A 104,882-nucleotide genomic window follows, 5' to 3' on the forward strand; every position below is an offset into this window, starting at 1 on the left:
CGCACGACCAGAGGCGCGTCGATCGCCGGCGTGTCGGTGTCGGGCTGCCGCGCGAGGGCGGGAGCGGCCAGCGTCAGCAGGGCGCAGGCAGCCGTCATCTTTGGGAAAAGCCCTGGGGCCATTCGCTATTCCTCGTCATCCAAGGGAAAGTGCATGGGTGCGTTACGTGGCGACCGCCTATTCGCCTCGAGGCGGGCAGCCGCGGGCGCGACGGTTCGGCTAGGGCTCTGCGTCAGTCATGGTGCATCCTCTTCCGCCTGCTGTGCAGGTCGATCCGTCTTCGGCGAAGTCCACAGGGACCCGATCCGGAGACGTTACGCATCAAGGGAGCAACCCGGCGTATACTTTCCGCCGAAGCCGCTATCAGCAATTGCGATATCGCGGCCATGCCGGAAGCGCATAGCGCGCCGCCGCAATTGAATAGGACGATGCCGATGCGCAGTGCTCTATCCGCCCGGACCACTCGGCTATCAGGGAGCGCCTGTGCGAGAAACGATCATCCTGCTGTCCGGCCTGTTGTGCGATGCCTGCGTGTGGGAACACCAGGTGCAGCATCTTGGCCGGACTTACGACGTGCGGGTGCCGGACTTGCGGCACTTCGACAGCATTGCGACCATGGCGCGCCACGTTCTGGACGGCGCGCCCGAGCGGTTCTCGCTTGCCGGCCACTCGATGGGCGCGCGAGTGGCGCTGGAAACGGTGCGGATGGCGCCGGCCCGGGTCGAGCGCCTTGCGCTGCTGGATACCGGCATTCATCCGGTTCGTCCGGGCGAAGCCGAACGACGGCAGGCGCTGATCGCACTGGGCGAGCGCGAAGGCATGGAAGCTCTTGCCAGGGTCTGGCTCCCCCCCATGGTGAGCAAGGGCCGGCTGGACAGCGATCCGGAACTGAGCGAGCGCCTTCATGCGATGGTGCGACGCATGAGCGCGGAAATCCACCGCAACCACATAAGCGCGCTGCTGGGCCGGCCCGACGCGGCTGCGGGGCTTGCCGCCGTGCGCGGTCCGACGCTGGTCGGCGTCGGCAGCGAAGACGCCTGGAGCCCGCCTGCACAGCACGAGGATATCGTCGCGGCCTTGCCGGGATCGCATTACCGGGTCTTCGAAGGCAGCGGTCACATGGCGCCGATGGAAGCGCCCGAGGCCGTGACCGAAGCCTTGACGCAATGGATGGCATTGCCGCTGGATCAGGAAAGGGAAACCGCATGACAAGCGATGTTCACGAAGGGGCGAGCGCTGGCGCGAGGCCGGATTCTTCCGAGTGCGTAACGATCGAGCAGGCAAGCGAGCAGGCGATCGTGAAACAGATCCATCGATTTGCCCAGGCCAACGACGCGCACGACCACGATACCCTCGCGGCGATGTTCACGCAGGACGGCGCTTTCGCGCGGCCTACCGCGCCGGACGCCCCCGTTCGCGGGCGCGAGGCCATTCGCGCCTTCTTCCGCGACAGGCCGGCGCGGCGCACGCGCCATGTCATGGCCAATATCGTCGTCGATCTGGTCAGTCCGGTCTGCGCGCAGGCACGCAGCTATGTCGTGCTCTACAGCGGAGAGCGAGGCGAAAACGTGCTGGTCGGGGACTTCGAAGACGAACTGTGCCTGGAGCCCGATGGCGTCTGGCGTTTCGCGCGGCGAAAGGGATCGCTGGCTTTCGACATCTGACCTGAGCAGCCCGGAAGGAGCGTGCGCATCGCTGCGGCGGCTTATAACTTCGATCGGCCTTTGCGGAGGCTCGGCTCGGAAATGCGTAGCGAAGCGGGATATGATAGAGGCTCTGGAACCCGGCATCGATGCCCCTGGTTGATCTTGCGCCACTCGAAAGGAGACGCATGATGATCAACGATCCGAAGGACGCCCCCGACATGCCGGAAGAGCAGGAAGAAAACGAGATGGAGGAGGCTCAGAAACAGGCTGCCGAAGAGCGCGAGGAAGAAGGCGGCTATCAATAATCCGCTACCCGTCGCCTATTCGGGAGACTGACGGCCCATCGGCTCGCCTTCTCGGAGAGCGAGCCGATGTGCAGCGGTGCAGGGGAGTTCGGGTAGCTACCGAGAATGGGATCGATTTTAGAGCTCTCCGTGTTGAACTCTGTCCGAAGCGGGGAGCGATAGCTTCGCACGCAACCGCAGATGCGGATTTAACACCCTCTCGATGAATGCGCCGCAAATCGCGTACGAACGTTCATTATGTCACATAAGTGACCGAAAATTCCCATGGTTGTGTCACAGAGCCCGCCTAGGGGGCCGCCCTTCGCAAAATATTGCGCATCGAAAAAGAAGGGTCGACATGCATTTTCTGGAACGCCGCGCGCTGCGCCTGATGTTTGGTTGCAGCCTTGCGGCATTGTCGCTGCACGGACAGGCCGAGGCCGCCGAGGCCGCCGTCACCGACAGCGCCGACGATAGCGCCGCAGTGCCCTCCGAAGATACGCTAACCTCCGACATCATCGTCAACGGCCGCATCGATCGCACCGCGCTGGAGATGGAACGCAACGCGATCGGCACCGTGGACATTCTCACCACCGGCGACATAGCCACCAGCTCGAACACCGGCATCGCCGACATCGCCCGCGCTTTGCCCGGCATCTCGACCAGCTATGACCAGGGCGCGAACCAGACCGCCGTGGGCGAGGCGCAGTTCGTGACGGTGCGCGGTTTCGATACGAGCTTCAACGCCTATACGCTCGACGGCCTGCGCCTGCCGCAAGTCGCGGGCGATTCCCGCGCGATTTCGCTCAACCTGTTCTCGCCGTTCGCCATCGGCAATATCTCCGCCGACAAGACGCCGGGCGCGGACAAGGATTCCGACTCGATCGCGGGCGCCATCGATCTGCACACGCCAACGGCGTTCGATTTCACCGGCAACTTCAGCCGCGTTCGCGCGCTCGGCCAGCTTGCGGCAATGGCGGCAGATTCGCACCAGCCCAGCCTAGGCGGAGCGATCGGCGTCGACACCGCGCGCAAGTTCGGCGCCGGCGACCGGTTCGGCGTCTATCTGGCCGGCTACTATGAGAAGCGCGCGAACGCGGCCCAGTCCATCGCCGCGCAGAGCGGCTACGTGACGACTCATCGGAACGTGGGCACGACGCGCGACAACTACGACGCCCTGTCTGCCCAGGGCCTGCAGTGGAACGCCTTTACCAACAAGGTCGAACGCTATGGCGCCACCGGCTCGCTCGACTATCACGGCCTGGGCATCAAGACGTACCTGCGTGTGAACTACGCACGCTACAAGAACACGAACACGATGAACCAGACCGGCTTGCGCAGCGAGCTGACCAGCAACGCCGACGGTACGAGCCAGCCCAACCCGAATGTCGCGAATGGCGGCAGCGGCAACTACAACGCGGACGGCGTGTTCGTCGGCACGGGGGTCAACCCGGCCGGCTACTTCCGCACCGAGGACACCGACCAGAAGCTGTTTTCCACGCAGCTTGGCGGCGAGTTCGACCTGGGCGGCGGCTTCGTCGCTTCGCTCGAAGGCGCCTATGCCTATGGCGCCTACAACCAGCCTAACCGCATCGAGGCGGCGTGGCGCGGCGTGGGCTACGGCGCCTCGGGCGTCACGGTCGACCTCGGCAACCCGCGGGCGCCGCAGGCGGTCATGGCGCCGGGGGCGGCCGCTTACGTGTCCTCGCTCGACACGCCGGGTCAATACTATGTCCAGAAGGGCTGGAACTTCGATTCGGAAAAGAAGAAGACCCTTCGCGGCAATCTGCACTGGGATAGCGAAGGGGGCCTGTTCCGGTCGTTCGAGATCGGCGGTCTCTACGAGGATTCCCGCCGCGAGGGACGCGAACTCGCGCCCGACAACACCCGTTACGTCTTCTCGCGCCCGTTCGATCCGCGCGACGTGAACGGCCTGCCCGTCTCGCAGTTGCCGGGCCGGACGCTGACCGATTTCATCGGCGCCTATCCGGCGCGGCCGATCCGCGTCGTCTCCCGCTCGGCGATCGAGGATCAGGTTGCCCAGTACGTGGACTCCGCCGGCGGCACGGCCGGCCGGGTGTCCCAGGAAACGCTGGACCAGGGGGTGACCGACAGCAAGGAACGGCGCGCCGCCGTCTATGCCAATGCGCGCTTCCAGGCCGGTAACCTCGAAGCCATGCCTGGCCTTCGCTACGAAGCCAACCGTTTTGCGGCCCATTACTTCGAAGGTTCGAGCACGGCAGGCGGCAGCGGCGCCTTCGTCTCTTCCTCGCGCGAGTACGATCGCTTGGATCCCAGCCTGCTCGTTGCGTGGCGCCCGAGCGACCGCGTGGTGGTGCGCGGTTCGGTCCGCTCGAGCTACGCGCGTCCCGGCTTCAACGACCTTGCCGGCCCGGCGACCTATTCGTTCAACGATACGACGGACGAGCTGGAATATATCACCCGGCCGAACCCGAACCTCAAGCCCACCTCGGCCTGGAACTTCGACCTGGGCTTGGAATATTACGGCGGTGTCGGGCAGTACCTTCAGGTCGCGGCCTATTACAAGAAGCTGCGCAATATCATCGTCCCCACGGCCGGTCAGAACCTTCTGGAAGACAGCGGTTCGACGGTGACGACCTTCATGCCCCAGAACGGGCTGGGCGGCAGCGCCAAGGGCATCGAGATCTCCGGCCGCTATACTTACGACGGAAGCGAAGTGCCGTTCCTGGACGGCTTCGGCGTGGGCGGTTCGATCACCCGGCAGAAGACCAGGGCGACATATGCGCTGGCGGACGACGATGTGCGCACGACCAGCCTGCCCCAGGCGCCCGACCTGATCTACAATGCCGGGCTGTTCTACACCGGCGCCCGTTTCCGCGCCAATGTGAACTATCACCATACCGGACGTATCCTGGCGACGGTGCAGAGTTCCGACCCGGATATCTATATCCAGCCGATGGGTTCGCTGGACCTGGGCGCGGCGTACGAATTGAGCGATGCGCTGGAGATCGGCGTCTCGGCGCGCAACATCCTCAACCAGCACGCGTACTGGACGACCGTGGGCAAGTCCAAGAGGTATATCTCGAACGATCGCAACGGCGGTTACCTGAAGACCGGCAGCGTCTATCAGGTCAGCGCGACCATGAAGTTCTGACGATCGTCAGCTGCCTGCCGCTTCCCGCACGCCCTGACGGCGGGGAGGGGCAGGCGCATCCGCCCGCGATACCAGGCCCGCAAAGGAGCCCGCCATGCCTCACCGCCTCCTGCTGTCCTGCGAAAATGACCAAGGCGATGGAGGAAGAGGCCGATATTGTCCCCAACCGCACTCCGAGGTCCGGCGGAGGACCTTGGAATGCCGAACCCTCGCTCTGTTCCCTCGACCGTGACGACGAGGCACACGACGCCTGCGCGAAGCGTGCCGAAGAAGCTGCACGCCTGATCGGGAGGCTCGATGCCTTTCGAAAGGAGAACGGGATCGATCCGCCCCGTTTGATCTATCCGCCTCGTGGCGCTGCCGTGGAACAGGGCGGCGAGCCGGGAAGGGTCAGTCTTGTCCCTGACGATCGACGACGCAGATGAGTTCGATCACGATCTCGTCCTGATATCCGATCTTTCGACAGCTGGTTTGCGATCGTCCTTATCAGAGCCGCACACTGAGCGAGGCTCTGATGGTGCGCGGCGCGCCGGGGTAGATCCAATAGGAGTTGTAGGAGCTGGCCGCGTAACGCTGGTTCAACAGATTGTCCGCCTCGATTCTGGCGGTAAGGATGCGGGACAGCGGAGCCTCGACGGCGACCTTGACCTTGATGTAGTCCGGGAGGATCAGGCCGCTGGTGTCGGTGGCGCCGGAACGCCTGCCGACATAGTTGGCGCCGCCACTGATCTGCCAGTCGCCATTCGGCCCTTCGATCCGATGCACCAGGAATACCGAGCCGGAGTGGTCGGGGACGTTGAGCGCGAGCGGCGTCGCGAAATTCTCGTCGTCGTAACGGGCTCGCGTCCAGGCATAGTTGACTACCGCCTGCCAGCGCCGACCGAGGTTGAGCGATGCGTCGAACTCGATGCCGCTGCTCCGCAACGATCCCACCGGCGCAAGGAAATTGGCATCATCAGGATCGGTAGTGAGGACATTCGACTTGCGGATGTCGAACCAGGTCATCCCGACGTCCAGCCCCGCCCAGCGACCGCTCAGGCCAACTTCATAGCCATGTCCTTTCTCCGGAGCGAAGGCAGCCCCGTCACTGCCGCTGCCCGAGTTCAACAGATTGGACTCGCCCCAGTTCGCATGGACCGAGATCGCGTCGCTGACCCGGTACTTGGCACCCAATCGGAACGTGACCGGCTCATCTGCAGCCCGAGATGCGGCACCCGTCAGGTTCTTGCGCAACTCCTGGCTGTACACGTCGAGACGCACTCCGCCCACCAGGGAGAAGCGGTCGGTCAGATCCCACAGATCCTGCGCGTAGAAGGTCAAGCCGCGGCGAAGCTCGCGCTGGTCGAGGTTGGGCAGTAGCGCCGCAGCCTCGGCTACGCCGTAGACAGGGTCGTATATGTCGATCGCGTAGGAATTGCCGCCCTGCGCCGGGTCGGAGGGGTTGCGACGGCGCAGCAGTTCGAGATAGTCGAGAGAATAGCCCTTTATGCCGAAGGCGGGATGGTGCGTACCCAAGGCGTTCACCTTGCCGCGCAGCTCAAGCCGGGCAGCGAGGTCTTCGACCTCATAGCCGCGTTCGCGCCGCTGACGCCACAAGGTCCGCCCGTCGACCAGACGGGTCTGATCGGCCGAGAATCCCCGCAGCGACCCGGAACGATAGGCCAGGCCGCCAACGATCGCCCAATCGCCGCCCAGCTTCGCCTCTCCGGTCAGTTGGTGGCGCGTATCTCGAGCGCGCGTGTCGCCATTGCTCGGCTCCCCCAGAAAGCGGGATGCCGGCAGCGCCAGGGGATCGCCCCCAACCGCGACGACCCCGCGATCGAATGGCGAGTCATAGCGAATGAGCTGTGCGACATAGGTGAGTTGGAACGCATCGGACGGGCGGAAGGTCAGCGAAGGGGCAACGGTCCGGCGCTTCAGCCCGACATGGTCGCGGAAGCCGTCGCTATCCTCCAACGCGACAACGATCCGGGCGGCAAGGCTGGTGGTCAACGGGCCGGTCGCATCGAGTTCGAGGCGCCGGGTGTCGAAGGAACCATAGTCGAGCCGCGCCGACGCAGCGGCGGAGAAGCGCGGCGTCTTCGTCACCATGTTGACGCGGCCGGCGGGGTCGATGTCGCCGAAAACGGCGCCGGCCGGTCCTTTGAGTATTTCGATCCGCTCGATCGTGGCCGGATCTCGCGCAGGTGCACTTCCGCGATTGGCGATGAAGCCATCGACGTAATATTCGCCGCCGCCGTCGGCAGTGCTCAGGAAGCCACGTATTGCGAAATTGTCGGCAAAGCCGCCGCGATTGTTCTGCTGGCTGCTACCGCTGACCAGTTCGAGCGCATCGCTGAGCCTGTAGGTTCCGGCAGCTCGCAACAAGTCTGCTTCGAGCGAGCGACTTGATTGCGACATGCGCTCGGTCGCGAGATCTGATGACAAAGTGGCGTCGCGATACTTGCGCGTTCCCAGCACGACGATTTCCGCCGTCTCGGCTTCCTCCACCTCCTGTGCCGAGACAGGTGTGCCGAACAGGCAGCCAGCAGCGAGCGCGATGGACGCGATCGGGCGCGCATTCGGCGCCGTATGTCGCTGCGACAGACGGCAAGAGAGATCAGACACGCATTTACCCCATCGATTAAGTGACGCTACAACACTAAGGTATAGGTGATGTTGTATCATACCTTTTGCATTGCAGCATGATGTTCGTCAACAGCCTCAAACCAGCGGTGACGCAATAGGCGTGAATGAGAGGGCTGCTCGCTGAGATCACGTTGCGGATGCGGCGATCGAAAGGGCCACTGCGATTGTCTCTTCAGGACGTGAGCTGCGCCATGCTTGCGGTATTCGTGCTTCTGAGAGTGCTCGACGTCTATGGCGACAGCCCCTGGTCTATCGTCGAGAGCAGTGCGATGCGGATGGCCGTGAGCTTCTTCGCCTTGACCAAGTATCCCGCTTCTTTGCTGTTCCTGATGTTGACCTTGGGATGCGGCGCTCTGCTGCTCGTCATGTTCGAGCGCCCGCGCGACAGCGGTATGGTTGACCGTCTGGCCCTTTTCGGCGCCGCGCCGATGTTCTTTTACCTCTTCCACCTCACGGTTCCAAGGCTGCTCCACCATGCCGCCGCTGCGATCTGGGGGAACACCCGAGGAAGCGTTTTGGAAGTGAGCAACCATGGTTGGGTGCTGCTCTGGTATGTGGGCCTTATCATCCCTCTTTACCGGCCGATGGCATGGTTCTCGCACTTCAAAGCCGCAAGGCGTGATATCACCTGGCTGACGTATCCTTAAATGCGCTTAGAGAGGTGGGCTGCGCGAGGTCGGCCAAGCCTCTTTCACTCGTTTGCGGTCATCTCGCAATCGGTCGCACGAAGGCGCTATGAGCCGCGAGAGAGTTACGCCGATCGGGATTGAGGGCAACGAGCCGAGATCAGGTTGAAACGGGTGGCTTAGTTGGTGTGTGGAGATGATGTTCCACGTAGCGCCTCGATCACATGGCGCATCGTTTCGGTGTCGCGCACGTTGAGGTCGCGCTGGGGGTAGGGAACTTCGATTCCGTTTTCGCGCATCAGGCGCCAAAGAGCCTTGAGCACGTCGGAGCGCACGTTTCCGACGCCTTCTTCGGGATCGGTGATCCAGACGTGGATTACGAAGCTCACGCCGCGTTCAGCGAAACTGTCGAGCCAGACGGTGGGCGGGGGTGCGGCGAGCACGCGTTTTATCGAACGTGCGGCGTCCAGCATCAGGTGTTCCACGCGCGCGATATCGCAGGCATAGGGCATCACCACCGGGATCTGGATACGCACGTTCTTGCTGGAATAGGACCAGTTTTCGACCTGATTGATCATCAGGTTCTCGTTTGGGATCAGGTATTCCTTCTGGTCCCGCGTGGTCAGGGAAACGGCGCGGATGCCGATCCGGCGGATCTGGCCGAACGTGGACATGCCGCCCGCGTCGGTGATGGTGATCACGTCGCCAGGCTTGATCGACTTGTCCATCAGCAGGATGATCCCGGCGATCAGGTTGCCGAAGGTCTTCTGGAGGCCGAACCCGATCGCCAGGCCGAAGGCACCGGAGAACACCGTCAGCGCGGTCAGGTCTATGCCCAGAACGTCGATCCCGACCAGGATGGCGATCGTCCAGATCATCAGGCTGACGAGCTTTTCCGCCAGCAGTCGCTGGGTCTGGTCGAGCCCGGTAGCCGAGCGCAAAACGCGGCTCGAAAGCCGGCTCGCACCCCAGGCGATCGATACGACGAGCGCCAGTACGAACAGCAGGACGACGAGATCCCAGACCGACAACCGGCTCGATCCCACCTGCACCGCCAGCCGATCGAGCGTATCGACGAGGTCGCTGAGGAAGCCGCCGCGCGAAGTGACGGCATTTTTCAGCCCGTCCGCGCCTGCCAGCGGTTGGTCGGCAGCCTGGTGCGCCGCCGTGCTCGTAACGCTGGGCGAGGGGGAAGGGCTTGCCATCACCATGCGGGCGACCGGGTTGCTCATCCGCCGGTTCGTGCCTGGCGCATGGCCGCGAAAGCCTGGTCGAGATCGGCGATCAGGTCCCCCACGTCCTCAAGTCCCACGGCGAGCCGCACGCCGTAGCGATCCGCATCGCCCTGGCTCTCCGGCGGCCAGGGCATGATATCGCGGTGTCTCGCCGGCTCGATCGGCACGACCAGGCTTTCGAAGCCGCCCCAGGAATAGCCGATCGCGAAAAGGTTCAGCGCGTCGATGAAGCGGTTGCGATCTGTCAGGGTACCGCCCTTCAGCACGAAGCTGAACAGGCCGCAGCCGCCGGTGAAGTCCCGTGCCCAGAGGTCGTGGCCGGGCGAGGAGGGCAGCATCGGACAGAGAACTTGCGCCACTTCGGGGCGCGTTTCCAGCCAGCGTGCGATCCTGAGGGCGGAATCGGCCTCCTGCCGCAAGCGGACGCCCAGAGTGCGCAGGCCTCTCAGGGCGAGCGCGGCATCGTCCGGCGAAACGACGATGCCGAGATCCTGCGAGCGTTTGCGCAGCTTCTCGTAGAGCGCCTGTCCCGCGCTGGCGCTGCCCATCATCAGGTCGGAATGGCCGCCGACGTGCTTGGTCAGCGCCATGACCGTCACGTCCACGCCCTTTTCCAGCCCCGCGAAGCCGAGCGGGCTGGCCCAGGTGTTGTCGAGCACGGAGACTGCGCCCTTTTCGCGCGCGATGCGGGCGAGTTCGGGAACGTCGCAGACTTCCATTGACAGGCTGCCGGGCGCCTCGATCAGCACTGCGCGCGTGCGATCGCAGAACAGGCCCTCGTATGCGGCAAGATCGAGCGGATCGTAGAAGCGGGTCTCGATGCCGAAGTCGGTGAGCATGCCCGTGCCCATGGAGCGCGTCGGATCATAGGCATTGTCGGTTATGAGCACGACGTCGCCCGGCCGCAGCAGGGTGAGCATGACCCCGGCGATGGCGGCGACGCCCGAGGGATAGATCACCGCGCCATGGGCGCCGGGCTCGATCTTGGTCAGCGCTTCGCACAGCGCCCATTGCGTTGGGGCGCCGCGACGGCCGTAGAAGAAGCGGCCGTCCTCGTTGCGGCCCGGCCCCTGAGCGAGCGCTGCGGTGTTCTCGTAGAGATGGGTGCTGGCGCGCCAGACCGGCGGGTTGACCACCGCGCCGGTCCACTCCTTGCGTCGGCCGCCGCCCACCAGTTTGGTGAAAGGGGCGAGATCGTCGAAATTGTCCAGATCGTCCAAGGTGCTCTCCGCTCTTGAGCACCCAGCCCTAACGTCCACTGGGGCGAGGGTCGAGAGGGAAGCGTTCGATCGGGCGCGAGGGCTGCTTCCGTCCGGCCCGCCCCGTAGCCGGTTCAGGCGCGGCGGCGGAACGAAGAATCGGGATCCTGGCTGATGTCACGCGCAGCTTCGATTTCTCGCGCGGCGATCGCCGCATGGTCGCGCGGGCCGGTATCCAGGCGTACCGGTGCAAGTCCCGGCCCGTTTCCTGGAAGGCCCAAAGTGAACACCCGGCGTTCGATATGCCCCTGCTCGTCCGTCAGGCAGATGCGCACCAGCGGCACGAACAGGCTGGCCTGACCCTGCCGCATCACCCGGATGGCGTTCAGCGGCAGTTGAAGTTCGCCCGTGAACGTGCGCGTCTCTCCGGGTGCAAGCGTCTCAAAAGTGTGGCGAAGCGGCAGATCCGCTGGCTCGGGGGCGAGCTGTTCGCCTTGCGACAGGGACGCGTGCGCGGAAATCATGTCGCCCAGAAGGCGCCAAGAAGGGGCCGAGCGGGCCGTCGGCGCCGAGAGGGTCAGGCGATATTGCAGCGTGGCATAGACCAGCGAGAGCCGCAGGCTGATGGGCTCGAAATCGACGGCGATCACGCCGGGGCGAGTGGGGGGTGGAGGGGAAGCAGGAGCGGGCCGGGTGCGTTCCTGCGGCTCCGGGTTCCTGGAAGGCTGCACGCGGGGAATGGGAGTGACGGGCGAAACCGGCTCCAACGCCGCCACCGGGGCAGCGACGGGCAATTCCTGTTCGATCTCGTCCTCGGGCTCGGCTTCCGGCTCCAGCCCGGCTTCTTCCCAGGCCGTAGCGGGCGCGCGGCGGCGGCGGAGGAGCAGCAGGGCGCCCACTCCCGCCGCGACGAGCGCGGCCGGGATCACCAGCCACCACTCCGGCCAATGCGGGGCAGCCGCAGGGGCAAGACCGGCCTCGGGAGAAATGGTTGGAGAAGGCTGCGGCGCTGCGGCTTGCGTGGTGACGGACGAGGGTGTCGCCACCGGTGCGGGGGAGGGCCGCGCAGCAGTGGCTTCTTGCGAGATTGGCGCGCGCGTCTCAGGGCGCGGTGCTTCCACAGGGCGCGACGCAGCTGGTTGAGGCTGCGGTCGCTCGCTGGCGCGCGGTGCGGGTGGGGGCGGCAGTGCGATCGTCGGAACCGGTGACACGCGCGGCGTGGGCGCCCCGCTCGGAGCGGCTGAGGGGACGGCCGCAGGCGGAGTGGGCGCCGTGTCTCGCGGCGTGACGGTCGGGTTCTGGGGGTCTACCGGGCCTTGCGCGCGCGGCGCGCCCTGGCCCTCCTGCTGGCCTGGGGGCAGGCTCCAGGTCGATTGCGCGAGACCCGCAGTCGGTCCCGCCAAAAGGCCGATGACGAGCGCCGCGCGCGAAAGTGGTGTCGCAATCCTAATCACAGTGCCCCGCATCAAGCTCCCAGCCTCTGGTCAGGTCTCAAATGGACCACGCGCTGAACACGGCGTTAATGCTGATGGTTCGCGCGGCGAGACGTGAGGCATTATAGTCCAGACACCGCGTGGTGGGCAATCTGGTTCGACCGATCCTCAACGATCGAGGCACGTCCGAACCATGCCGCCTCGCGACTTGAAGGCAGGGCCTGCCGCACCTATCAAGGCTGCCATGACTGACACTTCCATGACTCCGTTGCATCTCGGCCAGACCAGCGCGCTTCCAACGTCTCCCGAAGACGCGGTGCTCGACTACGTTCCCAATCCGCGCCAGGGCAGCCTCTATCTCGTGCGCTTCGCCGCGCCGGAATTCACCTCGCTCTGCCCGGTCACCGGCCAGCCCGATTTCGCGCATCTGGTGATCGACTACGCGCCGGGCGAAACCATCGTCGAATCCAAGAGCCTCAAGCTGTTCCTGGGATCGTTCCGCAACCACAACGGCTTCCACGAGGATGTGACCGTTGGCATCGGGCAGCGGCTGTTCGACGAAATGAAGCCGCGCTGGCTTCGCATCGGGGGCTACTGGTATCCACGCGGCGGGATTCCCATCGACGTGTTCTGGCAGTCCGGTACGGCGCCGGAAGGCCTCTGGGTGCCGGACCAAGGCGTGCAGGGTTATCGCGGGCGCGGCTGAACTGGGTTCGGGGCGGAGCGCTGCAATCCCGGCGCTCCAGCCGCACTCTTACCGGGCTGCGAACTGGACGCCGTTGACTCGCCTCAGGTCGACCGTTCCCTTGCCGAGCGAGGCAAGCTGGCGGCCAGAAAGACATTGCGCGAAAACGGTCGGCGCTTCGGCTTTCAGCGCGGCTTCCGTAGCAAGAGCATCGTCAAGCCGTGCGGTGCATTCGGCGCGCGATTCGTAGGTCTGGACAGGGGCGGGCAGCCTTTCGCAGGCGGATCCGTCGTCGCTGCAACCAAACAGGGCGAGGGCAATGAGAGTGGCGCTCATTCTTCTCTCCTTTCGAGAGAGATAACGGCCATTTCGCCGGAAATATCCCGCAGTCGGCAGGAAAGAGTCCTTTTCCGCGCTGGAACCCACGGGCCTCCCGCGCGTAGAACTGCCCCATGGACCAGACCAAAGCCAAGCTCATCATCCGTCCCGCCGCCGTCGCCGATGCACCCGCCATCGCCCGGCTATCGGTAAAGGTCTATGGCAAGGCCGATGCCTTCACGCGCGCCGAGATCCGCGGGCAGATCATAAACTTCCCCGAAGGCCAGTTCGTCGCCGAGTACGACGGCAAGGTGGTAGGGCACTGCGCGACCATGATCGTCACCGCCGACCAGGCCTTCCGCCCGCATACCTGGGAGGAAATCAGCAACGGTGGCTACGGCCGTCCCCCTTCCGACGACGGCGACGTACTCTACGGCTTCGAAATCTGCGTGGACCCTGACTATCGCCGGTTGCGCATCGGCCAGCGGCTCTATCGCAAGCGCAGGGAAGTCTGCCAGTACTTCGAGTTGAAGGGCATCGCTTTCGCCGGCCGAATGCCGGGATATTCGCGCCGCAAGCGCCAGTATCCCAATCCCGCCGATTACCTCCAGGCGGTTCGGGACAAGAAGGTTCGCGACCAGGTCATCCAGTTCCAGATGAACGAGGGCTACGAGCCGCGCGAGATCCTGCCGGACTACATCCCCAACGACAAGGAAAGCGGCGGCAACGCGGTCCTGATGTATTGGACCAATCCGCTTGCGCCCCGCGATACCGGCAAGGCGGTTCCTGGCTTCAAGGAGCGCGTTCCCTCCAGCGTCCGGGTGGCCACCGTTCAGTTCCAGATGCGCAAGATCGAAACCATCGACCAGTTCGAAGCCCAGGTCGAGTACTGGATCGACGTGGCCGCCGATTACGAGAGCGACTTCGTGGCCTTCCCCGAGCTGTTCACGCTCGAACTGCTGTCGATAGAGGAAAAGAAACTCCAGCCGGTCGAGGCGATCGAGAAGATAGCCGAATATACCGAGCGCTTCGTCGAATTCATGCAGCGCATGGCGGTGAGCTACAACATCAACATCATCGGCGGGTCGCATCCCACGCGCGTGAAGCTGGGGCAGGGCAAGAGCGAGATCCGCAACATCGCCTATACTTTCCTGCGTGACGGGGCCGTGCATGAGACGCAGAAGCTCCATCCCACGCCGTCCGAGCGCAAATGGTGGAACATCAAGGGCGGCTACGGGGCGAACGTCATCCCCACGGATTGCGGACCGATCGGCGTGATGATCTGCTACGACAGCGAATTCCCGGAACTTTCGCGCCATCTGGTGAACCAGGGCGCGCTGATGCTGTTCGTGCCGTTCTGCACGGACGAGCGGCGCGGCTTCCTGCGGGTGCGTTATTGTTGCCAGGCCCGCGCGGTGGAGAACCAGTGCTACGTCGTCACTTCCGGCGTGGTCGGGAACCTGCCGAACGTCGAGAACATGGACGTGCACTATGCGGAAAGCGCGATCCTGACGCCTTCGGACTTCCCGTTCGCGCGCGACGGCGTGGCGGCGGACACTGCGGCAAACACGGAAACGATTGCGATTGCCGACCTCAGCCTGGACGCCCTGCTGACCGCGCGGCAGTCGGGCGCGGTGCAGAACCTCAAGGACCGGCGCTTCGATCTCTACCGCGTGGAGTGGACGCAGCAATAGGCCGCCGCGACGGGCGGGGGCGCGTTTAGTTGCCCGCCTTGAGACGTCGCCCGGCCGCGGCCACGCGCTTGCGGGTTTCGGCGATCAGTTCGTCAAGGCTCTCGACCTGCTTGATGCCGTAACGCTCGCCGGTGATGTCGACGTTGCCCTTGCGCCAGAACCCGGGTGGGCAAAGCAGCACGACTTTGCCGGAGCGGGCATGAAGGCCCAGTTCCAGCAGGCTCACCGGGCTTTGCGAACCCGGCGCCAGGTAGAGGATCACGACATCGGCACTGTCCAGCGCGGCGAGTTCCCATTCGACCTGGCGCCGGAATTCGGGCTCGCTCGCCTCGGGCTTCCACTTGGGATTCCAGTCCGGTCGGCGCGGGTTGAGCAACACGACATCTTCGGCCCGCAAGGCCTCGATCACCTGCCGCTGCCAGTCTGGAGCGGACCCCATGTCGATGCTGCCGCCGAGGAACACGCGGGGACGGTCGTGCACGGAAGGCAGCGCTTCGGGCGAGGTGACCACGGCTGCAGCCTCCGCGCCAGCGGCGGGAAGCGAGGCGGCGGCAATGGCGGCGGTCAGGGCGAGGGCATAGATCATGCCGCGACCCTTACAGCTTTTCCCGATCGGTCACGAAAAACCTTCGTCAAAGCGACAACCAGAGCGCGGCGTAGGCAGGAAGCGTGCTCAGGGTCGCACCGTTGACGGCCAGCAGCACCGTGCCTTCGGCGGGCGGGTGGAGAACCAGCGGTTCGGGCGCGAGGTTGAAAAGGCATCGCAAGCGCTGGCCCCCGTGGCTGCGCTCGAACGACAGCAGGGTTCCGTCGGCCTTCCACTCCGTCAACATACCATGGCGCAGGGCGGGGTGGCCCTTGCGCAGCGCCAGCAGCTTTCGGGTGAAATGAAGCAGCGAGCTCGGATCCGCTTCCTGGACGGCCACCGCGCGGCTGCGGTTCTCGGCCGAGAGCGGCAACCAGGGCTCGTCCGTGGTGAAGCCGCCGAGCGGTGCATCTTCCCAAGGCAGCGGCGTGCGGGCGCCATCGCGGGAAAGGGTGAGCGGCCAGTTGGCGATGGCTTCGGGATCCTGCAACTGCTCGAAGGCGATCTCGTCCTGAACGAGGCCCAGTTCCTCGCCCTGATAGAGGATCACGTTGCCGCGCAGCGCCAGGAGCAGCGCCATCTTTACGCGGGCGAAGGCGTCATGATGCTTGGGTGTGCACCAGCGGGACACGGCTCGGGGCGCATCGTGGTTCTCGAAGGCCCAACTCGGCCAGCCGCCGCTTTCGCCCGGTGCCAGTTCCCAGCGGCTCAGCGTCTCGGCCACGAACCGCGCGGTGAGGGCGGGGGCATAGAGGAAGTCGAAGCCATAGGCGCTGTTCAGGCCCCGATTGCCGGCGGTATAGGCGCGGCGATCGCCCTGCGGCTGGTCGCCGCCGATCTCCGCGACGGTATGGACCGCGCCGTATTCGTCGCAGAGCAAGCGCAGGCGCTGGACGAAGGCGGCCATGTCCGGGTGTGACTGGCTGTAGGTCTTGAGCTGGAAGTCGAAAGGCCGGGTGCGCAGGCGGCCATCGGCGGGTGCCGGCGGATTGTCGCGCAGCAGCGGATCGTGCATGGCGTGGTTGAGGGCGTCCAGCCGGAAACCGTCCACGCCGCGCTCCAGCCAGAACCGCGCCACGTCCAGCACGGCGTCTTGCACGGCCGGATTGTGCAGGTTCAGCTGAGGCTGCTCCTTCAGGAAGGTATGCATGTAATATTGCCGGCGGCGCGCGTCCCAGGTCCAAGCCGGGCCGCCGAACACCGATTGCCAGTTGCAGGGCGGCGTCCCGTCGTCCCTGGGGTCGTGCCAGACGTACCAGTCCGCTTTCGGATTGCCACGATCGGCGCGGCTTTCCGCGAACCAGGGGTGCAAGTCGGACGTATGGGCGTAGACCTGGTCGATGATGACCTTGAGACCCATGGCATGGGCATGGGCGACCAGCGCGTCGAAATCCGCCAGAGTGCCGAACACCGGATCGACCCCACGGTAATCCGCCACGTCGTAGCCGAAATCGCGCATCGGCGAGGTAAAGAACGGCGAGATCCATATCGCGTCCATCCCCAGCCGCGCGACGTGATGCAGACGGCGCGTGATCCCGGCCAGATCGCCCACGCCGTCGCCGTTCGTGTCCTGGAAACTGCGGGGATAGATCTGGTAGATCGCCGCGCCTTGCCACCACGGGGCGGCGTCGGAACACGACGACACTTCGGGTTCCGGTGAAGGCGGGCGGGCTAGGTCGGATTCGATCAGGCTCATGCGTCCCCTTTCGCAGCTGTTCGATCCCGCATAGCACCCGGAAGGCGTCTGCGCCGCAATTTCCTGCGGCACTGCACAATGGCACTTGCTGCAGGCGGGCGCTGTGCTAGCCATGCTCGGATAGCGCAGCGAGGACGGAGCCAACGCTTTTTCGAACCGCAGCGTCAAATCATTGAAAATGCTGGTTTTTGCCGAACCTGCAATAGTTACCAGGCCGAAAACAGTTACCAGGAGTGTGCCCATGGCGAGCGAACCCGTTTCCAGCAGCGTCGCGGAAACCCCCTCGGAAATGGACAAGCACATCGTCCGCGTGCTGCGACAGCGTGTCGGCAAGGACGAGCGCGCGGCCAAGCAGCACGACTGGTATACGGCGTCGATCCTGGCACTGCGCGACGAAGTGATCGAAAAGTGGATCGATTCCACGCGCCGGACGTACGATTCTCGTGGCAAGCGGGTCTACTACCTTTCCATGGAGTTCCTGATCGGCCGCCTGCTGCGCGATGCTCTTTCGAACATGGGCATGACGCGCGAGTTCGAGGCGGCCCTGAAGGCGCACGGGCTGGATCTTGCCGCGCTGGAGGAGCTTGAGCCGGATGCGGCGCTGGGCAACGGCGGACTCGGGCGCCTGGCCGCCTGCTTCATGGAAAGTCTGGCGACGCTCGACATCCCGGCCTACGGCTACGGCATCCGCTACGTAAACGGCATGTTCCGCCAGCGCATCGACGACGGCTGGCAGGTAGAACTGCCGGAAACCTGGCTGGCCCACGGCAATCCCTGGGAATTCGAGCGGCTGGAAAGCACCTATCGCATCGGCTTCGGCGGCGAAGTCGTGGCGGAAGGAGACGGCGTCTTCTGGCACCCGGCCGAGCAGGTCGAGGCGACCGCGATCGACACGCCGGTGGTCGGCTGGCGCGGCAAGCGGGTCAATACGCTGCGCCTGTGGACGGCCAGTCCGCTCGATCCGATCAAGCTGGACGCTTTCAATGCGGGGGACCACTTCGGCGCCCTGGCCGAGCAGGTGCGGGCAGACAGCCTGGTGCGTGTGCTCTATCCGGCGGATTCCAGTCCGGCGGGCCAGGAATTGCGGCTTCGGCAGGAATACTTCTTCACGGCAGCCTCGATCCAGGACATCGTGCGCCGCCACGTGCAGTACCTGGGAGACATCCGCACGCTTCCCGATCAGGCAGCCATCCAGCTCAACGACACGCACCCGTCCGTGGCCGTAGCCGAATTGATGCGCCTGCTGGTCGACGAAAACGGCCTGGAATTCAACGAGGCCTGGGACATCTGCCGGCGCACGGTGTCCTACACCAATCACACGCTCCTGCCCGAGGCTCTCGAATCCTGGCCGCTGCCGCTTTTCGAGCGTCTGCTGCCGCGCCACATGCAGATCATCTACGCGATCAACAGCCGTGTCCTGCGGGAAGCGCGAAAGGCGGGGTGCAGCGACGCCGAGATCGCGGCGATCTCGCTGATCGACGAGAACGGCGAGCGCAGGGTGCGCATGGCGAACCTTGCCTTCGTCGGCGCGCACTCCGTCAACGGCGTGGCCGCGCTCCATACCGAGTTGATGAAGAAGACGGTCTTCGCCGACCTCCACAAGCTCTACCCGGATCGGATCAACAACAAGACCAACGGAGTCACGCCCCGTCGCTGGCTCCAACAGTGCAATCCGGGCCTGACGCAAGTCATCCGCGACGCCATCGGCGACGCTTTCCTCGACGATGCGGAGAAGCTGGCCGACCTCAACGCCCATGCCGCAGACAGGCAGTTCGGAGAGCGCGTCTGGGCGGTGAAGCGGGCCAACAAGGTGGCGCTGTCGGACTACATCAAGAAGACCATGGGCCTGCGCCTCGATCCCGACGCCCTGTTCGACGTGCAGATCAAGCGCATCCACGAATACAAGCGCCAGCTCCTCAACCTGATCGAGACGGTGGCGCTCTACGACCAGATCCGCAGCCACCCCGAACGCGACTGGGTGCCGCGCGTCAAGATCTTCGCCGGCAAGGCGGCCCCCAGCTATCACAATGCCAAGCTGGTCATCAAACTGGCCAACGACATCGCCCGGCGCGTCAATGCCGATCCCTCGGTAGGCGGGCTGCTCAAGGTCGTCTTCATACCCAACTACAACGTCAGCCTGGGCGAGCGGATATTCCCGGCGGCGGATCTCTCGGAGCAGATCTCCACGGCGGGCATGGAAGCGTCCGGCACCGGCAACATGAAGTTCGCGCTCAACGGCGCCCTCACCGTCGGCACGCTCGACGGAGCCAATGTGGAGATCAAGGATCATGTCGGTGACGACAATATCGTGATCTTCGGCCTCACCGCCGACGAAGTGGCGGCAAAAAGAGCCGGCGGTTATAATCCACGTGAAGTTATCGAAGGCTCGCGGGAATTGAGCCAGGCCCTCACGGCGATTGCCTCGGGCGTGTTCTCACCCGACGAGCCCGACCGCTACAAGGACCTGATCGGCGGTATTTACGACCATGACTGGTTCATGTGCGCCGCCGATTTCGACAGCTACGTGGCCGCCCAGCGCTCGATCGACGCGCGCTGGGAAGACGTTGCGGGCTGGCGGGCGGCAACTATCAGGAACATCGCGAATGTCGGTTGGTTCTCCTCGGATCGGACGATCTCCGAGTATGCCAAAGACATCTGGAAAGTCCTGTGAAGCCACCCGAAAGCGCTATTGAATCTCTCCTGCAAGGCCGCAACGCCGATCCCTTTTCGCTTCTGGGTGTTCATTCCGGCCCTGACGGGAGTTATGCCCGCGCGATCCTGCCCGGCGCGAAGACCGTGGAGGCGTTCAGCCTCGACGGTCGCCGGCTGGGGATGCTGGGCCAGGTCGACGATCGCTTTCTTTTCGAGGGGCAGCTTGTCGGCGAGCCGCAGCCGATCCGCTATCGCTGCACTTCGGGCGGGAGCGACTGGCTGGTTACCGACCCTTATACGTTCGGCCCCGTGCTGGGCCCGGTGGACGACCTGCTGATCGCGCAGGGCACGCATTTCCGCCTGTTCGACAAGCTAGGCGCACATATCATGCGCCATGAAGGCGCCAATGGCGTCCACTTCGCCGTATGGGCGCCGAACGCCCTGCTGGTCAGCGTCGTCGGCGATTTCAACGACTGGGATCCGGGCCGCCATGTCATGCGCAATCGCAGGGACATCGGGGTGTGGGAGATCTTCATTCCGGACATCGCCGACTACCGCGCCTACAAGTATCATGTCGTCGGCGCAGACGGCATGGTCCAGCCGCTCAAGGCGGATCCTTTCGCCTTCATGTCGGAAATCCGGCCCGCCACCGCCTCGATGACGGCGCACCCCGCCAAGCTGGACTGGGGCGACGAGGCGCACCGGGCACACTGGGCCAAGGTCGATCCGCGCAAGGTGCCGGTCTCGATCTACGAAGTCCACGCCGGATCCTGGCAGCGCGACCGCTTCGGCTGGTTCCTGAACTGGGACGATCTGGCCGACCGGCTGATCCCCTACGTCGTCGAGATGGGGTTCACCCATATCGAATTCCTCCCGATCAGCGAGCATCCCTATGATCCGTCTTGGGGCTACCAGACCACGGGGCTCTATGCGCCCAGCGCCCGCTTCGGGGAGCCTGCCGGTTTCGCGCGCTTCGTGGACGGCGCGCACCGCGCGGGCATCGGGGTGATTCTTGACTGGGTTCCGGCTCATTTCCCGACCGACGATCACGGCCTCGTCCGGTTCGACGGCACTGCGCTCTACGAACATGAGGATCCGCGGCTGGGCTTCCAGCCCGACTGGAACACGCTGATCTACAACTTCGGCAGGCGCGAGGTGCAGAGCTTCCTCGTCAACAATGCGCTGTTCTGGGCGGAGCGCTACCACGTCGACGCCTTGCGCGTGGATGCGGTCGCCTCGATGCTGTACCGCGACTATTCGCGAAAGGACGGGGAGTGGATCCCCAACGCGCAAGGGGGCCGCGAGAATTGGGAAGCGGTGGATTTCCTGCGCGCCACCAACCGCGCGCTCTATGGCCAGCACCCGGGCGTCTTCACCATCGCCGAGGAATCGACGGCCTGGCCCGGCGTCACCCAGCCCGCCTACGAGGTGGAGCAGGGCGGGCAGCCCACGTCGCTTGGCTTCGGCTTCAAGTGGAACATGGGCTTCATGCACGACACGCTGCGCTACATGGCGCGCGATCCGGTGCACCGGCGCTACCACCACAACGACATTACCTTTGGCTTGGTCTACGCTTTTTCCGAAAACTACGTTCTGCCGCTCAGCCATGACGAGGTGGTCCACGGCAAGGGCTCGCTGCTGAACAAGATGAGCGGCGACGACTGGCAGAAATTCGCCAATCTTCGTGCCTACTACGGCATGATGTGGGGCTATCCCGGCAAGAAGCTGCTGTTCATGGGCCAGGAGTTCGCCCAGCGCCGAGAATGGAGCGAGGAGCGCGCACTCGATTGGGACTTGCGCGATGCGCCGGCGCACGAGGGTATCCGCAACCTCGTGAAGGACCTCAACCGCGTCTACCGCGAGAAGCCGGCGCTCCATGGCGGCGATTGCGACGGCGATGGCTTCGAATGGCTGGTCGTGGACGACAGCGCCAATTGCGTCTTCGCCTGGCTCCGCAAGGCTCCGGGCGCCAAACCTGTCGCGGTCGTCTCGAACATGACCCCCGCCATGCACACGGATTATAGACTGCCCCTGCCGCTGCCGGGCAAATGGAACGAAATTCTGAACAGCGATTCTCCTCACTACGGGGGAACGGGCAAGGGCAACCTCGGACACGTGGAGGCGGTAGGCGGCAGCGCCGTCGTGACTTTGCCGCCCTTGGCGACGCTGATGTTCGAGTACGAAGGCTGATGACGGGATACGAAGGAGAGTGGGTGCAATGAGGACGCCGACCGGATCGCCACTCGCGCGCGATGCCATGGCCTATGTTCTGGCCGGCGGCCGCGGCAGCCGCCTGGCCGAACTGACCGACAACCGCGCCAAGCCGGCCGTCTATTTCGGCGGCATGAGCCGGATCATCGACTTCGCACTGTCCAATGCGATCAACTCGGGCATCCGCCGCATCGGCGTCGCCACCCAGTACAAGGCGCATAGCCTGATCCGGCACATGAACCGTGCCTGGAACTTCATGCGGCCCGAACGCAACGAGAGCTTCGATATTCTGCCCGCCAGCCAGCGCATCTCCGAACTGCTCTGGTACGAAGGCACGGCCGATGCGGTGTTCCAGAACATCGACATCATCGAAGCATACAGTCCCAGGTACATGGTCATCCTAGCGGGCGACCATATCTACAAGATGGACTACGAATTGATGCTGCAGCAGCACGTCAATTCCGGTGCGGACGTGACGGTGGGCTGCCTGGTCGTTCCGCGCAAGGAAGCGACGGCGTTCGGCGTGATGCACGTCGACGAGAACGACGTGATCACCTCGTTCCTGGAGAAGCCCAAGGATCCGCCCTCGATCCCAGGCGATCCTGACCATGCGCTGGCTTCGATGGGGATCTACGTCTTCGATACGAAGTTCCTGTTCGAGCAGCTTCGCCGCGACGCCGCCGACCCGGATTCGAAGCGGGACTTCGGCGGAGACATCATCCCCTACATCGTCAAGCACGGAAAGGCACAGGCGCACCGCTTCACCAACTCGTGCATCCGCGCGGCGGAGGAAATCGAGGAATACTGGCGCGACGTGGGCACCGTGGATGCCTATTTCGAAGCCAATCTCGATCTTACCGACACCGTCCCCAAGCTGGACATGTACGATCGCGACTGGCCGATCTGGACCGACACCGTGGTGGCCGCTCCGGCCAAGTTCGTCCATGACGAGGAAGGGCGGCGCGGTCAGGCGATCTCCTCCCTCATCAGCCAGGACTGCATCGTCTCCGGCGCCTTGGCGCGGCGATCGCTGCTGTTCACCGGCGTGAAGATGGGCAGCTTCTCCTCGGCCAACGAAGCGGTGATCTTGCCCTACTGCAACATCGGCCGCCATGCCCGGCTGTCCCGGGTCGTCATCGATTCCGGCGTGCGCATCCCCGAAGGGCTGGTAGTGGGAGAGGATCCCGAACTCGACGGCCGCCGCTTCCGGCGCACCGACAACGGGGTATGCCTGATCACCAAGCCGATGATCGACCGGCTGAACTTGTGATCCGGTCGAAGAGGGGTTCCCGTTGAAAGTTCTTTCCGTAGCTTCCGAGGCCGTGCCGCTGATCAAGACGGGCGGACTGGCCGATGTGGTCGGCGCGCTGCCCGCCGCGCTTGCCGGGCATGGCGCCGACATGACAACCCTGCTGCCCGGCTACCCTTCCGTGCTGAAGGCGCTGGGGCGGGTGCGGGCGGTCCATTCGTGGACATCTCTGCTCGGCGTGCCCGCGCGCCTGCTGTCGGGCAAGCTGGACGGCTACCCGCTGCTGGTGCTCGATGCCCCGGCTCTTTACGCGCGTGACGGTGCGCCCTACGCCGACGCCGCCGGGCAGGACTGGGGCGACAATTGGCAGCGCTTCTCCGCCCTCGGCCGTGCGGCTGCGGACATAGCAGGCGGCGCGATGACGGTCCGGGGCAAGCCGGTCCGCTTCGACATCGTCCATGCCCACGACTGGCAGGCGGCCATGGCTCCGGCCTATCTGCGTTTCGCACCGTTCGGCGGCGATGCCGGCCGAGTGCCGTCCATCGTCACCATCCACAACATGGCTTTTCAGGGCTGGTTCGGCCCCGAAGTCTTTCCGCGCCTCGGTCTTCCCGGTGAAGCCTGGTCGATCGACGGTGTGGAGTATCACGGCGGCCTCGGCATGCTGAAGGCGGGCTTGGCCTGCGCCGATGCCGTCACGACGGTGAGCCCTACTTACGCGCGGGAAATCCGGTCGGCGGCCTTCGGCATGGGGCTGGAGGGCTTGATCGTCGCACGGGGACGCGCCGTCTCCGGCATACTCAACGGCATCGATGCGGCGACATGGAACCCGGCCAAGGACGGCGCCCTGGCGGCGCGCTACGATGCGCGGAAGCTGGACCGTCGAACTGCCAACAAGCGGGCTCTCGAAGCCGAGTTCGGCCTGGATGCCGATGACGGCCCCTTGTTCATCGTCGTCACCCGTCTGACTTGGCAGAAGGGCATGGACGTGCTGCTGGAAGCGCTCGACCATCTCGTCGGCCTGGGCGGAAGATTGGCGTTGCTCGGCTCCGGCGACAGCGCCATCGAGCGCGCCTTGCACGAAGCGGCATCGCGCCATCCGGGACGGATCGGCGTTCGGATCGGGTACGACGAGGCCCTGTCGCACCGCATGCAGGGCGGCGGCGACGCCATTCTCGTGCCTTCCCGTTTCGAGCCCTGCGGGCTGACGCAGCTCTATGGCCTCGCTTATGGCTGTGTGCCCGTCGTGGCGCGCACCGGGGGGCTGGCCGACACCGTAATCGACGCCAATCCCGCCGCTCTGGCGGCGGGTGTGGCGACCGGCGTCCAGTTCGACGGGGTGCACTACGATGCTTTTTCGGCGGCACTGACCCGAACGGTCGATCTCTATGGCCGCGCGGACCAATGGCGCGCAGTCCAGAAGAACGCGATGAAGTGCGATTTCTCCTGGAAGGCCAGCGGGCAGGCTTATGCGGATCTCTATCGAGCCCTGACGGCATGATCCCGCTCGGCGCGTCGGTCGCCAAGGGCCGCACGCGCTTCGCCGTTCGCAGTCCGTTGGCAAGCGCCGTATGGCTCTGCCTGTTCGAGGGCGCTACAGAGCGGCGCCATCTTATGGAGCGGCGCGGCGCCGATTGGGTTCTGGACCTGCCTGCAGACCTGAGCGGCGCGCGATACGGCTACCGGGCATCCGGGGAATGGGCACCCGATCGCGGACTGTGGTTCGACCCGGCGAAGCTGCTGGTAGACCCTTACGCTGTCGAACTGGATCGCCGCTTCCAGCAGGATCCTCGCCTTGCGGAGTTCGGCGCCGACACGGCAGATCTTGTGCCTTGCGCACGCGTACCGGGATGCGCCGATCCTGCCGCGACGAAGCCGCCGCTGTTCGAGGTCGGCGGGCTGATCTACGAGATCAACGTCCGGGCCTTCACGCGCCTCCACCCCGAAGTGCCGGAGAGACTGCGCGGGACAGTTGCGGCTCTGGCCCATCCCGCGGTTGTGGCCCATCTCAGGAAGCTGCATGTCACTGCCGTCGAACTGATGCCCGTCGTTGCCTGGATCGACGAGCGGCATCTGCCGCCGCTCGGCCTCGTCAATGCCTGGGGCTACAATCCCGTGGCCATGATGGCGCTAGATCCCGGCGTGTGCCCAGGCGGCATTGCCGAACTGCGCGGCGCGGTCGCGGCACTCCACGAGGCCGGGATCGGCGTGATCCTCGACCTCGTCTTCAACCATAGCGGCGAAAGCGACATCGCAGGCGGGGTGATCTCGCTGCGCGGGTTGGACAATGCCGCCTATGCGCACGCACCGGGCGGGGCGCTCATCAACGACACCGGCTGCGGCAACACGCTGGATTTCGCCAATCCAGCGGTGCGATGCCTGACGCTCGATACGATGCGTCATTTTGCCGCGAACTGCGGAGTCGATGGTTTCCGCTTCGATCTGGCGCCGGTTCTGGCAAGGGGGCCGGGCTTCGACCCGGCCGCCCCGATCTTCGCGGAGATCGCCGCCGATCCGCTGCTTTCGACGCGGGTGATGATCGCGGAGCCGTGGGACGTTGGACCCGGCGGCTACCAACTCGGCAACTTCCCCGCGAACTGGCTCGAATGGAACGATCACTTCCGTGATGACATCCGCCGCTTCTGGAAAGGAGAGGAAGGCATCGGCAAGCTGGCGACGCGGCTCGCCGGATCGAGCGACCTTTTCGGGCCTGCAGATCGCGAGTGCCTATGCCGATCAATCAACTTCCTGGCCGCGCATGACGGATTCACGCTGGCCGATACGGTCGCCTACCAGCACCGTCACAATTGGCCGAACGGCGAGCAGAACCGCGACGGCCATGGCGAGAACTTCAGCTGGAACAACGGCACCGAAGGCGAAACCTCCGACGAGGCCATACTCGCCGCGCGCCGCGCCGACATCAAGGCGATGCTGGGAACGCTTTTCGCTTCGACCGGTACTATCATGCTGACGGCCGGCGACGAGTTCGGCCGCAGCCAGCAGGGTAATAACAACGCCTACTGTCAGGACAATGCCATAGGCTGGGTTGATTGGATCAACCGCGATCAGGATCTGGAGGACTATGTTGCCGCGCTTTCCAGACAGCGCAGCAGCGACCTTCAGCGATTTGCCAGCCTTGCCGAAGACGTGCGCTGGTTGAACGTGAAAGGCGCCGAGATGACCGTGGAAGATTGGGAAGCTCCCGGCGCCGATCGACTTTGCTGGCAGGCAGACGGCTGGCGCATCACGGTGACGCGCGCCGATCGCAGGGTGGATTTCGCGCGTCTTCCTCAAGAAGGCTCGAGATAATCGCGTAAAGGCGCTCGCCGGCATGCTCCCATGTCAGTTGCTGCGCCCGGGCGCGACCTTTACCCGCCAAGTCTTCGCTTACGAGATCGTTTTCCAGAATTGACAGCACTGCGCTGCGAAACGCGCGAGGATCGTCTGGGTCGACCAGCAGCACGGCATCGCCGCAGACCTCCGGCATCGCCCCCGCCCGCGCTGAAACGACGGGCGTGCCGAAGTGCATCGCCTCGACGGGCGGCAGTCCGAAACCCTCCGTCAGCGATGGAAACACGAAAACGGCTGCGCTTTCGTAAAGCGCCCGCAATTCGCCGTCGGTAACGAAGCCGGTGAAGACGGTGTTTTCAGGTGGTTGCCAGCCCTTGGCGCTATAGGTGCTTGCTGCAGGTCCCCCTGCCACGACAAGCTTGCGACCGCCGGGCAAAGCCTCTCGCAAGGCATCGAACACTCTGCTGAGGTTCTTGTAGTGCTTCGCCGTACCGATCGCGAGAACGTACTCGCCCCGCCCAAGACCGTGACGCTCCAATATGCGGCGATCCGGCTCCACGGTCAGCAGGTGATCTGTCCCGTTATGAACGACGTCGATCTTGTCAAAAGGCGCGATACGATACCTTGCCAGCGTCTGGCGAGCGTATTCCGACACCGTGATAATCCGCCGGGCTCGCCGGCCGATCCAAGGCAGAAGGCGCTTATAAGCCATGACCTGGCGCGGCGAATAGTCCTTGGGATGCAGGAAGATCTGCGCATCGTGAATCATCGCGACACTGTTCGCATGAAGAAGCGGGGCCAGATTGCACAAGTTCACCAGCAGGCGTCCCTTGGCTTGACGCGGCAGCGTAATCATCTCCCATCCCTGTCCACGGCCCCATCGACCCGCAACCGAAGTGATGTTCAGGTGCGCCATTTCCGGCGTAAGGACGGCGCCCGGCGGCGCCAGAAGGCGGACTTCGTGCTCTACTGCCATGCGCTTGATCAGCTGCTCGGAATAATGGGCGGCCGTGCGATGGACACCGTTGAGCCCGCCGGTCAGAAATTTACCGTTGATGTCGATGGCTGGCATGATCGTGGAGGAACCTTTGATTTCGAAAAAGAGGTCAACCGGAAAACGCTTCGAGGCTGAAGACCCGAAGACGGCCTGCAACGAAAAGCACGGCCGAACCGAGCAGCATCGTGATCAGGCAATAGGCAATGAGCGCTGAGCCTACGGACGGCGTGAAGATCAGCCACTCGCTTTGGCGCAGGAGAAAAAGCAGGACGCCGAACGCCGACGCCAGCAATAGGGCCGAAGCGAAGTTGCGGACCGCTCGGTCGATCGCGATCCCTGACTTGTGCATGATGTAGAACGCCCAAAGCGTACTCAGGAATACGACCGTGGCCTGGGTCCAGGCGAGGAACTCTATGCCGAACGGCGAGGCCGCCGCTACCGCTGCCACCGTCGCCACGGCAGTCACCAGGTTGTAGGCCGTCACTGCTGATGTACGGTCCAGCGCCGCAAAGACCGGCTCCACCAGCAGTTGACCGGCGCCGGCTACCCCGCGCAGCCCCATCGCATACGTGACGACCATGGCGGCGAGATAGGATGGCTGGAAGAACGCCGAGACCACGTCGCGCGCGAAGACGATGATTACCGCCCCGACCATCCCCGTAAGCAAAGTGATGGTGCCGGCATGCCGCGCGAGCAGAGGCGCGAGATCCTGATCGTGCCGTGCCGCACTGCCGAACTGGGTGGAGGCGAAATTGCTCATGGGTTGGCTCAGAATGTCCGTAGCGCCGGTGGCGATACGGTTCCCGAAGCGATAGAGCCCGACATCGCCCGGTGAGTGGAACACGCCGAGGAGAATGTCCGCCGCATATCGAGACAGGAATGCGAGAAAACGGGAGCCGTAGAGATGGCTTGAGAATGCCGCTGCCTTGCGGGCGAGGGCGGCACTGAAATGCAGGTGCGGCCAGGTGCGCCCGCCGATGATGAACAGCGCGGCACCGAACACGATCCTTGCATAGCGGGCAGCCACCAGCGCGTAGAGTGAGTGCCAGAACCAGAGCAAGAGAGTTCCGCTGACCAGCGCCGCCAGGTTTTCGATAAAGACGAAGGTGAAGTTGCGCGCCGTTTCCTGGCGCCGCAGCAAAGTGGCGGAAGACCATGCAACCAGCGCGGAAACCGGTTGAGCGGCGGCAAGCAGAACCAGTACCATCGCGAGGTCTGCCGATGCGAACAGCCATTGCAGTGGATAGGCGGCGACGGCAAGAAGTAGCGATGCAGCGCCGACGAGCAGCAGTATCAGCCAGAAACTGGTCGAAAGGATCAGTCTTTCGTCACCCTTCGCAGTCAGAATGAACTGAAAGATACCTGTATACGTCAATGTTTGTACGAGGATCACGAAGACGTTCGCGAGGCTGAAGACGCCGAACTCCGCCGGCATCAGAAACCGAGCCGCCAGAAGCGTCATGACAAGAGTCGAAACCTGCTCCAGCGCCCGCGCAGTGAACGCGAACAGCGCCAAGCCCGCCTGCTCGTAAAAGCGACGCAGGATGCTGGCTTTGATGATTGCCGTACTCATTCGCTAAGCCGTATCTCGGCACCGCCGATCGAAATTCGGACGTTCGAACTTGGGATGGAGTGGCGAGTAACCATCAACATTGGGATCCAAAAACCAGTAATGGCAGTCCATCGAACGAGCCCCCCTGACGCAACCGAAAGTGCGGAAATCAACGGCGCTTATGCATCGCCGCGATTTGAGTGGCATCGGAAAATGAGACAAAAAGTGGAAAATCTTCAAATCGGTTTTAATATCTAAATTGCTGTCCTGTGCGGATGTCCAATAATTTCAGGGGTCATGCTTGAAGGGCCTGGAAGGTTATAAGGGTCGGATTATGGTGACGTAACACTTGATATTGGATGGAGTATGATTCTGATTATCTAAGTTGTATGGGCAATGCTATAAGCAGAACTGTTTAGGTAAAATGCAAAGCATTTTGGATGGTTTTCGATGTTCGGATCCGAAATGGAAGCGTCTCATGTTGCAAGCGCGAAGACCGCAGTGATAGCCCCACGTTAACGTTTAGGTACGGGTGCTGACGAACCCGGGGGGAACATCATGAGGCACGATGGAGCATCAAACTTGGCCGTGAGGGCTGCCTATCCGGCGCCGGTGCGATATGCTAGGAATATCCTTGTCGAAAATAGCCTTCCGCGAGCGATCCCGATCATGGACGCGGCGATCTGGCGCCTCTTCGACATGGTCGCCGCCTTCCTGATCCTCACTTTCATGCTGCCATTCCTGGCCATGCTGGCGGTGGCTATTTTCATCAGCGATCCCGGTCCGGTGTTCTATCGCCATCGCCGCCTTGGACAGGGCGGGCGCTATTTCCAATGCATGAAATTCCGCACAATGCGCGTCGATGGCGACGCGATCCTCGCGGAACACCTCAGCACATCCGCTGCGGCGAAAAGGGAGTGGGATGCCACGCACAAGCTGCGGAACGACCCTCGCGTTACACCGCTCGGTGCGGTCATGCGAAAACTCAGTCTCGATGAATTTCCGCAATTGCTGAACGTTCTGTCGGGCGACATGAGCATCGTCGGACCCCGCCCTATTGTCGAACAGGAAGTTCAGAAGTACGGCTCCTATTTCGAGCACTATTGCAGAGTTCGGCCGGGTTTGACCGGTATCTGGCAGACAAGCGGCCGAAGCGACACATCGTATCATCAGCGCGTGACGATGGACGTTGCTTATGTGAGGCGGAAAAGCGTGACGCTCGACATGTGGCTGATGGCCAAGACGTTACCGGCCGTACTGCTGGCCAAAGGGTCTTATTGAACGGACGGCAAGCGTAATTCGGACCGGGCCACCGGGCTGGTGCAAGTGCAGAGATACCTGACGCGTCGGCGGGTTGCCTTTAGACCGCGCCGAGAACGGGCTCCCCGGTGCGGTAGTCCACGATGGCGGCGGCATTGTTCTGGAGGGTCACCAGATTCTGCGCCGCCGTCCTAGCCGGAGCGGGCCTGCCGAACTGGTAGCCTTGTGCGAAATCGCAACCCCACTGCCGCAAGGTCGCGGCTTCTTCCATTTCCTCGATCCCTTCCGCCACGACGTCGATGTTGAGCTTGTGGCAGATGTCGATGACGCCTTGGATCAGAGTGGCGCTGCGGGTTTCGATCAGACGGCCGCCTCTCACGAAGCTCTGGTCCAGCTTCAGACGGTGGATTTCGAATTCGGAAAGGTAGCTGAGCGAGGAATAGCCGGTCCCGAAATCGTCCAACGCCAGGACGTAGCCGCGATCGCGAAGGCCTTGGAGATTGTCGTGGACGGTAGCGGACTTGTTCAGCAGGACGCCCTCGGTGATTTCGAAGCCGATGGATTTCGGCGCCACGTCGAAGCGGGCACGATGAAAATCGATCTGGTCGAGCAGGGCGGGATTTTCGAGTTGCAGCGGGGAGAGATTGATGGATGTGCGCAGTTCGGGCCAGCGGCGGCTGTCGCGGAATGCCTGCTGGATGATCCACGCGCCAAGCTGCGGCATGAGGCCGAGCTTCTCGATCACCGGCACGAACACGGCGGGCGTGTCCTTGGCGCCTTGTTTCAGGCGAAGCAGCGCTTCCACGCCGGCGGGCTTCATCGTCCGCAGGCTGATGATCGGTTGGTAGAAGAGCTCGAAACCTTCGTCTTCGATGGCTTGTTTCATCCGCGCTTCCAGGCCCTTGCGGCTCTTGAACGCTTCGCCGAGCGCCGGATCGTAGACGACGTGGCGCTGCGGCCCGGAAGCCTTGGCGGCGCCAAGGGCGATATCGGCATGGCGCATCAGTTCGCTGGCCGTGTGGCCGTGTTCGGGCGCGGCGGCTATCCCGGCCGAAATCGTCACGGACACCATTATTCCTTCCCGCGTCTGCCGGGAAACCGCGATGTTGGTGGCGCGCGGTCCGAGGGTGAAGACGTCGGAATTGCCGACTGTCAGCACGGCGAATTCATCGCCGTCCAGACGGGAAACGAGGCAATGGGGGCTCGGAAATTCCTGCAGCAATTGCTTGCCGAATTGCCGGATGACGTCGTCTGCGGCGCGGTGGCCAAGCTCCTCGTTGATGGCGCTGAATTCATCGACATCCAGCAGGATCAGCTGGCACGGCTGAGAGCCTGCGATCTGTTCGAGCTGTTTGATGAAGGTCGCGCGGTTCACCAGTTCGGTCGTGGGATCGAAGAGTTCGAGATAGCGCGCGCGCCGGGAGTTGGATTTGGCCTCGTCCTCCAGGTTGCTGGCGCGATAGGCAAGCATCAGGAAGAGGCAGAGAACGGCCGCGCCGATCGCCAGCGTGGCAGGGATGACATATTCCCGAACGGCCTCGCCGGGTTTGGCCGGATGCCAGGCGAGGCGCCCCAGCGGCGTTCCGTCCGCAGCGGAAAGAGCAACGCCGCGCCTGCCCGATGCTGCGGCATCTCGCGCGCTCAGAAAAGTGAAGCCATCGAGCATCAGCGTGCTGCCCCAGCGGTTCAGCATGACATCGTCGAGGTAAGTCAGTGTGACGAGGGAAAGAGGCTCACCCGCGGCCGGGATTCGGGACGCGGCAACCACCACCGGAACGCCGCGGATCGATGCAAGTTCGGCCTTTGCGTGCTGCGCGGGTTTCGCAGCGGTTCGGCTCTTGGTGGTTCCCGCTGCGCTTAGGGACCCCACAAGGTCGTCGGCCGCGCTACGAATGTCCTCCAGCTCGTCGGCTTCGGCGCGCTGGCCACGCGTGTAACCGTAGATCGCGCCCGAAGGCGTGACGATGGCGACCGCCTTGGTCGCTTCGGCAGCCACGGTGGGCCGCCCGAGTTCGGTATCCAACCAGGCTGCTGCCTCATCCGGACCTTGCGCTGCGATCTTCCGCGCCGGTTCCAGCCTGGCGCTGGTGGCCGCTGCCTGTCTGGCGGCATTGGCGAGTAGGCTGGCAAGCGTCTTTTCCACCTGCTGCTGCTGCCGATCCGCCGCGATCCGGTCCATGGATTGCGAAGTGACGAAAAGCGCCGCCGAACCGCCGAGAGTCAGGCCAAGGAGACCGACGATCGCGATCAATCCTCGATGGCTCGCTATTTTCGGCCGGCTAAGCATATGCGATCCCTACTTGGTCCTTGGGTCCCTGAGCCCATCGAGGACGTGCCATTAACCGGACTTCCTCAACAAATCGCAACCAGCCGGCGCGCTTTGAGATTTATCCGGGACATCTTCTTATAGGCCGGATCGGCTCAAGGTTGTGGCTCGTGGGAGAAACCGGACCGGAAATGTCTCAGATTGCTATGGCTGTTGGCCAATGGCGTATGGCGGGGACTTGAGGACATCCTGATAGTCGTTGAGCAGCGGCACTCCGCGCCTGCCTCTGCGATCGCGACCATCGGGCGCGCTATCGGCGAAAAGCTCGGATTATCCCCAAAGCGGCGCCATAGCGCAGCGCGCGTCGACGGCGAAATGCGGCTCCTGGCCAGCGTGTGCGATTTGGCTGGAACCGCCGTGGCCGCTTAGCGATCGGCGGTCGGCTTCGTGGCCGAGGATGCCGTCTCGAACACGGCAAGCTGATCCGTGAAAGCTTGGCGATAGGCTGGCCTTGCCTCGCCCCTGGCGATATAGGCGAGCAGATCGGGAAAGGCGTCCAGCAGATGGGTACTTTCGAGACGGCGCAGCACCGTTACCATCATCAGGTCTCCCGCACCGAAGGAACCGTCCAGCCACTCGTCACAGCCGAGCCGGTCGGAAAGCTGTTGGAGCCGGTCTCGGACGCGCTGGTCCAGCATCGGCTGGCGCTCGGCGAACCAGGGGCGTTCCCGCTCGAAGAGAAGGCTCATCGTGCATTCGACGATCGGCGGCTCGAGCGTGTTCAAGGCGGCGAAGATCCAGGCCACTGCACGGGCCCGCGCATCACCCTGAACCGGCAGGAGGCCGGGATGGTGCCGGGCGAGATGAAGCACGATGGCGCCCGACTCGAAAAGAACCAGCCCGTCCTGCTCGAAGCTCGGTATCTGGCCGAAGGGGTGTACGCCAGGTGATCGGGCGCCTTCAGCGCGTCGAACGAGAGCAGCCGCGTCGCATAGGGCAGGCCGAGTTCTTCCAGCGCCCAGCGCACCCGCATGTCCCTTGCGAGCCCGCGGCCGCGATCGGGCGCGTTTTCGAAGGCGGTGATGGTGATGGTCATGGCGGCCTCCTCGAGACCGCCTGTCTACCATGCAGACCGGGGGGACGCGATGCGAAATGGTGCGGCCGAAAGCCTCAGGCCAGGCCGTCGACGGCTGTGCGACCTAGGCCGGGGTCGTCGGTGAAGATCGAATCGATCCCGGCGGCGAGGTAGCGGCGCATCAGTTCGATGCAGGCCTTGTCCTGCCGTGCCGTTTCTCCGCCCGGCCCTTGAAAGTCGGTAGGAAGGAAGCGGTTCTCGGGCCTGACCGTCCAGGTGGAAACGAGCAGGCCGGCGGCATGGGCATCGCGCACGAGCGTGGTGGGTTTGCCTAGCGGGCCCGCCTTGCCGGTGGCGTCTCCGAAAGGGATGATCGCCTGGAGCACCGGCGCCACCCAATCCGCATAGGCCTTGATCTCGGAAAGCCCGGCGGGAGTCAGCATCTGCTTGAAGGTCATGGTGCCTCCCGCGGCGGCGATGTCCGCCGGGCGCATCTCGATCGGCATGGCTAGTTGGAGGAGTTGAAGACGCGGATAGGCACCGATGCGCGCGCGCAGCCACTTGAGGTTGGCCACTTCGAAGCTCTGGACGATGACAGGTGCCGTGGAAAGATAGTGGCTCGCCGCTACCCGGTCCAGAAGGCGCTGTTCCTGGGGCAGGCCGATGCGGGCGAAGTAGGTGGAGTGCTTTATCTCGGGGATGAGGCCGATCGTGCGCCCCCGCGCGGCGGATTCGGCGGCGACGAAATCGGCGATTTCCTCCAAGGTGAGCACCTGGAACTGCCCGTCGTAGCGCTTGCTGTCCGGCCGCATGGTCCCGAGCCGCTCGATCGCCCGAAGGGTTTTCAGTTCGGCAAGCGTGAAATCCTCGGTGAACCAGCCGGTGATCGTCTCCCCGTCGATCGCCTTGGTGGTGCGGCGATCGGCGAACTCGGGATGATCCGCGACGTTGGTGGTCTCGGCGATGTTGTTTTCGTGGCGGGCGACCAGCGCGCCGTCGCGGGTCGAGACGAGGTCGGGCTCGACGAAATCCGCACCCTGCTGGATCGCCATGGCATAAGCAGCCAGAGTGTGCTCCGGGCGGAGGGCGGAGCAGCCCCGGTGGCCGATCACCAGGGGCTTTCGGCGCGCCGGCGTTCCGTCTGTCGCCGCCAGGGCAGGATAGGCCAAGCCGAGCGCGGTGCCAGTGGCCGCCCCTGCGCGGATCAGGTCGCGGCGGGAAAATAGGGTCCGATCTGTCATGGCGTTATCCTTGCGGCGGGCAGGCGAGCCGACACTCGGATCGCTTGCAGGGCCGCTAATGCCGAATTGTTGCAGGTGCCGGTCAGATCGATGGTATTGCCCGCGAGCCTGCTCGGCATTGGCCGGCAAGCGTGAGGAGGCTGCCATGGAACATCTCAGCTTCCCCAATGAAAGCGCCGACTATGGACGGAGCGTAATCGCCTGCTCGCGGCCGAGATGGAGTTGCGCCGCCAGACCGACACCGTGGCCGTCATGCGCCGGTCCCTGCCGCCGGGCGGGCTGTTGAAGGAGGATTACGTTTTCAGGCGACTGGATCCGCTCCACCGCGAGGAGGACGGCAATAGCTACACGGCGGATTATTTCGGAAGTACCCCCGGCCTTGGCCGCCGCCATGCGGGCCGAGCGAGGCCATGAGGACGAACGGGACTGCGCCCGAGGAGCCGGATTAGCACCACCGCGCGCTCGACGCGATCGATCCGTTCTGGGGATTGCTGGACTTGCTGCCTGAGGGGCGGGCGGATTCTTTCCTCGGCTCACCTATCCTTGAGCCGCAAGCGGAGGCCTGAAAGACAGGGCGCTGCGATGAACTGGCGCCTAAGGCAGCGTAGACAAGTTTGGCGCGCCGAATGGGCGGGATGGGTGGTTTGCAGTCGTTCGGTAGGCGCGGCGCGAGATACAGGAGCAGTAGGTCGACAGGCGCTTATGCACCATCTTTCGCCTTAGCCTCTTCGGCGCGTTGGTGCCGTGCAGCACTCATTTCATCGGTTTCAGTTAGGTCTACAACATGAACGCTTAGATTGCCCATTCGCTGACGAATGCGACTGCCCGTTGGAACACCCATGTTTCCCCGAACCGTAAAGCGATCGATCCGATAGACCCCCGGGTGTCCCGGCTCCACCTCCAACGGTATGTAGCGGCGTGCTTGGACCTGCCGGAGGATGCCAGGTTCCCATTGACCAAGCCCAGAGGTGCGCAACACTTCGGCCTCTGCAGTTCTTCCATCCGGCCGGACCCAGTAACCGACATCTGCAAACCGAACGCCTGAGTCATGCTTCGGTTGCCGTTGGAGGCTCGAACGTACAGGGTTGATATCCTCGACTGCGGGAGCAAACAGCAATCTTGGTGCCTGGGTTGCTGATTGACGTAGTCGTGTCGCCAGTGCGTCCACTGCATCCTCGTTACCACGACGAACCGCGATCTGCATGCGCACAATATCCCGCAACTCCACCATCAGGCGGTCGTTCTCGCCAGCTATTACGACCGATTCGTCCGCTAGACGGAGGGCTTCCTTGTCGCGCCCGGAAATCAGGGCCACCCAGGCTCGACGAAAGACCGCACCAGACTCCAGCTTGTTCAGGCCATGCTGTGCTGCCACCTGCTGGACCTTGCGATAAATCGCATCCGCATCGTTCGGCCTGCCCAATCCCACCATGCTGTCGGCAAAGGCGAATTCCTGCTTGAGCGTTGCACTGTGAGCCTCCCCAAGATAACGGCGCAGCACCAGCACGTTGTTCCGGGCGGAGGAAAGCCAAAGGCCGGTGTCGCCCTCATGCTCCGCGACGGTGGCCAAGGTGGCATAAAGACTGGACACGGGCCCGGGGAGCTCACCAGCATGATCGCGATTGCGGCGGATAGCACTTTGAAGCGTAGTACGCGCGTCGCGATACCGGCCATCGGCGAACTGCTCGACTGAGGCCTGGAGCGATGCTTCGACCTCCTCGGCAGGAGAACAATTGCGGGATAGACACAGCGCAAGCGCCTGTTCGGCCCGGCGACCAATCACGATGATGTCGCTTGGCGATGCCGGCGCGGAAGTGACTGCTTGAGCGAGCGCGATTAGTAGTTGCGTAAACATGGCTGGAAGTTCCGCTGGCTCTATCGCCGTGTCAAGACAGCCTTACGGAGCTTGGCGTTCACGGGCTTACTGCGAACCTCAGCGCCGGCTGAAAACCTTGTCAACGCAACGGTAGATAGAACAACCGGTTAGGGGCGCTTCCAGACCGTCCGAAGTTGTCCGCGCGCCTTAGGGCGTCCGCATCTTGCCGTGAAGCAGTTGCGGGATCAGTTCTAGGAGGTCGCGGGCCAGAAAGCCCACGGTGCCGATCCGCTCCGAAAGGATGCGGCCGGCGCTTCCGTGTAGCCAGCAGGCCCAACCGGCAGCCGTTGCGGGTCGGGCACCTCTTGCGCAAAGCCCGCCGAGTATTCCGGCCAGAACATCGCCCGAGCCGCTGGTGGCGAGGCCGATGCATCCGGCTTCGAAACGATGGAGGCCGCCCTCGGGCGTCGCCAGGACGGTGGAGCCTCCCTTCAGCAGGATCACGCAGCGATAGCGCCGTGCCATTTCCCTTGCCACGCCCTCCGGGTCGGCTTTTACCTGGCCGATATCCAGGCCTGCCAGCCGGGCCATTTCGCCGTGGTGCGGGGTCAGCACGACGCGCCCATCGTGCCGCGCCACTTGCGCCGCGAGGTCGCGGGCCGAGGTGAGCGCGGCGGCATCCAGCACGATGCTGCGCGCGGCGTCCGGCTCGGCCAGCAGCCGCGCGACCAGCACGTCGGTACGCTCGCCCGCCGTCATGCCCGGGCCCAGCACCAGGGTGTCGCAGCGACGGATGCGCTCCACGAGGATATCGGCCGCTTCGAGCGCTATCTCGCCGTTCTCGTCGGCGGGCAGGGCGATCATCGCCGCCTCCGGCACCAGCACGCCGAGCGCGGTTGCGGTCGAGCCTACGGTGGCTAATTGCAGTTTGCCTGCGCCGGCCCGCAAGGCAGCTTCCCCGGTCAGGCGCAAGGCCCCAGGGACGAACTCCGCGCCGCCGACCACCAGTACGCGTCCCCGTCCGTCCTTGTCCTGCGCATCGTCAAGCGAGGGCAGGGGATGGGCTTCCAGCCACGATCGGTCGATCCGCGCCGTCACCCGCGCGCTCCGGCGATCAGGTCGGGCGCCTTGGTCACCGGCGTGGCCTGCGCCTCGAGCGGCGCCGTCGCGTTGTAGCGGTGAAGCACCAGGCCGCCCGTCTTCCCCTCGCTGGGATCGAAGCGGTATTCGGTAACGGCGCAATTGGCGACGTCGCCGGCAGCGTCGATATCCAGGATCTCGCGCTCGCCCAGGGTCTCGACGATGTAGCGCATGCACAGGACCACGACCTGGTGGGAGAAGATCATCACCCGCCGTCCGGCGTAGTGCAAGGAGATGGTATCCATGACCGACCGGAGCCGCAGGATCACGTCGCACCAGCTTTCTCCCCCCGGCGGGCGGTGGTAGAACTTGCCCAGCAGGCGCCGGAACTCGGCCTGTTCGGGATGGACCGCGAGAATGCCTTTCGTCGTCAGTCCGTCCAGGATGCCGAACTCCTTCTCCCGCAGCCGCTCGTCGAAGCAGATCGGGGCGTCGGGCGCGCTGCCGCCATGATCGCGGAAGATCTCCGCCGTCTGGCAGGCGCGCAAGTAGGGAGAGGACAGCAGGACGTCGGGACGCTGCTCCGGCGGTTGCTGCGCGAACCAGCCGCCCAGCGCCGCAGCCTGTTCGCGGCCGAGGTCGCTAAGGGGTACGTCCGCATCGCGCGAGGACAGGGCGATACGGTTCTCGTTCGCCTCGTGCGCCAGATCGCGCGCGACGTTGCCGGCACTCTGGCCGTGGCGCACGACGATCAGACGGGCAGGCCAATGCAGCGATGCCATCTAGATTGGCCGTGGCAGGTTTGCGGCGGTCCGGCGGTGCATAATCGTCTCCTCTCGCCGGTAGCCAACGCACGAGCCCGGTCAATGATCCTGAGGAGTGAGGGCAAGCGGGCCGGGAGGCTGAGACCCGGGGATAGGCGAATGCGGAGGCGATGCCGGTTCGGGCGAGCGGGATGCGGCTTGCGAAATGCACCGCTTGAGGCTAGCGGTTCCGCATGGACGCGCCTTTTCGAAGGTCGTCCAGGATCGCGCCGGTGCCTTGTCATGAGGCTTAAAAGGGAACGCGGTGAAGGTGGAGCGATCCGCCCGAAGCCGAGGCTGTCCCTGCAACTGTAAGCGGTGAGCAAGATGCCGGGGCTTCCCTCGCGGAAGCCGGCCACTGGACTGCGCGCAAAAGGGCGCGAGAGACCGGGAAGGCCGAGCATCGCGCTTCGACCCGCAAGCCAGGAGACCTGCCGGCGCATCGGTCGCTCTTGCCCTGGCCCAGGGATAGGCCATGGCTCGGTACTCCGCGTGAGCGACGAAGCCGTGCGGCTGGGGCTGCACCGGCGCGCAGGATGGGCGTTCACGCGCCCGCCCGTCCTTGCGCGTGGACCGACGCCTGTCGGCAAGCCCCGGTCTTCGTCGCTGCGCGCGAGGGGATGATGCCATGTGCGTCACGTCGAAGCCTGTCCGGTCCTCCGGCGGTCCGGTGCCGAGGCCGCCGATGACGGCGTTCGGCCGGCGCGGCTGGTGCCCCGATGCCTGGCGTCCGATGATGGCGGGGGACGGACTGATCGTCCGGGTGAAACCGCGCTTCGCTCGCCTGACCCGGCCCCAGGTCGAAGCGCTGGCCGATCTCGCCGGACGTTTCGGCAGCGGTGCGCTCGACCTCACCAACCGCGCCAACCTTCAGATCCGGGGCGTCCGGGAGGGAGGCTGGCGCGAACTGCTCGCCGCGCTTGTCGACAACGGCTTGGTGGACGAGGATCCCGAAGCGGAAGGGCGCCGCAACGTCCTGGTGGCGCCCGGCTGGAAGCCGGGTGACGAGACCGCGCGGATAGCCGAGGCGTTGCTGGCGCGGCTGAGCGAACTCCCCCGCTTGCCCGGCAAGATGGGCCTGGCAGTCGACACGGGGGCGTCGGCGGTGCTCACGGCTTGTCCGGCCGATTTCCGCATCGAGCGGGCGGAAGGCGGCGGCTTGCTGATCCGCCTCGACGGACGCGAAAGCGGGGTGGCCGTCCACGCGGAAGAGGCCGCCGATCGGGTGCTCGACCTTGCTCGGTGGTTCATCGAATCCGGGGGGATCGCTGCCGGGCGGGCGTCGCGGCACTTGGCGCCGCTTCCCGCCTGGGCGATGGGAAAGAGCCGCCCGGTGCGAACTTCGCTTCGATGCGATCCGGGTTACGGCGTGCCGTTCGGACGGATCGCGGCCACGTCTTTGGTAGAGCTGATGGATGTAACCGGCGCGGCAGCCTTGCGGATCACGCCCTGGCGGCGCATTCATCCCGAAAGCAGCGTGGCTCCGCCGGTAGCGGGATTCCTGCTTGGGACGGACGATCCTCTTCTACGCACCGACGGCTGCCCCGGCGCGCCGGATTGCCCCAGTTCCAGCGTCGAGACGCGAGAGCTGGCGGCCCGCCTGGCGCCGCACATCTCGGGACGCCTTCATGTTTCCGGCTGCGCGAAGGGCTGCGCCCGATCCCGTCCGAGCGATGTCACCCTGACCGGCCGCGACGGCGCATTCGATCTCGCTTTCGGCGCCCGCGCGGGAGATCCGCCCGCGCACCGCGGCCTTTCTGCAGAACAGCTTATCGCTCATTTCGGAGCTTCCTGATGGCCTACCTCTACGAAAAGGATGGCGCGGCCATCTATCGGCAATCCTTTGCCACCATCCGCGCCGAAGCCGATCTTGCGGCCTTCCCCGCCGAGGAAGAGCGCATCGCGGTGCGCATGATCCATGCGGCGGGCCTGGTCGATCTTGCCCGCGACATCCGTTTTTCGCCCGGCTTCGCACGTGCCGCCATCGCGGCGCTGGAGGCGGGCGCGCCGATCCTGTGCGACGCCCGCATGGTCAGCGAAGGTGTGACCCGCGCGCGGCTCCCTGCCGAGAACGCCGTCATCTGCACGCTTCACGATCCCAAGGTGCCCGATCTGGCGCAAGAGGTGGGCAATACCCGCTCGGCGGCAGCGCTGGAACTCTGGCGACCGCATCTCGCCGGTGCGCTGGTGGCCATCGGCAATGCGCCCACGGCTCTGTTCCATCTGCTCGACATGCTGGAGCAGCCCGGCTGTCCGCGTCCTGCGGCGATCATCGGTTGCCCGGTGGGCTTCGTCGGCGCTGCCGAGTCCAAGGCAGCCTTGTGGCAGGTCCAGCCGGTGCCCTGCTGCGTCGTCGAAGGGCGGCTCGGCGGCAGCGCCATCACCGTGGCCGCCGTCAACGCCATCGCGAGCAGCGCGGAATGATACAGATGGGCACCGTTCACGGCGTGGGGCTTGGCCCCGGCGCTCAGGATCTCCTGAGCGTCCGTGCCGACCGCCTGGTGCGCGGCGCCCGGCACCTCGCCTATTTCCGCAAGGCAGGGCGTCCGGGGCAGGCACGGCGGATCGTCGAGGGGATGTTGCGCGAAGACGTGGTGGAATATGCGATGGAGTATCCGGTCACGACCGAGATCCCCTTTGCAGACCCGCGCTACAATGCCTCTCTTTCACGGTTCTATGCAAGCGCGACGGAGCATCTCGTCGGCCTTGCGCGTGCGGGCGAGGATGTGGTGGTGCTCTGCGAGGGCGACCCGTTCTTCTACGGCTCGTTCATGCATATCTACACGCGCCTCGCGGGTTCGGTTCCGGTCGGGGTCGTGCCGGGGATCACCGGAATGTCGGGCGCCTGGACGGCCTGCGGCGCGCCGATGACCTGGGGAGACGATGTCCTGACCATCCTCACCGCGACTTTGCCCGAGGAAGAATTGACCCGGCGCATTCGCGACACCGATGCGCTGGTGGTGATGAAGATCGGGCGCAACCTCGCCAAGCTGCGCCGCGCCGTTCTTGCCGCCGGGCGGGAGAGCGAAGCCTGGCTGGTGGAGCATGCCGCTATGGCCGAGCAGCGGGTGACGCCTCTGGGAGAAGCCGAAGGGGTGACGCCTTACTTCTCGATTCTGCTGATCCATGGCCAGGGGCGCAGGCCTTGAGCGGCTGGGTCGCCGTCGCCGGGCTGGGTCCCGGAAGCGCCGGGCTCGTCACGCCGGACGTCGCGGCGGCGCTGGAGGAAGCGACGGACATCGTCGGCTACGGGCCTTACGTCGCCCGCGTGGCGCCGCGCGAGAACCTTCGCCTGCACGCCAGCGACAACCGCGTCGAACTGGAGCGGGCCGCTCTTGCCCTGTCGCTCGCGGCCGAGGGGCGCAAGGTGGTGGTCGTCTCTTCCGGAGATCCGGGTGTCTTCGCCATGGCCGCCGCGCTGTTCGAGGCTTGGGAAAATGGGCCTTCGCCCTGGCGTGAACTCGATATACGCGTCCTGCCGGGGATCACCGCGATGCTAGCTGCGAGCGCGCGGGCCGGAGCGCCGCTGGGCCACGACTTCTGCGCCATCAACCTTTCGGACAATCTCAAGCCCTGGTCGCTGATCGAGCGACGGTTGCGGCTGGCGGCAGAGGCGGACTTCGCCATGGCCTTCTACAATCCCCGCTCCAAAGCGCGGCCACACGGTTTCGCGCGGGTTCTGGAGATCTTGCGGGAGGTTTGCGGGCCGGAGCGGCCGATCCTGTTCGCCCGCGCGGTCTTCACGCCGGAAGAGGACCTGAAGATCGTGCGGCTCGCGGATGCGCGACCGGAAATGGCGGACATGCGCACGATGGTCATCCTGGGGTCCAGCCAGACTCGCCTGATCATGCGGGATCGCGGGCCGATCCTCTACACGCCCCGGTGGTCGGAATGAGCAAGCCAGTCGAGCACGGCTTCCACGCTGTCCACTTCGCGGCGTGGGGGTATCGCGGGGCGGTCGATCATCGTCACCTGCACGCCGAGTTCGCGCGCCGCGACGAGCTTGGCAGAAGCGCCCGATCCGCCGGCGTTCTTGCATATCACGAGGTCGATCCCGTGCTCCTGCAAGAGCCGCCGGTCGCCGTCGGGGGTGAAAGGGCCGCGGTCCACGACCAGATGGTGGTCGGGCAGCACGGGCGCCCGCTCCGGCGCGTCCACGAAGCGCAGGAGGTAGCGGTGCTGCGGCTGGGCCGCGAAAGCCTCTACATGCATGCGGCCGAGCGCAAGCATCACGCGGCGGGGCTTTCCGGCCAGGCTTTCCACGGCAGCGGCGACGTCGGGCACCCGGTGCCAGCGGTCCCCCGAGACCGGTTCCCAGGGCGCCCGCGTGAGGGCCACCAGCGGAATTTTCGCAGACTGGGCAGCGGCGACCGCGTGAGCACTCATCCTCGCAGCGAAGGGATGGGTGGCGTCCACCAGATGCGTGACGGCATTCTCGCGCATGTACCGCGCCAGTCCGGTACTGCCGCCGAAGCCGCCGATGCGGATCGGGACCGGCTGCTGCCGCGGGCTGGCGACGCGGCCTGCATAGCTGAGCGTCGCGGCGATCCTGCGTTCGGCGACTGCGCGGGCGAGGGCGCTCGCTTCGGTCGTGCCGCCCAGGATCAGGATGCGGATCATGTCTGAAGCTCCTCGAGACCCATGGCTCACGATCGTCGGCATCGGCGAGGACGGTATCGCCGGGCTTTCCGAAGCCGCCCGCAGCGCTTTGGCGGAAGCCCAAGTCGTAACGGGGGCCGCCCGCCACCTCGGCCTGCTGCCGGCGCTTAGTGCCGAAACCCGGACATGGCCAGTCCCGTTCGGCAGCGGCGTGGCGGAACTCATGGCGCTGAAGGGCCGCAAGGTGGTCATGCTGGCCTCGGGCGATCCTTTCTGGTTCGGCGCGGGATCGGTCGTGACCGGGGGGCTCGACCCTGCCGAATGGATCGCTCATCCGGCGCCTTCCACTTTCGCGCTGGCCGCTGCCCGACTGGGCTGGCCGGTCGAAACCACGCTGTGTCTCGGTCTTCATGCGGCGCCCCTCGCGCACCTGCGGCCCCATCTCGCTCCGGGGCAGCGGGCATTGGTGCTGCTGCGCGATGGAGCGGCGGTCCAGGCTTTGGCGCATTACGTAACGGGGGAGGGCTTCGGGGCCTCGACGCTCACGGTGCTCGAAGCCCTGGGCGGGCCGCGCGAACGCGTGCGGATCGCCAGTGCCTTTAGCTTCGATCTCGAGGATGTCGCACATCCCGTTGCCGTCGGCCTGTCCTGCGGCGGAGAGGGCGAGGTCGTGACTTGCGCATCGGGGCGCGACGATCGCTGGTTCGACAGCGACGGCCAGATCACCAAGCGGCCGGTCCGCGCGCTCGCGCTGTCCGCCCTGGCGCCGCGACCGGGAGAGCTGCTCTGGGATATCGGCACGGGTTCGGGATCGATCGCCATCGAGTGGCTTCTGGCCCACCGCGACATGCGCGCCGTCGCCTTTGAAGGCGATCCGGTGCGCGCGGCCCGGGCCCGCGCCAATGCCGCCGCGTTGGGCGCCGACCGGTTGCATGTCGTCGATGGCATGGTCCCCGCAGCCTTGGAAAACCGACCGGCCCCGGACGCGGTCTTCGTCGGCGGGGGGCTGGATGCGGCACTGCTGGAGCGGCTGGGCCACCTCTCGGCGGGCACGCGCATCGTCGCCCACGCCGTCACACTGGAGACCGAGGCTCTGCTCGCGAAGGCCCATGTCGAGATCGGCGGCACCCTGCTGCGGGTGGAACTGGCCCAGGCGGCGCCGCTCGGCTCCCGGCGAGGCTGGAAGGCGCACTATCCCATCGTGCAATGGAGCGTGACCTTGTGATCGTCGCCGGCTTCGGTTTTCGGGCGGATGCGGACACGGCGTCATTGCGTGACGCGCTGGCAAGGGCCTGCCGCGAAACCGCTCCGATCCAGGCGATCGCTGCGCCTGCGGACAAAGTCGCGAGGCTGACCGAACTGGCCCTGGAGCGCGGCGTACCCATCATTCCCGTCGCCGCGACGGCTCTGCAGGCGGAGCGAACCCTTACCCGCTCCCCCGCCAGCCTTGCCGCGCGCCGATGCGGGAGCGTTGCCGAAGCCGCCGCTCTGGCCGCCGCCGGTCCCGGAGCCAGGTTGCTGGCCCTCCGCCATATCTCGTCCGACCGGACGGCGACTTGCGCCATTGCTCAGGGAGTTTCGACATGACCGTACATTTCATCGGCGCCGGTCCGGGCGCGCCCGATCTCCTGACCTTGCGCGGACGGGACCTGATCGCATCCAGCCCGGTCTGCCTTTATGCCGGTTCGCTGGTGCCCGCGGCCGTGCTCGACCATTGCCCGCCCGGCGCCCGCATCGTGAACACGGCGCCGATGGACCTCGACGCGATTATCGCCACTATCCTCGAGGCGCACGGTCAAGGGCAGGATGTGGCGCGCCTCCATTCCGGAGACCTGTCGATCTGGTCCGCCATGGGCGAGCAGTTGCGGCGCCTGCGCGCGCTGGGCATTCCGGTCAGCGTAACGCCCGGCGTACCCGCCTTCGCCGCCGCCGCTGCTGCGCTGGAGACCGAACTGACGGTGCCCCGGCTGGCGCAGTCGCTGATCCTTACGCGCACGCCGGGGCGGGCCAGTTCCATGCCGGAAGGGGAGAACCTGGCGGCTTTCGCGGCGACCGGCAGCACATTGGCCATCCACCTCTCGATCCACAATCTGGCCCGGGTCGTTGCGGACCTGCTGCCCCACTATGGCCCCGACTGTCCCGTCGCGGTGGTCTGGCGGGCAAGCTGGCACGACGAGCGGATCGTCCGCGCACGACTGGACGACGTCGAGCAGGCGGTTGCCGGAACCATGGAGCGGACGGCGTTGATCCTCGTCGGCCGCGCTCTCGAGGTCGCGGAAGACACGGTGGCCGAAAGCAGCCTCTATGCGCCCGATTACGACCGCCGGTTCCGTCCGCAATCGGCAGCGTCTCCGTTCGTCGGGGAGCATGAGTGATGGCGGGGATCGTCGATCTTCATCTGATCGGCATCGGTACTGGAAATCCCGAGCACCTGACCCTGGCGGCGATCCGCGCCATGAACGCGGCGGACCTGATCCTGCTGCCGCGCAAGGGTGAGGCGAAGTCCGACCTGATCGATCTGCGCCGCGCGATCTGCGCCGAGGTGCTGACGGGGGACACGCGCGTCGTCGAGTTCGATCTGCCGGTGCGATCTACGGTGCCGCCCTATCTTGACGGCGTGGGGGAATGGCATGCGGCGATCGCCGAGGTCTGGTCCGCGCAGATCGACGCCTATTTGCCCCACGGCGGCGTGCTGGCGCTGCTCGTGTGGGGCGACCCATCGCTTTATGACAGCACGCTGCGGATCGCGGAGCGGTTGCAGCGTCAGGGCAGGGCCCTCAAGGTCCATGTCGTGCCGGGGATCACCAGCATCCAGGTGCTGACCGCCGCGCACGGCATTGCACTGAACACGCTGGCAGCCCCGCTAACGATCACGACCGGGCGGCGCCTGCGAGAGGAGGGATGGCCGCAGGACGCCGAAACCCTGGTCGTCATGTTGGACGGGGCCTGCGCTTTCGCGGCGCTGCCGCCGGAGGGACTGACGATCTGGTGGGGCGCTTATCTCGGCATGCCGCAGCAATGCCTGATCGCGGGCGATCTGGCTGACGTTGGGGCGCAAATCCAGCGGCGCCGTGCCGAACTTCGCGAGGAGCATGGCTGGATAATGGACATCTACCTGCTTCGACGCACGGTCTGATCCGCTTGCCCGGCGCCTGTCGCTGCACTATGGAACATATATGATTCGTATATGGAAGGTAGGCTGATGGGCATCGTCAACATCGAGGATGAGCTTCACGATCAGCTCCGCAAGGCCAGCAAGGCCTCTTATCGTTCGATCAATGCCCAGGCCGCATTCTGGATCCGGATCGGCATGCTATGCGAAATGAACCCGGAACTGACGTTCCAGCAGGTCGTGATCCGGGAGTTGAAGGAGGCAGGCGTAGATCCAGGGGATGTCCGGTCAGGGGATGTCCGGAGCCAGCCCGTCGGGATGGACGCGGCATGATCAAGTCGCCCGAGGAAGTGGAACTCATGGCCGAGTCCGGGCGGCTGCTGGCTTCGGTCTTCTCGCATCTCGATGGTGAAGTGCTCGCCGGGCGCTCGACTATGGAGATAAACGACCTGGTCGAAGCCTTCATCGTCGACAGGCTGGCGGCGCGGCCCGCGAGCAAGGGCCAGTATGGCTACGGCTATGTCCTGAACTGCTCGCGCAACGAGGTCGTCTGCCACGGCGTGCCGTCCGAGACGGACGTGCTGCGCGGCGGCGACATCGTCAACTTCGACATCACTCTCGAAAAGAACGGGTACATCGCCGATTCGAGCAAGACCTACTTGGTCGGCGAAGTCCATCCGGCGGCGCGGCGGCTGGTGCGCACGACTTACGAAGCCATGTGGAAAGGCATCCAGGAGGTCCGTCCGGGGGCTCGGCTCGGCGATGTGGGCCACGCGATCGAGCGCCATGCCAAGCGCGCCGGCTACTCGGTCGTGCACGAGTATTGCGGGCACGGCATCGGACGGGAGATGCATGAGAAGCCGGAAGTGCTGCACTTCGGCAGGCCCGGAACCGGCTTGCGGCTGGAGGAAGGCATGGTGTTCACCATCGAGCCCATGCTCAACGCCGGACGCCGCGCGGTGCACACCGAAGACGACGGCTGGACGGTGGTCACCGCGGACGGCAAGCTCTCGGCGCAGTTCGAGCACACCGTTGCGGTGACGGGGAACGGCGTTCGCGTGCTCACCCTGCGGCCTGACGAAACGGTACCCCGGCGGGGATAAAGCCGAGGTCGTGCCGAAGGAACTGGCCCTAAAAGGAACCGGGCCAGACGTCGGCCGTTTCTGGACCTCGGCAAAACTGCCCTGTAAGTCGAGGCGCCCACGAGGCTGCGCCTTGGCGATGATCGAAGGAACCCGTCCATGAACCGTTCTCGCAACCTTTCCCTGCTCGCCCTGGCACTGGCCTGCGCGCCGCTTCCGGTGCTGGCACAGAGCGTGGCGGACATGGGGCTGCCCGGCGATGCGAAAGCCAGCGCCGAAACCGATGCGGAAGCGAAGCGCAAGGCGCTGAACGAGCAGCAGGCTCAAGCGGCTCGCGCGCAAGTCGAGGATAATGTCGCGCGCGAGCGCGCCCGCGAATCGTCCATCGCTACGGAAGCGGCTCGCCAGGAGCGCGAGCAGGCTGCCTATGCCGAAGCGGTGCGCCAGCACGACGCTACCGTCCAGGACTACCAGGCGGCGCGAGCGCGCTGGGAAAGCGCAAATCCCGCCTGCAAGCGCAACGACCCGGTCAAGTGCCCGCGCTGAAACAGCCGTTCCGGTCCGGCGTGGATGCTCCCGCCGGGCCGGTTTGACGCCGCCGCCCGCCCCGGCTACCGGCGAGCGATGATCGCTCTGCTCTCTCCCGCCAAGACGCTCGATTTCGAGCGCGCCCTGCCGCCCCTTGCCGTGACCACGCCGCATTTCGCGGAAGAAGCCGGCAGCCTGGCGCGCTCGGCCGCGAACCTGACGCAGAAGCGCCTTTCGGAGCTGATGCATATCTCTCCGCGTCTTGCCAAGCTCAATGCCGATCGCTTTCGCGACTTCGCGGAACTGCCCGAGCGGCAGGCCCTGTTCGCCTTTGCCGGAGACGTCTACACGGGCTTCGAAGCGCATACCCTGGACGAAGCGGGGGTTGCCTTCGCGCAGGACCATGTCCGCATGTTGTCGGGCCTTTACGGCCTGCTGCGCCCGCTGGACGCGATCCGTCCCTACCGTCTGGAGATGGGCACGCGCTGGGCGCCCCGGCATAAGTCCCTGACCGACTGGTGGGGAAATCGCATCGCCCAGTTCCTCCTGTCGCAGCTTGAGGAAGAGGGCTCCAACGTAGTGCTCAACCTTGCCAGCCAGGAATATTACGCAGCCGTATCCGGCAAGCTGCCGGGCGTGCGGGTGATCGAGGTGGAGTTCCGCGAGCCCGGTCCGAACGGCCCGCGTTTCGTCAGCTTCAACGCCAAGCGCGCACGCGGGATGATGGCGCGCTGGCTTTGCGAGCACCACGTCACCGACGTAGAGGCGATGCGCGGCTTCGACAGCGACGGCTACAGGTTCGATGCGGCCGAAAGCGATGCGGACCGCTGGCGGTTCACCCGGTCGTGAGTGCGGCGCCTCGAACCTCCGCGGTCGTCATCGGCGCGTCCGGCGGGATCGGCGGGGCCTTCGAGGCGGCGCTGATCGAAGAGGGCGCTTTCGAAGTCGTCCACGGGTTCGCACGGTCGCACAGCGGCGCCGGCCATCTCGACCTGCTGGACGAGGCGAGCATTGCCGCCGCCGCCGGGCGGGTGGCCGAGGGGCCGCCGCCGAGCCTGGTGATCGTCGCCACCGGGCTGCTGCATTGCGGCGATCACGGCCCGGAGAAGGCCTTGCGCGACCTGGACCCCGCGTGGCTGGCGCAGCTCTATGCCGTAAACGCCATCGGCCCGGCCCTGGTCGCGAAACACTTCCTGCCGCTGCTGCCGAAGACGATACCCGGCGCGGGGCCGGTACGACCGGTCTTTGCGGCTCTGTCGGCGCGGGTCGGCTCGATCAGCGACAATCGATTGGGCGGCTGGCACGGCTACCGCGCATCTAAGGCCGCGCTCAACATGCTGGTGCGCAACCTCGCCATCGAGGAGCGCCGCCGCAACGATCGCGCCATCGTCGTGGCGCTGCATCCGGGCACGGTGGATACGGCGCTATCGCGACCGTTCCAGGGCAATGTGCAGCCCGGCAAGTTGTTCGACGCCGAACGCGCGGCCTTGCAGTTGCTCGACGTGATCGAGGAACTGAAACTTGCCGACAGCGGCAAACTGCTCGACTACGAAGGCAAGGAAATCCCTTTCTAGAAGCGCGCAACCGCTCCGGATCTTGCAATCTCGCTTGCTCAGTATACGATATATGAATTGGCGTGATGGCTCCTGATCGGAGCATCGACGGTGCGTATCGAAAAAGGGGCAGGTGCTTGCGGAATTTCCTGAATAGTTGCGCGATCGGCGGGATCGCGGCGGCGGCGCTTGTCGTGCAACCGGCCTGCGCACAAACCGCACCTGCGGAATGGGAGCAACCGGAAGTCGTCCGCCAGGGCGCGGAAACGATGCACGCGACCTTCCAAGGCTTCGATACCAGAGCCGGCGCCCTCGCGCGTGACGTGTCTAAATCCCGCTATCACCTGTCGCTGGATGGCGATTGGCAGTTCCGGCATTCTGCCACCCCGGAAAGCCGCCCTGCTGACTTCTTCAAGCCGGACTTCGATGTGAGCGGCTGGGGCACGATGAAAGTGCCCGGCATCCTTCAGGCGGAGGGACACGGCCGGCCGGTCTTCGTCGGCAGCGGCTATCCTTTTCCGCGCAACCAGCCATGGATCGACCATAGCCTCAACGAAGTCGGCTCCTATCGCCGCGACTTCACGGTTCCTGCCGCCTGGTCGGGGCGGCGCCTGCTGCTGACGGTCGGCGCGGCGGGCGCGGCCTATTACATCTGGATCAATGGCCAGCGCGTGGGCTATTCGGAGGATTCCAAGCTCCCGGCCGAGTTCGACGTGACGCGCTACGCTCGGCCCGGCAAGAACACCGTTGCCATCGAACTCTACCGCTTCGCCGATGGCAGCTATCTGGAAGACCAGGACTTCTGGCGCGTCAACGGGTTCGAGCGGAGCGTCACGCTCTATGCCGCTCCGGCCACGCACATCCGGGACCTGACGATAGATGCGGGCCTGGAGAACGGCTACCGCGACGGCAAGCTGGACGTGAAGGTGGATCTGGCCGGACAGCTCGCCGCCCTGCGCGTTCGCGCGACCTTGCTCGACGGGAGGCGTAAGGTCCTGACGCGCGAGGGTGCGGCGGAAGGCGGCGCCGTGTCGCTGGCCGCTGCCGTGCCGGCGGTGCGGACATGGTCCGCCGAAGACCCGCAGCTTTACACTTTGCTGGTCGAACTGCTGGATGCCCAGGGCAAGCTGGTGGAAGCGACCAGCCGCCGCATCGGCTTCCGCAGCGTCGAGATCGCTGGCGGCGAAGTGCGCGTGAACGGCAAGCGGGTGATGATCCGCGGCGTCAACCGGCACGAGCACGATCCCAGGACGTTCCGCATCGTCTCCGAGCAGACGATGCGCCGCGACATCGAGCTGATGAAGGCGGCCAACGTCAACGCCGTGCGCACCTCGCACTATCCCAACGACCCGCGCTGGTACGATCTGGCTGACGAATATGGCCTCTACGTCATGGACGAGGCCAATATCGAGAGCCACGGCTACCTCAGTCTTTCGCAGGAGCACGGTAACGATCCGAAGATCCTGCTGGGCAACGATCCCAAGTGGAAGGTGGCGCATCTCGACCGCGTCGAGCGCATGGTGCGGCGCGACCGCAACCATCCGTCGATCATCTTCTGGTCGCTCGGCAACGAGACCGGCATCGGCGAGAATTTCGAAGCGGCGGCGAAGTGGGTCAAGGAGAACGATCCGAGCCGCCTTATCAGCTTCCTGGGCTGGAGCATGAGCAACTGGCGCCACCCGGTGAACAGCTACGTCGACATTTTCGCGCCGATGTATGACGACGTGCCCAAGATGGTGGACTATGCCAAGGACCCCGCCTTCACGCAGCCGCTGATCCTTTGCGAATATGCCCATGCCATGGGCAACAGCCTCGGCGATCTCGAAGGATACTGGCAGACGATGCGCAGCTATCCCAAGCTGCAAGGCGGCTTCATCTGGGATTGGGTGGACCAGACTATGCTGCTGAAGGACAAGCAGGGCCGGCCGTTCTGGGGGCAGGGCCTCGACTACGATCCCGACCCGAAGGGGCCGGGCCTTCATGGCGACGACAGTCCGGTGGGAGACGGCGTCATCCAGGCCGATCGCACGCCGGACCCGGAATACTACGAACTGGCCAAGGTACAGGCGCCCATCGCCTTTACGCAGGATGCAGGCGGCTACCGTGTGGTCAATCGCCACGACCATATCGACCTTTCGCGCTTCACGCTCGACTGGACGGTGATGGAGAACGGCAAGGACGTTGCGCGCGGAGTGATTGCATCGCCAGATGTGGCAGCCGGCGCTTCCGCCTTGCTCGCCGTCCCCGTTCCGGCCGCGAAGGATCCGGCGGCGGAGCGCATCCTCGTGCTGCGTGCCCGCGCAAAGGCGGGAGCAGTGCCCACGCAGCCCGCCGGGCATGTCGTCGGCTGGGAGCAGTTCGCGCTGACGGCGCCGACGGCGGTATCCGTGCCTGCCGGGGCGGTCGCACCGAGCGAGACGGAAACGGCCCTGCGGCTCGCAGCCGGAGAGGCCGAGTTGGAGATCGATCGGGCGACCGGTCTCGTTACCCGATATCAACGAGGCGGCAGGCTGCTACTGACTGGCGGCGCTCCGAATTTCTGGCGTTCGCTCACTGATAACGACGTCGGGGCAGGCATAGCGAAAAGCCATGCCATGTGGCAGCACTTCTCGCAGCATCGCCGCGTCGAGGCGGTCTCCCGCGAAGGCGACGCCATCGTCGTCCGCCACGACATGGGCGTGGGCTCGGTGAAGACCGAGACGCGCTGGACCATGGCAGCGGACGGCACCGTAGGCGTGACCGTCCGCTTCGAGCCGCTGCGCGACACTCTCCCCGATCCCTTGCGTGTCGGCCTCGCCTTCGAGACGCCCGCGATGCTCGATCAGGTTCGCTGGTTCGGACGCGGGCCGCAGGAGACTTATGCGGACCGCAAGACCGCTGGTCTGATCGCGCAGTGGCAGGGCAAGCTGGCGGACCAGTTCCACGACTATGCCCGACCGCAGGAATCCGGCAACAAGACGGACGTGCGATGGATCGAACTGACCGGTGCCAGGACCGGACTTCGCATTGCGGGTGCCCAGCCGCTTTCGGTCAATGCTCTGGCGTTTCCCTACGACGATCTGGCGACGAAGCCGCCCGGCCAGGCGCATAGCTCCGATATTCGCGCGCACGGCAACGGCACCATTCTGGTCGATGCGGCACAGGCGGGTGTCGGCGGCGATACCGGGTGGAACCTGGATGGCCGCGCGCATATGCCGTACCGGATCCAGCTCAAGCCGCTGACCTATTCGTTCACGATAGGCACGCCCGACACTTATCGCTAGGCCTTGGCGGCTGGTCCTCGCTAAGTCGGACGCGCCATAATGGTCAGGGGTTCTCGGGCGTTGCGCCGGGTAATCGATGTGATAGGGACGAATTGCAGGCTGGGGCACCGCGGGGGCGTTGGCAGATGATCGTTCGTCGAGGATGACGGCTCACGAGGACTTGGACGGTACCGGCGGCGCCGCCGAGAGCGGAAACGCGGGTGCGCGGCATTATCGTGCCTTCCTGAGCTACAGTCACGTCGATGAGCGCTTCGCCCGGCGGCTGCACCGCTGGCTGGAATCTTACCGGATCCCCGCCCGCCTCGTCGGCACGGCAACCGCTTCCGGGACCGTGCCGCGCCAGTTGACGCCGATCTTCCGCGACCGTGCCGAACTGCCTGCCGCCTCCAGCCTCGACCAGGAAGTGCGCCAGGCCCTGTCGCGATCGGATGTGCTGCTGGTTCTCTGCTCGCCCGCTGCAAGGAACTCGCGCTGGGTCGATGCCGAGATCGAACTGTTTCGCAGCCTTCACCCGGGCCGCCCCGTGATAGCCGCGCTGCTGGAAGGGGAGCCGCAGGACAGTTTTCCAGCCTCGCTGATCGGCCCGGATGCGGCGGGCATCACGCACGAGCCCATCGCGGCGGACTTCCGCACCGATCACGACGGCCCCAAGCTCGCCCGGTTGAAGATCGTGGCGGGACTGACCGGCATCGCTCTGGACCAGATCATCCAGCGTGATGCGCAGCGCCAGCTGCGCCGTGTGATTGCCATCACGCTCCTCACCGTCCTGCTTACTCTATCCATGGCCCTCATGCTGATCTTTGCGCTTCGCGCGCAGAAAGAAGCGGAGCACCAGAGACAGCAGGCCGAAGGATTGATCGAGTTCATGTTGACGGACCTCAGACAGAGGCTGGAAGGCGTCGGCCGTCTCGATGTCCTGCAATCCGTCAACCAGCAGGCGCTCGACTACTATGCGGATCAGTCCGATCTGAACGCATTGCCGGCCGATTCCCTGGAACGCCGGGCCCGTATCCTCCACGCCATGGGCGAGGACGATCACAAGCGCGGCGACCGCGCCGGAGCCATCGCCAAGTTCGAAGAGGCGCACCGCGTTACCGCCACGCTGCTGGCAGCCGATCCGCGCGACCCGTCCAGGATATTCGCGCATGCGCAAAGCGAGTTCTGGCTGGGCTACGTCGATTTCATCGGCCAGCGCTTCGACAGGGCACTGCCCCGCTTCCTTGCCTATCGCGCGTTGGCGGAGCACCTCGTGCGCCTCGTGCCGGAAAACCAGGCCTACTGGCGCGAACTCGGCTATGCCCAAGGCAATATCTGCACGATCGCGGTCACTCTCAAGGGACCGGAAGATCAGTTGGGCGAATGCGGCAATGCCCTGAAAACGATGCAGCGGGTCGCCCGGATGGTGCCGGAGGATCGCAGTCTCGACGTGGATATCGCCAATCGCCACGCATGGATGGCGGACGCCTTGCGCGTGCAGGGCCGCGACGTCGAGGCGCTGCAGGAACGATCGCGGCAGGCTGCGATCGTACAGCGGCTCGTCACGGAAGATCCCAAGAACGCGACTTACCAGCAGGATTGGATGCTGGCCCGCTATTCGAACGCGCAATTGCTCTATAGTCTGGGCGAGAAGAGCCGTGCGATACAGCTGCGGGAGGAAGCGCGGCAGGATGTCGCGCGGCTGATCGCAGGGGATCCGCAGAACAACGATTGGCGCGTCTGGCAGGAGAAACTGGCCGCGCCCTTCGGGAATTGACGCCGGGCCAAAATGAACGGCCGTGGGAAATCAGGAAGGGTCATGTCCACGCTCAACTATACCCAGTACGGCCTCTCGCCCGACTTCGATCTCGGGCTGGCGGACGATGCCACGGTCGTTCCATTTCGCGTGACTCTTGAGGTCGTCGACGCGGCGATCTCTCTGCATTACGAAGTGGTGGGCAAGGAGAAGCTCCATTACATCCCCATCACTTGCGACAGCAAAGTGGAGATCGAACTGGTGGGCGACCAGCTCTTCTTTTCGAAGGCCTGGGACGCGATCACGACGAAGGAAGCGCTGTCCTCTTATTACGGCGGCCTGGAGTACGACAAATACGACAAGCAGCTCGATCGCTACAAGGTGGTCCGCTTCCAGGCGCGCTTCAATCGCGGCGGCAAGCTGGGAACCCGGCACCCGTTCAACATCAACGTCGATCTCCTTCAGGGGACCCGCTGCGATCCGCGATGGGTCGGCCTGACCATCGATCCGGACATCAAGAACCCGCCGCCGGGTCGCTTCTGAAACCGCCATCCGCCTGAGGGAAAACGCCGGTGACTCTTCCTGCCCTTGCCAGAATCAGGCAGATCGCGCGCGCGGGTGATACCTTGCGGGCATGGCGGATGTTCGAGGATCTGGGCCTAGGCGCATCCTCTTCAGCCGATGCGCTGAGCCTCAAGGGTCGGCTGCTGAAGGACCGCGGGCTGCGCGGTGGGGGCAGTGAACGTGCCGGCCTGTTGGAGCAGGCGCAGGCAGCTTATCTGCAGGCAGCGGGCAGCCGCCGGGCGACATACCCGCTGATCAATGCGGCAACCATCGCCTTCCTCAACGATCGTCCCGACGAAGCGCGTCGCATCGCCCGCCGCGTGCTGGAAATACTGGCTTGCGGCGACTACGAGCCGGAAACGCGGTATTGGCTTGGGGCTACCGAGGCGGAGGCGCTGCTGCTTCTGGACGATCCGCAAGCCAGCCGCCAGGCGCTGGAACGCGCGATGAAGTCTTCGCCCGAGGCGTGGGAGGACCATGCCGTCACCTTGGGTCAGTTCCGCCAGATCCTGGAAAGGCTTGGCCGGTCGCCCGATCTCCTCGACGATCTCCAGCCGCCGCCCAGCCTTTATTTCTATGGGATAATCGGCCTGCCGGATGACGAAGCCGAAGCGCGCGCCAAGCTGGAATGCGCGCTCGACGAGATCCGGCCCGGCGCTGTGTTCGGTGCCCTGGCAGCCGGCGCAGACATCCTCATGGCCGAAATGGCAGTGGCTCGCGGTGCCCGGCTTCATGTCGTGCTGCCCACGTCGCTTGCCCGCTTTCGGCAGATCTCGGTCGAACAGTACGACAGTGCCTGGGGCGAACGCTTCGATCGGCTGATGGGGCAGGCAGACGTGGTCGAGGTCCTCGAAGGCAATGCCGGTTTGTCAGAGGCTGCCATTCTGAACGGGTCGCAAGTGGCGATGGGGCTGGCCTTGCGGCACGCCCGAAGCCTGGCCTCGCGCGCCGTAGCGCTTCACCTCGCGCGGGCCACGGATCTTCCCTCTCCGGCCGAGGTCGAGTGGCGCGCGCACGATCTGCCGGTTCGCCGCGTGATTCTCGATGAATGGCTGCCGGCGCGCGGCAGTGCTTTGGATCGCGCGAAGAATGTCACGATTGTCGCATCTCCCGGGCGATTGCCTGGCGTTCTCGGTAGCGCCCCCGTCACGCAGATCGAAGATGAGAAGGGAACCGTCCTCGCCTTTCCGGACCTCGTGGCTGCGATCGATCACGCGCAGGCGCTGCTGCGCAAGGATCCGGAGCTGCGGCTGGGGATCGACAGCCGTGCGGTCGTGCCGGGCGAAAGCCTCGAGGTCTCCGGCGAACTGGCTTGCCTGCTAGCCAGCGCGGCAACAGGAGGAAGCATCTGTGCATCCTGGCCGCAGATCGCCGCTCTTGAACTGCTTGCGCCCGATTACCGCTTCGATGCGGCGGGGGAGATCGTCACAGCGATCGGGAACGTCCCCATCGGATTGTTCTGTCACCTGCCGAGCGCATGAACTGACGGGAAATCAGCAGATTAGTTCCGCCAGCATGCGGGGCGCATGGATGATCAACTGCTCGTCGTCGCGGCTGATGATCCCACGCCGAATCAACGTGGCTATGGCGCGCGAGGCTGTTTCGCGCGTGGTGTTCGCCCCCAGGGCCAGCATCGTCACGCGGGGGGAAGGCACGATCCGATCGCGTCCATCCGCCAGCGCCACCAGTTCGGCATAGACCCGGCCCGCCGCGCTATAGGTGATGCGCGTCACCATCCGGTCCAGCGCACGGTCGAGCTGGCGGGCAAGAAGCCGCGCCATTCCCGCCGCGATCTGGACATCGCCGGCGACGAGTTCGGCGATCTTGCCGGCTTCGGCGCAGAGCAATTGGCAATCGAATAGGGCGCTGATCTCCGCGCGATGCACGGAAGCGGTGGGATAGGCTCCGAAAAATTCGCCCGGACCATGTTGCGCCACTTGCTGGCGCTGCCCCTCGAGGCCGTAAGTCTCGACTCGTAAAGCGCCTTCGATGACGAGCCAGCAATTGTAAGAGGGTTCGCCCTGTCTGGCGAGGATGTCCTTGGCGAAGAGCCTTTGGGGCATAAGAACGCGCGCCAGCGATTCGGCAGGCTGCCGATCACATCGAAAAATCGCCCGAATGGCCTCGATCTGACCTTCGAAATCCAACTACGGTGCCCCTCAGCCGGCCGGCCGCCCCGCCGTGCGAAGTGTCCGCGCGACAAGGACGGCTTACCGCATTGTAGCCGGGTTGGGGAAGAAGGCCCGTTACGATTCATACATCAGGTGTGATCCCGGTCACGCCGCATGGGCGTTTCCGGGCGTAAACACAGCGTGCGACCCGAAGGCGGCTCGTAACAGAGCAGCCCTATTCCTTGGCCCGGAGGTCTTCATGGCCTTCGGGCCATTTTTATGCCTGCTTTGGGGGCCTGTCTGGCTTGAGCGCCCGGACTTGCGCTCTCTGACTTTGAGAGATCGGCCGAGTATCGAATTGCGATCCGAGGACGGGATGGGAGACGCTGCAGTTCTTTTTTCGTCGCAAGGAATTGCTGCCGGATAGCTTCCTTTCTAACAAGTGAAAATAAAGTCATTGCGGCGTTAAAAGGTTGTCACTCGCAAGAAACGCAGGGAGCGCGGATAGTGCCGCGCACGCTCGAGTGGCGGTGGTAAACGACCGGAAGTCCTTCAAGAAAATGAAATAATCCGTTTTGTAGCTCTCTCATTCACCTTTACGTTCGAGATCACCGGATCGGTGCTTTCTGGCGAAGGGCCACTATCTCCCGCCTCGAATAGGAAGCCGCCGTGCTGCCGAAATCTGGCGCGCGGCGGCTTTAGGATCATTTGCGCAAGGCTGCCGTGGTGTCGCGGGTCGCACGGAATTCGCTGTCCTGCGACCAGTTCGGCCAGTCGCGGCCGTTGGCCAGGCGGTTGCCGAGGTTGTAGAGCAAGGTCATGTCGCCGACCCAGCTGCTGGTGTTCCAGGTGGCGTCGTATTCGTCGGCCGGTTGGTGATAGCGGTCGCGCGTGTAGATATCGGCCAGTTCCTTGCCGCGTGCCGCCCCGCCGTTCACCAGTTCGGTGCCGGCATCATAGGAGATGGCGGGGACGCCGCGCTTTGCCATCGGGAAGTGGTCGGAACGGTAGAAGCTGCCCGCTTCGGGTCGCGCGTCCGGCGTGTAGTGCCGGCCCAGCTTCTCGCCTTCCTCCGTCAGCATGGTGAGCAGATCGAGCTTTGCCGCACCGGAGATGCTGAAGTCGACCGTCTTCTCGGCCGCGAAAGGACCGTCCATGTTGATCACGCCTGCGGTCGTGGCCAGCGGCCGGAGCGGATTGTCCGCATAGAATTCCGAGCCCAGCAGGCCTTTCTCCTCTGCCGTCACGGCCAGGAACAGGACCGAGCGCTCCGGCGGCGGACCACCCGCGTAGGCGCGGGCGAGTTCGAGCAGGGCGGCCGTGCCCGAGGCGTTGTCGAGCGCGCCGTTGTAGATGCGGTCGCCTTTGGCATCGGGCAGGCCGACGCCCAGGTGGTCCCAGTGCGCCGAGTAGATCACCGTCTCGTCAGGGTACTTGGAGCCGCGCACCAAGCCGGCGACGTTGTGCGAGGTGATGATCTCGGACTTCACCGCATAGTCGGCGCTCATGGTGGCCTTGAGCGGCACCGGCTGGAAGTTCTTCTTGCGGGCAGCGGCCTTGGCGGCTTCGAAATCGAGACCCGAGGCCTTGAACAGCCTGGCCGCCAGATCCTTCTGGATCCAGCCTTCCATCTGGGTGTGCGCGGACCTGGGATCGGCGCGGACGATGTCGAACATGGTGTTGGTGTTGGAGTTCTTGACCGTCGCCCAGCCGTAGGAGGCGGGTTCGCTCTCGTGGATCACGAGCACGCCCGCCGCCCCCTGCCTTGCGGCTTCCTCGTACTTGTAGGTCCAGCGGCCGTAGTAGGTCATCGACTTGCCGCCGAAATCGCCTTCTCCGCCCTCGAAGTCCGGGTCGTTGACGAGGACGACCATGATCTTGCCCTTGAGATCGACGCCCTTGAAGTCGTCCCAGCCGCGTTCCGGCGCCTTGACGCCGTAGCCGACGAAGACCAGTGGCAGGTTCTTGAAGGCTACGGAAGACTGACCGGTCTCGGCGGCGCGCACGGCGATCTGCTCGCCTTGCGACAGCGGAACGGCCGCGCCGCCCACGGTCATCCCCAGGCGGGGGCTGCCCGTGATTTCCGATTTGCGCAGCGGCACGTCCTGGAACCACGTACCCTTCTGGCCGGCGGGCTGAAGCCCTGCAGCCTTCATCTGTGCTGCAAGGTAGTCGATGGTCTTCTTCTCGGCCGGGGTCGCCGGACCGCGGCCTTCGAATTCATCGCTCGCGAGCACCTTGATGTCCTGCGAAATGCGGGCGACATCGAACTGCGGAGCGGCCGGAGCGGCGATCGCCATCGAAGCCATGCTCACGGCGGGCAGGGCACCGCCCAGGATCAGTGCGCGCAAAGCCCGGCGCGGGGAACGGGAGGTCGGCGAAGTCATGGATGGCTCCTTGGCTGGAAGGCTCTGAAAGGCAGAAAAGATCCGGTCGATCCCATGAAGCCGATGATGCCTATCCTGGTCCGGTTGTCGATATGGCGAGGGCATGATTTCGACAGAAGAGCGCGTTCGGGCCAGTTCATCCCGCGAGGCTGAACTGCAATCCGGCATGCGCGATGGTTCGGCCGAGAGCTTCCGCTTCCTCCGGCGTGTTCCAGGCGTGGAACGACGCCCGTAGGCACTGGCCGCGCACATCGTAGCGAAATCCACCGGGGGCCAGCGCCGCGTTGAGATGCGCGACGTCTTCGAACAGCAGGCAGAGCGTTCCGCCCCGATCCGTCATGTCGATCTCGCAGCCGGCAGCCTCGGCGAAGGCTGCGATGCACGTGCGGTTATGGCGCAGGATCGCCTCCTGACCGATGCGGTCGATCACGTCGAGACCGGCAGTCGCAAGCGCGAAGGGCGCGATGGACGGGCTGCCGCCCTGGAAGCGGCGAGCGTCGGGGGCGGGGCGGAAGCGCCGGATGTCGAATTCGAAGGGATCCTCATGCCCGAACCATCCCAGGTCCAGCGGCTCGATGGCGGATGTCAGTTCGCCGCGCAGCCACAGCCATGCCGCGCCGGGGCCGCCGCAGAGCCATTTCACACTGGACCCGATCACGGCGTCGACGCCCCATTCGCGCGGGGTTACCGGCAGGATCCCGGCGGACTGCGCGGCATCGACGATCGTCATCGCGCCGTGCTGCCTTGCCAGCGCCGCGATCTCCGAAATCGGCGAGGTCACGCCGGTATTCGAATGGACATGCATGGCGATCACGGCCGCCACCTCATCGTCGATATGGCGTTCCCAGGTCCTTGCATCGCCAGGGGAGTGGCCGGCCGGGATGAGGCGGGTGCGGAAGCCCAGCCGCTCCAGGCCTTGCGCAACGTAGCCCACGGTCGGGAAGGCCTGCTCCGAGAGCACCACGTAGTTTCGCCCGTTCTCGAGCCGCAAGCCCGAGAGAAGCGAGAACAGCGCCGAGGATACGCTTTCCTGCGGCGCGACTTCATCCGCGCTGGTGCCGAGCAGCCTTGCGACGCCGCCGCGAAACCGTTCGATCGTCTCCAGCCAGGGCTCCCAGGCCGCTCCACCGGTGTTCTGCCAGGGATCGAGATAGGCAGCGTCGAGCGCGGCGCGGGCCGTGCGCGGCAGGCAGCCGACCGAGTGGCTCAGCAGGTAGGGGCCGCCTTCCGGGACGTGGAACAGGTCATGCATCGATCAGTGGCTCGCCTTTTCCGCGATGCTCTCGCGGACTCGGCCGTAGTCATGGCCCCATTCGTCGGTCATTTCCACGCGCACGTCCCACAGCGCGGGGAAAAAGCGATGTTTCGCACCGGCCTGCAGCAGATCGACGGAGCGTCCCTTGAGCGAGGCCGAGCCCATGCCGATCGAGCGGTGGATCAGGAACAGATGGTGCCAGCGGAACTTGCCGAAGAGTTCGTCGAGTTCCATCAGTGCCTCGGCCACGGCATAGGCCTCGTCGTGGGCATAGGCGTGGTCGTAGATGTCGCGCACGGTCCGGCCGGCGCCGGTGACATAGGCTGCGTCGAACGTGGCCCAGAGATCGGGAATGATGCGGAGCAGAACGCGGAAGCCCGGCGACTCCTGGCCGCTGCCGTTGCCGAGCTGAAGCCGGATCTGCTGGTACTCCTTGGGCGACATGGTTTCCAACAGTTCGAGCTGGTCCGTCATCATGCGCAGGATGCGGTGGCAGCGCGTGAGCAGGGTGGTGACGCGGAAGGTCTGTTTCTCACGCAGGTATTCGTCCACCGCGACGACCGTATAGGCCATCAGCTTCATCCAGAGTTCCTCCACCTGATGGACGATCTGGAATTGAAGCTCGTCGGCATTGGCAAGGTCGTCGAAGGGTTTCTGGCAGGTCAGCAGGCGCTCGGTCTGGAGGTAGATTTCGTAGTCGAGAGCGGCAGGCGCCTCGAGCAGTTCGTAGACCTTGCGGCGTTCCATGTTGTCTCTCCAGCAGATGTGTGAGAGGACAATAGCACCGAAGGAAGGGGACATTGATCCCATTTGGCAGATGGAATGCTGATGATGAAGAACGATCGTCTCGCTGGTGAGGTAGATTGGAGAAGTTCGTTCTCATGACGAAGGCACCGCCACGGCTCGATCCCGCCGACCGGCGTATCCTTGCGGCTCTGGAACGGGATGCCCGGCTCAGCTTCGCGGATCTGGGCGAGGCGGCGGGGCTGTCCAAGACGCCGAGCTGGAAGCGCGTTCAGGCGATGGAGAAGGCGGGCGTCATCACCGGATACCGGGCGATGATCGATCCTGCCGCCATCGGTCTGGGCACCAGTGCCTTCGTCCACGTCTCCATCGCCTTCGACCGCCATGAAGACTTCGAAGGCGCGGTGCGTGACGAGGCGGCCATCCTGGCTTGCCATGCCGTCGTGGGCGATTTCGATTACCTGCTGCAGGTCATGACCGGGGGCGTGCCGGAACTCGACGATTTCCTGCGCAACCGCCTGCGGCGCCTTCCCGGTGTGCGTCACTTCAACACGACGCTGGCCATGCGCGACGTGAAGCCGCGCGCCTGCCTCACCGAAGCGGTACGGTGAGGCGGCGCGTGAGGGCCCTGTTCAGGCCTGAACGATCAGGCCCTGACGATCAGGCGACATCCTCGACCTGATCGAGGTAGCTGGCATAGCCTTCCTCCTCCATCTCCTCGCGCGGGACGAACCGGAGCGAGGCGGAGTTGATGCAATAGCGCAGACCGCCCCGGTCGCGGGGGCCGTCCTCGAAAACGTGGCCGAGGTGGCTGTCGCCATGTGCCGAGCGAACTTCCGTGCGGGTCATGCCGTGGCTGTGATCCACCAGCTCGTTCACGTTTGCCGGTTCGATCGGCTTGGTGAAGCTCGGCCAACCGCAACCGGATTCGTATTTGTCCGAGGACGCGAAGAGCGGCTCCCCCGAGACGATATCGACGTAGATGCCCGGCTTCTTGTTGTAGAGGTACTCGCCGGATCCGGGGCGCTCGGTGCCGCTGCGCTGGGTGACGTGGAACTGTTCCGGCGTCAGGCGCGCGATGGCGTCTTCATTCTTCTCGTAGGTCGGCATGCGTTCGTTCTCCTTGGAGGCGAACATGGTGATCGCAAGCGGCCGTGCAAAGAGGCGTATGTAACAGCGGGCACCAGGTCAGGCCGGAACGAGCACGCCGAGAAGATCGTCGAGACTGGCGACGGCGAAGGCGGTCACTTCGTCGCCGATGCCGTAGGGCAGCAGCACGCGGCGCCCATGGACGAGCGCGCCGCAGCTGTAGGTGACGTTGGGAACGTAGCCGCCATGCTGCTCCGCACTGGGATAGACCAGCGGCGCGCGCGATCGCTTCAGCACGCGCGAGGGATCGTCCCGGTCGAGCAGGCAGGCGCCGATGCAGTAGCCGCGCACCATGCCCACGCCGTGGGTGAAGACCAGCCAGCCTTCATCGATCTCGATGGGGGAGCCGCAATTGCCCAGTTGGACGAACTCCCAGGGGTAGGCGGGCATCATGATCGGTGCGCCCTGCTCCCAGGTCAGGAGGTCGTCGGAGCGCAGCAGCCAGATGTTTTCCCCGTCCTGGCGGCCCAGCATGACATAGCGGCCATCTATCCGGCGCGGGAACAGCGCCATGCCCTTGTAGCCGGTCATGCGGCCGGAGAGCGCGCGCATTTCGAAGGTCCGCAGGTCGACCCCGCGCAATATCTCCTGGCGCGCATTCTGCCCGTCGTAGGCGGTGTAGGTGCCGATGAGCAGGCGCTGCCCGTCGTCTTCGGTGAACACGACCATCCGCAAGTCCTCCACCCCCTGCTTCTGTCCCGGCAGGACGGGGAAGATCACGGTTTCGGAGACGTCCTGACTGTCGTGGCACTGAAGCCGGACCCAGCCCTGTTCGTCGCTCTCGATGCGCGGCGGGAAGCAATGGGGGCTGGCGGGATCGATGGTGACCCGGTTGCCGCCGTCCCAGGTGCCGGTGCGGAAGGTTACCGAAGAGATGTGTCCTTCGCCTATTCCGCGCAGCGAAAGGAGGAACCTGACGCCCTCGCCCGGCGCCTGGGCCACGTCGTCCTCCAAGGGGATGCGCACGATGCTGGGATTGAACAGGGCGGCGGATTCGAAGGAATATTCCTGGCTGAGGTAAGCGCCCAGCAGCAGGCGGTCGCGCCGCTTGAGAGCGGAAATGTCGCCGAGTTCCGCGGCGAGGGCGTCTACCTGGCGCAGGAACACCTCGTCGGCATTACGATGACGTTCGCGCATGGGGCCCATGATGAAGGCGATCATCCGCTCGCGCACGTCCTCGCCAAGCGCCAGCAGGCGTTCGACGATGACTTGCGGGCGAGGCGGGTGCTGTCCGGCAAAGGCGGGTGGATAGGCGAAATGAAACGGGCGGATGACCGTACGGCCGGGATCGGGCCGCAGTTCCAGGTCGATCCTCGTGAAGACGTCTGCCGCTTCCATCGGCGGTGCTTCCATGAGGTTGAGGGTCAAACGTCGAGCAAGGCGTAAGGCCGCCCGAAGCGGGCCGAGACGACGAATTGCGCGCAGTTGAAAACCGGTACGCCCCGCAGGGTCTTGCCCTCGTAAGTGCCGCGATGGGCGTGGCCGTGAACCACCGCCTTGACGTTCTCGAACCGATCGACCGCATCGGCCAGGCGGGAGGATCCGAGGAAGGGGAAGATTTCGGGCGGCTCGCCCGCGACGGTTTCGGGGATCGGCGCATAGTGCAGCACGACCACGGTTCGCTCGGTTCGTAGCGAGCGCAGTCCGTTCTCCAGCTTGCGGGCCTCGTTGAGCGATTCATCGACGAAGGTCTTGATCGCCGCCTCTCCGAACGCGCCCAGTTCGCCGCGACCGAAGCCGCCTACGAAGCCCTTGACCCCGGCAAAACCGACATCCTTCACCACTACCGCCTGTTCGTCGAGCAGGGTCATGCCGCCCTGACGCAGGATATGCGCGACTTCCTCGGGCTGGCCGCATTCGTAGTCGTGGTTGCCGAGTACGCCCACGACCGGGATCGAACAGGCCGAAAGATCGGATGCTAGCCGTTCCGCCTCGCCCGTCTTGCCGAAGTTCGTCAGGTCTCCGCAGAGAGCGAGGACATCGGCATTGTCGGAGATCTCCCGGAAGAGGTCGCGATAGGACTTGCCGTCCTGCTCGTTTACGTGAAGGTCGCCGATCGCCGCCAGGCGGAGCGTGTCAGACATGTCGTTCATGCTTCTCGTCCAGTCCTTTCCCTACGAGGTCCGCGAAACCCCATTCGCTGATGTCGATCACATAGTCGCGCGGCGAGAACAGGCGGCCGCGGCAGATCCGCACTTCCGCCGGGGGCAATTCGGCCTGAGCCCGGATGCGCTCGATCAGCGTGTCGAACAGCCAGCGCGGGATGGCCTCGCGTTCGGTGGGATAGATGAAACGGAAATTGAGTACGTGCAGGAGCAGCACTTCCCAATGCAGTTCCATCAGCGAGAGCAGGCGGTGCCAGTCTATCCGGTCGTGCATACGAAGGATGGTATGGGCGATATCCGCACCGTCGTAGCGATAGCGATCCTGGATGAAGGCCTTCGAGACGATGAATTCGGTCGGCGGGGTGATGCGTACTTGCGTGCCGTAGACTTCGGCGGTGAAAACCTCGCTGAACCAGGCATCGGTGATCGGGATCGAGGCGGAGGACATGTTGAAGATCACGTCGAAGAAGTTCTTTCCCGACCAGACCTTGGCGATCCACCGCTCGTCCTCGACCGAGACTTCGTAGCCCTCCTCCTTGAAGCGCGCCAGCAGACGGGGCGCGTCGCCGGGCTTGCAGAAGACATCGATGTCCTTGGTGGGACGAACCACGCCGGTATGGCACGTCAGCGCGTAAGTGCCGGACAGCAGGTAAGGGATGTCCCATGAGCCGAGCAGCTTGAGGCTATCGGCATAGAACGCTGCGGCTTCGGGCGGGGGGTCGAAGCTGTGCGGTTCGGAGGAGGCGGGAATTTCGAGCATCGCGGTGAGGGCGCCTGATAAAGGGTGTGCTCGATCAACCGTGCGCCGCGCTCGTGGTTCCATTACAGATCATGGCTGGCTAAGATCAGGGCTGGCCAAGATCAGGGCTGGCCAAGATCAGGGCTGGAATGGGCATTCTTCGGCCAGCCATGCGCGAAAGCGCGACAATGCGGCGGGCTCTCGAACGCTGCGGGGATAGGCGAGCCAATAGCTGCGATCTTCCGAGAGGGGCGCGTCGAACGGCACGACGAGATCGCCTGCGTCCAGTTCCGGCTGAACGAGAAAGCTCGGGATCAGCGCCGCTCCGCCGCCTGCCTTCACCGATTGGGCCAGCATCAGGAAGTGGCCGAGGCTGGGCAATGTCACCGGGTCCGGCGCGTCCCATCCGAACAAGGCGAACCAGCGCGTCCAGGCGTCTCGCCGGGCGGACTGCACCAGGAGCGGCGCGCCCAGCAGATCGCGGGGCTCGGCAATGCCGTGCCGTTCACGAAAGGCGGGGGAGACGACGGGAACGACATGCTCGTGGAACAGCAGGTCGTGGTCCGCGCCCGGCCAGTCCGGCGCGCCGACGTGGATCGCGGCGTGAAACGGCTCTGCGGCGAAATCGAAGATGTCGGTTCTTGCGGAAAGGTTCGCCACCAAGTCGGGATGCCTGCGGCTGAGACCCGGCAGGCGCGGCGCCAGCCAGCGCATGCCGAAGCCCGGCAGTACCGCCAGTTCGATCACATGTTCGGGTTCCGGGTCGATCAGGCGACCGGTTGCGCGGCGGATGGCGGCGAGAGCGGGTGCGATCTCGTCCAGGAACCGACTGCCCGCCGCGTTCAGGGTCACGCGGCGACCGTTACGGTCGAACAGCGGCGTACCCAGCCAGGTCTCGAGATTGGCGACATGGCGGCTCACCGCCCCCTGGGTCAGTCCGATCGCCTCGGCCGCGCGCGAGAACGAGCCGAGCCGGGCGGCAGCTTCGAAGCCGTGCAGCATGGACATCGGCGGCAGCCGGCGGCGTTCGTCATGGTTCATTCCGAAAACTCACAAGCTCATGCTCATTTTTGGGGTGTCTATTGAGCCGCATATGAGAAATCATGCGGTTTCTGCAGGATATCGAAGGAACGGATGGTGCGCGAGATCAATTTCGACGGGCTGATCGGGCCCAGCCACAACTATGCGGGCCTTTCGCTCGGCAACATTGCCTCCGCCTCTAACGCCGGCGCCACTTCGGCGCCGCGAGCAGCCGCCTTGCAGGGGCTCGGCAAGATGCGGACGATGCTCGCGCTTGGGCTGCCGCAGGGCATTCTCCTGCCGCACGATCGCCCGAATGCGGAGTGGTTGCGCAAGCTGGGCTTCTCCGGGTCCGACGATGCAGTGCTACGCGCGGCCTGGGAACGGGAGCCGGCGCTGCTGCGCAACGCCTTCTCCGCATCGGCCATGTGGACGGCCAATGCCGCGACGGTCTCGCCCGCGCCGGACACCTCAGACGGGCGCTGCCATTTCACGGTCGCCAACCTTTCGACGATGCTTCACCGCAGCATCGAGCAGGATCAGACCTTTCGCCAGCTCCGCCTCGCCTTTGCGGACGAACGCCATTTCGCCGTTCACCCCGCCCTGCCGGGAGGGCTTGGCGATGAGGGTGCGGCCAATTCCATGCGTCTGGGGCAAAGCCACCAAGCGCCCGGCCTGGAGGTGTTCGTTCACGGCGAGCGGCCGGTGCGGGGCAGTGCGGGGCAAGTTTTCCCGGCTCGCCAGCACCGGTCGGCGAGCGCCGCCGTCGCCAGAAGTCACGGTCTAGCCTCGGGCGATCACCTGCTCGCCGCGCAGAGCGAGATCGCCATCGCGGCGGGAGCGTTCCACAACGATGTCGTCGCCGTCGCCAACGAGAACGTGCTTTTCGCCCACGAACAGGCTTTTGCAGATCGGGAGGCGGTTTACAGGTCCGTGTCCGAGCGCGTTCCCGGTGCCGTGATCATCGAGGCGCCGGCGGACCGGATCAGCCTTGATCTGGCGATCCGCACCTACCTGTTCAATTCGCAGCTCGTGACTTTGCCTGCGGGAGGCATGGCCCTGATTCTCCCTCGGGAAGCGCGAGAGGAGCCGGCGGTGTGGACCTGGTTGGAAGAGGTTCGCGAAGGCGACAATCCGGTTTCCCGGCTGGAAGTGGTGGACGTTCGGGAATCCATGCGCAACGGCGGCGGCCCGGCCTGTCTGCGCCTGCGCGTTGCCGTCTCCCCTGAAGCGGAGGCTGCGATAGACCGGCGCTTCCTGCTCGACGAGGGGCTGTGCGACAGGATCGAGGCCGTGATCGAGCAGGAATGGCCGGAGCACATCGCCCCCGACGATCTCGGGGAACCCGACCTCTGGCATCGCTGCCGCGCCGCGCGCGCCGCGTTGCTCACGGCCCTCGGCTTTGTGGAAGGAGAGTTGTAGCTACGCCCTTGCAGCGAGCCCGGCCTACTCGCGCGGTCTCGCTCGACGGCTGGGCGATGCGGCAAGTCGAAGCACGGCGAAGCCCGCCAAGGCCGAAACCATCGAGCCGCCGAGCACGCCGATCTTCACTTCGTCGACCAGCACCGGGTCGCTGAAGGCCAGTGCGCCCACGAAGAGGCTCATCGTGAAACCGATGCCGCAAAGCAGGCACATGCCGTAGGTCTGCACCCACGTCGCACCGCTCGGCCGCTTGGCAAGGCCGAAGAAGGCACAGAGCCGGAGCGTCAGGAATACGCCGAGTTGCTTGCCAAGGAACAGCCCTCCCGCGACCGCCAGCGGCAAGGGCGCGAGCACGTGCTCGACCCCGAGGCCGGCCAGCGAAACGCCGGCGTTGGCGAAGCCGAACAGGGGCACGACAAGATAGGCGACCCAGCCGTGAAGCCCGTGTTCGAGGCGGTGCAGCGGCGATTCCGCGCTGTCCGGGGCGCCCGGCGTTGCGCGGATCGGGATCAGGCTGGCGGCCAGGACTCCCGCGATCGTAGCATGGACGCCGGACAGCAGCACCGCCAACCAGAGCAATGCCGCCAGGAGCAGGTAGGGCCAGAGGCGCTTAACGCCGATCCGGTTGAGCACGAACATCACACCCATGATGACGCCCGCCGCCAGCAGGGCCGCGCCCTTGATCTGGCTGGTATAGGCGAGTGCGATCACCGCCACCGCGCCCATGTCGTCGACGATGGCCACGGTGGTCAGGAACAGTTTGAGGGAAGCCGGTACGCGCTTGCCCAGGAGTGCCATCACGCCGATGGCGAAGGCGATGTCGGTAGCGGCGGGAATGGCCCAGCCACGGGCCAGGCCCGGCGTGGAACCGGCGATCGCGAGATAGATCGCGGCCGGGCAGCTCATGCCGGCCGCGGCTGCAAGGGCGGGCAGCGCACGGTCGGACCAGGTGGAGAGATGCCCGTCGATGAACTCGCGTTTTATTTCCAGCCCGACCAGCAGGAAGAACAGCGACATCAGCCCGTCGTTGATCCAGTGGGCCAGGGACATCGGGCCGATCATGACGTGGAGAGCGGAGAAGTAGCTCTCCGCAAGCGGACCGTTGGCGACGACCAGTGCCAGCGCGGCCGCGGCCATCAGCAGGATGCCCCCCGAAGCTTCGCTGCGCAGGAAGTCCCGCAATGCGGATCGAGGGCGTTTAAGGAGGAGCTTCAAGGTAGGGCGTACTCGTCGGAAGGGACAGGCGACGGCAGCCTAACCGCAATTGTGAGCCGATGCCAAGGCGTCCGCTACGGCGCTTCGCGGCCTTTCAAGGGGCGGGCTGGACCGGAGGCTCGGTCGCCTGCTCCGTGGCGGACGGCGTTTGGGCGTCCGTCTGAGCCGCGCTGTCCTTTGCTTCGGCATCCTTCTTGCGCGGGGTCTTCAGGCCTGGGCCATAGACCGGCACGACATCGGGCGTAATGCGGCCGTGCAGGGCCTCGATCTCCGCCTTGCGCTGCTTGAGATAGAGGTCGCGGTAGGCGGCGTAGGGCTTGTCTTCCTTGCGGATCTCGTTGATCCGCTCGTCGAAGGCGGCACGCTCGCCAAGCTGGTCGACGATCGTCATCGGCAGCACGACTTCGGGATTGGTGAAAGGCTTGCCGATCGCGGCGGGGAGCAGCAGCCTGTCCACCGAGTCGCCGATGATGTCGCGCAGGGTGGTCGGGCCCACGATCGGCAGGTACATGAAGGGACCGGGGCCGACGCCGTAATAGCCCAGGGTGTTGGCCAGGCCATTGGGACGGTAGGGCAGGTTGAACGGCTTCTTCTTGGCCACGTCGACCAACCCGGCGATGCCCAGCGTCGTATTGATCGCGAAACGTCCCGCCGTCTCCGCCGCCTTGCCGGGCTTGAGCTGCAGCAGATAGGCCGCGAACACGACCGGCTCGCTCAAGTTGCTGAAGAAGTTGCGCAGGCCCTTGCGGACGGGGCGCGGCAGGCCCTTGTTATAGGCCTTGGCGACGGGTTCGAGCACCGCCTGGTCCACCGCCTGTACGGCCTTGAACGATTCGGCATTGATCCGCTGGAGCGGGTCGCCGGGGGGCGCAGGTTCGGGAGCCGTGACGACGATCACCGACTCGGGCTCGTCCCCGTTTTCGCGCGCGGCAGGCGAGGGCGGCGGAGAGGCTGCCTCGGGAGTCGCAGGCACGGAACCCGCGGGCGGGACCGGAGCGGCAGGCAGAGTGATCGGCGGGGTCTGCTGCGACGCCGTTGCCACCGGCTCTACCGGCGCAGTTCCGACCGGGGCGGCGCCCACTTGCACCGCTGCGGGCTCGGCCGCAGCCTGTGCGGCGAGCGGGACGGGGGCATCGGGCACCGACGGGCCCGTCATCAACAACGCCACGGCGGCAGCCGGCAAACTCATGTAAAGGTCCTTAGCATAACGCAGCCGTGGCAGCGACGGCGATTTTGGCGATCCGGGCGGCTAGGCCCGTTTCCCGTTCCCGTCAATCTGAGCCGTCATGCACTCTCGGGACAAGGCGTTGCAAGATCGCGCCGAAACGTCTAGCGAGATTTTCAGCATCAAGAGTTGGGTCGACGCCCGACGCCAACCTGCCGATCCGGGCAAGGTGGCACTCCGCAAGGAGGATGTGGCCGACCCGGCAAGAAACGGATCAAGCCACCAGCGTCGTCCCGAAACCGAGGACCGCCGCGAAGTGCCGATCAAGATACCCGACCACCTGCCCGCCCGCTCCATCCTGGAGAACGAAGGCGTGGCCGTGATGCGCGAAAGCGACGCCGTGCGCCAGGACATCCGCCCGCTGCGGATCGGCCTGCTCAACCTGATGCCCGACAAGGTCAGCACCGAGACGCAGCTTGCCCGCCTGCTGGGCGCCACGCCGCTGCAGATCGAACTGACCCTGGTGCGCATCAGCGATCATGTCGCCCGCAATACCTCGGCCGAACACCTCGAGGCCTTCTATCGTCCCTGGCGCGATGTCGAGCACGAGCGTTTCGACGGCTTCATCATCACCGGCGCGCCGGTGGAGCGCCTGGCCTTCGGCGAAGTGCGCTATTGGCCGGAACTGCAACGCATCTTCGACTGGACCCGCACGCACGTTCACAGTTGCCTGACGATCTGCTGGGCGGCGCAGGCGTTTCTCCATCACTTCCACGGCGTGCCCAAGCATGAGCTGGCGGCCAAAGCCTTCGGCGTCTTCCCGCACCGCAATCTCGCGCCGAACTCGCCTTTCCTGCGCGGCATGTCGGACAGTTTCGCGGCGCCGGTCTCACGCTGGACCGAAGTGCGCAAGGCGGAAATTCCCGAGGGGCGCGGACTGCGGGTGCTGGCCGAAAGCGACGAGGCCGGCCTCTGCCTGCTCCACGATCCGCAGCGTCGCGCGCTGCTGATGTTCAATCACCTGGAGTACGACGGCGACACTCTGGCTAACGAGTTCAACCGCGACGGCGGGCCGATCCCGGCCAATTACTACCCCGACGACGATCCGGCTCGGCCGCCTATGAACGCCTGGAGAAGCCATGGGCACTTGTTCTTCGGCAACTGGATCAACGAGATCTACCAGACGACGCCTTTTGACCCCGCCGAGATCGGTGGATCGGCGGCGCAGGGCGACGCGCTGATCCCGGCGTGAGCGGGCGGGACGCCGGGGCTCCGGCGTCCTGCTGTTCCGCGCCATTTCCTTTTTCCCCACGGCTCCGCGTGGCAGTGGTCCTGCCCCTGCCGACCGAGTTCCTTTCGACACTGTTTCACGGGAACCTCAGCGAAATTGTCTGCCCCTCCGGCGGACCGATGGCATACCATCCTATAATGTGACTGCTTTTCTCGTCCCGACGCAGGACCATCATGCAGTTGCCTTGTTTCGCCGGGGTCGCCCCCGCAACGCCGATCTTCCCTTATCGCGGCCCTTCCGCCAGGATCGCGCCGAGCCCGGCCGCACCACCGCCGTGGCTGCGCTGCGATCGATCCTACAAGCCAGCTGCGCTCCTCCTTCGCGATCTTCCTAGCGACGCTGCGGCCATAGCCGCGGCGCCCACCCTCGTCGCCGCGGCCACCCGGCATTCCTGGAGCTGAAAATGAGAGACTTGTTCAACCGCCTGCACATAGCGGGGAAGCTGATGACCGTCGCCGGTCTGGCTATCGCCGTCTTGCTCCTGCTGGGCTTCTCGGCAGTGGTGCTGGAAACCCGTTCGTCCGTCGGAGAGCTGTCCGACCGTTCGGCGATCGCTCAGGCCGAAGCGGAAGGCAATCTGCTGAGGTCGGACATCGCCCGTTTCGAGGCGACCGCGCGCACTCTGGCTTCCACCATGGGCAATCTGCACGCAAGCGGCGCCCGTGATCGCGCCGCCGCGACCAATGTGGTGAAGACCGATCTGCTCAAGTCCAGGGAAGCGCTGGGCGCGTGGACCATGATCGCACCGGGCCGTTGGGACGGCGAGGATGCGGGCAAGGCCGGACTTCCGGGATCGAGCAAGGACGGCAATTTCCGCCCCTATTGGGTCAAGAACAACGGCGCCTTGAAGCAGAATCCCAGCGACGAGGCGGACGGCTACGACAAGCCCTTCTTCCGCCGCGCTTTCGAGAGCGGCGACGGCGCGATCCTGGATCCCTACACTTTCGATGCCGGCGGCCGGACCGTGCTCATGACCTCGATCACCCAGCCGGTGCGCTCGGGCGGCCAAGTCATCGGCGTCACCGGGCTGGACATGGAACTCGGCACGATTTCCGAGCGCCTATCCAAGCTCAAGCCCTTCGGCACCGGCCGCGTCATGCTGCTTTCGGCAGGCGCCACCTGGGTCGCCAATCCCGATCCGGCGCGGCTGGGCAAGCCTTATGCGGATGCCGGTCTCGAGGAGGTGAAGGCCGCGCTCGCCAGCGGAGCGCCGCGGGTACTGGCCGAGATCGACATCGACGGCGTGGAGACCCGCCGCGTGATCCAGCCGATCGCGCTCAGCGGCCTCAACGCCACCTGGGCGCTCGTGCTCGACGTTCCGGAGTCGACGATTGCCGCGCCGGCGCGCACCATTGCCTGGCAGCTGGTGATCGGCGGGCTGGTGATCGTCGTGGCGGTTCTGGCATCCCTGTTCTACGCGGCCGGCGGTATCATCGGTCGTCCCATGGCCAAGCTGAGCGGCGCCGTCGACCGTCTCGCCAAGGGCGAAGACTGCGCGATCCCCGAACTTGACCGCGAGGACGAGATCGGCACGATGGCCCGCGCCGCCGATGTGTTCCGCCAGGCCGCTGCCGACCGCGCCGAGGCCGACCGTCGCTCCGCCGAAGAGCAGCGGATCGTCACGACCGCCGTGGGCGAGGGACTGGACGCCATGCGGCAGGGCGATCTTACGCGGGACATCACCGAAGAGTTCCCGGCCGGCTACGTATCGCTGAAGGACAACTTCAACGCGGCACTGGCGGAGCTTCGCCGCATGATCGGCGCGGTCGCCAACAGTGCCGACGGTATCCAGTCGGGTTCGCAGGAAATCGCCCAGGCCTCGGAAGATCTGGCGCGCCGTACCGAAGCGAATGCCGCGAGCCTGGAGGAGACTTCGGCGGCTCTGGTGCAGATCGACCAGCGGCTCAAGGCTTCGGCTTCCGCCTCGACGCAGACGGTTCGCCGTGCCGACGAGGCTCTCTCGACCGTGTCGGGCGGGCGCGTGGTGGCCGGCGAGGCGGTGGCGGCCATGGACCGCGTCAGCCTCAGCGCGCGCGGTATCGACCAGGTGATCGAGGGCGTGGACAAGATCGCGTTCCAGACCCGCGTTCTGGCGATGAACGCCGCCGTCGAGGCCGGCCGGGCAGGGGATGCGGGACGCGGCTTCGCGGTCGTCGCCGACCTCGTCTCCGCGCTCGCCATGCGCGCGGAGGAAGAGGCCAAGCGGGCCCGCGACCAGCTTACCGTGACCCAGACCGACATCGTCACCGCCGTGGATGCGGTCCAGCGCGTGGACGGCGCCTTCGAGACGATCTCGGAAGGCGTGGGCGAAGTGCACGCGCTGCTCGGCCGCATGGCCGAGGACAACCAGGCGCAGTCCACCGCGATCACCCAGATCAGCGTGGCGGTTTCCACGATGGATCACTCCACCCAGCAGAACGCGGCCATGGTGGAGGAAACCTCCGCCGCGGCGCGCAACCTGACGACCGAGGCCGGATCGCTCAACGATCAGGCGGCCCGCTTCGATACCGGCGGTCAGACGGAACGGTTCCGCCTCTCTTCGGCGGCCTGACCGGACGGCGGTTGCCCCACCGCCAAAGCCGATCGTCAGGTCTACGAGCGCCCGCGGGTCGATTTCGGTCCGCGGGCGCAATCGCTTGTCGGCTCTTGTCCCAACTGGCAGACGCGGATGATGGCGTCCCTCTCGGCGAGGGCGCGGCTGGCAGGATGGATCAGGGCATGACGATTTACGGAGCGATCGAGGCCGGGGGGACGAAGTTCGTCTGCGCCCTGGGCACAGCCGAGACCGGCTCGCTCCGCACTGCGACTATACCCACCCGCGATCCCGAATCGACTTTCGCCGAAGTCGCGGCCTTCTTCGACGGTGCAGCCGAACTGGGCCGCGTGGCCGGGATCGGGATCGCCAGCTTCGGCCCGGTCGGCGTGGATGCGGCGGCGGCGGACTACGGCAAGATCCTGGCGACCCCCAAGCCGGGCTGGGAGGGGACCGATCTGCTCGCCCGCGTGCGAGACTTTCTAGACGTTCCGCTCGCCATCGACACCGACGTCAATGCGGCGGCCCTGGCCGAAGTCGCGGCAGCCGGCCCGGAGATATCTCAGCTTGCCTATGTCACGGTAGGCACCGGGATCGGCGTCGGGCTGGTGACCGATGGGCGCGCAGTTCACGGGATCGGCCACCCCGAAGCGGGTCACGTCCTGGTCCGCCGCCACCCCGCGCATGAGGGCTTCGCCGGAACCTGCCCCTTTCATGGCGACTGCCTGGAAGGGCTGGCGGCGGGACCGGCGATCGCTGCGGCATGGGGCGCGCCGGCGTCGGAGCTTCCCGCCGCTCACCCGTTCTGGGACGTGGAGGCGGACTACCTTGCGCAGCTTTGCATGACCCTGTTCCTGACTATGGCGCCGCAACGCATCGTGCTGGGCGGCGGCGTCATGCAGCAGCGGCGCCTGCTGCCGATCATCCGCGTGCGAACGGCGCAGATGCTGGGCGGTTACGTGCAGGGCGCCCGCGATCTGGCAGCGATGGAACGGCGGATCCTCCCGCCGGCCTGCCGTGAACCCTCGGGGCTCGTCGGTGCCTACCTGCTGGCGAAGCGCGCCGCGCAGGCGGAAGGGTGAGGTCGCCTCAGGCCGCGCGGGAGCTGAGCAGCGCCGCTCCGAATCCGACGAAGATCGACCCGGTCACGCGATTGAACATGCGCTTCACCGCAGGGCGGCGCAGATATGTGGAGAGCGAGCCGCCGGCCAGCGCATATGTGCAGTACCAGAGCATCTCGATCACCGCGAAAGTCCCGACGAGAATGGCGAACTGCGGCACTTTGGGCTGGGCGGGATCGATGAACTGCGGGAAGAACGCGGCTGCGAAAAGCAGCAGCTTGGGATTGCTGATCGCGATCGTGAAGCCGCCGCGAAACAGGGCGGCGGGCGAACTCTGCCGAGCGACATGCTCGCCCTTGCCATGGTCGGGAGAGGCCGGTGACCGCCAGGCCTTGATACCCAGGTAGACGAGATAGCCGACACCCAGATAGCGCAGAACCTCGAAGGCGCCGGGTATGGCCTTGAGCAGCGCCGTCAACCCTGCGGCCGAGGCGGCGAGAACCAGCGTGATCGCCAGCATGCAGCCGGCCATGGCCGCCATGCTGCGCCGAAAGCCGAACTCCACGCTCCGCGTCATGACGTGCAGCATATTGGGGCCGGGAGTCCCGGAAAGCAGAAAAACGGCAAAGGCGTAGAGCCACCAGGCGTGTAAAGTCATCGCAGTCTCGGCAGAAATGAAAGGTGCGCTTAAAGCATTTTTCAACCGCGTGGAATGTGGATGTGGCCGATGCCCGCGTCAGAATGCTTCCACCAGCAGGGTGTCGATGGTGAAGGACCCATCGGGCTCGATCTCGAAGTGCGCGGCGACTTCGTCGCTGGCGGCGTTCTGGAGCGCGCGGATGGCGGCGGCCAGCGCGGGCGGCGTGCGCATGCGGGCCGTCCAGTCGGCAAAGTCCATGCGCAGGCGGCCCGTCGTCAGGCGATCGACCGAGAACCCGGCATTTTCCAGCATGGCAAGCCACTGCGCGGCGGAATAGTCGCGGACGTGCGAGCCGTCGCGCAGCAGTTCGACCGCCTGCAAATGCGTATCGGCGGCCGGCGCGGCGGGCGCGACGACATCGATGAACATGGCCGGGGCACCCGGCGCGAGCACCCGCCTCGCCTCGCGCAGGCCGGTTTGGACCTGCCGCCAATGGTGCGCGGAAAACCGGCAGGCCAGAAAGTCGAAGCTGCCGTCCGGGAAAGGCAGCGCCTCTGCGGCCGCTGCTTGCGGGGCGATGTTGTTCAGCCCCCGCCGGTTTGCTTCGGCGGAGATCGCCTCCAGCATGCGGGGCGAAATGTCGCAGGCGGTGACGTTTCGTGCATGAGGCGCCATCGCATAGCCCGCGTGGCCGCCGCCGGCGCCAAGATCGAAGGCATGCTGCGGCCGGGCCTCTTGCGCCCGGAGCGCGATCCGGTCGAGGTCGGCTCCAGCTGCGTGCACCGCACTGGCAACATAAGCGGCCGCGGTCGATCCGAACTGGCGGTCGACCAGTTCGTGGCCTGTGCGGCGGAAGAGATGTTCGGTCATGGTGTTCTCCTTGTGCCGCTCTTGTTCGTCTTTTATCAGCCCGGTACAATGAACATTGTTATCCTGGTATAAAGAGGCCCATGCAGAGCGAGGAACAGCGCAAGCTGCTGGGCGCCTTCGTGCGGACACGGCGCGAGAGCATGGCGCCGGAAGGAACCGCGCGGCGCCGCCGGACGCCGGGGCTTCGGCGTGAGGAACTGGCCGCGCGCGCCGCGATCGGCGCTACCTGGGTCGCCTGGATCGAGCAGGGCCGCGACGTTCGGCCTTCGGCGGAAACGCTGTCCCGGCTCGCCGCCGGGCTGGACCTCTCGGTTGCCGAGCGCGACTACCTGTTCTCCCTGGCAGGCAGACATGACCCGGCCGATCCGTTCGCAGAGGCCGGAGCAGCGGCTCCCGCAGCGATCGCCGCGCTGGTCGGGCGGATCGATTGGCCCTGCTACGCGCTCGATCCCGCCTGGACGCTCTGCGCCGCCAATGCGGCCGCGAAGCGCCTGTTCACGGGACTGTTCGAGGATGACCCGCAGCCGAACCTGCTGCGCTACGTCTTCACCCATCCGGCCGCGCGCAAGCTGCTGCCCGACTGGTCGCGGCGCGCCGAGCGTCTGCTGGCCGAATTTCGCCGGGACTACAGCCATGCTCTGGCCGATCCGCGCGTTCGCGGCGTCGTGGCCCGTTTGCAGGAACAGAGCCCGGAATTCCGCCGCTCGTGGGAGGAGCAGGCCGTGCTGGCACGCGAGGGCGGAAGACGCAGCTTCCAACCGCCCGCAGGCGGGCTGCTGCATTTCGAGCAGCACACGCTGACCGACGTTTCGCGACGCGATTTCCGCGTGGTGTTCCTGGAGCCGGTGAGCGACGCATGAAATCTCCACGCAGGCCCGCGCCCTCTCGCCCGGTGTAGACAGGCGCGGCCGGTCGCCCTATCAGCCGCGCCAGCGCGCGCCTCTTTCGGGTTTCCGGCCGACGCGCTTTTCCTTCCGAGCCCGTAATCAAGAGAGATCTCATGGCGTGGCTCGTCCTCGGCATTGCCGTCATCACTGAAATCGTCTGGGCGCTCAGCCTGAAATGGGCAGGCACCCAGGCGACGGTACTCGCCTCCGCCGTGCCGATCACGCTCAGCTTCGTGAACATGGGCCTGCTCGCTCTGGCGATGCGCGGCCTGCCTGCCGGAACCGCCTATGCAGTGTGGACGGGATTGGGCGCAGTCGGCGTGGCGGTTCTCGGCGTGATCCTGTTCGGAGAGAAGCTCAACCCGGTGCAGATGGGATTCCTGGGGCTGATCATCGTCGGCGTGGTGGGAACGAAAGTGTTCGCCACCGCCTGACTGGCTGCATACGGCGTTTCGTTCGCCTCGTGACGCTGAGGCGGCCGATGAGCAGGTCGCCATCGCCAAGGATAAGGCCGAGCAACGCGCCGTGCGCGCGAGCGTGTGGCGGGCCGGCGCAAATCGATGTTTTCGCGACAGAAGCCTGGTGGAGTCGCTGTAGCCGCGTCGGTCGCGCTGCCTAGAATACCCCGACGGCAGCTTCCGCCCAGACCAGCGCCACGACCGCTACGACGGGCCCGATCATGCCGGCACGCACGAGTGGACGTCGAGATAGCCGCCGCGCCACCTCGATAGTCGCACCCAAGGTGAAGAGGAGCATCGAAGCCATCCCGAAGTCCGCCAGATCCCAACGGACTTCGCTCGTGAACTGCATGGCGATCAAGGGCAAAAGAAGAGGCGACATCAGCGCAATCCAGAATGCGCACCGCCGAAGTGTCGAGCGGTCCGAGCACGGCTGTTCGCTAACCATCTTCCAAGGCCTTCCGTTGCTTGCCCTTCCATTATGCCGCATTACGAAATCGCCGCAATAGAGCGGCCGACTGCCGGTACCGGATGTGGGTCATGATCGAGCGCTTTGGCGGGTGGTGAATAATGCCGGATCTCGCAGCCTTTCACCACCGCGACGCAATATAAGAAATGCCGATCGAAGATATGATATATGGAGTTCGCCGGACAATCATGTTGCCGGTGGTAACATCGCTCGGCCCCGGGATGTCGGCGACTTCCTGAACGAGAGCCGGTCCTTCGGCTCAGTCGATATCGAAATTGCCGCGCGTCCGCGGCCCCGGCCATCGACGCTCGGATTCGGCGCTTACCCCGCCAGCCTTTGACGGGTGTAGGACACCACGCGGTTACGGCCGGATTGCTTTGCGGCATAGAGCGCGTCGTCGGCCTGCTCGATCAGCGTGGCGAGGAAGCTGGCCGGCGGAGCGTCTCGCCCGGTGCCCGAGGCTATGCCCACGCTGACGGTCAGTGGAATGGACAGCGTGCCACTCCTGAATGCGGAGCCGGCGATGCTCCTGCGCAGGCGTTCGGCAATGGCGGTGAGTTCCGCCTCCTGTGGTGCCGCGAGTACGGCGACGAACTCTTCGCCGCCAAATCTGGCGAACAGATCTCCTTCTCGCAGCGCGGTACGGCAACGCGCCGCCACTTTCCGAAGAACCTCGTCGCCGACCGAATGCCCGTGAGTATCGTTGATCTGCTTGAAGTGATCGACATCGACCATGAGAACCGAGAACGCGCGATCTCGCGCGCCGGGCGTCTTCATGATCCGGGCGAATTCGCTCTCCAGGCTTCTGCGGTTGGCAGCTCCGGTCAAAGGATCGGTCTCGGCCATCTTCCTGAGGTTCGCGGCCATGCGCAGTTCCGCGGTAACGTCGCTGAACAGCCAGATGCGTCCGCGCTCGCCGTCGCCGTGCACGGGGTGGGTATCGACTTCATAGGTCCGTTCGCCAAGCATCCAGTGGGTCGTGACGGAGTAGTGCACATTCGCCATATGCCCTTCGTAAAGAGCGTCCAGCTCCTTGCGATTGTCGCAGCGCTCCCTCAGCATGCGCATGGGTTCCGCAACGTCGCTGGCTTCATGGCGCCCTGGTTCGGTGCTCAGCAACCGCGCCGCACGCTCGTTGACCATGGCGCCATGGCCGTCGCCATCGAAGACGACGATGCCGGCAGGAACGCTCTCGAGGAGGTCGTTGAACTGATCGCGGATGGCGGCTTGGCGGACTGCCTCCCGACGCCGGCCAAGGGCCGAGGCGACGCTACCGGCAAGCAGCGGCACGTGGCGGACAAGAGGCGGTGGTGCGTCAGGCGCAGTCCAGAGGAGCAGCAGGCCGCTGTATGGGGCATGGTCGAGGCCGGCAGGCACGAACAGGACGAAGGTGGGCAAGGCAGGAAGGGCATTGATCACGGCGCTGGGCAGCCGCAATTCCGACGCGGAAACCGGCGCGGATGCCCAAGCATGCTCGAAAATCCGGCTGTTGCGGAGATTGAACGAGGACAGCGGCAGCGTTGGCGATACCGCGACTGCCGAAGCGCGGTAACCGGCGTCGACTTCCAGCGCGACGACAAGTTCGGCCTCGCAAGAGACACGGGCGAATCCACACAGTTCGTATAGCGCCTCGCTGATGCTTGCGGTCATGGCACGTCGCCTTGGAGGTGTTTGTCCAGGATCCGCATGACCGCGTCAGGCGCGGTGAGGTGCGGCAGGTGTCCGGACGCATCGATGATATCGAGCGTTGCATCCTTCATCTCGCGGGCGAGCCATGCTCCGACCTCGCGTGGTACGGCCACGTCGTTCGCGGTCTGGATGAGAGTGACCGGCACCGGAACCCGGCGCGCGGCATTGCGTACATCGGACGTGAAGATGGTGCGAGAGGTATGCAGTGCGATGTCCGGGCGCATCTGAAAGAGACCGCGCGAAAACTCGGAGACGGCATGCGCGTCGTCCACGCCGACGACAAGAGGCGCAAATCCGGCCGCCCAGGCTTGATAATTGGCTGCCATGCTGTCGAAGAGTGCATCGAGATCTGTCGCATCGAAGCCGCCGACATATCCCGGTTCGTTGAGGTAGCGGGGAGAAGCGCCGATCATCACGATGCGAGAGAACAAGTCGGGTCGCCCCACCGACGCAATCGCGCCGATCATCGCGCTCATGGAGTGGCCCACATACAGGCAGTCGTCAATGCCGGTCTGGTCCAGCAGGTCGATCAGGCCATCCGCATACCCGTACAGGCTATCGTACCGTTCGAAGTCGTACGTCTTGTCGCCGCCGCGGCCGCAACCGGGGAGATCGAAGGAGTAGACGTCGTATCGCTCGTCGAACCAGGGCCGCAACGCAGACCAGGCATCCTGGTCGGTGCCAAACCCGTGCGACAAGACCGCTTTGCACTTCCCGCCGCCGCTGCGGCGACCGTGCAATTCATCGAAATTCACTGTTCAATCAACCTCAAAGCGATGACGTACTTTCACCTATGTAGATAATCTGTGCGAAAGAACACGCAACACAATGGGCGTGGCGAAGGGATGCGCCGGGTTGCACCTTCTCACTGGCAAGCCGAAGGACAGGCTGAGCAGCTTGTACGTTCCGGGGAGACGCAGCGGGGCGCGGGCAATATTCAGCAACAATCATGAAGCTCGTTCATGAGAGTATTCGGTTCAGCGCATTTTTCTATCCATCCAAGGATGGTTAGGGGCTGAACTATTCCAGCAGGATTTCCCGTTCGTTTCCGTCGCCCCTGCGACGGAGGGTAGCAGCGGCGGAAAAGCCGATCAGACCAAGAGCCGGAGAGGAATTCGCCTGTCCAGCACGCATGCCTGCGTGCCGGGTGGCCTATGGAGTTCTCGATGTTAGGTATCGTCAAGACCGCGCTGCACCGACCACTGACGTTCATCGTCATGGCCATCATCATCGCCATCGGCGGGTTGCTGGCGGCGTTCCGCACGCCGGTCGATATCTTTCCCGAGATCAAGGTCCCGGTCATCGCCGTGGCCTGGACCTACACCGGCCTTGCGCCGCAGGACATGACCGACCGCATCGTCACGCCTTACGAGCGCGTGCTGACCACCACGGTCAATGATATCGAACACATCGAAAGCCAGTCGCTCCAGGGCACCGGCATCGTCAAGATCTACTTCCAGCCGGGCGCCGACATCCGCACCGCCACCGCGCAGGTGACCTCGGTGTCGCAGACGGTGCTGCGCCAGATGCCGCCGGGCATCACCCCGCCGCTGATCCTGAACTACAGCGCCTCCACCGTGCCGATCCTCCAGCTCGCGTTGTCGGGAGACGGCATGACCGAGCAGCAGCTGTTCGACATCGGCCAGAACCAGATCCGCACCGGGCTCGTCACCATTCCAGGGCTTGCCATGCCGTTCCCGTCGGGCGGCCGCCAGCGCCAGGTCCAGATCGACCTCGATCCGCAGGCGCTCCAGTCCAAGGGCCTCTCGGCCGTGGACGTGGGCAACGCCATCGCCTCGCAGAACCAGATCAATCCCGCCGGCTTCGTGAAGATCGGCGCCACCCAGTATTCGGTGCGCCTGAACAATACGCCGGATTCGATCGCGGCCCTGAACGACCTGCCGGTGAAGGTGGTCAACGGCGCCACCATATACATGCGCGACGTGGCCTATGTCCGGGACGGCAGCGCCCAGCAGCAGAACGTGGTCCACGTCGAGGGCCGCCGCTCGGCCCTCCTGACCGTGCTCAAGAACGGCGCGACGTCGACGCTTTCCATCGTCGAGGGTGTCAAATCTACTCTGCCGAAGATCGCCGAGACCCTGCCGGCCAGCCTCAAGATCCTGCCGGTGGGCGACCAGTCGCTCTTCGTGAAGGCCGCGGTCAACGGCGTGATCCACGAAGGCGCGATCGCCGCCGCGCTCACCTCGCTGATGATCCTGCTGTTCCTGGGGTCCTGGCGCTCCACCGTCATCATCGCGCTGTCGATCCCGCTGGCAGTGCTGGCGGCGATCGCCATGCTCGCGATCTTCGGGCAGACCCTCAACGTGATGACTCTGGGCGGTCTGGCACTTGCCGTCGGCATTCTCGTCGACGACGCGACGGTGACGATCGAGAACATCAACTGGCACCTCGAGCAGGGCAAGGGCGTCATGGCGGCGATCCTCGACGGCGCTGCCCAGATCGTGACGCCGGCCTTCGTCTCGCTGCTCTGCATCTGCATCGTCTTCGTGCCGATGTTCTTCCTGCCGGGCGTGGCGGGCTATCTGTTCGTGCCGATGGCGCTTTCTGTGGTCTTCGCGATGATCGCCTCCTTCGTCCTGTCGCGTACCCTGGTGCCGACGCTGGCGATGTACCTGCTCAAGCCGCACGCCGCCCAGGGCGAGAACCCCCACAACGCCGGAGGCCCGGAATCGCGCAATCCCTTCGTACGTTTCCAGCGCGGCTTCGAAGCGCGCTTCGAGAAGCTGCGCGACGGCTACCTGGGAATCCTTCACCGCGCTCTGCAAGGCCAGAAGGCATTCATGCTGGGCTTCCTGGCGATCGTCGTGATCTCGTTCGGGCTGATGCCCTTCCTGGGCAGCAACTTCTTCCCGACCGTCGATTCCGGGCAGATCGCGATGCATGTCCGCGTCCCGGTCGGCACCCGTATCGACGAGACGGCGCTACGCTTCGAGCGGATCGGCGCGGAAGTGCGCAAGATCGTTCCGGCGGCCGAGGTTGCCTCGATCACCGACAACATCGGTCTGCCGGTCAGCTCCATCAATACCGTCTACAACAACAGCGGCACCATCGGTCCGCAGGACGGCGACATGCTGATCACCCTGAACAAGGGGCATGCACCGACCGACGGCTATGTCGAGACCTTGCGGCGCGAACTGCCGCGCCGGTTCCCCGGCACGCAGTTCTCGTTCCTCCCGGCGGACATCACCAGCCAGATCCTGAACTTCGGCGCGCCCTCGCCGATCGACGTCCAGATCGCCGGCAAGGACCTTGCCGCCTCGCGCGTCTATGCCCAGAAGCTGATGGCGAAGATGGCGCGTATCCCCGGTCTCGCCGACATGCGCCTGCAACAGCCGGCCAATTCGCCGCAGCTCGACGTTGACGTCGATCGCGCCCGCGCGGGTCAGTATGGCCTCACCGAACGCGATGTGACGACCAGCCTCGGCAACTCGCTGGCAGGGACTTCGCAGACGGCCCCGGTGTTCTTTGTGAACCCCGACAACGGCGTGCAATACGCGGTGGTCGCGCAGGCGCCCGAATATGCCGTGGATTCGATAACCAAGCTGTCCAACCTGCCGGTTTCCGGGGCCGCTGCCGGAACGCGCCCGCAGCCGCTGGGCGCGCTGGCGACCGTGAGCCGCTCGACCACGGCCCCGGTCGTGTCGCACTACAACATCGCCCCCGTCATCGACATCTACGGCACCCCGCAAGGCCGCGATCTCGGCGCCGTGGCTGGTGACGTGCAAAAGGCGATCGACGAACTCAAGGCCGAGGCGCCGAAGGGTTCGACGATCACCATTCGCGGTCAGTACCAGACGATGAACACCGCCTTCTCCGGCCTCGGCTGGGGCCTGCTGGCGGCGGTCGTGCTGATCTACCTGCTGATCGTGGTCAACTTCCAGTCCTGGCTCGATCCCTTCGTGATCATCACCGCGCTTCCGGCGGCACTCGCGGGCATCGTCTGGATGCTCTTCGCGACGGGAACGACACTCTCCGTCCCAGCGCTGACGGGTGCGATCATGTGCATGGGCGTCGCCACCGCCAACTCGATCCTCGTCGTCAGCTTCGCGCGCGAGAAGCTCGCCGAACTGGGCGATCCGGTAAAGGCAGCCATGGCGGCGGGCCTCGTCCGCTTCCGCCCGGTGCTGATGACGGCGCTGGCGATGATCATCGGCATGGGGCCTATGGCGCTCGGCCTGGGCGAGGGCGGCGAGCAGAACGCCCCGCTTGGCCGGGCCGTGGTCGGCGGCCTGATCTGCGCCACGATCGCAACCCTTCTTTTCGTTCCCACCGTCTTCGCCTTCGTCCACGGCCGCCGCCGCGACAAGGCCGTTCCCATGGAAGTGCAGGCCGCCCATGCTTGATTCGACCTCTGACACCGCCTTGAAGCCGACCGGACCCGAGACGCGCACGCTCAGGCGTGTCGGTATCGGCGCCGCCGTTATCGCTCTCGCCGTCGTCGGCGCCGGGATCGCCAGCCGACTCAGCGCCACGCGCGATCTGGAAGTCGCCGCGGCGGAGAGCGCCATTCCGACCGTGGCGGTCGTAAGCCCGACCGGCGCCGCGGACGCTGGCGGCCTGGCGCTGCCGGGCACGGCGCAGGCCTTCAACAGTGCAGCGATCTACGCCCGCACCAACGGCTATGTTCGCAGCTGGCAGGCCGACATCGGCGACCGGGTGGCCGCCGGGCAGACGCTTGCCGTGCTCGACGCGCCGGAGGTGGACCAGCAACTCGCGCAGGCCAAGGCGGACTACCAGACGGCGCTCGCCAACCAGCGCCTGGCGGCCACGACGGCGAAGCGGTGGAGCGCCATGCTCAAGCAGGATGCCGTCTCGCAGCAGGAAGTGGACGAGAAGGCAGGCGATCTCGCCGCGAAGACCGCCCTGGCCAACGCCGCCCTTGCCAGCGTTCGCGAGCTTCAGGCGACGCGCGGCTTCACGCGGCTTTCCGCGCCGTTTGCCGGTGTGGTGACCAGCCGGTCCGCGCAGATCGGCGCGCTGGTGGTAGCGGGCAATGCCGCCGCGCAGCCGCTCTTCACCGTTTCCGACGTGCACCGCATGCGCGTCTATGTACGCGTGCCGCAGATCTATTCGGCGCAAGTCAAGCAGGGTGTCAGTGTGAGCCTGACCCTGCCGGAATTTCCCGGCCGCACTTTCCCCGGCACCGTCACGCGCAGCGCCGGCGCGGTCGATGCCCAGTCCGGTGCGGTCCTCGTCGAGGTCCAGGCAGACAACGGCGAAGGCGCGCTGAAGCCGGGCGCTTTCGTGGAAGCCCACTTCGACGTGGCAGGCGGGGTGCAGGGGCTGACGCTGCCGGGCAGCACGATCCTCTATACGGAACAAGGCCCGAGCGTGGCCGTGGTCGGCGCCGGTGACCGCGTCACCGTCCGCCCGGTGACCATCGCGCGCGATCTCGGCAAGACGGTGATCGTCTCCGTCGGCGTCAAGCCGGGCGACCGGGTGGTGGACAGCCCGCCGGACTCGATGCGCAGCGGCGACCATGTGAAGATCCAGAAGCCGGTTGCCCCCAATGGATCTGCGAAGGGTGCCGCTCATGGTGGCTAGGTTCCGCGCCGCCGCTGCGCTGCTGCTTGCCGGATGTTCGATCGCCGGGTGCTCGATGGCGCCCGACTATCACGCTCCCCAGACCTCCGCGCCGCCCGCCTTTCGCGAAGTCGAGGGCTGGGCGCAGGCCGCGCCGCGCGATGCCGAGGCGCGCGGCGACTGGTGGACGATGTTCGCAGACCCGACGCTCGACGACCTGGAAAGACGCGCCGAAAGCGCCAGTCCGACGCTGACTGCGGCGCTCGCGCGCTACGACCAGGCGCGCGCTGCGGCCGGTGTCGCCGCTTCCGATCTCTATCCGACCGTCGGCGTCAGCGGAGAAGCCTCCCGTAGCCGGGTTTCGGCCGGACGCCCGCTTTCGACCGGCACGGCGCGGACTTACGACAACTATGTCGCCGGAGGCAGCCTGTCCTATGAGATCGACCTCTGGGGCAGAGTGCGCAACTCGGTGAAAGCGGCCAATGCCGAAGCGACCGCCTCCAGCGGCGATCTCGCTTCCGCGCGCCTCAGCCTGCAGGCCTCGGTGGCGGATGCCTACTTGCGCCTGCGCGGTCTCGACGTGCAGGCCGATCTGCTGAACCGTTCGGTGGCGGCGTTCGAACGGGCGCTCAAGCTGACCGACACACGGCACTCGGGCGGCATTGCGTCCGGCATCGACGTAAACCGCGCGCGCACGGTGCTGGGCAATGCCAGGGCGCAAGTCTCCGCCGTCGCCAATGAACGCGCGGCAACCGAGCACGAGATCGCGGCCTTGATCGGCGTCCTGCCGTCCGAGTTCTCGCTGCCCGTGCGCGCCCAGCCGCTCGACGTGCCGGATGTCGCCGTGGGCGTCCCTTCGGAGCTGCTCCAGCGCCGCCCCGACATCGCCGCGGCCGAGCGCCGGGTCTTTGCCGCCAATGCCCGCATCGGCGTCGCGAAGGCGGCGTGGTTCCCGTCCGTGGGGCTGGGCGGCTCGGGAGGGTGGCAGGCCACGCACGGCGATCTGCTGAAGACGCCCAACACTTTCTGGTCGCTCGGCCCGGTATCCGCGCTGTTGACGCTGTTCGACGGCGGTGCCCGCAAGTCGCAGGTGAAGCTATCGCGCGCGGAGTACGAGGAAGTGGCGGCGAACTATCGCTCCACCGTCCTGTCCGCCTTCCAGGACGTGGAAGATGCGATCGCCGCCATGCGCCACCTGGAAGCGCAGGCACAGGCGCAAGGCGATGCCGCGCAGGCCGCGCAGCGCACCAGCGAGATCGCGCTCTCGCGCTATCGGGACGGTGCCGCCGACTACCTCGAAGTGGTGACGGCCCAGACCGACGCGCTCGAAGCGCAGCGTTCGTGGATCGGCGTGCAGACCTCGCGCATGCGGGCCAACGTCGCTTACGTCCGCGCCATGGGCGGCACGAGCTAGTTCGGCACGCTCAGGCGATTGCGGAACCAGGTTCGGCGATCCGGGAGATGACGTCGGCCCGTTTTCGATCAAAACAATATACGATATATAATCCGTTCATTTTTGGACTAGGCAGATCGACGCCGATCTTTCAGACCCGAAGCAAATGACAAGGGCGAGCATGATGGCGAATAATGGTTTGGGCACTGAGTCGGTAGAAGCCCGCGAGGCGCTTCCGCTGATGAGCGGGCGTCTGCACCATGCGGTGGCGCAGAGGCTGGCTACGCATGTCGTCAATGGCGATTATCCTACGGGGCACATCTTTCCGGCTGAAGTGGAGCATGCCGAGTTGCTGGGCGTATCCCGCTCGGTTCTGCGCGAGGCGTTTCGGATGCTGACGGCCAAGGGTCTGGTGAGCAGCCGCCCGAAAGCGGGAACGCGCGTGAACGAGCGGCGCAAGTGGAACCTGCTCGACCCCGATGTCCTATCCTGGCAGATCCAGTGCGGCGCCAGTGACGAATTCCTGCGCGACTTGTTCGAACTGCGCATGGTGGTGGAGCCGCAAGCTGCGGAAATGGCGGCGCTTCGCCGCGACGATCGGCAGTTGCTCGACATGGGCAACGCACTGGAGGCGATGGAGCGCTACACGCTGACCGATGCCAAGGGGCGGGCGGCCGATATCCGGTTCCACGAACTGCTCATGGAAGCGACGCGCAACGAGATGTTGCAGGCTCTTTCCAATTCGATTTCCACGGCAATCGCGTCTACCACCACCATCAAGCACGCCAAGAAGGACAGTCCGCGCGATCCCATGCCCGAGCACTTCGCCCTTTACGCGCAGATTGCGGAGCAGAACCCGGCCAAGGCGCGGAAAGCGATGATCACGCTGATCGAATTGGCCCACGCCGATACGCAAGTCGCCTTGCGCCGTTAAGCGGACCGAATTCGGCAAAGAAAGGATTGACTCCAAGACCCCCCGGCTTATCACTACCGTATACGATATTCGATAGGGGTTTTAAAATGCAGGCCAATCGGCGCGAATGGATGGCTGGCGTGGCGGCGCTGGCTATTTGCTCTGTCCCTCTCAAGGGCTTTGCGGCCGTTGTCGCTCCCAAGCTGCCGATCAAGGCGAAGCCGCTGCCGCTGACCGACGTGCGTCTGGCGCCGTCCGACTATGCGACGGCCGTGAACGTCAACGTCGACTACCTGATGTGGCTCAGCCCCGATCGCTTCCTGCACAACTTCCGCAAATATGCCGGGCTCGAACCCAAGGCCCCGATCTACGGCGGCTGGGAATCGGACACCATCGCCGGCCATACCCTTGGCCACTACATGACTGCGCTGGTGCTCGCGTGGCAGCAGACCGGCAACCCGGAATGCCGCCGCCGTGCGGACTACATCGTCGATGAACTGGCCGAATGCCAGGCGCAGCGGACCGATGGCTACATCGGCGCTCTCGGCCGCAAGACCAAGGACGGCAAGGTCGTCGACGGGCAGGAAATCTTCCCCGAAGTCATGCGCGGCGAGATCAAGTCGGGCGGGTTCGACCTCAACGGTTCGTGGTCGCCGCTCTACACCGTGCACAAGTATTTCCAGGGTCTGCTCGACATCAATGCCGCCTGGGGCAATCCCAAGGCACTGCAAGTCGTCATCGGCCTCGGCGGGTACTTCGAGAAGGTCTTCGCCGCGCTTGACGACAAGCAGATGCAGGAACTGCTGGGCTGCGAATATGGCGGCCTCAACGAGAGCTATGCCGAACTCTATGCCCAGACCGGCGACCTGCGCTGGCTGAAGGTGGCCGAGCGCATCTACGACAAGAAGGTGCTCGATCCGATCGTGGCGCAGGAGGACAAGCTCGCCAACTTCCACGCCAATACCCAGGTGCCCAAGCTGATCGGCCTCGGCCGCATCCACGAGCTGACGGGCAAGGACGAGCCCGGCCGCGCCGCCCGCTTCTTCTGGGAACGCGTGACCAAGCACCACAGCTACGTGATCGGCGGCAATGCCGACCGCGAATACTTCTTCGAGCCGGACACCGTGGCGCTGCACCTCACGGAGTCCACTTGTGAGCACTGCAACACCTACAACATGCTCAAGCTGACGCGTCAGCTCTATTCGTGGCAGCCGGACGGCGCGCTGTTCGACTATTACGAGCGTGCGCACCTCAACCACGTCATGTCGGCGCAGAACCCGGAAACGGGCGGCTTCACCTACATGACGCCGATGATGAGCGGCACCGCGCGCGGCTATTCCGGTCCCGGCGAGGAAGCCTTCTGGTGCTGCGTCGGCTCGGGCATGGAGAGCCATGCCAAGCACGGCGATTCCATTTATTGGGAAGGCGACGACACTCTCTTCGTTAACCTTTATATCCCCTCGACCGGGCAGTGGAAGGCCAAGGGTGCGGCCTTCACCATCGCCACCGAATACCCCTTCAAGTCGGACGTGAAGATCACGCTCGATGCCGTCAAGCAGGGCAAGTTCGCCGTGGCGCTGCGCATTCCGGGCTGGTCCAACGGCAAGGCTACCGTCGCCGTCAATGGCGCTCCCGTGCCCTCTACTCCGGTTGGCGGCTATGCCGTGATCGACCGCCGCTGGAAGAAAGGCGATGTGATCACACTCAACCTGCCGCTGGAACTGCGCCTGGAAACGGCGCAGGGCTCGCAGGACGTGGTTGCGGTCGTGCGCGGCCCGATGGTCATGGCGGCGGATATGGGCCCGGCCGAGATGGAGTTCACCGGCGTCGAGCCGGCCATGGTCGGCGACAATCCGCTGGCCGCCTTCGCGCCGATGGTTTCGGATCGCCCGCGCTTCCAGACCACCGGCATCATTCGCCCCGGCGACCGCATGTTCGTGCCGTTCTACAGCCAGTACGATCGCCGCAGCGCGGTCTATTTCAAGCGCTTCACCGAAAGCGGCTGGAAGACCGAGGAAGCCGCGTTCCTGGCCGAGCAGGCCCGCCAGAAGGATCTGGCCGCCCGCTCGATCGATGTGATGCACCTGGGCGAAATGCAGCCCGAGCGCGATCACGAGCTTACCTCGGAAATCTCGTACCCGGTCTCCTATCGTGGCCGCAACGGACGCGATGCCCGCTCGGGCGGCTTCTTCGAGTTCAAGATGAAGGTAAAGCCCGGCCCGCTGCTGCTTCAGGCGAGCTATTGGGGCAGCGAGCGTTCGCGCGTGTTCGACATCCTGGTCGACAACGTGAAGATCGCCACCCAGAAGCTCGACAACGACACGCCGGGCAAGTTCTTCGACGTGGACTATCCGCTGCCCGAGGCGCTGACCAAGGGCAAGAGCAGCGTGAAGGTGCGCTTCGTGCCGCATGACCGCAGCTCGGCCGGTCCGGTGTTCGGCGTGCGCCTGTTTACGGCCAAGAAGTGAGCCTGTCCCAGTGAACCGGGCCTTGCGTGAAGACGTTGCCCTGACGATCGCGGAGGCGGACGAACTCGCCCGCACCGTGCTCGAGGCTTGGGGCCTTGCGCCCGATCATGCCGCCGCCGTCGCCCACACCATGGTGTCGGGCGAGCGGGACGGCTGCACCTCGCATGGGCTCTACCGCCTCCTCGTCGCGGCCAATTCGGTCGAGCGCGGGGTGGTCGTGCCCGATGCCGTGCCGGAAGTGAGCGAACCGGCGCAGGCGCTGGTGCGCGTGGACGGCAAGGGCGGCTTTGCCCAGCTTCCCTTCGAGCGCGGCATGCCGCTGCTGGTCGAGAAGGCGCGCAAGTTCGGCATCGCCGCAATGGCGCTGAACAACGTGGTTCACTTCGCCGCGCTCTGGCCCGAGGTCGAGGCGCTGGCGGAGCAGGGTCTCGTCGCCTTCGCCTTCACGCCCAGCCATTCGTGGGTGGCGCCGGCGGGCGGGACCAAACCGGTGTTCGGCACCAACCCTATCGCCTTCGGCTGGCCGCGTCCAAATCGCGCGCCTTTCGTGTTCGACTTCGCCACCAGCGCGGTCGCGCGGGGCGAGATCGAACTGCACCGCCGCGCGGGCAAGGAAATCCCGCTCGATTGGGGCTACGATGCCGAGGGCAATCCGTCGAGCGATGCCAAGGCCGTGCTCGACGGCGCCATGCGCACGTTCGGCGGACACAAGGGGTCGGCACTCGCGGCGATGGTCGAACTGATCGCGGGGCCGCTGATCGGTGACATGACCAGCGCGGAATCGATGGCGGCGGACAAGGATCGCGGCGGCTCGCCGATCGGCGGCGAGTTCATCATCGCCATCGATCCGGCCGGCTTCCTTGGCGCGGGTGTCGAGGAACACTTGCGCCGGGCCGAAGCGATGTTCGACATGATCGAAGGGCAGGGCGCTCGCCTGCCGGGATCGCGCCGCCTGATCGCGCGGGCGCGCTCCGACAAGGAGGGGCTGCGGATTCCCGCCAAGCTCCACCAGGACATTCTCGAGGTTCTCGAAAGGGGAAATGACGTGAAGAATTCGGTTGGCCGGGCCATGATGATGGCCGGCGCCGCGCTGGCCGCCACGCCCGCGGTCGCGGCCAATGCTGCACCCGCCGCGCAGGTCTCGCAGAAGCAGACTGCCGACCAGGCCTTCGAGGCGATCTACACCGCCGAATATGAATGGCGCCAGAAGCAGTTCGGCCCTTGCGAGGATACCCCGAAAGACACGAAGATCGTCCTGCCCGACCTCGGCCCCAAGGCGCAGGCAGACCGTCTCGCTTGCTGGACCAAGGTGGAAGGCCAGCTTGCCGCCATCGACCAGAAGCAGCTCTCGCCCGCCAATCGCGTGAATTTCGCGGTTTACAAAGGCCAGATCGACGCGCTGCTCGCCTCGCAGCGTTTCCGCGACTACGAAAAGCCCTTCAACGCCGACACCAGCTTCTGGGGCGATCTGGCCGACTGGGCGCGCAATCCGCTGAAGGACAAGGCCGCCGCCGACAACTACCTCGAAATGCTGCGCGAAATCCCGCGCTACTACGACCAGCAGATCGAGAACATGCGCGCGGGCCTGAAGCGCGGCTTCACCGGCCCGCAGATCACGCTCACCGGGCGCGACAAGGGCATCGAACTGGTGACCCAGGCCAAGTCGGTAGAGGCTTCGCCGTTCTACGAGCCGTTCCGCAAGCTCCCCACGACGATTCCCGCCGCCGAGCAGGAAAAGCTGCGCGCCGAGGCGCGGAAGCTGATTTCGGACGGCGTCGTGCCTGCGCACGTCAAACTGCTGTCGTTCATGCGTAACGAATACGAGAAGGGCGCGCGCAAGACGCTGGCGGCCTATGACCTGCCGGACGGCAAGGCTTACTATCAGTCCAAGATCGCCGAGTTCGTCACGCTTGACCGGACGCCGGAACAGATCCACCAGACCGGCCTCAGCGAAATGGCGCGCATCCGTTCGCAGATGAACGAAGTGATGAGCCAGGTCGAGTTCAAGGGCGACCTCAAGGCCTTCCTGCACTTCCTGCGCACCGATCCGCAGTTCTATCCCAAGACCCCGAACGAGCTGCTCTATCGCGCCGCCTGGATCGCTAAGCAGTTCGACGGCAAGGCGGACCAGTTCTTCGGCCACATGCCGCGCAGCCGCTTCGCCATCAAGCCGGTGCCGGACGACATCGCACCGTTCTATACCGGCGGTCGCGGCGGTCCGGGGATCTACCTCGTCAACACCTACGACCTGCCGAGCCGCCCGTTCTACTCGCAAGTCGCGCTGACGCTTCATGAATCCGCGCCGGGCCATGCGATGCAGATGCCGCTGGCGATGGAAAACAAGGACCTGCCCGCCTTTCGTCGAGACACCTATCTCTCCGCTTATGGCGAGGGCTGGGCGCTCTATTGCGAGGCATTGGGCGAGGACATGGGCATGTATGAAACGCCCTACGACCGCTTCGGCATGCTCAGCTATCAGGCCTGGCGCGCCTCGCGTCTGGTCGTCGATACCGGCATCCACGCCATGGGCTGGAGCCGCGAACAGGCGCAGCAATACTTCCGCGACAATACGGCGCTGTCAGACCACGAGATCGAAACCGAGGTGGATCGCTACATCTCATGGCCCGGACAGGCGCTGTCCTACTACATGGGCCAGCTCGCCTTCGTGGATGCCCGCAAGAAAGCGGAGGCCGCGCTTGGCCCCAAGTTCAACATCCGCGCCTTCCACGATGCGGTTCTTGAACTCGGCGGCGTGCCGCTGCCGCTGATCGACCAGCGCGTCGATCAGCTGATCAAGGACGGCGGCAAGGGACCTTATCCCGACACGGAATGATGCCCTGCATTTGTAGATGAAGGAAAAGCCCGGGACTTTTCGATAGTGACCAGCAGATCCTGCGCCCCATCATTCTCACTCGGGAGTGGTGGGGCGCATCTTGTTGAAGCTCGGACGTTTATCGACGTTCCACGACGCCAATGGCAACATCCGAGCCGTTGCGTTTGAATCTATCAGCAGGTCTGAGTCTCACGCTGCAGTTTCTTTACGCACATGCAGCATTGCCTGGTGCGCAACCCCAAGCTTTTAATCAGGCGATTTGCCTTGGAATGAGCAGTTCAACCTGATTTGATCCCTTTGATCTCCCATGTATCCGAAGTTAAGGCGCGTCTTCTCGGAAGCAGTTGCGGATTTTGCAACCTTAGGCGAGGTGCTTGCATTTGCGGCAAGCGCACATTGAAGTCACATAGCGGCAATGTTGCAATGCAGCACGATGCTGCGCCTTAAGGTGGTCTTCCATGTTTTCGCTGATGTCTCTTTATTTCGCCTACCGCCGTGACGTGGTCGTGGCCGAGCGCCACATGCCCGCACTTGCCCAGGCACCGGCCGAGCGCGCCGTGACGGCCGAGACCGAAACCGCTTCTGCGCGCGAACTGCCGCTGGCAGCCTGATCAATTCGGTCCTGAAGAGTTGCCCGCGCCGGACGGACCGGCAGCGAGCAAATCCTTGAGGCCGATCTTCCGGTCAGCCGCGATCGTCGGAAATCGCTTCTCCGCCCTGTTCCTCTTCGAACAGGATGGCGACGTCGCCGGCGGCCGAAAGGCGCACTTGGCCGTCCGAGACGGCGGCGACCAGGCCGCCCGGAATGTAGTGGTGATGGCTCTCGTGAGAGCCGCTGTCGGCTTTGGTCAGCTTGATCCGGTCGCCTTCGATCTTGTCGACGGTGCCGATGTGAACGCCGTCCGCGCCGATGACTTCCATGTGTTCGGTGATGTTGCTCAGATCTGCCATGTAAACCTCCTGGGGGGACATGGTAGAAACGCCGGCCAAGAGCGATCTATCCGCCGGCTGCCTGCTATTCACCTCGCGCGCAGGACCGTTCCTCGCACCGTTTGACTCTTTCCGAGCCGGAAGCCCCGATCAACGTGTGCCGGCGAAAGCCCAGCGCACCGCGCCCGCCATGGCGCGAGTGCCGACCAATGCTGGGAGCACGATCCGCCCCGGTCGGCGCAGTCCCAGCATGGTCCGCGCGAAAGGCGGCAGCAAATCGAGGGCGGCCTTGCCCAGCGTGCGGGCTACCCGGTTCGGCTGTTGCTCCGGGGCGCCTTCGAGCACGAAAGACGCGACTTCGCGTGCTGCGGCGCTCCCGCGCAACTCGCCGCGCATCTGCTCCATAAGGTCTGCCGCTTCGGCGCGACTACGGGGGATCGGCGCTGCGCCCAGCATTTCCGCGACAACGGCTGCCTGCTCGAAATAACGATCCTGCGCTTCGGCAGGCATGGCAGGATTGCCGTAGGCCAGATAGGCGTCGAGGAAACTGGTCGCTTCGGCCATATGGACCCAAGCGAGCACAGAGGGCTCGGTGGCAGAATAGGGCCTGCCGTCGGGAAGGGTGCCGGTGACGCGCCGGTGAATGGCGTTCACTGCTGCAATGGTGCGCGCCGCCTCATCCCGGTGGCCGTAAGTGGTGACCGCGATGAAGCGCGCGGTGCGGCGAAGGCGGCCCGCGACGTCCTCGCGAAAGTCCGAATGATCGAGCACGCCCTGGAGCGCGGCTGGATGAAGCATCTGCAACAGCAGGGCGCGCATGCCGCCGACCATCATCGCCACGACATCGGCGTGGACCATGCGGATCGGGCTGTCCGGCTCGAACAGGGCATGTGGGGAAGGAACGACCGGCGCTTCACCCTTGCTGCTGTCGTTGAAGATCGCGCGGACCTGCCGCACCAGCAGGTGCTTCACGGTGTCGGCAGGTCCGGGGATCTTCAGCGCGGCCATGGCACAAGTGTGCCCCATTTATGCGCGGGAGAACAGAGGGCGATGCGTGACGGCTTCGGCTTTGCGCTCAGCGTACCTTGAAAGTGTAGTTCCCCTTGGCGCCTTCGCGATCGCTGCCCGCAGCATGCCAGGTCAGAACGTATGTACCGGTCGGCAGCGGCCGAGGGAGGGCGGCCTTGATCGCGCGCCCTTCGACGCTGGTTGGAAAACCGGTAATTGGCATCGGCTTGTGGTGCGCCATTCCAGGCATTGCGGTCATTACGAGGTCTATGCCGGACAACGCCGGCTCTATGTCTTCCGAAAACGTCAGCGTCAGCGCGGTAGGCTTCGTGACTTCGGCATTTGCGGCGGGCGTCGCTTCGACAAGTGACGGGGCGGCCTGTGCCACGGCGGGCAGGGCGGCAAGGGCAAGCACGAGTGCAGTGATACGCATGAAAGCTCCGATCGATGGCCGGAGGAAGCTGCTTGCTCCGGCTTGCTGTTATCCATACGCAGGAACTGGTGTCATCCCTCGCACCGCTCTGTTTTTACCGCGATGAGGGATCGAACCCGTGCGTGCGTATGTGGGGCATCGAAGATTGCAAGTGGAACCGGGCCGATGAACGAACTGGACAAGATGATCGCGCTGCTTCGCGAAGAGCCCCTGCCCGGGGCGTTGCGCGGGATCGATCATCCGGTCATGGCAGGCCTTGTCGCGGGGCGTGAACGCCTGTCGGCCCGGAGAGGGGTCGCACTCGCCTGCGGGGTGGCCGCGGTGGTCGGGCTGTGGGGCGGTTTGTCGATGCCGGTGCCGGTGGAACGGCACAGGCACGCCCATGTCGAGCCGCTGCTCGGCATGCCCGCGGCGGCGCCCTCGCACCTGCTGGCTTCCTGATCGTGCGACAGGCCTATCGCTATGGTCTGGTGGCGCTGGTGGCTTTCCTGGTAGCGCTGGGCGCCTTGTGGATCGGCCAGAAGCTGCGCGCCGACGCGCCGGACGAAAGCCGCATCTATGCCCTCTTGCATGGCGAACTCGATCTCGACGATGCGCAGAGAACGCGGATTGACGCGCTGGAGCGCGGTTTCCAGGCGGATCGCCAGAGGCTTGAAGGCGAACTGCGCGCCGCCAATGCCGAACTGGCAGACGCCATCGCGCGGGAGCATGCCTATGGTCCGGCGGTGGAAAAAGCCGTCGACCGCTCTCACGTCGCCATGGGGGAGTTGCAGAAAGCCACGCTCCAGCACGTCTTCGCGATGCGCGCCGTCCTGCGACCCGAACAGACCGCGCGCTTCGACAAGGCCGTCGCCCAGGCACTGACCGCCGCGCCGCAGGAGTAATCCGGCATGTCCGGGGCGATGACGCAGGCGGCTTCGTCCGAGGCCGAAGCGGTGGCGGCGGCGCTCGCCGGAAGGCAGCCCGGCTACTCGGCGCTCATGGGCCTGCACCGCGAAGCCGTGTTCCGTCTAGCGCGCGGCCACCTCGGCAGCGAGGCCGACGCGCTGGACGTGACGCAGGAGACCTTCGTTGCCGCCTTCCTGGCGCTGCGCCGCTACGATCCGGCGCGGCCGTTTCGGGCCTGGCTCCTGCGTATCGCGCTCAACAAGTGTCATGACTGGGCGCGCCGCCGGGCGGTGAGGCGGTTTTTCGCCTTTGCGGTGCCCATCGAGGAGGCGGCCGGCATCGCCGATGAGGGCCTGGACCCGGAACAGGCGCTTGCCTCTCGTGGTGAAGTGGCGCGCATCCATGCTGCCATTGCCGCGCTGCCGGATGCGCTGAAAGAACCGCTGCTGCTGTGCGGCGTCGAGGGGCTTTCCCAGGAAGAGGCCGCCGCTGTCCTCGGCATCACGCGCAAGGCGGTGGAAACCCGGATATATCGGGCGAGGCAGAAATTGTCTCATCTTGTCGAGGGATAGTGCGTCCCGCTGCGTAACCGGATCATGTCGTTCAACGAAAATCACGCACGCTCAATGCTGGGGCGCAGGCGCTTTCTCGCACTTGGAGGCGCCGTGGCCGGGAGCCTCGGCTTGTTGCCCGCCTGGGCAAGAAGCGGGACGCCGGGGGCTGGCCGTGCCCGTGCGGGATCGGACGTGCTGTCGGGCGAAACCATCGCGCTGGAAATTGGCGCCACCCACTTCGCGACCGGCGGCAGAGCATCTCATGCGGTGACCGTCAACGGCACCTTGCCTGCACCCCTGCTGCGCCTGCGCGAAGGGCAGACGGTGCGGATTGCCGTAACCAATCGCCTCAGGGAGCAGAGCTCGATCCATTGGCACGGGCTGCTGGTTCCTTTCCATATGGACGGCGTACCCGGCATAAGCTTTCCCGGCATCGATCCGGGCGAGACGTTCGTCTACGAGTTCCCGCTCACCCATTCGGGCACGTTCTGGTATCACTCGCATTCGAACATGCAGGAAGCCGTCGGGCTTTACGGGCCGATCGTCATCGACCCGCTCGAACCTGACCCGCTGGGCGCTGACCGCGAGCATGTCCTGGTTCTGTCGGACTGGAGCCCGATCCACCCGCACGAGCAGATGCGCCGGCTCAAGATGCAGGGCGGCTATTTCAATCGTCAGAAACAGACCTTGCAGGGGTTGCTGGCAGGCAGGGACCAGTCTCTCAGCGATCGTCTGGCCTGGGCGAAGATGCGCATGGATGCCACCGACATTTCGGACGTGACGGGATCGACGTACAGCTATCTCGTCAACGGCCATGGCCATGCCGAGAACTGGACCGGCCTTTTCGCACCGGGCGAGAAAGTCAGGCTGCGGGTCATCAACGCTTCGTCGATGACCAACTTCAACTTCCGCATCCCCGGCCTGCCGCTGACGGTGGTCGCGGCCGACGGCAATCCGGTGCAGCCGGTGGAGACCGACGAAGTTCAGATCGCCATCGCCGAGACCTACGACTTCGTCGTCGCGCCGGGCGAGGCCCAAACCTATGGGATCGTGGCCGAGGCGATCGATCGCTCCGGCCTGGTCCGCGCCACCCTCGCGCGGCGAGCGGGGCTGGTGGCGGAGACACCCAAACTCCGCCGTCGTCCGCTGCTTACCATGCGCGACATGGGTATGGACATGTCGGGCACGGAAGGCGGCGCGGATGGCGTCATCGACCTCAGCAAGCCGGCAGGAGGCACGGAGGCGCACTCGATGAAGGGCCACTCCATGTCCATGCGCGATCCATCCGTCGCGCCGGGGGTGAGAATGGGGCCGGGCGTCGCCACGCTCTCGCCGATGCCGGTGGACCGGTTGGCCGATCGTCCGACCGGGCTGGAAGACGCCGAGCACCGCGTGCTCACTTACGCGGACTTGCGCGCCAGTGATCCCAATCCGGATCCGCGTGTGCCAAGCCGCCGGATCGAGGTGCATCTGACCGCCAACATGGAGCGGTACATGTGGTCGATGGACGGCAAGGCCATGTCGGAAAATCCTTCCCCTATTCCGTTCCGGCTAGGCGAGCGCGTGCGGATCGTTCTGATCAACGACACGATGATGCCGCACCCGATCCACCTGCATGGCCATTTCTTCGAACTGGTCAGCGGTGAGGCGGGGCATCGGGCGCGCAAGCACACCGTCAACGTCCTGCCGGGCGGCAAGGTCTCCCTCGATCTCACGGCGGACGGCGAGGGAGACTGGGCGTTTCACTGTCACATGCTGCTCCACATGCATGCCGGAATGATGCGCGTGGTCACGGTCCGCCGTGAGCAGGAGCAGCCGAAGGTCGAAGCAGGCGGCGGAGAAGTACTTTGAGCCGTCTGATGCCGCTGATCGTAGCGCTTGCTCTGGGGGCAACTTCCGCTGGCGTCGCTCCACAAGATCGCGATCATGAGAGCCACGCAGCATCGGCGCCGGGGGACATGGACCATTCCGCCCATGCGGGGCATGTCATGCAGAGCCATGCGAAACAGGATGCGCCGTCTGCAGAACCCGGCGATGCCCAGCCCCCGGAGATACCGGCCGATCACCCCGCAGACCGCTACTTCCCGCCGGAACGCATGGCTGCGGCGCGCGCGGCGATGATCCAGGAAATGCGCTTTCGCACTTTCGCGCTTCAGGTCGACCGCCTGGAATATCGCACGGGATCAGCGGGCGACGGCTTCGGATGGGAAGGCCAGGCCTGGTACGGCGGCGACGTAAATCGTCTGGTCGTGGCCAGCGAAGGCGAAGGCACCTTTGGAGAAAGAGCGGAACGCATCGAACTGGCCACGTACTGGCGTCATGCGCTGGACCCGTGGTTCAACCTGCAGCTGGGGATGCGGCACGATTTCCGCCCCGACCCGCAGCGCAGCTACGCCCTGATCGGTATCGAAGGTCTTGCTCCTTACTGGTTCGAACTGGAAGGTCAGTTGCTGGTCTCCGACAAGGGCGATGCCCATGCCCGCGCCAGGGCGAGCTATCAGCAGCGCATAACCCAATCGCTGGTGCTGGAGCCTGAACTGGAGGCGGACTTTGCCTTGCAGGACGTTCCGGAACTGAATATCGGCGCCGGGTTCGAGCGGTTTGAACTGGGTGCCCGTCTTCGCTACGAACGAAACCGCTCGCTAGCGCCCTATCTCGGGGTTCATTGGGAGCGCAAGCTGGGACAAACGGCTCGGCTGGCTCGAAGGGCCGGAGAGAGCGCTTCCGGCGTCTCTGCGGTTCTGGGCTTTCGTGCGATGTTCTGACGGCGGAACTTCCGGGGTGCTTCAAGGCTTGCCCACGTGTGAAGATCGCGACCTACAACGTGAACGGCGTCAACGGAAGTCTGCCGGTCCTGCTGCGTTGGCTGCAAGAGGCCGAACCGGATGTCGTCTGCCTGCAGGAATTGAAGGCGCCGCAGCACCGATTTCCGGCAAGTGCCATTCGCGATGCGGGGTATGATGCGATCTGGCAGGGCGAGAGCCGTTGGAACGGTGTCGCTATTCTGAGCCGCATCGGCGAAATTCATGAGACCCGGCGCGGCCTTCCCGGCGATCCCCATGACACCCAGAGCCGCTATATCGAGGCGGCCGTGGGCGGCGTTCTCGTGGCGTGCCTTTATTTGCCGAACGGCAACCCGCGACCGGGACCGAAGTTCGATTTCAAGCTGCGCTGGTTCGACCGGTTGCACGAACACCTCGGCACTCTGGTCGGGCTCGAGGCTCCGGTGGTAGTGGCAGGCGATTTCAACGTCATGCCGCAGGATATCGACGTTTACGCGCCCGAACGTTGGCAGGACGATGCGCTGTTCGCGCCGGAGGTGCGGGCCGCATACGCGCGGCAATTGAAGCAGGGCTGGATCGACGCGCTGCGCTACCTGCACCCCGGCGAGACAATCTATACTTTCTGGAAGTACTGGCGAGGCGCTTTCGAGCGGAACGCGGGCCTGCGCATCGATCATCTGTTGCTGAACGGCCATGCCCGAGACCGGCTGCGTACCGGTGGAGTCGATATCGTCCCTCGTGCCTGGGAGAAGACCAGCGATCACGCGCCGGCCTGGATCGAGCTTGGCGTTGAAAAACGATCCCGCGCCAAAGGAACGCGCCGATGAGCAGAACGAGGCGGACTGCCTGCGAGCATGTGCAGCAAAAAAGAAAGCCGGCCCATGGGACCGGCTCGAAAAGTTTGGGAGAGGATGCCTGAAAGGCCCGTTCCTTGTGCCTCATGTTGCGGTGCAGCGCAATGCAAATAATTGCATGTGCAGTTGCAGCATCGCTCAGGCGATGGGCGCTTGCACAGGATCGGCAACCCCGCCGCCGATGATCAAACCATCGGACTCGCTCGTCCGCCGCGGTGGTGGAGCATGGCGTCCAGCAGTTCCAGCCCTCGCCGAAGGCGCGTGTGGTCGATGCTGCCGCCGATGGAAAGCCGGATGGCCTGTCCGGCGGCCGCGGCGTCGACGCGGAACTGGTCGCTGGATACGACCGAGAGCTCGAGTGTCCGCATTGCATGTGCCAGCTCGACCGTGCGAGTCTCCTTGCCGACCGGAATCCACAAATGGTAACCGGCCCGCGCGGTGCGGTAGGTGCCGGCAGGCAGGATGTCGGAAACGATCGCCTGCCGAACCGCGCATTCCGCGCGCACTTCGTCGACGAGGGTGGACAACGTGCCGTCGGCGAGCCAGCGCGTGCAGATCGCCACGTTGAGCGGCGGGGGCATGATGGTGGTTTCAAACGTATCGGTGGCAAGCCTGAGCGCGTCGCGCAGCAAGGGCGCGCGCAGATAGGCTATCCGCAGGGCCGGCGAAACGAGCTTCGAAAGGCTGGCGACATGCCAGGTCCGTTCCGGGGCCAGCGCCGCCAACAAGGGGATCCGGGCGGAAGCGAGCCGCGAATAGGGATCGTCCTCGATAATCAGCAGATCGTGCTGGCGAGCGATTTCGACGATCCTCTCACGTCTCGCAGGATCGAGAGTGGCGGTCGTCGGGTTGTCGTTCTCGGGCACGAGATAGAGCGCGCGAATACGATCGGCTTGGCAGGCGCGCTCCAGGGCTTCGGGGTCGATGCCGTGCTCATCGCAGGCGAGCGGCACGATACGAAGGCCTAGCCTTCGGCATATCGCGCTCCAGCCGGGATAGACGAAGGTAGCGGTGCAGACCGCCTCGCCCGATCGAAGGATGGAACTCGCCACGGCGTGGAGCGCGGTTTGGGCTCCGCTGGTGACGATCACGTTGTCTTCGCTGGCCTCGATTCCCGATGCCGACAGCCACAGCGCGCCGGCGGCGCGATCCTGCGGTGCTCCGCCTGCCGGTTGATACTGGAGGCGGTTCGCCGCCGCCGGCCCGGCCAGGATCTCCTGTAACGTCTGGGCGAAGCGGCGGGAGAATGAACCGTCAGCCGGGATCGGCGGCAGGTTCATGCCAATGTCGAACGGGGGAATCTTGCCGGAAGTGCCCTCGACGGGCCTGGAGCGTACGAAGCTGCCGCGTCTGCCGTCGGCCTCTATCAAGCCCTGTCGCCGCGCCTCGGCATAGGCACGCGTCACCGTGCCGGCGTCCACCCCGAGCGCTTCTGCCAGTTCGCGCTGTGGAGGCAGGCGATCTCCCGCTGTCAATCGCCCTTGCTCGAGATCGCTGGCGATCTCTGCGCAAATGGCGAGGTAAACCGGTCCTTTACGGCGCGCAATGTCAGGGAGCCAAGTTTGCCTGCTTATTTGCATTGACTTTGTATGCATGCAAAACCCATATGATGCAAGATCGACTTCAGGCAAGCATCCGTGATCAGACCATGACCAACGAAGAGACATCGAAGACCGGCAAAGGCCGCTGGATACTCCACTGCGGCCTCAAGGGCCTCTGTCCACGCTGCGGGAAAGGTCCGATGTTCCGGAAATGGCTCAAGCTTCAGGACGCATGTCCCAGCTGCGGCCTCGACTATAGCTTTGCGGCGCCCGACGATGGTCCGGCCTTCTTCTCGCTCTGCATCGTCGCGTTCCCTCTGACGTTCTTCGCCGTCTGGCTGCAAGTGGCTTTCGAGCCGCCGTTCTGGGTCCATCTGCTCACGTCGTTCCCGCTTCTCGGGATCGGATGCATCGTGCCGCTACAATATATCAAGGGTTGGCTAGTGGCGTCGCAATATGTGAACAAGGCGCAGGAGGCAGGTACCGAGAAGCTTTGGGCCGAGCTCAACGCGAGGGACGATAAGCATGACGACTGACGCCGCCGCAGTCCCAAGTCGATCGCTCGACATGGCCCGGACTTTCGTGGCGGATTACCTGGAAGCCGCCGGCCGGGAGGATCTCTCTACTCTGGTAAGGCGAGGCGCAGGCGACGATTTCGCTGAAGTTGTAATAGCAGGTAATCTGCTGTCGACCCATATGCAGGTGCTGCATCGCTACGAAGAGGCGCTTGCCCAATATGCCGATCCCGGTTTCTGGGACGAAGCCACGCCGGGCGGCGCATTGGCCTTGCATGACAATGGCCAGATGGCCCGAAATGTGCTTGCTGGCCGCCCGGCTTTCTTCCATCGAGACTGACGCGATGAAACGTCCGTTAGGAAAAAGCCTGCTTGCGGTGATGAGCGCTGCGGTCCTGCTCTCCGGCTGCGGCGACGATCGCCGCGAGGAGCGGCTCGCTGCAGCAGGGCCGAAACCATCGCTGGAGTCGCTCTTGAAAGTCGCCGACGCCAAGTCGGGAGGGCGGAAGTTCCGCCAGTGCGCAGCCTGCCACAGCGTCCTGGAAGGCGCGATGGATCGGGGAGGGCCCAATCTCTTCGGCGTCTTCGGCCGAAAGTTTGGCACCAACAGCACGCGTTATGGATATACAGCGGCGCTTACGGGCGCCGGCGGCACCTGGGACGAGCGAACGCTCGACTCATGGATCGCCGCGCCTTCCGCGATGATTCCCGGCACGAGCATGCAGTTTTCCGGCTTTCCCGATCCGCTTGATCGGGCCGACCTCATTGCTTATCTCAAGACCCAGGTGCCCTCGCCGAACGGCCTGCGGTAGGGCCCCGGATGAAGAGGCGTTCCGCCTGCCGGAACAAGTGAATGCGGCCTCCGTTTGATGAAAAACGGAGTTGTCGATGACCGATCATCACCATGAAATCTCTACCGTTCCCGCGCTCGACCTCGATCGCTACCTGGGCACCTGGTTCGAGATCTGCCGCCTGCCGCTCAAGTGGGAGGATGCCGAAGCGCGGGATGTTACCGCAACCTATTCGCGCGAAAGCGACGGTTCGGTGCGGGTCGAGAACCGCTGTCTCGACAAGGATGGCCAGCCGGACCGCGCGATCGGCCAGGCACTTCCCACCGACGGCAGCAATGCGCGGCTGAAAGTGAGCTTCCTGCCGCAGTTCCTGCGCTGGATCCCCTTCACCAAGGGCGACTACTGGGTCATGCGCGTGTCATCCGATTACACAGTGGCGCTGGTGGGTACGCCCGATCGGGAGAACCTCTGGCTCCTGGCCCGCACCGCAGACCTCGCGCCCGAGGTGAAGGCGGATTTTCTGGGAACAGCGGAGCGGGAAGGCTTCGACCTTTCTGCGCTGATCACGCCCTTGCAGAGCGGCTACCCGGTTCCCGAAGCCTCGTTCAGCGACTGAGGCCGGGTTGTCCGTCACTCCGGCTCTTTCCTTAGCTTGCGGGCCACGTATGGTGAAACCGGACACTCCCACTCCTTGGACGGGGCGGCACGGCCTGAGCGACACCCAAAGCGCCGGTTTTCATCACACAGTTCGGCGCCAAACCTGACGGTGTCTCGATCGCCACGCGCCCGGTCCAGGCGGTGATAGCCAGCCTGCCGCGGCGAAGGGGCGGGACCGTGCTGATCCCCGATAGCGGGTTCGTCAGCGGCGCGCTGTTTATCAAGGCCGGCGTTCACCTTCATCTCGCGCAAGGGGCCGTGCTGCATTGCAGCACGCAGATGGAGAACTTTACGCCGCGCCGTACGCGGATCGAAGGGACATCAATGGCTGTGGAACCCTGGAGCCAGTACACCGATCTCAAGGGGATGATGCCGCCGAAGTCTTCCAGGATTGGCGGCCGGTTCGGCCTGCTGGGAACGATGCTGCGGATTCCGATGATCCCGGTCGCCTGTTCCAATCTGATCCCGGCCATCA

Annotated in this window: 91 protein-coding genes and 2 riboswitches; of the genes, 54 read left to right on the forward strand and 37 right to left on the reverse strand. The window is 65.1% G+C overall.

All coding sequences use genetic code 11. The features are described 5' to 3' along the window. The first annotated feature begins 483 nt into the window (after nucleotides 1–483). The 3 genes from L284_RS25130 (at nucleotide 484) to L284_RS25140 (ending at nucleotide 5,066) form a co-directional block, all read left to right on the forward strand. The gene (locus tag L284_RS25130) at nucleotides 484–1,209 is read left to right on the forward strand and encodes an alpha/beta fold hydrolase (RefSeq protein ID WP_031341235.1); all 726 of its coding nucleotides are present in this window, start codon (nucleotides 484–486) and stop codon (nucleotides 1,207–1,209) included. Beyond that, nucleotides 1,206–1,664 (forward strand): nuclear transport factor 2 family protein, encoded by a 459-nt coding sequence (locus L284_RS25135; RefSeq protein WP_021232006.1) that lies wholly within the window; start codon nucleotides 1,206–1,208, stop codon nucleotides 1,662–1,664. The genes L284_RS25130 and L284_RS25135 overlap by 4 nt, the downstream gene beginning before the upstream one ends. Nucleotides 1,665–2,288: 624 nt before the next feature. Continuing rightward, on the forward strand, nucleotides 2,289–5,066 hold the full coding sequence (locus L284_RS25140) for a TonB-dependent receptor (RefSeq protein ID WP_021232008.1): 2,778 nt from the start codon (nucleotides 2,289–2,291) through the stop codon (nucleotides 5,064–5,066). A gap of 486 nt (nucleotides 5,067–5,552) precedes the next feature. Here the strand turns inward: L284_RS25140 and L284_RS25150 are convergent, their stop codons facing one another. Further along, nucleotides 5,553–7,673, reverse strand: coding sequence for a TonB-dependent siderophore receptor (locus L284_RS25150; RefSeq protein ID WP_235054236.1), 2,121 nt, complete (start codon nucleotides 7,671–7,673; stop codon nucleotides 5,553–5,555). Between the two features lie 212 nt (nucleotides 7,674–7,885). Between L284_RS25150 and L284_RS25155 the strand changes: the two genes are divergently transcribed. Next, the gene (locus L284_RS25155) at nucleotides 7,886–8,341 is read left to right on the forward strand and encodes a hypothetical protein (RefSeq protein WP_021232011.1); all 456 of its coding nucleotides are present in this window, start codon (nucleotides 7,886–7,888) and stop codon (nucleotides 8,339–8,341) included. A 158-nt stretch (nucleotides 8,342–8,499) separates the two neighbouring features. Here L284_RS25155 and L284_RS25160 read toward each other — a convergent pair whose 3' ends face one another. From L284_RS25160 to L284_RS47800, 3 genes are all read right to left on the reverse strand, one after another. After that, nucleotides 8,500–9,552, reverse strand: a complete 1,053-nt coding sequence (locus L284_RS25160) for a mechanosensitive ion channel family protein (RefSeq protein ID WP_021232012.1) — start codon at nucleotides 9,550–9,552, stop codon at nucleotides 8,500–8,502. After that, nucleotides 9,549–10,775 carry a cystathionine beta-lyase gene (gene metC, locus L284_RS25165; RefSeq protein ID WP_021232013.1) on the reverse strand — a complete coding sequence of 409 codons (1,227 nt, stop codon included), beginning with the start codon at nucleotides 10,773–10,775 and terminating at the stop codon, nucleotides 9,549–9,551. The genes L284_RS25160 and metC overlap by 4 nt, the downstream gene beginning before the upstream one ends. Before the next feature lie 113 nt (nucleotides 10,776–10,888). Further along, nucleotides 10,889–12,208, reverse strand: coding sequence for a hypothetical protein (locus L284_RS47800; RefSeq protein ID WP_152524578.1), 1,320 nt, complete (start codon nucleotides 12,206–12,208; stop codon nucleotides 10,889–10,891). Nucleotides 12,209–12,431: 223 nt separating this feature from the next. Here L284_RS47800 and queF point away from each other — a divergent pair, with 223 nt between their 5' ends. Next, nucleotides 12,432–12,893: a preQ(1) synthase gene (gene queF, locus L284_RS25175; protein WP_031341244.1), complete on the forward strand. Its 462-nt coding sequence runs from the start codon at nucleotides 12,432–12,434 to the stop codon at nucleotides 12,891–12,893. A 48-nt stretch (nucleotides 12,894–12,941) separates the two neighbouring features. Here queF and L284_RS25180 read toward each other — a convergent pair whose 3' ends face one another. After that, the gene (locus L284_RS25180) at nucleotides 12,942–13,208 is read right to left on the reverse strand and encodes a hypothetical protein (RefSeq protein WP_021232016.1); all 267 of its coding nucleotides are present in this window, start codon (nucleotides 13,206–13,208) and stop codon (nucleotides 12,942–12,944) included. Nucleotides 13,209–13,324: 116 nt separating this feature from the next. On the opposite strand from L284_RS25180, the gene L284_RS25185 reads away from it, so the two are divergent. Then, entirely contained in the window at nucleotides 13,325–14,884 is a 1,560-nt protein-coding gene (locus tag L284_RS25185; protein ID WP_021232017.1) for a carbon-nitrogen hydrolase family protein, read from the forward strand. A gap of 25 nt (nucleotides 14,885–14,909) precedes the next feature. On the opposite strand, the gene L284_RS25190 is transcribed toward L284_RS25185, so the two are convergent. Both L284_RS25190 and L284_RS25195 read right to left on the reverse strand, forming a co-directional pair. Beyond that, nucleotides 14,910–15,470: a nucleoside 2-deoxyribosyltransferase domain-containing protein gene (locus L284_RS25190; RefSeq protein ID WP_021232018.1), complete on the reverse strand. Its 561-nt coding sequence runs from the start codon at nucleotides 15,468–15,470 to the stop codon at nucleotides 14,910–14,912. A 46-nt stretch (nucleotides 15,471–15,516) separates the two neighbouring features. Next, nucleotides 15,517–17,166: an alpha-amylase family glycosyl hydrolase gene (locus L284_RS25195; RefSeq protein WP_081673843.1), complete on the reverse strand. Its 1,650-nt coding sequence runs from the start codon at nucleotides 17,164–17,166 to the stop codon at nucleotides 15,517–15,519. 241 nt (nucleotides 17,167–17,407) lie between these two features. Here L284_RS25195 and L284_RS25200 point away from each other — a divergent pair, with 241 nt between their 5' ends. The 5 genes from L284_RS25200 to glgX are packed head-to-tail and all read left to right on the forward strand — an operon-like array spanning nucleotide 17,408 to nucleotide 26,587. After that, nucleotides 17,408–19,837 carry a glycogen/starch/alpha-glucan phosphorylase gene (locus tag L284_RS25200; protein ID WP_031341248.1) on the forward strand — a complete coding sequence of 810 codons (2,430 nt, stop codon included), beginning with the start codon at nucleotides 17,408–17,410 and terminating at the stop codon, nucleotides 19,835–19,837. Then, on the forward strand, nucleotides 19,834–22,008 hold the full coding sequence (gene glgB / locus L284_RS25205) for a 1,4-alpha-glucan branching protein GlgB (protein WP_021232021.1): 2,175 nt from the start codon (nucleotides 19,834–19,836) through the stop codon (nucleotides 22,006–22,008). Before L284_RS25200 ends, glgB begins: the two co-directional genes overlap by 4 nt. 28 nt (nucleotides 22,009–22,036) lie before the next feature. Then, nucleotides 22,037–23,299 (forward strand): glucose-1-phosphate adenylyltransferase, encoded by a 1,263-nt coding sequence (gene glgC / locus L284_RS25210; RefSeq protein ID WP_021232022.1) that lies wholly within the window; start codon nucleotides 22,037–22,039, stop codon nucleotides 23,297–23,299. Between the two features lie 22 nt (nucleotides 23,300–23,321). Further along, nucleotides 23,322–24,779, forward strand: coding sequence for a glycogen synthase GlgA (gene glgA, locus L284_RS25215; protein ID WP_031341250.1), 1,458 nt, complete (start codon nucleotides 23,322–23,324; stop codon nucleotides 24,777–24,779). Then, a complete protein-coding gene (gene glgX / locus L284_RS25220) occupies nucleotides 24,776–26,587 on the forward strand; it encodes a glycogen debranching protein GlgX (protein WP_021232024.1) in 1,812 nt (603 codons plus the stop codon). Before glgA ends, glgX begins: the two co-directional genes overlap by 4 nt. On the opposite strand, the gene L284_RS25225 is transcribed toward glgX, so the two are convergent. Continuing rightward, nucleotides 26,523–27,722: a glycosyltransferase family 4 protein gene (locus L284_RS25225; protein ID WP_021232025.1), complete on the reverse strand. Its 1,200-nt coding sequence runs from the start codon at nucleotides 27,720–27,722 to the stop codon at nucleotides 26,523–26,525. The two genes, glgX and L284_RS25225, sit on opposite strands and share 65 nt — an antisense overlap. After that, a complete protein-coding gene (locus tag L284_RS25230) occupies nucleotides 27,676–29,139 on the reverse strand; it encodes an oligosaccharide flippase family protein (RefSeq protein WP_021232026.1) in 1,464 nt (487 codons plus the stop codon). The genes L284_RS25225 and L284_RS25230 overlap by 47 nt, the downstream gene beginning before the upstream one ends. A 648-nt stretch (nucleotides 29,140–29,787) precedes the next feature. Between L284_RS25230 and L284_RS25235 the strand changes: the two genes are divergently transcribed. Beyond that, nucleotides 29,788–30,399, forward strand: coding sequence for a sugar transferase (locus L284_RS25235; RefSeq protein ID WP_021232027.1), 612 nt, complete (start codon nucleotides 29,788–29,790; stop codon nucleotides 30,397–30,399). Between the two features lie 79 nt (nucleotides 30,400–30,478). On the opposite strand, the gene L284_RS25240 is transcribed toward L284_RS25235, so the two are convergent. The 7 genes from L284_RS25240 to L284_RS25275 all read right to left on the reverse strand — a co-directional run bounded on the left by L284_RS25240 (nucleotide 30,479) and on the right by L284_RS25275 (nucleotide 38,638). Then, entirely contained in the window at nucleotides 30,479–32,629 is a 2,151-nt protein-coding gene (locus L284_RS25240) for a putative bifunctional diguanylate cyclase/phosphodiesterase (protein WP_021232028.1), read from the reverse strand. A 440-nt stretch (nucleotides 32,630–33,069) separates the two neighbouring features. After that, the gene (locus L284_RS25250; RefSeq protein WP_235054237.1) at nucleotides 33,070–33,543 is read right to left on the reverse strand and encodes a glutathione S-transferase family protein; all 474 of its coding nucleotides are present in this window, start codon (nucleotides 33,541–33,543) and stop codon (nucleotides 33,070–33,072) included. Next, nucleotides 33,426–33,740: a thioredoxin domain-containing protein gene (locus L284_RS48595; protein WP_235054238.1), complete on the reverse strand. Its 315-nt coding sequence runs from the start codon at nucleotides 33,738–33,740 to the stop codon at nucleotides 33,426–33,428. Before L284_RS48595 ends, L284_RS25250 begins: the two co-directional genes overlap by 118 nt. A 74-nt stretch (nucleotides 33,741–33,814) precedes the next feature. Beyond that, nucleotides 33,815–34,960, reverse strand: a complete 1,146-nt coding sequence (locus L284_RS25255; protein ID WP_021232031.1) for a glycerophosphodiester phosphodiesterase family protein — start codon at nucleotides 34,958–34,960, stop codon at nucleotides 33,815–33,817. Between the two features lie 700 nt (nucleotides 34,961–35,660). Continuing rightward, nucleotides 35,661–36,815 (reverse strand): tetratricopeptide repeat protein, encoded by a 1,155-nt coding sequence (locus L284_RS25265; RefSeq protein WP_021232033.1) that lies wholly within the window; start codon nucleotides 36,813–36,815, stop codon nucleotides 35,661–35,663. 168 nt (nucleotides 36,816–36,983) lie between these two features. Continuing rightward, on the reverse strand, nucleotides 36,984–37,874 hold the full coding sequence (locus L284_RS25270; protein WP_021232034.1) for an NAD(P)H-hydrate dehydratase: 891 nt from the start codon (nucleotides 37,872–37,874) through the stop codon (nucleotides 36,984–36,986). Next, complete coding sequence (locus tag L284_RS25275; RefSeq protein WP_021232035.1) at nucleotides 37,871–38,638, reverse strand: histidine phosphatase family protein; 768 nt, start codon at nucleotides 38,636–38,638, stop codon at nucleotides 37,871–37,873. Before L284_RS25275 ends, L284_RS25270 begins: the two co-directional genes overlap by 4 nt. A gap of 235 nt (nucleotides 38,639–38,873) precedes the next feature. Beyond that, nucleotides 38,874–39,112, forward strand: a riboswitch (cobalamin riboswitch). 232 nt (nucleotides 39,113–39,344) lie between these two features. Here L284_RS25275 and L284_RS25280 point away from each other — a divergent pair. From L284_RS25280 to cobJ, 4 genes are read left to right on the forward strand one after another with little or no spacing between them, the layout of a single operon-like run. Then, nucleotides 39,345–40,454 (forward strand): hypothetical protein, encoded by a 1,110-nt coding sequence (locus L284_RS25280; protein ID WP_021232036.1) that lies wholly within the window; start codon nucleotides 39,345–39,347, stop codon nucleotides 40,452–40,454. Continuing rightward, nucleotides 40,454–41,083 (forward strand): precorrin-8X methylmutase, encoded by a 630-nt coding sequence (locus L284_RS25285; protein WP_021232037.1) that lies wholly within the window; start codon nucleotides 40,454–40,456, stop codon nucleotides 41,081–41,083. The genes L284_RS25280 and L284_RS25285 overlap by 1 nt, the downstream gene beginning before the upstream one ends. Further along, on the forward strand, nucleotides 41,080–41,808 hold the full coding sequence (cobI, locus tag L284_RS25290) for a precorrin-2 C(20)-methyltransferase (RefSeq protein WP_021232038.1): 729 nt from the start codon (nucleotides 41,080–41,082) through the stop codon (nucleotides 41,806–41,808). The genes L284_RS25285 and cobI overlap by 4 nt, the downstream gene beginning before the upstream one ends. Beyond that, complete coding sequence (gene cobJ / locus L284_RS25295; RefSeq protein WP_021232039.1) at nucleotides 41,805–42,554, forward strand: precorrin-3B C(17)-methyltransferase; 750 nt, start codon at nucleotides 41,805–41,807, stop codon at nucleotides 42,552–42,554. The genes cobI and cobJ overlap by 4 nt, the downstream gene beginning before the upstream one ends. Here cobJ and L284_RS25300 read toward each other — a convergent pair. Beyond that, a complete protein-coding gene (locus L284_RS25300; protein WP_021232040.1) occupies nucleotides 42,530–43,279 on the reverse strand; it encodes a cobalt-precorrin-6A reductase in 750 nt (249 codons plus the stop codon). The genes cobJ and L284_RS25300 overlap by 25 nt on opposite strands. Here L284_RS25300 and cbiE point away from each other — a divergent pair. The 13 genes from cbiE to L284_RS25365 all read left to right on the forward strand — a co-directional run bounded on the left by cbiE (nucleotide 43,278) and on the right by L284_RS25365 (nucleotide 56,573). Beyond that, the gene (gene cbiE, locus L284_RS25305) at nucleotides 43,278–44,483 is read left to right on the forward strand and encodes a precorrin-6y C5,15-methyltransferase (decarboxylating) subunit CbiE (RefSeq protein WP_021232041.1); all 1,206 of its coding nucleotides are present in this window, start codon (nucleotides 43,278–43,280) and stop codon (nucleotides 44,481–44,483) included. The genes L284_RS25300 and cbiE overlap by 2 nt on opposite strands. Beyond that, complete coding sequence (locus L284_RS25310; protein ID WP_021232042.1) at nucleotides 44,480–44,845, forward strand: cobalamin biosynthesis protein; 366 nt, start codon at nucleotides 44,480–44,482, stop codon at nucleotides 44,843–44,845. Before cbiE ends, L284_RS25310 begins: the two co-directional genes overlap by 4 nt. Next, entirely contained in the window at nucleotides 44,842–45,633 is a 792-nt protein-coding gene (gene cobM, locus L284_RS25315) for a precorrin-4 C(11)-methyltransferase (RefSeq protein ID WP_021232043.1), read from the forward strand. Before L284_RS25310 ends, cobM begins: the two co-directional genes overlap by 4 nt. An 8-nt stretch (nucleotides 45,634–45,641) precedes the next feature. Then, nucleotides 45,642–46,394 (forward strand): precorrin-6A synthase (deacetylating), encoded by a 753-nt coding sequence (cobF, locus tag L284_RS25320; protein WP_031341255.1) that lies wholly within the window; start codon nucleotides 45,642–45,644, stop codon nucleotides 46,392–46,394. 66 nt (nucleotides 46,395–46,460) lie between these two features. Continuing rightward, a complete protein-coding gene (locus L284_RS25325) occupies nucleotides 46,461–46,703 on the forward strand; it encodes a TA system antitoxin ParD family protein (protein WP_021232045.1) in 243 nt (80 codons plus the stop codon). Then, nucleotides 46,700–47,473 (forward strand): type I methionyl aminopeptidase, encoded by a 774-nt coding sequence (gene map, locus L284_RS25330; RefSeq protein ID WP_021232046.1) that lies wholly within the window; start codon nucleotides 46,700–46,702, stop codon nucleotides 47,471–47,473. The genes L284_RS25325 and map overlap by 4 nt, the downstream gene beginning before the upstream one ends. Before the next feature lie 138 nt (nucleotides 47,474–47,611). Beyond that, complete coding sequence (locus tag L284_RS25335) at nucleotides 47,612–47,998, forward strand: hypothetical protein (RefSeq protein WP_021232047.1); 387 nt, start codon at nucleotides 47,612–47,614, stop codon at nucleotides 47,996–47,998. 78 nt (nucleotides 47,999–48,076) lie between these two features. Next, on the forward strand, nucleotides 48,077–48,829 hold the full coding sequence (gene yaaA / locus L284_RS25340; RefSeq protein ID WP_021232048.1) for a peroxide stress protein YaaA: 753 nt from the start codon (nucleotides 48,077–48,079) through the stop codon (nucleotides 48,827–48,829). Next, the gene (locus tag L284_RS25345; RefSeq protein ID WP_021232049.1) at nucleotides 48,826–49,554 is read left to right on the forward strand and encodes an SDR family NAD(P)-dependent oxidoreductase; all 729 of its coding nucleotides are present in this window, start codon (nucleotides 48,826–48,828) and stop codon (nucleotides 49,552–49,554) included. The genes yaaA and L284_RS25345 overlap by 4 nt, the downstream gene beginning before the upstream one ends. A gap of 116 nt (nucleotides 49,555–49,670) precedes the next feature. Beyond that, nucleotides 49,671–52,796, forward strand: coding sequence for a glycoside hydrolase family 2 TIM barrel-domain containing protein (locus tag L284_RS25350; RefSeq protein WP_021232050.1), 3,126 nt, complete (start codon nucleotides 49,671–49,673; stop codon nucleotides 52,794–52,796). Between the two features lie 142 nt (nucleotides 52,797–52,938). Continuing rightward, nucleotides 52,939–54,549 (forward strand): TIR domain-containing protein, encoded by a 1,611-nt coding sequence (locus tag L284_RS25355; protein WP_021232051.1) that lies wholly within the window; start codon nucleotides 52,939–52,941, stop codon nucleotides 54,547–54,549. A 42-nt stretch (nucleotides 54,550–54,591) separates the two neighbouring features. Beyond that, entirely contained in the window at nucleotides 54,592–55,071 is a 480-nt protein-coding gene (locus L284_RS25360; protein WP_021232052.1) for a nucleotide synthetase, read from the forward strand. 29 nt (nucleotides 55,072–55,100) lie between these two features. Then, entirely contained in the window at nucleotides 55,101–56,573 is a 1,473-nt protein-coding gene (locus tag L284_RS25365) for a TRAFs-binding domain-containing protein (RefSeq protein WP_031341259.1), read from the forward strand. A gap of 12 nt (nucleotides 56,574–56,585) precedes the next feature. Here L284_RS25365 and L284_RS25370 read toward each other — a convergent pair whose 3' ends face one another. The 4 genes from L284_RS25370 to L284_RS25385 form a co-directional block, all read right to left on the reverse strand. After that, a complete protein-coding gene (locus tag L284_RS25370) occupies nucleotides 56,586–57,155 on the reverse strand; it encodes a Crp/Fnr family transcriptional regulator (RefSeq protein ID WP_081673844.1) in 570 nt (189 codons plus the stop codon). A gap of 752 nt (nucleotides 57,156–57,907) precedes the next feature. Beyond that, a complete protein-coding gene (locus L284_RS25375; protein WP_021232055.1) occupies nucleotides 57,908–59,590 on the reverse strand; it encodes a M28 family metallopeptidase in 1,683 nt (560 codons plus the stop codon). A gap of 136 nt (nucleotides 59,591–59,726) precedes the next feature. Continuing rightward, a complete protein-coding gene (locus L284_RS25380; protein ID WP_021232056.1) occupies nucleotides 59,727–60,842 on the reverse strand; it encodes an aminotransferase class V-fold PLP-dependent enzyme in 1,116 nt (371 codons plus the stop codon). A gap of 3 nt (nucleotides 60,843–60,845) precedes the next feature. Next, nucleotides 60,846–61,592 (reverse strand): tryptophan 2,3-dioxygenase family protein, encoded by a 747-nt coding sequence (locus L284_RS25385; RefSeq protein WP_021232057.1) that lies wholly within the window; start codon nucleotides 61,590–61,592, stop codon nucleotides 60,846–60,848. A 134-nt stretch (nucleotides 61,593–61,726) separates the two neighbouring features. Here L284_RS25385 and L284_RS25390 point away from each other — a divergent pair, with 134 nt between their 5' ends. Further along, nucleotides 61,727–62,200 (forward strand): Lrp/AsnC family transcriptional regulator, encoded by a 474-nt coding sequence (locus L284_RS25390; protein WP_021232058.1) that lies wholly within the window; start codon nucleotides 61,727–61,729, stop codon nucleotides 62,198–62,200. A gap of 49 nt (nucleotides 62,201–62,249) precedes the next feature. Here the strand turns inward: L284_RS25390 and msrB are convergent, their stop codons facing one another. The 5 genes from msrB to L284_RS25415 all read right to left on the reverse strand — a co-directional run bounded on the left by msrB (nucleotide 62,250) and on the right by L284_RS25415 (nucleotide 66,623). Further along, nucleotides 62,250–62,699 (reverse strand): peptide-methionine (R)-S-oxide reductase MsrB, encoded by a 450-nt coding sequence (gene msrB, locus L284_RS25395; RefSeq protein WP_031341263.1) that lies wholly within the window; start codon nucleotides 62,697–62,699, stop codon nucleotides 62,250–62,252. A 78-nt stretch (nucleotides 62,700–62,777) separates the two neighbouring features. Then, on the reverse strand, nucleotides 62,778–64,076 hold the full coding sequence (locus L284_RS25400; protein WP_031341264.1) for a glycoside hydrolase family 130 protein: 1,299 nt from the start codon (nucleotides 64,074–64,076) through the stop codon (nucleotides 62,778–62,780). 26 nt (nucleotides 64,077–64,102) lie between these two features. Further along, nucleotides 64,103–64,831: a metallophosphoesterase family protein gene (locus L284_RS25405; protein ID WP_021232061.1), complete on the reverse strand. Its 729-nt coding sequence runs from the start codon at nucleotides 64,829–64,831 to the stop codon at nucleotides 64,103–64,105. Beyond that, nucleotides 64,815–65,603, reverse strand: coding sequence for a nucleotidyltransferase family protein (locus tag L284_RS25410; RefSeq protein ID WP_021232062.1), 789 nt, complete (start codon nucleotides 65,601–65,603; stop codon nucleotides 64,815–64,817). Before L284_RS25410 ends, L284_RS25405 begins: the two co-directional genes overlap by 17 nt. Before the next feature lie 117 nt (nucleotides 65,604–65,720). After that, nucleotides 65,721–66,623, reverse strand: coding sequence for a LysR substrate-binding domain-containing protein (locus L284_RS25415; protein ID WP_021232063.1), 903 nt, complete (start codon nucleotides 66,621–66,623; stop codon nucleotides 65,721–65,723). A 93-nt stretch (nucleotides 66,624–66,716) separates the two neighbouring features. Between L284_RS25415 and L284_RS25420 the strand changes: the two genes are divergently transcribed. Next, nucleotides 66,717–68,024, forward strand: a complete 1,308-nt coding sequence (locus L284_RS25420) for an N-succinylarginine dihydrolase (RefSeq protein ID WP_021232064.1) — start codon at nucleotides 66,717–66,719, stop codon at nucleotides 68,022–68,024. A 24-nt stretch (nucleotides 68,025–68,048) separates the two neighbouring features. Here the strand turns inward: L284_RS25420 and nhaA are convergent, their stop codons facing one another. Beyond that, a complete protein-coding gene (gene nhaA, locus L284_RS25425) occupies nucleotides 68,049–69,239 on the reverse strand; it encodes a Na+/H+ antiporter NhaA (protein ID WP_031341266.1) in 1,191 nt (396 codons plus the stop codon). A gap of 94 nt (nucleotides 69,240–69,333) precedes the next feature. Beyond that, complete coding sequence (locus tag L284_RS25430; RefSeq protein WP_081673839.1) at nucleotides 69,334–70,428, reverse strand: MlaA family lipoprotein; 1,095 nt, start codon at nucleotides 70,426–70,428, stop codon at nucleotides 69,334–69,336. Nucleotides 70,429–70,578: 150 nt separating this feature from the next. After that, a riboswitch (SAM-I-IV-variant riboswitch) is annotated at nucleotides 70,579–70,684 on the forward strand. A gap of 36 nt (nucleotides 70,685–70,720) precedes the next feature. On the opposite strand from L284_RS25430, the gene L284_RS25435 reads away from it, so the two are divergent. From L284_RS25435 to L284_RS25445, 3 genes are all read left to right on the forward strand, one after another. Beyond that, a complete protein-coding gene (locus L284_RS25435; RefSeq protein WP_031341269.1) occupies nucleotides 70,721–71,656 on the forward strand; it encodes a homoserine O-succinyltransferase in 936 nt (311 codons plus the stop codon). 442 nt (nucleotides 71,657–72,098) lie between these two features. Next, nucleotides 72,099–74,246, forward strand: a complete 2,148-nt coding sequence (locus tag L284_RS25440; protein WP_052018278.1) for a methyl-accepting chemotaxis protein — start codon at nucleotides 72,099–72,101, stop codon at nucleotides 74,244–74,246. Between the two features lie 167 nt (nucleotides 74,247–74,413). Further along, nucleotides 74,414–75,310, forward strand: a complete 897-nt coding sequence (locus L284_RS25445; protein WP_031341274.1) for an ROK family protein — start codon at nucleotides 74,414–74,416, stop codon at nucleotides 75,308–75,310. Nucleotides 75,311–75,317: 7 nt separating this feature from the next. On the opposite strand, the gene L284_RS25450 is transcribed toward L284_RS25445, so the two are convergent. Together L284_RS25450 and L284_RS0123505 are read right to left on the reverse strand one after the other, a co-directional pair. Next, entirely contained in the window at nucleotides 75,318–75,947 is a 630-nt protein-coding gene (locus tag L284_RS25450; protein ID WP_031341275.1) for a LysE family translocator, read from the reverse strand. A gap of 78 nt (nucleotides 75,948–76,025) precedes the next feature. Next, on the reverse strand, nucleotides 76,026–76,799 hold the full coding sequence (locus tag L284_RS0123505) for a class I SAM-dependent methyltransferase (RefSeq protein ID WP_031341276.1): 774 nt from the start codon (nucleotides 76,797–76,799) through the stop codon (nucleotides 76,026–76,028). An 80-nt stretch (nucleotides 76,800–76,879) separates the two neighbouring features. Here L284_RS0123505 and L284_RS25455 point away from each other — a divergent pair, with 80 nt between their 5' ends. Together L284_RS25455 and L284_RS25460 are read left to right on the forward strand one after the other, a co-directional pair. Further along, a complete protein-coding gene (locus L284_RS25455) occupies nucleotides 76,880–77,659 on the forward strand; it encodes a helix-turn-helix transcriptional regulator (RefSeq protein ID WP_021232073.1) in 780 nt (259 codons plus the stop codon). A gap of 140 nt (nucleotides 77,660–77,799) precedes the next feature. Then, nucleotides 77,800–78,120 carry a DMT family transporter gene (locus L284_RS25460; protein ID WP_021232074.1) on the forward strand — a complete coding sequence of 107 codons (321 nt, stop codon included), beginning with the start codon at nucleotides 77,800–77,802 and terminating at the stop codon, nucleotides 78,118–78,120. 181 nt (nucleotides 78,121–78,301) lie between these two features. On the opposite strand, the gene L284_RS25465 is transcribed toward L284_RS25460, so the two are convergent. From L284_RS25465 to L284_RS25475, 3 genes are all read right to left on the reverse strand, one after another. Continuing rightward, nucleotides 78,302–78,526, reverse strand: coding sequence for a hypothetical protein (locus L284_RS25465; RefSeq protein WP_021232075.1), 225 nt, complete (start codon nucleotides 78,524–78,526; stop codon nucleotides 78,302–78,304). Between the two features lie 408 nt (nucleotides 78,527–78,934). After that, on the reverse strand, nucleotides 78,935–80,263 hold the full coding sequence (locus L284_RS25470; RefSeq protein WP_021232076.1) for a sensor domain-containing diguanylate cyclase: 1,329 nt from the start codon (nucleotides 80,261–80,263) through the stop codon (nucleotides 78,935–78,937). Next, the gene (locus L284_RS25475) at nucleotides 80,260–81,057 is read right to left on the reverse strand and encodes an alpha/beta fold hydrolase (protein WP_021232077.1); all 798 of its coding nucleotides are present in this window, start codon (nucleotides 81,055–81,057) and stop codon (nucleotides 80,260–80,262) included. Before L284_RS25475 ends, L284_RS25470 begins: the two co-directional genes overlap by 4 nt. Nucleotides 81,058–81,468: 411 nt before the next feature. Here L284_RS25475 and L284_RS25480 point away from each other — a divergent pair, with 411 nt between their 5' ends. The 7 genes from L284_RS25480 to L284_RS48350 all read left to right on the forward strand — a co-directional run bounded on the left by L284_RS25480 (nucleotide 81,469) and on the right by L284_RS48350 (nucleotide 94,064). Further along, the gene (locus tag L284_RS25480) at nucleotides 81,469–84,666 is read left to right on the forward strand and encodes an efflux RND transporter permease subunit (protein WP_031341280.1); all 3,198 of its coding nucleotides are present in this window, start codon (nucleotides 81,469–81,471) and stop codon (nucleotides 84,664–84,666) included. Next, nucleotides 84,659–85,867: an efflux RND transporter periplasmic adaptor subunit gene (locus L284_RS25485; protein ID WP_021232079.1), complete on the forward strand. Its 1,209-nt coding sequence runs from the start codon at nucleotides 84,659–84,661 to the stop codon at nucleotides 85,865–85,867. The genes L284_RS25480 and L284_RS25485 overlap by 8 nt, the downstream gene beginning before the upstream one ends. Beyond that, the gene (locus tag L284_RS25490) at nucleotides 85,857–87,260 is read left to right on the forward strand and encodes an efflux transporter outer membrane subunit (RefSeq protein WP_031341281.1); all 1,404 of its coding nucleotides are present in this window, start codon (nucleotides 85,857–85,859) and stop codon (nucleotides 87,258–87,260) included. The genes L284_RS25485 and L284_RS25490 overlap by 11 nt, the downstream gene beginning before the upstream one ends. A gap of 220 nt (nucleotides 87,261–87,480) precedes the next feature. Next, nucleotides 87,481–88,173: a FadR/GntR family transcriptional regulator gene (locus L284_RS25495; protein WP_031341282.1), complete on the forward strand. Its 693-nt coding sequence runs from the start codon at nucleotides 87,481–87,483 to the stop codon at nucleotides 88,171–88,173. Between the two features lie 86 nt (nucleotides 88,174–88,259). Then, on the forward strand, nucleotides 88,260–90,620 hold the full coding sequence (locus L284_RS25500; protein ID WP_021232082.1) for a beta-L-arabinofuranosidase domain-containing protein: 2,361 nt from the start codon (nucleotides 88,260–88,262) through the stop codon (nucleotides 90,618–90,620). Between the two features lie 22 nt (nucleotides 90,621–90,642). Continuing rightward, nucleotides 90,643–93,453: a DUF885 family protein gene (locus L284_RS48600; protein ID WP_160172081.1), complete on the forward strand. Its 2,811-nt coding sequence runs from the start codon at nucleotides 90,643–90,645 to the stop codon at nucleotides 93,451–93,453. A 458-nt stretch (nucleotides 93,454–93,911) separates the two neighbouring features. Next, the gene (locus L284_RS48350) at nucleotides 93,912–94,064 is read left to right on the forward strand and encodes a hypothetical protein (RefSeq protein ID WP_021232084.1); all 153 of its coding nucleotides are present in this window, start codon (nucleotides 93,912–93,914) and stop codon (nucleotides 94,062–94,064) included. A gap of 73 nt (nucleotides 94,065–94,137) precedes the next feature. On the opposite strand, the gene L284_RS25505 is transcribed toward L284_RS48350, so the two are convergent. The 3 genes from L284_RS25505 to L284_RS25515 all read right to left on the reverse strand — a co-directional run bounded on the left by L284_RS25505 (nucleotide 94,138) and on the right by L284_RS25515 (nucleotide 95,824). Continuing rightward, nucleotides 94,138–94,404, reverse strand: coding sequence for a DUF2171 domain-containing protein (locus L284_RS25505; RefSeq protein ID WP_021232085.1), 267 nt, complete (start codon nucleotides 94,402–94,404; stop codon nucleotides 94,138–94,140). 129 nt (nucleotides 94,405–94,533) lie between these two features. Beyond that, nucleotides 94,534–95,391, reverse strand: a complete 858-nt coding sequence (locus L284_RS25510) for an oxygenase MpaB family protein (RefSeq protein WP_021232086.1) — start codon at nucleotides 95,389–95,391, stop codon at nucleotides 94,534–94,536. Nucleotides 95,392–95,458: 67 nt separating this feature from the next. Then, nucleotides 95,459–95,824, reverse strand: coding sequence for a copper resistance protein CopC (locus tag L284_RS25515; RefSeq protein ID WP_021232087.1), 366 nt, complete (start codon nucleotides 95,822–95,824; stop codon nucleotides 95,459–95,461). Between the two features lie 165 nt (nucleotides 95,825–95,989). Here L284_RS25515 and L284_RS47805 point away from each other — a divergent pair, with 165 nt between their 5' ends. From L284_RS47805 to xth, 6 genes are read left to right on the forward strand one after another with little or no spacing between them, the layout of a single operon-like run. Beyond that, a complete protein-coding gene (locus tag L284_RS47805) occupies nucleotides 95,990–96,265 on the forward strand; it encodes a hypothetical protein (RefSeq protein WP_021232088.1) in 276 nt (91 codons plus the stop codon). 2 nt (nucleotides 96,266–96,267) lie between these two features. Continuing rightward, on the forward strand, nucleotides 96,268–96,708 hold the full coding sequence (locus L284_RS25525; protein WP_021232089.1) for a Spy/CpxP family protein refolding chaperone: 441 nt from the start codon (nucleotides 96,268–96,270) through the stop codon (nucleotides 96,706–96,708). Nucleotides 96,709–96,714: 6 nt separating this feature from the next. Then, nucleotides 96,715–97,284: an RNA polymerase sigma factor gene (locus L284_RS25530; RefSeq protein WP_152524579.1), complete on the forward strand. Its 570-nt coding sequence runs from the start codon at nucleotides 96,715–96,717 to the stop codon at nucleotides 97,282–97,284. A 54-nt stretch (nucleotides 97,285–97,338) separates the two neighbouring features. After that, nucleotides 97,339–99,117 carry a copper resistance system multicopper oxidase gene (locus L284_RS25535; protein ID WP_040712049.1) on the forward strand — a complete coding sequence of 593 codons (1,779 nt, stop codon included), beginning with the start codon at nucleotides 97,339–97,341 and terminating at the stop codon, nucleotides 99,115–99,117. Between the two features lie 8 nt (nucleotides 99,118–99,125). Next, entirely contained in the window at nucleotides 99,126–100,031 is a 906-nt protein-coding gene (locus L284_RS25540) for a copper resistance protein B (protein ID WP_081673842.1), read from the forward strand. Nucleotides 100,032–100,069: 38 nt separating this feature from the next. Then, nucleotides 100,070–100,876 (forward strand): exodeoxyribonuclease III, encoded by an 807-nt coding sequence (gene xth / locus L284_RS25545; RefSeq protein ID WP_021232093.1) that lies wholly within the window; start codon nucleotides 100,070–100,072, stop codon nucleotides 100,874–100,876. Nucleotides 100,877–101,088: 212 nt separating this feature from the next. Here xth and L284_RS25550 read toward each other — a convergent pair whose 3' ends face one another. Further along, nucleotides 101,089–102,498, reverse strand: coding sequence for an aminotransferase-like domain-containing protein (locus L284_RS25550; RefSeq protein WP_031341288.1), 1,410 nt, complete (start codon nucleotides 102,496–102,498; stop codon nucleotides 101,089–101,091). 53 nt (nucleotides 102,499–102,551) lie between these two features. Here L284_RS25550 and L284_RS25555 point away from each other — a divergent pair, with 53 nt between their 5' ends. The 5 genes from L284_RS25555 to L284_RS0123525 all read left to right on the forward strand — a co-directional run. Next, a complete protein-coding gene (locus tag L284_RS25555) occupies nucleotides 102,552–102,980 on the forward strand; it encodes a DUF983 domain-containing protein (protein ID WP_031341289.1) in 429 nt (142 codons plus the stop codon). Next, on the forward strand, nucleotides 102,970–103,299 hold the full coding sequence (locus L284_RS25560) for a hypothetical protein (RefSeq protein WP_031341290.1): 330 nt from the start codon (nucleotides 102,970–102,972) through the stop codon (nucleotides 103,297–103,299). Before L284_RS25555 ends, L284_RS25560 begins: the two co-directional genes overlap by 11 nt. Next, nucleotides 103,265–103,771: a c-type cytochrome gene (locus L284_RS25565; RefSeq protein WP_407635825.1), complete on the forward strand. Its 507-nt coding sequence runs from the start codon at nucleotides 103,265–103,267 to the stop codon at nucleotides 103,769–103,771. Before L284_RS25560 ends, L284_RS25565 begins: the two co-directional genes overlap by 35 nt. A 76-nt stretch (nucleotides 103,772–103,847) precedes the next feature. Beyond that, nucleotides 103,848–104,366, forward strand: coding sequence for a lipocalin family protein (locus L284_RS25570; RefSeq protein WP_021232098.1), 519 nt, complete (start codon nucleotides 103,848–103,850; stop codon nucleotides 104,364–104,366). A gap of 218 nt (nucleotides 104,367–104,584) precedes the next feature. Then, nucleotides 104,585–104,882: hypothetical protein (locus L284_RS0123525; protein WP_200861618.1), on the forward strand; the 298-nt coding region annotated here is incomplete at its 3' end.

This window comes from Novosphingobium lindaniclasticum LE124 (assembly GCF_000445125.1).
In the GTDB taxonomy this organism is placed as follows: Bacteria; Pseudomonadota; Alphaproteobacteria; order Sphingomonadales; family Sphingomonadaceae; genus Novosphingobium; species Novosphingobium lindaniclasticum.

What these genes read in the sequence shown, in the direction of transcription:
- L284_RS25510 (WP_021232086.1), bottom strand. Translation starts at nt 95,391, where the DNA reads ATGGCCGCGCTGAAGATCCCCGGACCTGCCGACACCGTGAAGCACCTG.
- L284_RS25355 (WP_021232051.1), top strand. Translation starts at nt 52,939, where the DNA reads ATGACGGCTCACGAGGACTTGGACGGTACCGGCGGCGCCGCCGAGAGC.
- L284_RS25430 (WP_081673839.1), bottom strand. Translation starts at nt 70,428, where the DNA reads ATGAGTTTGCCGGCTGCCGCCGTGGCGTTGTTGATGACGGGCCCGTCG.
- L284_RS25185 (WP_021232017.1), top strand. Translation starts at nt 13,325, where the DNA reads ATGGACCAGACCAAAGCCAAGCTCATCATCCGTCCCGCCGCCGTCGCC.
- L284_RS25280 (WP_021232036.1), top strand. Translation starts at nt 39,345, where the DNA reads ATGACGGCGTTCGGCCGGCGCGGCTGGTGCCCCGATGCCTGGCGTCCG.
- queF (WP_031341244.1), top strand. Translation starts at nt 12,432, where the DNA reads ATGACTGACACTTCCATGACTCCGTTGCATCTCGGCCAGACCAGCGCG.
- L284_RS25195 (WP_081673843.1), bottom strand. Translation starts at nt 17,166, where the DNA reads ATGAGCCTGATCGAATCCGACCTAGCCCGCCCGCCTTCACCGGAACCC.
- L284_RS25135 (WP_021232006.1), top strand. Translation starts at nt 1,206, where the DNA reads ATGACAAGCGATGTTCACGAAGGGGCGAGCGCTGGCGCGAGGCCGGAT.
- L284_RS25555 (WP_031341289.1), top strand. Translation starts at nt 102,552, where the DNA reads ATGACCAACGAAGAGACATCGAAGACCGGCAAAGGCCGCTGGATACTC.
- L284_RS25535 (WP_040712049.1), top strand. Translation starts at nt 97,339, where the DNA reads ATGCTGGGGCGCAGGCGCTTTCTCGCACTTGGAGGCGCCGTGGCCGGG.
- L284_RS25415 (WP_021232063.1), bottom strand. Translation starts at nt 66,623, where the DNA reads ATGAACCATGACGAACGCCGCCGGCTGCCGCCGATGTCCATGCTGCAC.
- L284_RS25500 (WP_021232082.1), top strand. Translation starts at nt 88,260, where the DNA reads ATGCAGGCCAATCGGCGCGAATGGATGGCTGGCGTGGCGGCGCTGGCT.
- L284_RS25450 (WP_031341275.1), bottom strand. Translation starts at nt 75,947, where the DNA reads ATGACTTTACACGCCTGGTGGCTCTACGCCTTTGCCGTTTTTCTGCTT.
- L284_RS25495 (WP_031341282.1), top strand. Translation starts at nt 87,481, where the DNA reads ATGAGCGGGCGTCTGCACCATGCGGTGGCGCAGAGGCTGGCTACGCAT.
- cobI (WP_021232038.1), top strand. Translation starts at nt 41,080, where the DNA reads ATGATACAGATGGGCACCGTTCACGGCGTGGGGCTTGGCCCCGGCGCT.
- L284_RS25335 (WP_021232047.1), top strand. Translation starts at nt 47,612, where the DNA reads ATGAACCGTTCTCGCAACCTTTCCCTGCTCGCCCTGGCACTGGCCTGC.
- L284_RS25550 (WP_031341288.1), bottom strand. Translation starts at nt 102,498, where the DNA reads ATGCATACAAAGTCAATGCAAATAAGCAGGCAAACTTGGCTCCCTGAC.
- L284_RS25325 (WP_021232045.1), top strand. Translation starts at nt 46,461, where the DNA reads ATGGGCATCGTCAACATCGAGGATGAGCTTCACGATCAGCTCCGCAAG.
- L284_RS0123505 (WP_031341276.1), bottom strand. Translation starts at nt 76,799, where the DNA reads ATGACCGAACATCTCTTCCGCCGCACAGGCCACGAACTGGTCGACCGC.
- L284_RS25530 (WP_152524579.1), top strand. Translation starts at nt 96,715, where the DNA reads ATGTCCGGGGCGATGACGCAGGCGGCTTCGTCCGAGGCCGAAGCGGTG.
- cobM (WP_021232043.1), top strand. Translation starts at nt 44,842, where the DNA reads ATGACCGTACATTTCATCGGCGCCGGTCCGGGCGCGCCCGATCTCCTG.
- yaaA (WP_021232048.1), top strand. Translation starts at nt 48,077, where the DNA reads ATGATCGCTCTGCTCTCTCCCGCCAAGACGCTCGATTTCGAGCGCGCC.
- L284_RS47805 (WP_021232088.1), top strand. Translation starts at nt 95,990, where the DNA reads ATGAACGAACTGGACAAGATGATCGCGCTGCTTCGCGAAGAGCCCCTG.
- L284_RS25410 (WP_021232062.1), bottom strand. Translation starts at nt 65,603, where the DNA reads ATGCTCGAAATTCCCGCCTCCTCCGAACCGCACAGCTTCGACCCCCCG.
- L284_RS25360 (WP_021232052.1), top strand. Translation starts at nt 54,592, where the DNA reads ATGTCCACGCTCAACTATACCCAGTACGGCCTCTCGCCCGACTTCGAT.
- L284_RS25465 (WP_021232075.1), bottom strand. Translation starts at nt 78,526, where the DNA reads ATGTCGCCTCTTCTTTTGCCCTTGATCGCCATGCAGTTCACGAGCGAA.
- L284_RS25490 (WP_031341281.1), top strand. Translation starts at nt 85,857, where the DNA reads ATGGTGGCTAGGTTCCGCGCCGCCGCTGCGCTGCTGCTTGCCGGATGT.
- L284_RS25515 (WP_021232087.1), bottom strand. Translation starts at nt 95,824, where the DNA reads ATGCGTATCACTGCACTCGTGCTTGCCCTTGCCGCCCTGCCCGCCGTG.
- L284_RS25160 (WP_021232012.1), bottom strand. Translation starts at nt 9,552, where the DNA reads ATGAGCAACCCGGTCGCCCGCATGGTGATGGCAAGCCCTTCCCCCTCG.
- glgC (WP_021232022.1), top strand. Translation starts at nt 22,037, where the DNA reads ATGAGGACGCCGACCGGATCGCCACTCGCGCGCGATGCCATGGCCTAT.
- L284_RS25560 (WP_031341290.1), top strand. Translation starts at nt 102,970, where the DNA reads ATGACGACTGACGCCGCCGCAGTCCCAAGTCGATCGCTCGACATGGCC.
- L284_RS25155 (WP_021232011.1), top strand. Translation starts at nt 7,886, where the DNA reads ATGCTTGCGGTATTCGTGCTTCTGAGAGTGCTCGACGTCTATGGCGAC.
- cbiE (WP_021232041.1), top strand. Translation starts at nt 43,278, where the DNA reads ATGTCTGAAGCTCCTCGAGACCCATGGCTCACGATCGTCGGCATCGGC.
- L284_RS25200 (WP_031341248.1), top strand. Translation starts at nt 17,408, where the DNA reads ATGGCGAGCGAACCCGTTTCCAGCAGCGTCGCGGAAACCCCCTCGGAA.
- L284_RS25370 (WP_081673844.1), bottom strand. Translation starts at nt 57,155, where the DNA reads ATGCCCCAAAGGCTCTTCGCCAAGGACATCCTCGCCAGACAGGGCGAA.
- L284_RS25375 (WP_021232055.1), bottom strand. Translation starts at nt 59,590, where the DNA reads ATGACTTCGCCGACCTCCCGTTCCCCGCGCCGGGCTTTGCGCGCACTG.
- L284_RS25455 (WP_021232073.1), top strand. Translation starts at nt 76,880, where the DNA reads ATGCAGAGCGAGGAACAGCGCAAGCTGCTGGGCGCCTTCGTGCGGACA.
- L284_RS25255 (WP_021232031.1), bottom strand. Translation starts at nt 34,960, where the DNA reads ATGACAGATCGGACCCTATTTTCCCGCCGCGACCTGATCCGCGCAGGG.
- L284_RS25570 (WP_021232098.1), top strand. Translation starts at nt 103,848, where the DNA reads ATGACCGATCATCACCATGAAATCTCTACCGTTCCCGCGCTCGACCTC.
- L284_RS25190 (WP_021232018.1), bottom strand. Translation starts at nt 15,470, where the DNA reads ATGATCTATGCCCTCGCCCTGACCGCCGCCATTGCCGCCGCCTCGCTT.
- msrB (WP_031341263.1), bottom strand. Translation starts at nt 62,699, where the DNA reads ATGCCGACCTACGAGAAGAATGAAGACGCCATCGCGCGCCTGACGCCG.
- L284_RS25440 (WP_052018278.1), top strand. Translation starts at nt 72,099, where the DNA reads ATGAGAGACTTGTTCAACCGCCTGCACATAGCGGGGAAGCTGATGACC.
- L284_RS25230 (WP_021232026.1), bottom strand. Translation starts at nt 29,139, where the DNA reads ATGAGTACGGCAATCATCAAAGCCAGCATCCTGCGTCGCTTTTACGAG.
- L284_RS25385 (WP_021232057.1), bottom strand. Translation starts at nt 61,592, where the DNA reads ATGGAACGCCGCAAGGTCTACGAACTGCTCGAGGCGCCTGCCGCTCTC.
- L284_RS25485 (WP_021232079.1), top strand. Translation starts at nt 84,659, where the DNA reads ATGCTTGATTCGACCTCTGACACCGCCTTGAAGCCGACCGGACCCGAG.
- L284_RS25540 (WP_081673842.1), top strand. Translation starts at nt 99,126, where the DNA reads ATGCCGCTGATCGTAGCGCTTGCTCTGGGGGCAACTTCCGCTGGCGTC.
- L284_RS25480 (WP_031341280.1), top strand. Translation starts at nt 81,469, where the DNA reads ATGTTAGGTATCGTCAAGACCGCGCTGCACCGACCACTGACGTTCATC.
- L284_RS25300 (WP_021232040.1), bottom strand. Translation starts at nt 43,279, where the DNA reads ATGATCCGCATCCTGATCCTGGGCGGCACGACCGAAGCGAGCGCCCTC.
- L284_RS25380 (WP_021232056.1), bottom strand. Translation starts at nt 60,842, where the DNA reads ATGCATGACCTGTTCCACGTCCCGGAAGGCGGCCCCTACCTGCTGAGC.
- L284_RS48595 (WP_235054238.1), bottom strand. Translation starts at nt 33,740, where the DNA reads ATGACCATCACCATCACCGCCTTCGAAAACGCGCCCGATCGCGGCCGC.
- L284_RS25470 (WP_021232076.1), bottom strand. Translation starts at nt 80,263, where the DNA reads ATGACCGCAAGCATCAGCGAGGCGCTATACGAACTGTGTGGATTCGCC.
- L284_RS25285 (WP_021232037.1), top strand. Translation starts at nt 40,454, where the DNA reads ATGGCCTACCTCTACGAAAAGGATGGCGCGGCCATCTATCGGCAATCC.
- L284_RS25405 (WP_021232061.1), bottom strand. Translation starts at nt 64,831, where the DNA reads ATGAACGACATGTCTGACACGCTCCGCCTGGCGGCGATCGGCGACCTT.
- L284_RS48350 (WP_021232084.1), top strand. Translation starts at nt 93,912, where the DNA reads ATGTTTTCGCTGATGTCTCTTTATTTCGCCTACCGCCGTGACGTGGTC.
- L284_RS25460 (WP_021232074.1), top strand. Translation starts at nt 77,800, where the DNA reads ATGGCGTGGCTCGTCCTCGGCATTGCCGTCATCACTGAAATCGTCTGG.
- L284_RS25390 (WP_021232058.1), top strand. Translation starts at nt 61,727, where the DNA reads ATGACGAAGGCACCGCCACGGCTCGATCCCGCCGACCGGCGTATCCTT.
- L284_RS25140 (WP_021232008.1), top strand. Translation starts at nt 2,289, where the DNA reads ATGCATTTTCTGGAACGCCGCGCGCTGCGCCTGATGTTTGGTTGCAGC.
- L284_RS25235 (WP_021232027.1), top strand. Translation starts at nt 29,788, where the DNA reads ATGGACGCGGCGATCTGGCGCCTCTTCGACATGGTCGCCGCCTTCCTG.
- map (WP_021232046.1), top strand. Translation starts at nt 46,700, where the DNA reads ATGATCAAGTCGCCCGAGGAAGTGGAACTCATGGCCGAGTCCGGGCGG.
- L284_RS25265 (WP_021232033.1), bottom strand. Translation starts at nt 36,815, where the DNA reads ATGTTTACGCAACTACTAATCGCGCTCGCTCAAGCAGTCACTTCCGCG.
- L284_RS25400 (WP_031341264.1), bottom strand. Translation starts at nt 64,076, where the DNA reads ATGGAAGCGGCAGACGTCTTCACGAGGATCGACCTGGAACTGCGGCCC.
- L284_RS25420 (WP_021232064.1), top strand. Translation starts at nt 66,717, where the DNA reads ATGGTGCGCGAGATCAATTTCGACGGGCTGATCGGGCCCAGCCACAAC.
- L284_RS25445 (WP_031341274.1), top strand. Translation starts at nt 74,414, where the DNA reads ATGACGATTTACGGAGCGATCGAGGCCGGGGGGACGAAGTTCGTCTGC.
- L284_RS25275 (WP_021232035.1), bottom strand. Translation starts at nt 38,638, where the DNA reads ATGGCATCGCTGCATTGGCCTGCCCGTCTGATCGTCGTGCGCCACGGC.
- glgX (WP_021232024.1), top strand. Translation starts at nt 24,776, where the DNA reads ATGATCCCGCTCGGCGCGTCGGTCGCCAAGGGCCGCACGCGCTTCGCC.
- L284_RS25180 (WP_021232016.1), bottom strand. Translation starts at nt 13,208, where the DNA reads ATGAGCGCCACTCTCATTGCCCTCGCCCTGTTTGGTTGCAGCGACGAC.
- L284_RS25505 (WP_021232085.1), bottom strand. Translation starts at nt 94,404, where the DNA reads ATGGCAGATCTGAGCAACATCACCGAACACATGGAAGTCATCGGCGCG.